We start from the raw sequence: 115,343 nt of genomic DNA on the forward strand, positions 1-115,343 counted from the left end.
GCTAAGCAAATAGTTAGCATGCTAACTATCAACATAGAGAAAACCTAGAACAAGTTTCTCTCCATACGCTTCATTAGATTTCTTAAGATTAAGAGTTCTTCTGGTGAGATTGAATGGAGTAATTTTGCTTGCTGCTGTTTCCATTTAAGATCAACTGGTTTCTCTAATTTTTTGCCTTTGTCTGTTAGATAAATTCGCATTACCCTTCCATCATGTTCATCACGTTTTCGATATATGAATCCATTTAACTCCAGCGATTTAACCATATTTGTTACAGTAGGCGGTTCGCATTTTAAATGTTCACATAGTTGCATTTGTGTTATTCCATCACCTAACCACAAACGAGCGAGTAATCTGTCCTGACCTACATGAAGATTAAGTTCTCTTAGATTTTCGTTATAGTCTCTGCGCATTTTGGATGATACTTTATCTAATGACTCACGAATTTCGCATCCAACCTTATCGTTCATAGATATGCCTCCACTACTGAAATTTACTTAGCAAGCTAACTATACTACAGTTAAAAATTAGTTGTCCATCTATCTAACTTAAGAGACCTACTCTCATTTTATTAGGCTGAATTTATCTAGAACGGACGACAAAAGGATGGAACCATGCATCCACATCATTTGTTTAACACTGAAATGTCCGGATTCTATATATTATACCGTTTTGCCTATCAACTTGTTGTATGGAGTAATTTGGTTACAAACACTAGAATAAAACCAATTCTCAATTTTTAAAAGAGGGCAATAAAAATTGCCCTAGTACATTTTTTTGTACCTAAATAGCTTGGTTATTACAAAAAAAGCTACCGCAATGACAGCCCCGTCATTAAACCATTTTGAGTTGAATTATGGGTAACTTGTATATGATGAATGTGAGAGCTTTGGTTAGTCTGCCTGCTCCCCAAACTTCTTCCCGAACTCTTCCATCAAATCAATAATAGGGATTAATTCTTCCCCTTTTGAGGTTAGTGAATACTCTACACGAGGAGGAACCTCTGGAAAAACTTTGCGATTAATTAAACCATCTGTTTCCAGTTCTCGAAGTTGCTTTGTAAGAGACCCTTGTGAAATATCCCATAAAAAGGCTTTAATTTCACTATAGCGACGCTCTTTGGTCTTTAAATACCATAGAATTACATATTTCCAACGTCCGGAGAGGATATTTTGGGTATAAGCAATGCCATAAAATTCTCTTTGCTCCTTTATACACTCTTTATCAAATCCATCCTTACATATTCTAGACACCTTCTTCACCTGCTTTCTACTGTTAAGTACAAAAAAATGTACTACGTCAATTTTTATTGCCTACTTTAAAAAGATGAGAAATGATTTTATTCTAGTATATGTAACAGAAATACTCAATAAGTTTTTTTATCTAATATATGTTTACCATTTGCTAAACATATGATTGTGTAACATTAAGCTGAATAATTCTTTTATATACAAATACTTTAGGAGGAACAATCATGAGATTTGGAATTATAGGTGCTGGACCAATTGGGTCAATTATTTCGAAAAAATTAGTTAAGAATGGACATGATGTCAAAATTGCAGATGCACGAGGAATTAAACGTTTAGAAGGAAAAGAGCTTGCTGGAACAGCTGTACTTGCAGAGAATGCAATTAAAGATATTGCAGTTCTTATAATATCTCTCCCTATAAAGGCACTGCCAAGCATTCGGAACATTATCGATCAAGTCGGGGAGGAAGTAATTATTGTAGATACTTCCAATTATTATCCTTTTCGAGACGGTAAAATTGAAGAAATAGAGAACGGGATGGTTGAAAGTGTTTGGGTTTCAAATCAATTAGGTAGACCTCTCATAAAAGCTTTCAACAACTTATTAGCCTACACTTTAGAACATGAAGGAAAATCTGGCGATTCTAGTGAACGATTGGCGATGGCAGTTGCTGGTGATAACCAATCACAAAAACAAGTAGTCATGGACATAGTATCCGATCTAGGTTTTGACGCAGTAGATAGTGGTTCTTTAAGTGACTCTTGGAGACACCAGCCAGGAACTCCTGCTTACTGCACAGAGCTAACTAAAAATGATCTTACGGAAGCGTTGAAAAAGGCAAATAAAGATAACGCACCATTACTACGGGACAAGGTGATGGAACGTTTTGCAGAGCTCTTTGCACAAAAAAGGGAGTTCTCACATAAGGATATTGTGAATATAAACAGAGAAATATACAATTCGTAAAAACAAAGGTGCGCTTATTAAAGCGTACCTTTTTGTATAACACCTCGATTTGCTAAAAATTTTCTTACATAAAGCCTCTGAAATAGGAGTTTTTTATTGCACAGTATACGTCTACTACGTAATAAAAGTGATCCTGCACAATATGGCCCTAGAATGAGTAATAGGTGCTAATCCTTATTCCAGGGTAGCGCTCTCTTAGGGTTACCACTAGCCAAAAGTGGTTTACAACGATAAGGAATCAAGTTAAAAATAGTTGCGATTGGCCCCGAAAATAAATATATAAAAATAGGACACTAAACAAACAGAAGAAACAGCTTGTCCAGTGCTCTCTAGTTAACTGGTAGAACTATAAAGCTCTTCAATTTTAAAATTAACTAAAGCCATATAATCCAATAGTTTTCCATCAGAAATATGACTTTCTTGATCAAAGACTGTAGGAGAGATTAAGAAATTTTTTGTATAACTTTTACCATCTAAATCTTCAAAGTTTACATCGAGTTTTATTTCTGGAATAATGTTCCTATTTAATGTATTTTCTAAGGGTAAGAAATATTTTCATGATAGTACTTCTAAATACGAAAATGGTATTCTTAACTTAAAATGTTCGTCTTTCAAAATTATTGGTGTAAAATTACTTAAATCCTCATCTAACGGGCCTGGACCACTTTCTCGTACTAAAAATTGTTTCCCTGGCTCATATAATGAAATTTTATCCTTTCCAAATTCATAATTCCTAATAAACTCAACATCTTCATCCAATGAATAAAATATCCAGTTAAAGTTTATTTTTTTTGCATGTCCTTGCCCAATATTAGTTACTAATAAAGTTGGTGTACCTATCTTGTAAATAAAATCACCAAACCCTCGAGCTGAATTAAATTTTATTTGGTAATCTTCACTTGCTATATAAATAGCTGGCTATATTTGGCTCTTCCTGGCTTTTTGCATCTCTTTTAATTGTTCCGACGTTATTCTAGCAGAAGAATTAGCTGCACTTGCTGATTTCCAAGCAGCTAGGGCAGCTACCGTTGTACCTAATGCTGCAATAACTTCTATAAGATTAATAAATGAGAAAGGAAACCTAACTTCAGACTTTAAATGTATTGCTGTTAATAACAGTATAATCATTACTAATGTACCTACAATTATTTCACTTACATTGAGCTTCATAGATGACTCCTCAGATCATTTGTAATGACACAATTAGACATATTCAAAAATCTTCCCCCTCGCCAAATTTAACCCGTTTTATCCTTACCTTGATGTGTAATGATTTTGGTTTCACCATGAACAGATAAATTAGTTATCTTTGCCTTATCTACTCAACCCATTATAGCGTTACTTCCTTTTAATCCCATCATATCTATTTCAAGTATCTTTGCACTAATATTAATTTCGTTTTCCATTCTTGTTATATCCTGTAATAAAACTAATGAGTACCAAACAAAAGCTAATGCACTTATAATCCAGGAGGGTTTCCTCTAATTTTTATAAGCACAACATGGACTAGTATATTTCTAATCACAACTCATAATAACATTTTTCTTCTTCCACAATCTGGCCCAATTGTGGAAGAAGCATGACTAGTCAATTTGATTATTAAACCAGCGTCCTCAAATAGAATTTAAGACTAACTACTCGCTTTAGGTTCATGAGAAACGTTCTATCTTGAAATCAAATCAAATCTCTATTTACCTTTGATAGTTCCACTATGGTCACCTCAAACCTTTATACACAGTACACCATGTTTATATCCCTTTAGCAACAACAGCCTCCTTTCTTCCTGGTTTTCAAATAGAGTTTGTATTCAAATAAAAAAAGCCGATTATCTGTACCCTGGAGGTAGTCGGCTTTTTAAAGTAAGAAGTATAGGAATTTTTTTGTAACCTAATCGGACACCCATCGTTATTTAAGAGCAGTCTATTTACTCTATCTTTTATCCAAAATAAGCAAGCGTTAACCTCTTTTATATTGCTTTTCTTTATGAAAGAATTGTTCCCACTTCATGACGACGACTTTTTGTCTCATTACCAGCATGAGGATTAGTAAACCAGCAAGCACAGCAACCATGGCAGTGGGAGAGAATTCCGTGATAAATTGGCCGAAGACGGTATAAATAATGGCCAGAGGAATATTGCTCAGGAGAGAAGCTTTTGCATACTTAGAAAAGCTTTTTGTCGTTTCTATCAAGCATAGAGAGAGTAAGTGGAAGTGGATGAAAGGGATAAGGCGCATGACCGTGATTTGTCCGACCGAGAAGTTCGCCCGGTTGCCAAAGAGTCTTTCTTTCATTCGTAATATCTTTCCAAAAATACCGGGAAACTGTTGATATAAGAAGTAGAAAAATAAACTGGATAAGGTTAAGCCCACAACAGAGTAGATACTGCCGATTACTCCACCAAACAGGGCACCACCGGCAATACAGATGATGACTACTGGTATAAATAAAACTTGTCTTAATATATGGAAAAGAATAAAACCAAGAGAAGCCAGCCACCAGTGACTTTCAATCATGACAAAGAGTACGTTCATTTTTTCGTCCATTTTGGCTTGCCTCCTAGTTTTAATAATAAAGCTTATTCAACTATCCATAAATTATGTTAACTTATCAGGCTATGAGAAAATACCCGCAAAGCCCGATATGTAAAAACGTTATGAACGGAAGACCTATCCGGAATAACAGACGCTTCGTTTTATGACGGAAGGTTTGCATCCCCATCCATGCACCAAGTGCCCCGCCCAGTAGCGCGATTCCCCAAAGGTGTAATTCAGGCACTCTCCAGCGATGCTGAATGGCTCTTTGTTTATCTACTTTCATAATAATGAAGCCTACAATGTTTATAAAGATATAATAACCGACGAGTACTTCCATCATATCCTCCAGGATTCGAATGTGTGCACACATTTTGTATGTAGACTGATTTATCTATCAGTCTCGATAATATTTTATCAAAACACAAAAGAGGCTACCAAATTGTTAGCCTCTTTTGTTTAGAAAATTATTTATTTAAGCTGTTTTTCGCAGCAGTTGCCAATTCAGCAAATGCTTTTTCGTCGCTAACTGCTAGCTCAGCTAACATTTTGCGGTTTACTTCGATTCCAGCTACTTTCAAACCGTGCATTAGACGGCTGTAAGAAAGACCGTTCATGCGAGCCGCTGCGTTGATACGAGCGATCCAAAGCTTACGGAAGTCGCGCTTCTTCTGGCGACGATCGCGGTAAGCGTACATTAGGGATTTCATTACTTGTTGGTTAGCTACTTTATATAAAGTGTGTTTAGAACCGTAATAACCTTTGGCTAATTTAATGACTTTTTTACGACGTTGGCGTGTTACTGTACCGCCTTTAACTCTTGGCATTATGAATACCTCCTATAAAAAATATTATCTTAAGTTGTCTAACATGTGACGGATGCGTTTGAAATCACCTTTGCTGACCATAGCTGATTTACGAAGTTTACGCTTTTGCTTTTGAGACTTGTTAGCGAATAAGTGACTTGTGTATGCGTGAGAACGCTTCAAGCTACCAGATCCAGTTTTCTTGAATCTTTTTGCTGATCCGCGATGAGTTTTCATTTTAGGCATTGGAGTTCCTCCTCATATGAATTACTTTTCGTTTTTAGGTGCCAGTATTAAAAACATGCTGCGTCCATCCATTTTTGGATGAGACTCAATTGTTGAAACTTCTGCACATGCTGCAGAGAAACGATCAAGCACACGCTGACCAATTTCTTTATGCGTAATCGCACGTCCTTTGAATCGGATCGATGCTTTTACTTTGTCTCCTTTTTCAAGGAACTTTATTGCATTGCGAAGTTTCGTATTGAAGTCATGCTCATCAATAGTAGGACTTAAACGAACTTCCTTTAAGCTGATTACTTTTTGGTTTTTACGCGCTTCTTTGTCTTTCTTCTGTTGCTCGAAACGGAACTTTCCGTAGTCCATAATTCGGCATACAGGAGGTTTCGCATTAGGCGCAACCATTACTAAGTCAAGGTTAGCACGTGCTGCAATTTCCAGCGCTTCTACTTTTGACTTAATTCCTAGCTGATCTCCATTTTGACCGATAAGACGTACTTCACGGGCACGAATGCCATCGTTTACCATCATGTCCTTGCTAATAATTAGCCACCTCCAAGGTTTTTTCCGAACACCGTTTGACGAACAATTTACTCTTTTGTACAAACAAAAAAGTGTGGGTATACACATACACCCACACTTTACGATTACATAAGTAAAAGATAGAATCTTTCTCGTAAAACCTGCCAACTGCATGAACTGCGTCAATCAGGTGAGAAGCGGGTGCTTCTTCTTGTCCTCAAACAAGTATTCAATTTGACCTTGTATAATATATCATTAATGATGATTGATTGTCAAGAATTCGTATCAAATGAAACAACGTTTTAAATGATATCAGATAAATTACGTTTGTGCAATAGTTTTTTTCTTTATGGTTAAACTCCCTGTCTCGTTTCGTTCCGGGTGGTCGCTTTCTGCGGGACGGTGCTTGAGCCTCCTCACAACGCTTCAGGCGTCTCAAACTACCGTTATCCCCCGCAGGAGCCGACCACCCTGCATTTCAGTCGACAGGGGGAGTTGTCAAATCACTCTGTGCTAAGCCTACTGTCGAAAACTACGCATTTACTGTCCGTTCGATGTGAAATACTGTCCGAAATTTAAAAATACGAGCGAAAGTACGGCATTTACTGTCCAAACTACCTGGAATACAAGCTAAACGACAAATTCTGCTAATTTTCGACAAACGATCAAACAAAGGAAATGCCCCGGCATCTTCAGCCAAGGCATTCCCCCTTCATAAAAAGCTTATCTCTTCGCTTCTTTCACTAAGTCATCCACAAATTTCTCTAGTGAGATTGTTTCGGATTTTTGTTCGCCGTATTTACGGACGTTTACTGCGCGTTCTTGGATTTCATTGTCGCCTAGCACTAGCATATATGGGATCTTTTGCATTTGCGCTTCACGGATTTTGTAGCCGATTTTTTCGTTTCTTTCGTCCATTTCCACGCGGATTCCTTTAGATTTCAGAAGGTCTTGCACTTCTTTTGCATAATCGAAATGCGCATCAGGTGATACAGGGATTACCTGCACCTGTACTGGCGCCAACCAAGTCGGGAATGCACCTTTGTACTCTTCGATCAAGAATGCCACAAAGCGCTCCATTGTCGATACGACACCGCGGTGGATAACAACCGGGCGGTGTTGCTTGCCGTCTTCCCCTACATAAGTGAGGTCGAATTTCTCTGGCAATAAGAAGTCAAGCTGTACAGTGGATAGAGTCTCTTCTTTTCCAAGAGCTGTGCGTACTTGAACGTCTAGCTTAGGGCCGTAGAATGCCGCTTCGTCAATTGCTTCAAAATAATCAAGACCAAGCTCATCCATTGCTTCCTTCAGCATGCCTTGTGCTTTTTCCCACATTGCATCGTCATCAAAATACTTCTCTTTATTTTCAGGATCGCGGTAGGATAGACGGAAGGAATAGTCATCCAGGCCGAAATCTTTATATACTTCAAGAACAAGGTTCACTACACGCTTTAGTTCATCCTTAATTTGGTCAGGACGAACGAAGATGTGTGCATCGTTCAGAGTCATCCCACGTACACGTTGCAGTCCTGCAAGCGCACCAGACATTTCATAGCGGTGCATCGTTCCAAGTTCCGCGATACGAACCGGAAGCTGACGGTAACTGTGGATGCTGTTTTTGTACACCATCATGTGGTGCGGACAGTTCATCGGACGAAGAACCAGTTGCTCGTTATCCATTTCCATTGGAGGGAACATGCCGTCCTGATAGTGATCCCAGTGACCGGAAGTTTTATAAAGCTCCACGCTACCCATTACTGGAGTGTATACGTGGTCGTAGCCAAGCTCCACTTCTTTGTCAACGATATAACGCTCGATTACGCGGCGGATTGTTGCACCTTTTGGTAACCATAACGGCAAGCCTTGCCCAACTTTTTGTGAGTTGAAGAAAAGGTCCAGCTCTTTTCCAATTTTACGGTGATCACGCTCTTTTGCCTCTTCCAATAGACGAAGATGCTCATCAAGCTCTGCTTTTTTGAAGAAGGCAGTTCCGTAAATACGTTGAAGCATTTTGTTCTTGCTGTCGCCTCTCCAGTATGCTCCGGCGATGCTCAACAGCTTGAACTCTTTGATTTTCCCAGTGGATGGTACATGGATTCCACGGCAAAGGTCGAAAAATTCACCCTGTTCGTAGATGGAGATTGTTTCTCCTTCCGGCAGCTCGCGAATCAATTCAAGCTTCAGCTCATCATTTAGTTCTTCGTAGCGGCGCAGTGCCTCTTCTCTGCTCACTTCCACACGAACAACATCCAGGTTTTCGCTGACGATTTTCTTCATTTCTTTTTCGATTTTTTGAAGGTCTTCTGGAGTTAATGATTCCTCCATGTCGATATCGTAGTAGAATCCGTTCTCGATTACGGGACCGATTCCAAGTTTCACGTTGCCGTATAGACGTTTGATCGCTTGTGCCATCAAGTGGGCAGTACTGTGTCGCATGATTCCAAGCGCTTCGTCGGAGTCTTGCATGATGATGCTGATTTCTCCGTCTATTTTAATCGGGGAACGCAGGTCAATGTGCTCTCCGTTTAGCTTTCCAGCGATTGCTTTCTTTTTCAGACCCGGACTGATGGATGCAGCGATATCTTCTGTTGTTGTACCACGTTCAAACTCCTTTACCGCTCCGTCTGGAAATGTGATCTTCATTAAATCCGACATCTCTGTCACCTCTTCTTTAGAATTTTTGTTGGTTCATATAACGCCGCAATTACTTTCCCAAACGGTTTTTAGAACCAAAATAAAAAAACCCGCCCCTTATTTAAAATAAGGGACGAGTTTAATATCCGTGTTTCCACCCAAGTTCCCATCTTCCTAATGTGTGGAGTACTTTGCACTCCTTAAAAAGACGGCTTCATTATTGGATAACGAGGGATTTCCCCGTCAACAGCTACTATAATGTTCACTGTTGAAGTTCAGAGGTGGTTAGGGTTTTAATCGTGATAGGAAGCTTGCAGCCGACGACTTCCCTCTCTAAAATCCGTTTTAAAACACTCATGTCCTCATCAATACTTTTTGAGCTATGAAGTTAAAATTGATTATGTAGGTTATTATATTCCCCTGTTAAAGGAAAATCAAGTAGTCACTTTAATCAATTTTACTTTTATTTTGCCCAAAATAGTGAAAAGGTAAAACAACTGCCCGCTCTTCAAAGATATTCCGGATTGTCTCCACAAGCTGATGCTCTGTATGATCTGTGTAGAGAAACAGTTTTTTCGGCGCAATAGAAACCAATGGAGCAAGCACAACCGAGTCTATATAATAGGAATAATTGTTAAAATGAGTGCGATTCATGAATTTGATGAGCTGATTTTTAGGGATATGCGAAAAAGACTTATCATAAAAATCAAATTGATATTGATAGACAAGATGTAATTCATCAAGCTTTGAATCTGTTGTCGTCAACAATTCACGAAGTTGATGGACGAACGATTGATACTCCTGTTCCAGCTTGTACTCATCTATAGCTGCTTCCACAAATACTTGCAGGCCTTCAAAATACTCTTTTAACCGGAACATAATAAAGGAATCAAATGAAAACGATACAGGCTCTTGGAAGAAGGACTGCATGACAGTTTCCAACTGGGCATCCCGCTGGTCTATGGCAGGGAGATTTGGTATATCCGTTCGTTCTCCAAGCAGGATGGACTGCAGGATACATAGGATCTGTTCCTGTTCTTCTTCCTCTTTATAATAAAACGAGTTTTCCAATACAGACAATATCCATTCTTTTTCCTTGGTACGGTGAATGTAATATTTCAGCACTGGGGCAATGGTATTTCTGTAAAAATGAACATCCTTAGATTCCACGACGATTTTTTCTTTATGTAAAGAAAGGATAGAATCACTCTCAGGATTTTTTTCTAATAAATTCAAATATATAGCATTCGCGTCCGATTCATTTCGAAAGGAAATCTCAAACAAGTTTGTCCCCCCTTTGGTACACCTAATTCCATGTATATGGGCACGGGGATGGAAAAATGAATAAATATAAAAAAATATGCACCAATCCTTTGTATAAGGGATTAGTGCATTTTATATCTGTTTATGAAAATGGAAAATCGCCGATGATTACTTCTAGATGACCTGGAAGAATGGAGACAGTAGAAGGTGTGTGGGAGGTCTTTTCCCCGTCTGTATCGATTTCCTGTTTTGGAGCAGCTTGCACCTTCACTTCTTTTGCACGGAAATAAATAAGGTCGTCGTTTCCTTCTGCCGGGAATTCTTTTTGGAGTCTTGTTTGCATCCATGTCCAAAGTTGAGCTATGGACGTCTGCTTGATAATCAACACATCGAGTTCACCGTCCTGCACGCTTGAGGATGGAAAAAATGATTGAATGCCGCCTAAGAACGAACCATTTCCAATCAGCAGCATGACAGCATCCCCTTCGAAAGAGGTTGTTTCACTTTCTATTGTAAGCTGAAACGGTTCTTCCTCCAGGACAGTTTGACCGGCACTGATATAATAAGAAAGCTTACCAAGAAGTTGTTTCGTCCCGCTCTCGATGTTATCTGAGACCTTTGAGACCAACCCGATTCCCCAGAAATTCAAGAAGTACTGATCATCACTTTTACCGACATCGACCTTTTCTGTACGCTTCTCTATAATCTGTTCCACTGCTTTTAGCGGATGTTGATGGATTCCAAGCGTTCGTGAAAAATCATTGCAGGTTCCGCCGGGTATGATGGCAAAAACAGGTCTCTTCTTTAAAGGAGCCAAGGCATTGATTAATTCAAAGATGGTTCCGTCCCCGCCAGCGCCGATGAGCAAATCGACATGATCCGCCAGCTTTTCCACGAGTCTGGCACCATCGCCTTCTTTTTCTGTAGGATGGATGGTCACTTCTTCAAATGCGGTCAATAGCATATCTTCCATTTGATTGATAGAATTTAGCAGCTTTTTGTTTCCAGCATTGGGATTTACGATTACCGCAACTCTTTTCAAAGGTTATTCCCCTTTTCTTTAGTCATATAGTAGACGATACCCTTTTTCTGTAGTATTAACATGTGATTGGAATTATTTTACGTGTTATTGATCCAACTTTATCTTTTTCTCTTTCATTTTTGCCAAGCGTTCCATCAACTTCTGCTTTTCGTCTTCTTCTACTTCTTTGAACTTATCAGACTGACTATCTGGGGAATCTGACTCAGTTGCCGCTCCGTCCGAGCTGACAAAACGGTTGCGTACCACTTTGCCTGTCTTGGCCTTAGAGGCACTACCTCCACCAGTACCTTTAGCGGCTGGCTTTGTATCCGCCCAATTCTGGTATTGGCGATGTTCCTCTTTTGCAAGTTCCATGGCTTCACTGACGGTTTTCACCTGTTTGCGCGCCCAGTGACTTGCGATTTTCTCCACATATTTGCGGTTGAGCTTCATATCTGTTTTCAATAACACATAATAAAGCAACACATTTACTACCCCTGGCGTCAATTGTTGTTTGAACATGACGTCTTCCACTATTCGAAGATCAGAGGCAGAAGGTTCCGATCCACCTGAGAGGTCTGTAAGCATTTGCTTGGGCGATACATTCTCCAATTGTTGAATGAGCTGTTCATCCTTCGTTGCAGGTTTTTTGTCCGAAAATTGTCTAAGATTCAACGGTTGCGTTTTTTCCACAATACCAGGCAGTGTATCCTGGTATTCCAGCTGATACCAGTCTCTTGCCGCTTTGCGGAGTTTTTCTAGACCCACTTTTTCATCAACATCTATCACATTCATCATCAGATCGCGCATCGAAATTGGATCAATGGTATAGATGAAGGATAGTTTCACAATCGCTTCCTTCACTTTAGCGGTGATGGATTTTTTCGGGATGACAACCTCAGATAACCCTGCAAAAAAGAGGTCAAAGTCAAACACCTCTTCTCCTACCTTTGGCTCGCTTCCCTTTTTACGGTCCATCCACTCTTCGCCTTCAGACAATGGGAGTTCCTCCATCATTTCCTCATTTGCTGCATATGCCAGATTCTCCGATTGAACAGACTGAAAAACGTCACTGAAGCTACGAGTCACTTCTTGAAATTCTTCTAGAGGGATGACTTTATCGGAAAAATATTTTTTTACACTTGCGTATTTATTTTTTCCTAATCGATTATATAAGTAAATGGTCAGCATTGGTTCTGAAAAGAAGGCTTCCGGGGAGAGGGGAGGTTGAAGTTCATAAATGAAGGTGCGAAGTTGATCATCTTCCTTGACCCAAGTTTTCAAAAGACCGATACCTTCAAGCTTCATTCTTTCCTGATGGATATCTTTTAAATTGCATTGCATCGTGGTCATAATTCCATGATGCGTCGTTTCTCCGCCCCATAAGCGATCTTGGTCCAGTTCACTCCAGAGGGTCATGTATAAACTAAGTCCCCTGAATCCAAGCAATGGTTGATAAAGCATGGTAAGAAGTTTACGGTCAAACTGTTGAAGCACTCCATTTGAGCGTACGATATACCGGTCTACAGGGACCAGCTCTTTCCAATGGCGATCAGACATGACACATCCAAACCTTTCTCTTATTGAAATAATGGAAAGAGAGAGGCAGATAAATTCCTCTCTCACTTAGGGTTCCTAATCGCGGCAACCTTATTTTCTTTCTTTATCAATAATTTCTTTTAACTCATCCAAAAAAACATTGATATCCTTGAATTGACGGTAAACGGATGCAAAGCGGACATATGCCACTTCATCGATCTTGGATAATCTCTCCATTACCATTTCTCCGACCATATCGCTTTTCACTTCGGAAATACCGATATTTCTCAATTCTTTTTCTACTTCCACCACAATGTCTTCCAGTTGCTTAAGTGCAACCGGTCTTTTCTCGCATGCTCGTATTAAACCTCTCAGCACTTTTTCCCTGCTGAATTCTTCTCGGATTCCTTCTTTTTTCACGACGATAAGCGGCATTTCTTCCACCTTTTCAAACGTCGTAAAACGATAGGAGCATGATTCGCACTCTCTTCTCCTTCTGATGGATCGGCCCTCTTCTACAGGGCGAGAATCTAATACTTTCGTCCCATTATGGTGACAGGCAGGACATTTCATGATAGTTTCCACTCCGTTTCCAATCTACTTTTTCCCCGAATTCAGCCCGGATCCAATATAGATCATCGATTTATCAACCCGTTCATACATCTGTTTGATCAATTGACGACTGTATCCAAAATCGAAAGGTAGCTTGGTTTCTGTTGTAACGGAAAAATCAATTGCCGTTTCAAAAGGACGGACAGATATAACCGTGACAATGACGAACGCTTTTCTGCCTTTGTTCACTTGCAATGCCATTTCCCCGTGCTCTGCTGAAACAGATTTAACCGTTACCCCTTCCATATTGTTAAACATTTCTTGAAGTGCTTTCATTGCATTCTTATTGGTAGTTTTATAATAACGACTACGAAGGGATTCTTCCGTATGATTTTCCCGCGTTTCCGAATGATTGGTCAAAATACCTTTCAGCTTTTGTATCGCTCCCACTTTAGTCAGACAACCCCTTATACTTGTTGTTTTTTTATGTATAATATATTTTGAGTATAATAAAAAGAGGTGCATGCTATACACCTCTTTTTATTTTAATGCATTTAGTTATAATTTTAAAGAGCTTTCGCTTTGTTTACTTGAACAGGACCCATTCCACGTGGAAGCTCGATTGTTTCACGCGTCTGAGCATTTAAAGCAGTCGCAATATAGTCAGCTGAAATATTAGGATCTAATTCTCCGCATGTATAAACATCGATACTAGCATAACCGTGCTCTGGGAAGCTATGGATTGTTAAGTGGGATTCGGAAATAATGACAACTCCACTTACCCCTTGAGGTGCAAATTTATGAAAAGCTACCTCTCTTACTTCTGCACCAGATTTTAATGCAGCATCGACAAAAGTTTTTTCGATGTAATCCATATCATTCAATTTGTCAAAATCGCAACCCCATAATTCTGAAATAACGTGACGACCTACTGTTTCCATCTCACGTTCCCCCTTTTCATTTTTTAAAATACATGAATTCCTCAAAGGTGAAGATTGATTAATGTATTACTACCACGGGGGAAAGTTAGTCCAGAGAGGTCCTAACCCTTTAAGTAGCCACATAACCGTTTCAAGAAGTTCACGAAAAATAGTATAATGCTTTTATTTTAGATTTGCAACAGGCTTTTATGACTTTTTTTCTTACAAGCTATTTATTTAGGAAAATAGTTAAATTATGCCCCCAGATCTTACAATCTTTCCTTCCAATGCAAAAAAGCGGCTAACATGGAATGTTAACCGCTTACATTTATTTTAGTATACTATTATTTCAGGCTTTGTTAACCAGCCATAACTTCTTTAGATTCTACCATTTTTTCTGCCACGAATTGAACAAGATCTACCACTCGGCAGGAATATCCCCACTCGTTATCATACCAAGCTAATACTTTTACCTTTGTGTCGCCCATTACCATTGTAGATAATCCATCTATGATCGCTGAATGCGGGTTAGTGTTGAAGTCCACTGAAACTAGCGGTTCCATTGTCACTCCTAATATACCATCCAAGGAACCGATGGAAGCACTTTGGAACGCATCGTTCACGTCTTCTACCGTAACCGGCTTTTTCAAGTCCACCACTAGGTCTACAAGCGATACGTTAGGTGTTGGTACACGAAGCGCCATTCCATGCAGCTTACCCTTTAAGTGAGGCAGAACGAGGGATAATGCCTTTGCTGCCCCTGTAGAAGTTGGAATGATGGACTGGCCGCACGCTCTTGCTCTGCGCAGATCCTTATGCGGGTTATCAATATTTTTTTGATCGTTTGTGTAGGCATGGACTGTTGTCATTAACCCATTTTCAATTCCAAACTGCTGATCTAACACTTTTACAACCGGAGCTAGGCAGTTGGTCGTACAAGATGCGTTAGAGATGACAAAGTGCTCATTCATATCCAGTACTTCTTCATTTACTCCCATTACAATGGTCACATCTTCGTTTTTGCCTGGTGCTGTCAAAACTACCCGTTTTGCACCAGCTTGAAGATGAAGGGCCGCTTTATCTCGGGAATTGAATTTCCCTGTCGCTTCAATCACGATATCTATGTTCATTTCTTTCCAAGGCAGTTCTTCTGGATTACGATTGTTCACTAAATGAATGCGCTTACCATTTACGATTAAGGCATTGTCTTCTGCGTAAACGTCCGCATCGAAGCGTCCATGGTTTGTGTCATATTTAATAAGGTGAGCTAGCGTTTCCGCTGGATAGCTCGCATTGATTGCAACAATATTTAAGCCTTCTTCTTGGATGGCGCGTCTGAACACCATTCTCCCGATTCGTCCAAACCCGTTAATTGCAACCTTTGCCATCATGTAAATTCCCCATTTCTGTATATATGTTATACTTATTGATCTTTTATCCTGCAATTAGTATAACATAATTGATTTCTATATGTCATGTAAAAAATGCAAAAAGGGCATATCCCTATTTTTGGATATGCCAGTTGGTTAAGATTTCGTTTAGTTGTTGTTCTGTTTTGGTCAGGGTGCCGTTGTTGTCGATGACGGCATGGGAGAGTTTTACTTTTTCGGCAAGGGGCATCTGGGACTTTATTCTGTCTGTTGCTTCCTTTTCGGAAAGGTCGTTACGCTCCATTAAGCGTTTCAGTTGGGTTTTCTCCGTTACATAAACGAGGAGGGTTTTATCCACAAGGTAGGTCAGCTTGCTTTCAAAAAGTAAAGGGATATCCATTACAACTACCTCATGACCCTCTTCTATGTAGTTTTTTGTTTTCTCTTTCATGCTTGTCCTGATGCTTGGATGCATGATGCTGTTCAATTTTTGCCGCTTAGTTTCATCTTGAAAAATGATGCTGCCGAGTTTTGGCCTGTTCAGGGTTTTATCATCATTAAGTATTTCGGTCCCAAACTCACTCACCAATTTATTATAGGTATCTGTTCCAATTTCCACGACTTCACGCGCCACCACATCCGCATCCACGATTGGTATGTTTTTATCGCGGAACATATTGGCCACTGTACTTTTACCACTTGCAATTCCGCCGGTTAGTCCAATTATCAATGGCATGTACACTCCTCCTTTTAAAAAAAAGAGGCTGTGCTCGACAACCTCCTTTGTTTCTTCTTACATTTTAATAATTCCGATCACAATAAGTAATACGCCTGGTAAAAAGGAAAACTTATTAATCCACGAAACGGTGGAAAACAGCCTTCCCAATTTTATCCCGGTAATCACAAATAATGAACTCATTACAGCTACTGAAATCGCCATCACCCAAGGGGAGTAGCCGAGCAGGGCTGCACCGATTCCCGCACCAAACGCATCCAGGGACAGGGCAATGCCAAGAAAAAAAGCCTCTAGCCCCGTAATGGATCCGGAACGGTCAAAGTCAGCTTCTGTTGGCTTTCTCAGGATGTTTATTACAACACCAAGGGATTTGATTTCTAGATTAAACAAAATGCGTTCATCTGCGAACGAGGTGCTGTTTTCGGCTGTACTGGCACGGAAAAATTGATAGAGAACCCACATTCCTAGTAGGATAAGAATGCTTCCGCCAATTGTCTCTGCAAAAGCAGGGGAGAGAAATTTCATAAGTATGGTGCCTACTAACATGGCAAGCAAAAGCGAGACGGCCGAACAACAAGCGATGATACTGATCGATTTAAGCGGCATATGCATTTTTCTTAGGCCATATGTCAAGCCAACACTAAAGCTATCCAGACTAACAGCAAAGGCTAGTAGGATAAGTGAGATGTATGGAATCATTAAGAGCTCCTCCCTAACTATCACTACGATAGTATATGGCAGGAGCCCATTCGATGTGTTCTAATTATTTATTTACTCTAACTCCCTTTTGCCTTTCGCTCCGGGTGTTCGCTTTCCAGAGGGCGTGTGCTTGAGCCTCCTCGCTGAGCTGTGGGGTCTCAACCTACCGCTACCTCCCGCTGGAGTCTCGCACCCTGCTCTTCAGGCAAAAGGGTAGATTACAATCAACTTTTATTTAAGACTTGGGCTGACAGGTGGGGCAGGTGTGGGTGCCTCTGCCCGCTACGACGGTTTTTTCAATTTCATGGCCGCATTTTCTGCATGGCTCTCCTTTTCGGCCGTAGACGAAAAGCTCGAGCTGGAACATACCGATTTGACCTTGTGAGTTTACGTAGGAACGGATGGTGCTTCCGCCTTTGTCGACAGCTTCTTGAAGAGTCAGGACTATTTCACGTTGCAGCTCGATAAGCTCCTGCTCTTTCAAACTGCTTGCCGTTCTCTCGGGATGGATTCCCGCTCTGAATAATGCCTCATCCACATATATATTCCCAAGACCCACAACAACCGTTTGATCTAATAGGACTGCTTTGATATTCCGGTTTGTTTTGGCAAGTCTTTCTTTAAGAAGATCAAGGTTGAACTCATCCTCAAATGGTTCTGGTCCCAGACTTGCAAGCGACTTGGCTGCAAGTTCTTCGCCTTTTTTATAAAGATGAAGCGTTCCGAATTTGCGCACATCTTGGTAGCGAAGTTCCGTGCCGTCTTCAAAATAGAAGAAAACGTGGGTATGTTTATTTGCTGGCTCTTCACTCTGATAAAGGCCGTATTTGCCTTCCATTCTCAAATGAGAAACCATGCAATAGTCGTTAAGGTAGAAGAGGAGAAACTTTCCCCTTCTTCGTATTTCCACAATCTCTTGACCAATGAGCATCTCTTCGAAAAGGGCGGCATCATCCGGTTCCTTTATCATTTTCGGCCATAAAACTTTTACTTGTTTAATTTTTTTCCCTTGTACAAGCTGAACCAGCGTTTTTCTGACCGTTTCGACCTCAGGAAGTTCTGGCATGGTAGCACATCCTCACAAAACAATTATTTCGCGTCGTACCATGTAGAGCCGTAGGAATAATCCACTTTAAGCGGGACTTTTAATTCTACTGCCTGCTCCATCACCTCTGGTACAATCTTCTTTAATTTTTCAATTTCATCTTTAGGAGCCTCAAAAACAAGTTCATCATGTACTTGCAATAGGACTTTAGATTTCATATTTTCTTCTTCGAGTCTTTTTGCCATATCAATCATGGCTTTTTTAATGATATCAGCAGCACTACCTTGGATAGGCGTGTTCATGGCTGTTCGTTCCGCAAAGCTTCTCAGGTTAAAGTTGCTGCTTGTTATCTCTGGCAGGTAACGGCGGCGATGCAAGAGGGTTGTAACAAAGCCCTTATCCTTTGCATCCAGCACGCTATCTTCCATATATTCTTTTACTCCAGGGAAGCTTTCCAAGTATCTATCAATAAATGTTTTAGCATCTTTTCTTGTAATGCCCAAGCTCTGTGAAAGGCCATAATCACTGATACCATAGACTATCCCGAAGTTTACGGCTTTAGCCTGACGACGCATATTGGAGGTGACTTCCTCTTCTCCTACATGAAACACATCCATCGCCGTTTTTGTATGAATATCTGCATCTTCTTTAAATGCTTCAATCAGCTTTTCATCATTTGCAATATGTGCCAGTACCCTTAGCTCGATTTGGGAATAGTCTGCTGCAAATATAACCCAATCTTCATGGGAAGGAATAAATGCCTCTCTTATCTTTCTTCCTTCTTCTAGACGTACCGGTATGTTTTGCAGGTTTGGATCAATGGAACTCAAACGTCCGGTCTGCGTCAATGCTTGGTTGAAGCGTGTGTGTATTTTATGAGAGTCCTCATGGATTACCTTTAATAAGCCTTCAATATACGTGGATTTCAATTTCCCTAATTGACGATAGTGTAAAATTTGCTGGATAACTTCATGCTTGTCAGCAAGCTTTTCTAATACGTCTGCGGAAGTAGAGTATCCAGTTTTTGTTTTCTTAACCGGCGGTAAACCAAGCTTTTCAAAAAGAATCACACCAAGCTGCTTTGGAGAGTTGATATTGAATTTTTCACCCGCTAATTCAAAAATCTTCTCTTCAATTTTTTCTAACTTCTCACCAAGATCTGTTCCCATTTCCTCTAATCGTGCTTTATCCACTTTGATTCCGAGGGCTTCCATTTCCGCTAACACCAATGTTAACGGCATCTCTAATTCTTCAAATAGTTCCAATTGTTCATTATCCTTTAATTCGTGGATAAATGACTCTTTCATCTCCTGCATGGCAAACGTTTTTCTCACCAAGTGGTCTGCAACCGTCTGCTGATTCGGCACAGCACGCTTGGCACCTTTTCCGTATACCGCTTCATCCGTTTCTATCTGATAATAGCCTTTTTTACGGGCAATCTCTGCAAGATCTGTAGAGGTCTCAGAAGGGTTAACAATATAGGATGCAATGATAAAGTCAAAGTCGATCCCATTCAGTTCTATACCCTTCCACTTCAATGCAACAATCGCTCGTTTTGCATCAAATACTGTCTTTTTTCTCTTATGATCTGAAGCAAATGCAGCAAATTCCTCTGACTGCAACGCCACTTCTGTTGGGATAAAATAGTTGCCGTTCTCATTCACTAGTGCAATTCCTTGGATATCCGCTCGGTGATAATTTTCATCTAACACTTCCACCATGAAAAAGTTTTCGTTTGCAAAATATTCTTCTTTCACTTCTGTCAGAATTTCAAATGAAATATCCTCCAGGTCCTCTGTTATCGTTTCTCCATCTTCCCCAAGCTTGTCCAAAAGGGAATTGAAACTGAGCTCTTTGAAGATGGCTATCACTTTCTTATTATCGAACCCTTCATAGATAAGGTCTTCTACAGTAACCTCTACAGGTGCTTCAGTCATGATAGTTGCAAGCTTCTTGCTCATGATCGCCTGTTCTTTATTGTCCTCTAGCTTTTCTTTCAGTTTCTTCCCGCTGACCTGATCAATCGATTCAAGAATTGTTTCAATGGTGCCAAATTCTTTTAGCAGTTTGATGGCAGTTTTTTCTCCTACGCCAGGAACACCAGGGATGTTATCCGAAGAATCTCCCATAAGACCTTTCATGTCAATGATCTGGTCCACATTCAATCCGTATTTTTCCTCAATGAAAGCTGGAGTGTAGGAATCCACCTCTGTAATACCTTTTTTGGTGATATCAACGGTGATTTTATCTGTTGCAAGCTGTGTTAAATCTTTGTCACCTGAAATGATTTTCACTTCATAATCATCTTTGGCAGCTTGTTGAGCAAGTGTCCCGATAATATCATCCGCCTCGTATTCGGGCAGTTCGTATCTTTTTATGTTGTATGCGTCCAGAAGTTCTCTAAGGAAGGAAAATTGCTCGGACAGTTCAGGTGGAGTTTTTTGACGCCCCCCTTTGTATTCTCCGAACGTTTTATGGCGGAATGTTGTTTTGCCTGCATCAAATGCCACAAGCATATGGGTGGGCTTTTCTTCTTCTAAAATGCGCATCAGCATCATGGTAAATCCGTAGATGGCATTGGTATGTATTCCTTTTTCGTTACTCAATAGCGGAAGCGCAAAGAATGCACGATAGGCAATCGAGTTTCCATCAACTAATACTAGTTTATTTTTTGCCATGTTTACGACTCCTCCTTTGTATCTTTTTCATTTTTTTATATGTAAAATTCCAACTATAAAAAGCCACAATTCTTCTTCTATTCTATCATGGATAAGAACAGAAACAAAAATTGTGGCTTTGTTGTTAAGACTGGAGCTTTACTTTAAAGTTTGGCCGTTCCTTTTCGCTGGAGTCGAGTGCCTTCCGCTCCAATTCACTCATCTTATAACATTAAACTCTTTATTCCATTCCGCCCATTAGGAGTTTAGCGTATGGGGAGTCGGATGGAAGGACGATGACGGTTTCTCCATCGATGGTTTTCTTATAAGATTCTAGTGTGCGGTAGAGCTCATAGAATTCCGCATCTTTAGAGAATGCCTCATTGTAAACTTTAGCAGCTTCTCCTTCTCCTTGACCGCGGATTGTGTCAGCATCGGCTTCGGCTTTTGCCAGTATTTCTTTTACTTCACGATCAGTATTTGCCATGATTCTGTTCTTGTCGGCATCTCCACGAGAAAGATATTCTTGTGCAGTTGATTGACGCTCTGAAATCATTCGAGTAAAGACGGCAGCTTCATTTTCAGGCGGCAGGTCTGTTCTTCTCATCCGGACATCCGTCACGACGATTCCGTATTCGTCTCTTGCCAACAGTTCATTTACTCTCTCTGTTACTCTGTCATTCAAGCTTCCTCGTGAGGACTTTTCATCATTGATAATATCATCATAGTTCAATTGTCCAAGTTCTGTTCTGACAACTGAGAATACAAACTCAGACATTTTGGTTTCTGCATTTACAAGACTTGCAAGGTTACTGATCATTAATTCAGGATTCTCCACTCGCCACACTACATAATTATCAATTAGCATCCGTTTTTTGTCGCGGGTGTTTATTTCAGCACTTGCTTCATCATATAACATTTGATACTTTGGCACAGTCGTTACTGATTGGATGAATGGTGTCTTAAAATTCAAGCCAGGTTCTTCCACAATTTTCACTACTTCTCCAAACTGTCTGACTACCTTATATTCGCCTTCTTTTACAACAAATACATTGGCCAGGATTACGCCAAGAACGATAAGGATCACTGCTCCAAACAACCCTCCGCGAATGATTGTTTTCCATTGCATGTCAGGCTTTTTCTTTTCTAGATTGATAATGTTTTGATCACTCATTGTTCCCACTTCCTTCCGGGGTCGCTGGTGGTTTTGGCGCTGGGTTTTCGGTTCGGAGCGGGAAGTATTTCATCGTATTGCCATCATCATTCATAATATAGATCTCCGCATACGGAAGTACTTCTTCCATCGTTTCTAAAATTAGACGCTTTTTCGTTAATTCCGGTGCATTCACATATTCGTTATACAAGGAATTGAATTTCGCCACATCTCCTCGTGCACGTTCAATTCTTTCTGCTTTTTCTCCTTCTGCTTTGGAAATGATTGCGTCCTTTTCCCCTTCCGCTTCATTCATGCGCTGGTTTTGATATCTTTTCGCTTCATTATTTTTCGTGTTCTCCATCTCACGTGCATCTGTTACATCTGTAAAGGCTTTACGAACTTCCGCATTTGGTAGTTCTACATCTTGAAGATTGACAGATGTGACAGAAATTCCAATATCATAGGTTTCCATTAGGGATGTAAGTAAATCGAAGACTTCCACTTCTATTTGGGCTTTCCCTGAAGTTAATGCTTCATCAATCTGAGTGCTTCCGATGATACTTCTTAAAGAAGCAGACGTTGCATTGTAGAGGACTGCTTGAGGATCATCACTATTAAACAGGTATTTTCCAGGGTCACTTATTTTCCACATGACGACCATATCTGCTAAAACAATATTCTCGTCACCAGTGATCATTTTTGTATCATTGGTATATTCAACTATCTCTCCATCTTTTTCTTTATAGCCGAATTGTAAACTGAATGTCTCTTTGGACATTGTTTCTACTGTTTGGATAGGCCAAGGCATTTTAAAATGCAGCCCCGGTTCGCTGATTCCTTCTTCCACTTTTCCAAATGTCATAATCACAGCCTGTTCTGATTGATCTACTGTGTACCATGACGTTAAAGCAACTGACCCAATGACAGCAGCAAGTATTACAAGAAAAACGGTCGTGTAAATTCGCTTTAAACTCATCAAAGTTGTATTCTCCCCTTTTTATATTCTCCATAACTTATACGTATGTAAAAAGGGAAGGTTTCATTATTTATATGTATTTTAAGAAAGACGGGTCAAAGATTGCCCGGTCATTTTTAGTTGCTTGATTATGCTCCGCTGTTGATTTCCGCAAATGGCTTCGCTTTCCTAAGGGCGCTGCTGGAGCCTCCTCGGCAAGCCTGCGGGGTCTCCACCTAGCGCTATCTACCTCAGGAGTCTTCGCCTTTTGCTCCAATCAACAGCTATAAATTACGAAAACGAAATGTTAATCCTTATTCAGTTAACTTAGTTAGATGCCTTTTCAAAAACTCTTAAGTAAATGAAGACATCATGTTGATTGGAGTGGAAGGCGCGCAGACGCCCGCGGGAGGAAGGGACAGGTGAGACCCCTGAAGCGTTGTGAGGAGGCACACGGACCGCCCGCAGGCAAGCGAAGCGCCTGGAACGGAAATCAACGGATTATATACTCTCTAAGTCTTTAAACAAAAAGAAGGAGAGAGCAGGGTGGGCTCTCTCCTCTTCCAAAATTGGCTCCTTGGATGAAGGGGTTTTCATAGATTATATTAACAAAGGTTTGTAAAGGACCTATGAAAGACGTGTAAAGCTATTGTAAATCTTCATTCTCTTTAGACAATTTTACCGTAAAAGCAGTCCCCTTATTCAATTCACTCGTCACAGAAATATTACCATGGTGGGCTTCCACTATATGCTTGACAATAGCAAGGCCTAACCCTGTACCACCTGAATTCCGACTGCGCGCCTTATCCACCCGGTAAAAACGCTCAAAAATCCTCGGTATCTCATCCTGATCCATGCCAATACCAGTATCCGACACAACAATGACGACTTCTTTTCCTACCTCTTCCACTTTCACCTTTACTTCTCCACCGGCTGGTGTGTATGCGACAGCATTGTTAATAAGATTTATGAAAACCTGCTTGATCCTGGAGGCATCAGCAAATAAATACAGATCTTTCTTTGGCTTGGACAAAACAAGGTCTATTTCTTTTTCCCTTGCCTTTCCTTCCAAAATAACAAATATCTCCTCTAACAGTTCATTTATTTCTAAGTACTGAGGATTTAATCTAAATCCTTGTTTCTCGATTTTTGAAAGGTCTAACAAGTCTTCAATAAGTGACTGAAGCCTATCACTTTCCTTTAAAATAATGGACAGAAAATATTCCGAGGTTTCTTTATCATTCATCGCACCATCCAATAAGGTTTCAGAGAATCCCTTAATCGAAGTGATTGGTGTTTTTAATTCATGCGACACATTGGCCACAAAATCTTTTCTCATTTGTTCGAGTCTCTTCAATTCTGTAATGTCATGGAAAACAAGGACAATCCCTTTCCATTCATCATTGATACCTATAATAGGGGCTCCATACACTTCAAAGTGTCTGCGTTCAATGTTCACCGGAAGCAAGATTTGCTTTCGTACACTTACCTCCGTCATAAATATCTCTTCAATCAATGAGACAATATCTTTATGTTCAATAGCTTCGTAATATAGCCTGTACAGGTATTCCCCAGGATCAGCATCGAAGGTTTCCTTAAAAGCGCGGTTAATGAGATTCACATAGCCTCGACCATCAATTAAAATCATTCCGCTCCCCATACTCTCAATAAGGGTTCGAAGGCGATCTTGCTGCATTTCCTGCGCTTTGGTCATGTCTTGAAGATTCCGCGCCAATATGTTGATAGATTGACTTAACATTCCCGTTTCATCTACATGTTCCTCAAAGGTCCTGGCTTTATAGTTGCCCTTGGCAAGCTCCGTTGCCACCTTGGTTGCCGCTTCGATCGGCCTGGTGTATTGAGATGTAATTCTTACGCCAAGAAGCAAAATAACCACAAAGGCAGCTCCCAAGCTTGCAATCAACAGGCCCCAAATTTGCTGATTGACTCTTTGCAGAGAATCGATAGGGGTACTAAGGATGACAAAGCCATCACGAATATCATTCCTTGAAATCGCATTACCGTAATAATACATTTCTTTATTCTGTTCATAAAATATCCTGTCACGGTCTTTGTTCTTTTGAACCGCATCTTTTATGATCTCTTGATGCGCGTCTGCCTCGGAGCTTCTTGATCCTCTGGTCTCGTATAACACGATTCCATCCTTATCTGTAATGCTGACCCTCGCCGCTAAGGTGTCACTGATATCATCTAGATGCTTTTGGAGGGCAGGTGTCACACTAGTCTCCTCTTCCACCAGCATGGTTACAAGCTCAGTCTCTTTAATAAGCCTCTGATTAAAGGTATTTAAATAAAAAGTCTTAAAGAGCTGACCAAGCAAAAGTCCTAAGCACACAAGCACCACAACAATTAAGGTGATGAGTGCAAATAAGAGCCTAGAGCGGAACCTATTCATGTACTTTCGGTTCCTCCATCTTGTAGCCTAGCCCCCTGATTGTTTTTATATATGTAGGTTTCTTCGTATCGGTCTCTATTTTCTCTCTTAAGTGACTGATGTGAACATCCACAATTCGTGTATCCCCCGCAAAGTCGTAATTCCAAACTGCGCTGAGAAGTTGATCACGAGTCAACACTCTGCCTTTATTCTTAGATAAATAGACCAAAAGCTCGAATTCCTTTGGCGTAAGTTCTAAGCGGCCTTCACGAAAATAGGCTTCATAGTGCTCGGGAAGTATTTTTACATCCCCAATCAAAATTGTTTCAGTAGTGTCTTCTTCTACTTTCGGTGTTTCAGTGTTACTTGTGATTTGTTGCATTCTGCGAAGTATTGCTTTCACCCTTGCAACCACTTCTCGCGGGCTAAAAGGTTTTGTCATATAATCATCGGCACCCAGCTCTAAACCCAACACCTTATCAAACTCATCATCTTTTGCCGTAAGCATCAAGATTGGTGTATGGACTTTGTGCTGCCTTAACTCTTTACAAACTTCAATTCCATCTTTTTTCGGTAGCATAAGGTCCAAAACAATCATATCAAATTGATCACCCATCGCCTTATTCAATCCTTCTTCTCCATCCATTGCAACGGAAACGTCGTAGCCTGCTTGCTGCAAATTATACTGTAATAATGTCACGATTGATTGTTCATCATCCACGATAAGTATCTTTTTATTCATTCTTTTCCTCCACCAATTGTTTTGGAAAACCCATTTTATTCATCCATTTGCCATTTTTATATTATATCTATCATTACTTTACCATTTTACACGTTATCATTATTCACGACAATAAAGAAAACCTTCCCTTCAAACAAGTTGGGAGTAGTGTTAATTATATCCAAAAGAAAAAAAGAGCCTAAGCTCTTTTTAGAAGTTTTCCATTGCACTGCTTTCCATCGGCTCAAGACGATGAGGTGGACATACAGTGATAGAACCTTTTGCAACTGTATCATTTTCTTCGTTTGTACCATGAACACTCATGACTATACAATGGTCTTTATCATTGATCTCTACCACTTCAAAGAGAAATTGCACACTTCCATAGTGGTAGACCGGTTTTGGAAAAGAAATATCTTGGCTAACAACATGACTTCCCGGTCCCGGCAAATATTTAGATACGGCTGAAGTTATGATGCCTGTTAACATGATGCTTGGTACGATCGGTTTTTTAAATGGTGTTTGGGAAGCATAGTCGTGCTGGATATAGAGAGGGTTTGCGTCATTGGTTAACCCAAGGTACAGTAGCAGGTCTTTGTCTTCTATTTTTTCGGTCAGCTCGAGTTTTTCTCCCACTTGTATTTCTGCAAGTTTTCTTCCAAGTTTTCTCTTTTTACCTAGTAACATACATACACCCCCTGATGATGTTGGAAAATACCCCTTGTGTTGTTGTAACCGTTTACAATAGTGTTGTTAAAAATCGGGGATCTAATCCCCGATTTTTACTTATTAGGATAGGACATTCATGACGTTTTTGACGGATTCGACGGATTTGGAAAGTGCGGCTTTTTCCTCTTCTGTCAATTCTAGTTCGATAATTTTCTCGATGCCGCCAGCGCCAAGGATTGTCGGTACACCTAGGTAGATTCCATCGTGGCCGTATTCTCCTTCAAGGTAAGCAATGGAAGGAAGGATTCGGCGTTGATCTTTCAGTATCGCTTCCACCATCTCCACCATAGATGCTGCAGGAGCATAGTATGCACTGCCGTTGCCAAGTAGGTTGACGATTTCCCCGCCACCTTTTCTTGTTCTCTCCACGATTGCATCTAGTCGATCTTTTGGAAGCAATGTTTCCAGCGGGATTCCGCCTGCATAGGAGTAGCGAACAAGTGGCACCATGTCATCCCCGTGACCACCTAGAACGAATCCTGTTACATCTTTAACAGAAAGATTGAGTTCCTGAGACACAAATGTACGGAAACGGGCTGTATCCAAAACTCCTGATTGGCCGATTACTCGGTTTTTCGGGAAACCGGACTCTTTGAATACCGTGTATGTCATGGCATCTACTGGGTTGGTCAACACGATGATATAACAATCAGGAGAGTGTTTCACAATCTCCCGCGTTACGCTTTTCATGATGTTTTGGTTGGTAGTGACAAGATCATCACGGCTCATACCTGGTTTGCGGGCGATTCCGGCTGTAATGACAACGATATCGGAATTGGCTGTATCTTCATAGTTGGATGTTCCGGTAATGTTTGCATCAAATCCTTGAACAGGACCTGCTTCTAACATGTCTAAAGCTTTCCCTTTAGTAGGGTTTTCCATTTGCGGGATGTCTACAAGTACTACGTCTGCAAGTTCTTTTTGCGCAAGTAAGAATGCAGTAGTTGCGCCTGTGAAGCCTCCACCGATTACCGATACTTTTTTACGTCTCATTGTCATATTCATTCCTCCCTAACCCTTTAATGTATTCCTTTCACCGCTGTTGCTCTCCGTTCCAGGCCCTTCGCTTTCCGCGGGCGGTCCGGGAGCCTCCTCACTTCGTTGCGGGGTCTCCCCTGTCCCTTCCTCCCGCAGGAGTCTGCGCGCCTTCCACTCCGAGCAACAGTGATCCTACATTTCCTAAGAGAAAATTACTTATATCAAACTAAAGCAAAAACCCTTAATAGGGCTTTTGCTTCTTTTCAATTACATGTTTTTGATTAGTTCGTCACCAAACTCGGAGCATTTTACCTCTGTTGCGCCGTCCATTAGACGTGCAAAGTCGTAAGTTACTACTTTAGAAGCGATGGATTTTTCCATAGAATCTACTACAAGTTTAGCTGCTTCTGTCCAGCCAAGGTGCTCAAGCATTAATACACCGGAAAGGATGACAGAAGATGGGTTTACTTTATCTAGACCAGCATATTTCGGAGCAGTACCATGTGTAGCTTCGAAAATAGCGTGACCAGTTTCGTAGTTGATGTTTGCTCCAGGAGCAATACCGATTCCACCTACTTGTGCAGCAAGTGCATCAGAGATGTAGTCACCGTTCAGGTTCATTGTTGCAACCACATCAAACTCTTTTGGACGAGTAAGAATTTGTTGTAAGAAGATATCGGCAATAGAATCCTTGACTAGGATTTTGCCTTCTGCTTCTGCAGCTTCTTGAGCTTTATTCGCAGCATCTTTACCTTCCGCTTCCGCGATACGGTCATATTGTGCCCATGTGAATACTTTATCGCCAAATTCTTTTTCAGCTAGCTCGTAACCCCAGTTTTTGAAAGCACCCTCAGTGAACTTCATGATGTTTCCTTTGTGAACTAGTGTTACAGATTTGCGGCCATGCTCGATTGCATAGTTGATTGCAGCACGAACTAGACGGGAAGTACCTTCTTGGGAAACAGGCTTGATTCCGATACCAGATGTTTCAGGGAAGCGGATTTTATTTACGCCCATTTCTGTTTGAAGGAAGTTGATTAGCTTTTCAACTTCTTCAGAGCCTTTTGCGTACTCGATTCCAGCATAGATATCTTCTGTATTTTCACGGAAAATAACCATGTCAGTGTCTTCTGGGCGTTTAATAGGAGAAGGAACTCCTTGGAAATAACGAACAGGACGTAAGCATGTGAAAAGGTCCAACTCTTGACGTAAAGCAACGTTAAGTGAACGGATTCCGCCACCGACTGGAGTAGTCAGAGGTCCTTTGATTGCAATTATGTACTCGCGGATATCATCAAGTGTTTGACTTGGCAACCATTCACCAGTTTGGTTGAATGCTTTTTCTCCAGCCAATACTTCTTTCCAGACAATTTCCTTTTCACCATTATATGCTTTTTCAACAGCTGCTTCTAAAACACGGGATGCAGATGCCCAAATATCAGGACCAATTCCATCTCCCTCGATGAATGGAATGATCGGGTTGTTAGGTACGTTTAATACACCATCTGTAACTGTAATTTTTGTTCCTTGTGTCAAAGTAAAAACCTCCTAAGAAATATGATGACATTAGATGTTTGGAGAAGGGATTTCCCCTCCCCTTGTATTATAGCAAAATTCAATCATTGTATCTTGTTGTAGCATAAAGCTAGATTAGCTGCGCTTTTCAATTGGTACATAATCCTGTTTGCCAGGACCAGTATAATCTGCACGCGGACGGATCAGGCGGTTGTTGGAATACTGCTCAAGGATATGCGCCAACCAACCGGATACACGGCTCACAGCAAAGATTGGTGTGAATAAATCATGGTCAATTCCTAAAGAGTGGTACACAGACGCACTGTAGAAATCAACGTTTGGCGGAAGCGGCTTCTCGGAAGTCACAACTTCTTCCACCTTCACGGACATTTCATACCATTTCGGCTGACCTGTCAGATGTGTAAGCTTCTCAGACATTTCACGCAAATGCTTCGCACGAGGATCTCCCTGGCGATATACACGGTGACCGAAGCCCATGATTTTTTCTTTATTTGCAAGCTTTTCACGGATATAACTTTCCGCATTTTCCACTTCCCCGATTTCAGAAAGCATCTTCATTACCGCTTCGTTTGCTCCACCATGCAATGGACCTTTTAACGCTCCGATTGCAGCAGTAACACCAGAGTAAACATCAGATAATGTCGCTACACATACACGTGCAGTGAAAGTAGATGCATTCAACTCATGGTCTGCGTGAAGCACTAACGCTTTGTTGAATGCTTCGATTGCAATCTCGGATGGCTCTTCACCAGTTAACATGTATAAGAAATTAGCTGCCATGCCCAGGTCGGTTCTTGGAGCAATCGGATCTAACCCTTTACGGATTCTTGAGAACGCTGTCACAATTGTCGGCATTTTAGCTTGCAGACGAACTGCCTTATGGTAGTTTACTTCTGCATCCATGTTGTCAGCTTCTGCATCATATAGACCTAATAACGATACTGCCGTACGTAAAGCAGCCATAGGGTGAACTTTATCAATTGGATAAGTTTTAAAGTGATTGATGACTTCTTCTGGAAGCGCAGCATTTTCTGCTAATTCTTTCTTCAGTGAAGCCAACTCATCTTTGTTTGGCAATTTTTGATGCCATAAAAGATAGATTACCTCTTCGAAGCTAGCATAGTCTGCTAAGTCATCAATGTTGTAGCCAACATACGTTAGTGTGTCGTCAATAATGGAACTGATAGCGGAAGTTGTTGCTACAATTCCTTCTAGACCTTTAGTTGTTGTCATTTCAAACCTCTCCTTTATGTGAAAATTTCTTCAAATCCTTATCTACCATTGTTCATCCGAACGCTTGCTCACCATAATGATAAAAATCATATCCCTGTATAAATATTTAGAAGATTTTAGTCATTCAGAATCTAGCAAACTAAGAAAATGCTTACATTTCCATTCAAAAAAATATGCGCCATATCCATTATATTCATGGGCGTGCGCGCAATTTCGGCGAACAATGTTTCAATTGCTTTGTAGGAAGGAAGTGTCCTTGTCCCTATTATAAACAATTATCTGAACTTTGTGAATGAAAAGAACGCAAGTCCTGTAAAAAATATTATCACGAAAAAATAATTTGTGAAATTTCCCCTATGTGAAATACTCCACTACCTTCATTGCAAGATAAGCTATTCCTGCACCGATCAGCGGGCCAACCGCCACTCCATTAAACAAGGAAACAGCTAGGATGGTTCCGAATACAAGTGCCGTTGTTATATGTGGGTCATTAGCAAGCAATGTTAATCCGCTTTTTGCAATCAGCGCCACGGCTATCCCTGCTCCTAAAGCCACCCAAGCATAGGAAGACTTTAACGCTTCCTGTAATTGCTTGAATCCTATATCTCCTGTTGCAATCGGAACTAAAACGGCAATGGTAATAATCGTTACTCCCCAATTAATTCCTTTAGACTGCAGATATGGGAATACTTTATTATCCAAACCGATAACTTTAATAACAAGCAAGACTGCCACAGCAAACATCAATGATGGATTCTTTGCAAGAAAACCGATTAATAAGAGTATGAGTAAAAACAAGGTAGCTTGACTTATCATTCTGTTTCATCCTTCCAAAACCAGACCCTTTTTCCATACTACCATAATAAAAACCGAAATAAAAAGAATTGGATTACGTACAGAATTTTCCTAATTTTTAAATATAAAACTATGAAAACAATAAAGCAGGTTGTAAAATATGGAGTAAGGGAATTCCGGTACTTATAAGGGGTGTTATGTTTGAATTGGAATTATGTACATATCTTTTTTCGACTCCTTCTAGTTCTTCTCATCATCACGATTGGTCTTGTTTCATTTTACTATCTATTCTCCATTGCCTACCCTTTCATCATTGCTTTAGTCTTATCCTTTTTAATAAACCCGCTCGTTAATTTACTTGAAAAAAATGGACGCCTTCCAAGGAGTTTGGCCGTTTTCCTATCAATCATGGCTTTGTTCGCTTCGGTAGTCGGCGTGGTCACCCTGCTGATCGTCGAAATTGTTTCAGGTACCGAGTACTTGGCAAAAGTAGTGCCGGGACATTTTGAAACGTTAGTCGTCTATGTAGAACAGTTTGTTGTAAACAACATCCTTCCTTTGTTTAATCAGGTCAGCACCATGTTTCATAGTTTAGAAGAAGGACAACAACAATCCCTCTTGACGAACATTGAAAATATCGGAGGTACGGTTGCCAGCACTGTCGGAGAGTTCATCCAGTCCTTTTTAACCAACCTGCCCAAGCTCCTTACATGGATTCCAAGTGTTGCAACAGTCTTGATATTTTCCTTATTGGCCACTTTCTTTATAAGCAAAGACTGGTACAAACTTAAGGGAAGATTAAAGAAAATTACACCTATCAAGGCACAAGGAAGCCTCACAAAAGTATTTTTAAGTTTAAAGAAAGCATTCTTTGGTTTCTTGCGCGCACAGGCAACCCTTATTTCCATCACTACCATCATCGTATTGATTGGCTTATTAATTTTACGCGTCGAATATGCGATTACCGTTGCCTTGATCATCGGATTGGTAGACTTGATACCTTATTTAGGAACAGGGCTGGTATTTGTTCCATGGATTATATTTTTGGCGATCAGCGGGAATTTACCCTTAGCTATTGGACTTGGAGTTCTTTATTTAATTGTAATTGTGCAGCGGCAGCTGATGGAACCAAAGATTTTATCATCGAGTATCGGGCTAGATCCTTTGGCTACACTTGTAAGTTTATTTGTCGGCTTCCAATTAATCGGCTTCCTCGGCTTAATTGTTGGGCCTGTTACAGTGGTCATTTTCAATACACTGTGGAATGCTGGTGTGATAAAAGATATTTACCTATTCATCGTTGGGAAAAATAGAGTGGTTTGATTTTGGTTGTATGGTTAATGACCGCTGTTCCTTTCCGCAAATGGCGTCACTTTCCGCGGGACGGTGCTTGAGCCTCCTCGCTACGCTGCGGGGTCTCAATCTACCGTTACTGCCCCGCTGGAGTCTTTGCCATTTGCTCCAATCCACAGCTAGGAAATACGTTAAGAGATGTTAGTTATTTTTCAGATAATTCGATTAGATCAATGGGTTCTGATACTTGTCACAAAAAAAGAAGTTGCATATAAAATGACTAACAGGTTTACAGGGCAAATCCCAATGAAAATCACTTCATGTTCCACACCAAAAAGGCTTAGAGAGTTCACCTTCTAAGCCTTTTTACTTTATTTCATATTCAACAATCGCACCTAGATTGTGGAATAGAGAATTCGTTATTTTAGATTTTTTAGTTCTTGTTAAAAGCTCCAAGACACTAATGTGGAATGACCAAACTTCTATTTATTATTTGAATTCCATAATATTCTAGAAGACAGGCAACAAAAGAAGCTCATCCTTATTCAGGATAAGAGCCCCGTTAGTATAAGTGTAATTATTCTCAATCCTTTTAAATCATATTTCGTTTGTTAATCTGAAACATAGATTGGACATTCTTCAATATGTTTTCTTTTGCTAAGATAAAGAATACCCCAAGAATAAAAATAATTATCAAAAAGACACAAGTTAACCAATACATCGAAGAATAATTATATGTTACCGTTGTAACTCCTGTATTATGATTTGTTATTTTTTCCTCAAGAGGATAATAAAGACTATCTATAAGTAGGTATGTTAGTATAGCTGAAATACTAAGAAATATTCCTATTGCACGTATCATAATTTCCACCTCTTAAAAACTAATTTAATAATATGCACTTAAATATAATAGATAGAGCTGAAGACCAGTCGCCCGATCCTTATCAATCGCTCCTAGATTGCTGAATATCATTTTAAAGTCAATTTGAAGAAAGCACCGGTTAATGTATTAAGGAAAACTTTTAATGAATTACTCAATCTAAAAAAAGGACCATTAAATCTTGAAAAGCAATAATAAATAAAACAATACCAACAATATTGAAAATAAACTTTTGAGCCACAATTCCATTTTTCCTATACAACTGATATCCACTTATAAAAAAACAGAGACTAAGTGTCATAAAAAAGAACGGAGTAACAACCATATTATCTGAAATGACGAGGTACATAAATAAAATCAGAGCAATCATTGTTGTAACTATTTGAATTAGCATAATTGATTTATAGTCTAGAACTTTCATCATCTTTCTCTCATTCATCGAAATATCTCCTTCTCCCTTTAAAAAGTAACATCCAAACATCTTCCATTAAACTGCCCTTTAATGGAATAACATCTTTACCCTTATATTAACATAAAATACCATCGGCCTTTGCTATAATAATTAAAAACTACTATATGTCATTAACCTAAATTAAATGAAGCAACCATGTTGATTGTAGTGGAAGGCGCGCAGACGCCCGCGGGAGGAAGGGACAGGGGAGACCCCGCAGGCGAAGCCGAGGAGGCTCCCGGACCGCCCGCAGGCAAGCGAAGCGCCTGGAACGGAGATCAACAAGTATACCCTAAAACCCAAAAAAGGCTACCCATCAGGGCAGCCTTTTTCATATAATTCTATTTAAACAAATCAGCAATGGACTGGAACAGGTTACGGAAAAAGTCTTGAACGCCTTGCCAGAAACCTTCATTCCCCACCACTTCATCAATTTTATTCTTAATGTCTGTAGAAATTTGCTCTAGCTGATTCTTAACATTATCAAAATTGATGTTCAACTCACGCATTTTTTCAAAAAGATCAATCAACAGTTGTCTATCTTCTTCACTTAACTCGATATTCAACTTCGCCATTTGCTCTTCCACAATCTTCTCAACATCTTCTCTTGTAGCAGGATTTTGCTCTGCAATCTGCTTTTTGATTTCCGTCAGCAACTCACTGACTTTTTCACTGTCCATGCCTTCTTCTTCTGCAAGTTTGGTTGCAATGGACAACTCTTCGTTAGCCACTTCCATGCGGTCTTTATTAAGCGACTCTCCACTTACTTCATAAGCTTTATATATTCCTACAAGTGCGGAATGACCACTAACCTTTACTGGAGATGCGACAATAACTTCTGCATCTTCAATTCCTGCAGTCAGTAGGGCATTTGCATACATATCATCTGTTACTTGCGTGATATTTTCAGGAGTGGCTCTTTCTATAACAAGCCCTTCCCCTTTTTCTTTTCTGGTAATTTTAGCAGAGGAGAACATACGGGCATTCCGGTCTTCTCCCTCGATATAGGTAACAAGATCTTCTCCCGTCACCGTTATCTCCTCAACCATTTCAGGGTTTTTCACATTCAGGAAATTACGAACTTCCTGTTTTTGGTCATCATTCAAGGTACCGCCATACACGACAATCGGCAACCCAAACTTCTCATTGATGCTTTCTTCCTCATCTTTCCCGCCAGCGGCATGTACAACATTTGTTAACGTAAGGCCAGATAAAACCAAGGTCAACACCAGTAATAATTTCAACCAATGCTTCATTTCAATTCCCCCAAACTAATATTATCTATTTTCTATTTATCTTCTATTAATGACAATAAATTGTCCGCGATCCATTCTGTTTCTGATGGCCCGCATAATGGAAGGTTTAATCAAATTCCTTGTTGGCGGTAAAAGCAGGGCAAAGCCTACAGCGTCCGTAATAAATCCTGGTGTCAATAGTAAGACGGCACCTACAAGTATGCAAAGTCCATCAATAATCACATCACCAGGCATTTGTCCGCTGTTCATTTTTTGCTGAGCACTTCTGAGAGCGGTAACTCCCTGGTATTTCGCCAGCCATGCTCCCAAGACACCAGTAAGGATGATCAATAGAATGGTTGGGATCGCTCCGATCAGCTTTCCGGCTGTAATGAGAAGCCATATCTCAAGTGCGGGTATAACTATAATCAATGCTAATAAAATTCTGAACATAAGAGGACTACCCCATTTCTTATATAACAAACAAGCTACCAATCAATTATACCAAAACAGTAGAAATTACTCTAATATAAATAAAACCCCTCTTCCAGCATATGCCAGACAGAGGGGTTCATGTCCAATTTTATAGTACGTTTGCGTGTCCAGTGTAGATCGTGCCACGAGAAGAATCAACCGTGATTTCCTGACCGTCTTTTAGCATGGAAGTAGCTTCTTCTACACCCACAATTACAGGGATTCCAAGACTAAGTCCAACTACTGCAGCATGACTAGTAAGGCCGCCTTCTTCTGTGATAAGTGCAGATGCTTTCTCTAGTGAAGGCATCATATCTTTGTCCGTGCCTGTTGTTACGAAGATAGCTCCTTGCGTCATCTTTTCAGCAGCTTCTTCTGCAGTTTTTGCCACCACTACTTTTCCGTAAGCTGATTTTCTCCCAATGCCTTGTCCGCTTGCAAGAACGTCACCAACCACGTGAATTTTCATTAAGTTCGTCGTACCTTTCTCTCCAACCGGTACACCTGCTGTAATAACAATTAGGTCTCCGTGGGAAACGATACCTGTGTTCAATGACTCCTCTACTGCCACTTCTAACATTTCATCAGTAGAAGTTGCTTCACGACCGATGCGTGGATACACACCCCAAACTAGCGCAAGTTTACGGGATACCGCTTCACAAGATGTAACGGCAACAATCGGTGCTTTTGGACGGTATTTGGAAATCATGCGTGCAGTGTGTCCACTTTCAGTTGGTGTCACGATAGCAGAAACATCTAAGCTGATTGCAGTGTATGCTACAGATTGTCCAATGGAATCTGTTACAGTCAGTGCAGCTTGCTTGCTGTGCTTTGTAAGGATCTCTCCATAAGCCAATGCCTGTTCTGCACGGGAAGCGATGTTATGCATGGTTTGAACAGCTTCAATTGGGTAAGAACCAGCAGCTGTTTCACCAGAAAGCATGATTGCGTCTGTTCCATCAAAGATTGCATTCGCTACGTCACTCGCTTCTGCACGAGTTGGACGAGGGTTGCGTTGCATGGAATCAAGCATTTGAGTTGCTGTGATGACAGGCTTGCCAGCAAGATTACATTTTTTGATTAAATCTTTTTGTACAAGAGGTACTTCTTCAGCAGGGATCTCTACCCCAAGGTCTCCACGCGCCACCATCAGGCCGTCAGAAACTTCAAGAATTTCGTTGATGTTGTCAACACCCTCTTGGTTTTCAATTTTAGGAATGATTTGAATATCTGTAGCATTATGTGCTTCCAGTAATTCACGAATTTCAAGGACGTCAGACGCACGGCGCACAAAAGATGCCGCAATGAAATCTACTCCTTGTTCAATACCAAAACGAATGTCGTTTGCATCTTTTTCAGTAATTCCAGGAAGATTCACTTTTACACCAGGAACGTTAACGCCTTTTTTGTTTTTCAACGTACCGGAGTTTAAGATTTTCGTTCTGATTTCATTGTTTCCGACCTCAAGAACTTCCAATCCGATCAGACCGTCATCTAAAAGAATGCGGGAACCAGGATGTACATCTTCCATAAGTCCAGGATAAGAAATGGAGAACTTTTCAGTTGTTCCGATAACTTCTTCCATGGAAATGATGATTTCATTTCCTTGTACCAGTTCAATTGCACCATCCTGCATGGTATGCGTTCTGATTTCAGGACCTTTTGTATCCAATAGGATTGCTACATTTTTCCCTGTGCGTTCAACCGCTTCACGGATGTTGCGGATACGCGCTCCATGCTCTTCATAGTCACCGTGTGAAAAGTTCAGACGGGTAACATTCATTCCTGCTTCCATTAGCTGGACTAGTGTCTCAACACTTTCACTGGCTGGTCCAATTGTACAAACAATCTTCGTTTTTTTCATGTAAAATTTCCTCCTAGTTATATACCGTTCTTTTCATTTCGTCCTTTTATATTATAAAGCAACAGAGTGACATTACACCAACAATTGCTTTAGGTAACCTGGTAATGAAAACGATTCCAATGCGCTTACAATGCTAGATGGAAAGCTCTTTTGAAAGGTTATACATCTTCTTATCTATTGTATGTGTATTAGACAGAGCTTCAATGATGTCATGGTCCACCAACTCATTGCTTTGAATTCCTACACATCTGCCGCCTTTACCATCCATAAGTAGTTCCACAGCACGAGCGCCTAAACGACTTGCCAAGACTCTATCAAATGCCGTTGGCGATCCACCGCGTTGGATATGACCAAGAACACTCACACGCGTTTCGAAATTTGTTTCGTCTTCAATCTTCTTACCAAATTCCACTCCGCTGCCAACACCTTCGGCAACAACGATGATACTATGCTTTTTTCCTCGCTCCGTTCCACGTTTCAGCCTAGCAATGACTTCTTGCATGTCATCTTTCGCTTCCGGAATAAGAATAGTTTCTGCCCCGCCTGCAAGACCCGCCCATAGCGCAATATCTCCTGCATGGCGTCCCATTACCTCAATCACATATGTGCGCTCATGGGATGTTGCAGTATCGCGGATTTTATCTATAGAATCGATAACTGTATTTAGTGCCGTATCAAATCCAATAGTAAAATCTGTGCCTGGGATGTCGTTATCAATTGTACCTGGAACACCAATACATGGATAGCCGTGCTCCGTCAATTTTTTCGCCCCTTGATAGGAACCGTCTCCACCAATTACAACCAAAGCTTCAATGCCATGCTTTTTCAGGTTTTCAATACCTTTAAGCTGGCCTTCTATTGTTTTAAATTCTTCACATCTCGCAGAATACAACATGGTACCACCACGATGGATTATATCACCAACTGATCCTATTTCCAGCTTCTTGATATCTCCATCAATCAAACCAGCATATCCGCGATATATTCCGAATACCTCGATGTCATGAAAAATGGCCTTTCTTACTACTGCACGGACCGCAGCATTCATACCTGGTGCATCTCCACCACTTGTCAGAACGCCTATTCGTTTCATTCTATTTTCACCTCTTGAGCTAATTTACCTATATACGTATACCCAAACATATATTTTATTAGAAAAATGAGTACTATGTAAAGCCTCTTTATTCAAAATTAACACGAAGGTATGTCGAAAACAACAGAAAACTGTCGAGGATTTTTTTTGGATGCGCTATCATTTTCCATTGTTGACATTTTGGTCAATTTTTATATGTATACTTCGGCATTCAAACTTGTAGCTCTTCCATTAAGATACCCACCTTATTCCTTACTATCCAAAAGAAAACAGGAGGAAAATGACTGATTCCTCCTGTTGAAAGTCTTATGCTAGCTATATATGAACTACCAAGATAGTCTACTGGTTGATTTTCTCCGCCTTAAGCTGTTCCTTAAACGAGAATGCACCGATTCGTTTATATTTAGCATAGCGGTGTTCAATTAATTCTTCCGCAGTGAGCGGCATCAGATCCTGTAGGGACTCTTTCAGGATTTCCCTGATTCCTTTTGCTTGAACATCCACATTTTTATGGGCACCGCCCTTTGCTTCTGGAATGATTTTATCTATAATTCCTAAGTCATGCAGATCAGGTGCAGTGATTCTCATGGATTCTGCTGCTTTCTTGGCAAGGCTGGCATCTTTCCATAGAATCGCAGCCGCACCTTCAGGAGAGATAACGGAGTAAGTGGAGTTCTCTAGCATGTGCACGTGGTTCCCGACACCAAGAGCAAGGGCTCCCCCACTTCCACCTTCACCAATGACGATACAAATAACAGGAACTTTCAACCCTGCCATTTCAAAAAGGTTCCTGGCAATCGCTTCACTTTGGCCGCGCTCTTCCGCAGCCTTACCTGGATATGCGCCTTTTGTATCAATGAAACATATGATAGGGCGATGGAATTTTTCTGCCTGATACATCAATCTTAACGCTTTGCGGTATCCCTCTGGGTGCGGCATTCCGAAGTTTCTGCGGATATTTTCTTTCGTATCCTTCCCTCTCTGATGACCGATAATGGTAACAGGTACACCGTCAAATTTTCCGATCCCACCAACAATTGCTTCATCGTCCCCATAATAACGGTCTCCGTGCAATTCTAAGAAGTTTGTAAAAACACGTTCAATATAATCCAATGTGGTGGGGCGTTCGGGATGTCTGGCAATCTGGACACGATCCCAGGGGCTTAAGTTTCCATAAATATCTGTTTCTAGTTTTTCGAGTCTTACTTCTAGTTTCTCAATTTCGTTAGTAAGATCCATGTCACTGTTTTTAGTGAACTCTTTTAATTCACCTATTTTCTTACGAAGCTCTACCACCGGTTTTTCGAATTCCATTTCTCCTACCATCTCGTCTCCCCTCCTCCCTGATGTATATCTAGTACATTTGTTAAGGTTTCTTTTAATTCAAGACGAGGAATGACCGCATCTAATTGACCACATTTCAAAAGAAATTCCGCAGTTTGGAAATCTTCCGGAAGGTCCTCACGAATGGTTTGTTCTATGATTCTTCTGCCGGCAAACCCTATCAAGGCTTTCGGTTCTGCAAAATTGTAATCTCCTAAGGATGCAAAACTTGCAGAAACACCGCCTGTAGTTGGATGTGTCATCACAGAAATGATCAATCCGCCACTTTCACTATGAAGCTTAAGAGCACTACTAGTTTTAGCCATTTGCATCAAACTTAAAACGCCTTCTTGCATTCTTGCGCCACCTGATGCAGTGAAGATAAGGAATGGTACCCTCTTCTCTTTTGCCTTTTCAATGGCGCGGGTGATTTTTTCTCCCACTACCGAGCCCATGCTTCCCATACGGAAAGTAGAATCCATTACTGCCACGACAAGTGGATTACTATTAATAGTTCCCTCACCCGTGACAACCGCCTCATTGATGCCTGTTTTCTTTTGATCGCCTTCTAGTTTCTCCAAATAGTTTGGGAAATTCAGGGGATTTTCAGAAACCATGTCCACATCATAGGCAGTAAAGCTACCTTTATCCAGTAAGCTTTGAATTCTTTCTTTTGCATTCATCGGATGATGATGGCCACAGTGCAGACAGACCTTTAGGTTTTTCATCAATTCTTTCGTGTACATAATCTTTTTACAGCTTGGACATTTAGTCATAATTCCTTCAGGTACATCTTGATTTGCTTGTTCCGATGGAATAGACGCGTATTTTTTCTTTTTAGTGAACAAATCCTTCAACAAAACAACAGAACCTCCCTTTATTCCAGAAACTTGTTACTTAGTTTTGGTATTTGGTACTAATAACAGGTCAAAATATAGGTAAGCAAGGCTGTTAACATTATTTCAATAAACAAATTCCTTTACTTACCCTTATACTCATACTGTTAATGTAACGGAAACCCTACGAAGAATGTTGTAGTTTCTTGTCTACTTTTTCTCGACAATTTCCGTAAAATGTTTTTCATATAACTTTATCACTAGCCCCGCTTGCTTTTCTCTCATCGCCTCTAGTAACTCTTCCAACACACCACTCTCTATCATATTATCCTTAGCGATAATACGTGCATAACTATTTACAAGCGTCCATATTCTAAGCATCAAACTGTTATCTACTATCGTCACTATTGTTTTAAAAAAGTCCGTTCTAGAGGTTGGAGTGGAGATCATTTTTCTCACTTTCACATAATCTTCTACGGACGCTTTTTGCATAAATAGCTGGATGCACGATTTTTCAATTTCGAGTTTGGTTTCTATCAGATCACTTTTCGTTTTGTCCTGCTCCAAAATGAACGTTCCTAATAGTTCTACAAGGTTGTGTTCCTTAAAATCCTTAATGAATGTTCCTTCTCCACGCCTTGTCTCGATAAGTCCCAAAAGCTCCAGTGCCCGAAGTGCTTCGCGGACGGAAGACCGCCCGACATTCAATCTGTCGGACAGTTCACGCTCGGAAGGAATCTTGTCTCCTGTTTTCAAGCCATCTGCAACGATGATGGCCCGAATTTTTTTGACGATTTCCAAATACATTTTTGTAGGTGCGGTCATAGACTATTCACTTTTTCCAATAATAGCGGTCCGTCTCGTTTTTTCGGCTACTTCTTCTGGATCGACCTTTATACGGGCTACTCCCGTTTCCATAGCGGCCTTCGCTACTGCTGCTGCTACGGCTGGAGCTACACGTGGATCAAAAGGAGCTGGGATGACATAATCAGCACTTAGCTCATCCTCAGAAACCAGGCTTGCAATCGCTTCAACAGCGGCTATTTTCATTTGTTCATTTATATGAGTTGCCCTTACATCAAGTGCACCACGGAATATTCCAGGGAATGCCAAGACATTATTTACTTGGTTAGGGAAATCGGAACGTCCTGTCCCTACCACACTAGCACCCGCTAGCATTGCTTCTGCTGGCATGATTTCAGGATTAGGATTGGCCATTGCAAAAATAATCGAGTCCCTGTTCATGCTTTCTACCATCGCTTGTGTCAACGCACCTTCTACAGATACCCCGATGAACACATCAGCGTCTTTTATCACATCCGCTAATGTACCCTGGACTTTTTTACGATTGGTGTAACTGGCAACTTCCGCCTTTACACTGTTCATTCCAAATGGACGTCCTTCATAGATGGCACCCTTTGAGTCGCACATCGTAATATCTCTAACACCATATCGATATAATAATTTGATGATGGCGATTCCTGCTGCACCTGCACCATTGGCTACAACTTTAATTTCCCCGATATTCTTTTTAACCAGTTTCAAGGCATTAACAAGACCTGCAACCGTTACAATTGCTGTGCCGTGTTGATCATCATGGAAAATAGGAATATTCGTTTCCTTCTTTAGTCGTTCTTCAATCACAAAACAGTTTGGTGCAGCGATATCCTCTAGATTCACCCCACCAAAAGTCGGCTCAAGCAACTTCACCGTTTCCACGATTTTATCCACATCTGTCGTGTTCAAGCAGATAGGGAATGCGTCTACTCCAGCAAAGCTTTTGAACAATACAGCTTTCCCTTCCATAACCGGCAATGCTGCTTCAGGACCAATGTTTCCAAGACCCAGTACTGCTGTCCCGTCTGAAACAACGGCTACCATATTGCCCTTCATCGTATAATCATAAACCTTATTTTTATCATCATATATCGCCTTGCACGGCTCAGCCACTCCAGGAGAATAAGCCAAACTTAAATCTTTGGCATTTCTTACGGGAACCTTTGATTTTGACTCCAGCTTCCCTTGATGGATCTTATGCATATGTAATGCTTCTTCTTTTAAAGACATGATACATGTCCCCCCTGCTATTTTTGTCATCCATAGTGCCTTTATTACGTTAGGATCATGCGATGACTTCCACTTAATATATTTACCATTTCATTATACTAAAAAAAACAAGGAAAAGGTGGTCTGACCACCTCCTTGTTAACTATATCATAATATTAATCATTGTAAAGATTTTTTGAATACGACGTTCTCTTCTCCAAGGATGGTTTTTAGCTTGAGCAAGCACTCTTCAGATGGTGTCACATACAAGGCCGGTTGTAGCTTTATAGTCTTTTTTGCCTGCGTATAATGGACATAAACTGTGGATGGACCATGATGCGCTTTTAGCACTTTTTGAAGGTGTTGAAACACTTCTTGCTCGTGTTTTCCTTCATCAATTTGCAGAAAAAGATTGCCGATTAAATGGGCATATTGTTCTATCAATGTATCAATTTCCACGACATTTTTGATAATCAGCTGATTTTTCCCTTCCCGTTCTTCCAGGTTTCCTTCCACCATTATAGTTTCCCCGGTTTTCAACAGATGAGAAAAACGTTTATAAAGTTCTGGAAACGCTACAGCTTCCAAGTCACCTGACTGATCGGAAAGGGTAAGGAATGCCATAAGATCTCCTTTTTTCGTTCGGATTACCCGTTCATTAGAAATGAAACTTCCTACTCTCGCCTTTTTCAGTCCAGTAGAGGGAAGGTCCAGAATCAAGGACGCACCACCAAGTTGAAAATATGCGGAAAAAGGTTCTGTCGGATGCTTGGATAGATAAAACCCTATGGCCTCTTTCTCCATTTGCAATTGTTCCGTCAGCTGTAACGGTTCCACCTTCACGTACTTCGGCTTAATATTGAATTCTTCGTCCATGAAAAAGTCAATTTGATTGTCGTCTGATGGCATGACAAGCTCTGCATGTTGCAAGGCTACATCTAAAGTAGCAAGAAGCGTCGCCCTGTCCTCCCCAAATTCGTCCAAACTCCCACCAAAAATGAGCATTTCGATCGTCTTTCGGTTGATTTTAGAAGAAGCTCTGTTACAAAAGTCAAACAGGTCACTAAACGGCTTCTTTCTCCGCTCCTCCATTAAAGCTTTAATAGCTTGCACTCCCACTCCTTTGATCGTTAACAAGCTAAAGCGGATCCCACTCTCTTCCACTTGAAATGCCACTCCACTTTTATTGATGGAAGGCGGAAGGACTTGTATGCCTTTTCGTTTTGTCTCTGTAATATATTGCGAGAGTTTCTGCTCACTTCCCATCACACTTGAAAGAAGCGTCGCCATGAAAATTTTTGGATAGTTTGCCTTAAGATAGGCCAACTCATAAGAAATCATACTGTAGGCAACCGCGTGACTTCGGTTAAACCCGTAATCAGCAAATCGTACAATTAAATCATACACCGAGTTGGCAGTCTTTTCGTCATACCCTTTCTTTTGGCATCCATCCACAAAGTGCGCTCGTTCCTTTGCGAGTACTTCTTTCTTTTTCTTTCCAACCGCTCTTCTCAATAAATCTGCTTCTCCTAATGAGAACCCTGCCATTACGGCTGCAATCTGCATGATTTGCTCTTGATACACAATAACCCCGAACGTCTTTTCCAAAATAGGAATCAAGTCAGGATGTGGATATTCCACTTTTTTCAGCCCATGCTTTCGTTCGATAAATAAAGGTATTTGTTCCATTGGCCCCGGACGGTACAACGCATTAACGGCCACGATATCTTCGAGGTTGGAAGGTTTAAGTTTTGTCAGCACCTTTTTCATCCCCGGTGACTCCAACTGAAAGATCCCGGAAGTGTCCCCCTCGCTTAAAAGGCGGAAGGTTGCTGCATCCTCGAGCGGAATTTCTTCTATGTGCTGTTTCGTTTCTTTTTTAACTTGATGGCGGATGCTTTGGATCATCGTTAAATTTCTCAACCCAAGAAAGTCCATTTTAAGCAACCCAAGTTCTTCAAGCGTTTCCATCGTGTATTGTGTCAGGTAAATGTCTTGCTGTCCGGCTTGAATTGGTATCAGTTCCGTCAGAGGCTTATGGGTAATGACCACTCCTGCAGCATGTGTAGAGGAGTGTCGGGGCAGTCCTTCAATTTTTTGCGCTGTTTGAAAGGCACGCTTCCTTTCATTTGTCTCGTTAATCGCACTTTGCAATTTTCCATTCTCTTGATATGCCTCTTCAAGTGTTATGCCCGGCCTTGAAGGTATCATCTTAGAAATCATCTCAAGTTCTTTTCCTGAAAGATTTAGAGCCTTTGCAACATCCCGCCACGCCGCCTTTGCAGCCAAGGTTCCGAATGTGATGATTTGGGCAACGTGGAGTTGCCCGTACTTTTCCGCCACATAACGGATGACCTCATCCCGTTTATTATCTTGAAAATCGATATCAATATCGGGCATCGTAATCCGTTCGGGATTAAGGAATCTTTCAAACAGAAGATCATGTACGATCGGATCCACATCGGTGATAAAAAGGGAATAAGCGACCAAAGAACCTGCAGCAGAACCACGTCCGGGACCAGTCAAGATCCCCGCATTCCTGGCATAATACATAAAGTCCCAGACAATTAGGAAGTAGTCACTAAACTTCATCCCTTTAATTACTCTAAGCTCATATTGGAGGCGGTTTTTATATTCTTCAGACGGTTCCCCGACCCTATTACTAAGTCCTTCCCAGCAGATCTTCTCTAAATAATTGTCTGCATGTTCATTTGCAGGAACAGGATAACTCGGGAGAGCAGCTTGTCCAAATTCCAGTTCCACATGGCACTGATTACTAATCTTCCACGTGTTCTCCAACGCATCCGGGATATCTTCAAACAACTGTGTCATTTCACTCGCTTCCCTCAGATAATCTGGTGCCTCTTTAGGCAGGGATTCTAGCTTGGTGCCTTGTTTGATGCTGCGTAAACACTCATACACAAACACATCTTCCTTATGCAGGTAATGCACCTTGCTCAAGGCCACGATCGGCAACTCACTATGCCTTTTCCGGGTAACTTCTGAACATTCTTGTGCCCTAATGGAATTCCGGTCAATCCCAAGATACACGCTATCTTGCTCGAACATTTCCAAGTAAGCTTCCGCTGTTTGGTCTTCTTTGTGTGCAAGTTCGGACTCAGAGCCAGACAAGATCGCAATCAGCCCTTTTGTATAATGCTTCAGCCACCTCTTTGGAACACCTTGAAGCGATTTAGTTTGAACCACGCTAGATAACTTCATCAAGTTCGTGAATCCCAGTTTATTTTTTGCCAAAAGAATGACAGGATAACTAGATTCCTCTTCCTCTTCCTCTGACAGGACCGATAGCGTCAAACCGATAATCGGCTTGATATCTTCCGCCATACAAGCTTTGTAAAAGTCCACGGCCCCGTACATCACATCTTCATCTGTAAGCGCTAGGGAGCTTAAACCGAGCTCCTTGGCACGTGCAACCAGCTTAGAAAAACGGACAGAACTGTTTAGCAGGCTGTAACTGCTTTTTATATGTAAATGAACTACACTCATTAATCATCACACCTTATTTAACGCTTCCATTTATACTTTCATTATAGGGTCTATTCTGTTCCAAACACAATGAAGAAACTTCTCCATTAACATCACATACTTACCACATCCTGTCCATATATATGAATAAGGACAGAAAGGATGATGAAAATGGACGTAAAAGATCCATTTGTCGCTACCCTTATATTCAGTTTTTTCATTGCAGTAGGGGTAATACTTGGAGGAGCTATCATCGGAGGTATCGCCGCTTTTCTGGTAGGGGACCCGCCTTTGACTAGAATGTGGAGCTTGGCAAAAAGTTTGAAGATATGGGCTATCGTCGCCGCCATCGGAGGTACCTTTGACACCTTCTATAATTTAGAAAAAGGGCTGTTCAACGGTGAAACGAAATTCTTAGTAAAGCAGCTGCTGTTAATAATCTCTGCAACCGGCGGCGCACAAACCGGGGCACTCATCATCAGCTGGCTTACTCAGGAGACCTTATAACATGAGGGTTCCTCCTTATAACCGCGATCCCGGGTGGCAACGTTTTTTCTCCGGAGTGGTGTTGGGTGCAATAGTAGGCTGGCTGATATTCATGCTTATGTATGGCGTCACATTGGAAAAAAACATTGGCGATCTCATAAAATATAAAGAAGAAGTGAAAAGCTATAAAGATAGGATCCATATTCTTACAGAGGATAATGATAAGTTAAAAGAGGAAAAAGACCAGTTGAAAATAGAAGACTTTAAAATATCGATCATCAATCACGAAACATACATGCTTAACTCGTTCAGCCGTTCCTCCATCGTTGCCAGAATTACAGAGGACCTCAACGACCAGGTTTCAAAGGATGTAGCGAGCATCAAAGACAATCGTCAATTACTTATAAAAGTCATCGAAAACAAAAGCTACACACTTGACGACAAGCGATACTACTTCGAGGTCGACTTTCTTTATATAGACACAACGATTGAAATGGACTTATTGATTGTGAAAATGGAATAGGAAGAGGAAGCGTCTGCCATATAGTGCCGTCACTTCCTCTTTTTCGTTCCTATTCTCCTTGCAATTGTGCCCGGGAAGCTTCAATCAGATCTGCGAGCACATGGTCCGCCTCTTCCCATTTATAAATAGATGCCCCTGATGCCAACGGATGACCTCCACCGTTATACTTCTTGGCAATTTCATTGACGATGGTCCCTTTCGAACGAAGCCTCACCCTGATTTGATCTGCCTCTTCTATAAAGAATACCCACGCCCTTACGCCTTCAATATTACCAAGCATCCCCACCAATTGTGATGCCTCAGAAGGTAGTGCATTATATCGCTGCAAGATTGCAGGTGTAATTTTCATCGAAGCAATCCCGTTTTCATGCATCGAAAAGTTCTCCAACACATATCCGCTAAGTTTGGCTATATGAAGCTTCGTCCGGTACAACTCATCATAAAGCTCCGTCATGGAGAAACCGTAGCTCAGTAGCTCACTCGCATATTGGAAAGTCTTTGTATTGGTGCTCTGGAAAAGGAACCTGCCAGTATCTCCAATGATACCTGCGAAAATAAGCCTTGCAGCTTCCTTTGTCATGACCCACCCCTGGTTTTTCCCGGCAAGATACAATTCGTATATCATTTCACTCGTCGAACTCGCATCCGTGTCCACCCACATCATATCTCCATATCTATCCTCATTCGGATGATGGTCGATTTTTATCCACTTAGCGGCCAGCTTGTAGCGCTTATCACAAATTCGGTCGGTGTTCGCCGTATCACAAACAATCACAAGAGCATCTTCGTAACTGGAGTCCGGTATCTCATCTAGCTTGCTCAAGAAATTTAAGGACTGCTCCGCTTCTCCTACGCGATATACCTTTTTCTCCGGATAGCTTTCCTTTATCAGCTCCGCCAACCCACATTGCGACCCGTATGCATCCGGGTCCGGCCTTACATGACGGTGAATAATGACCGTATCATGCGCCTTAATTTCATCTATAATCTGTTGCCTCATCGTATGTAACCCTCTTTCACCTAATTCTTTTCTTTTATTTAATCACAGTTTGCCTTGTTCTCAAAGGAATAACAATTTTGTGCAAAAGTAGAATTTTGTTCACGAACACGTTACAATATAGCTTGTATCTGTATGGTAGAATGATAAATATTATGTTTGAACTATACAAAGGAGTGTGTCCTTTTGGCTATTTTTGTTTTCCTCATCATCTTTTCATTAATGTTCTACTTGATGTATAAAGTGAAATACTTCCGTACCCGATTGCCAGCCGAAAAAAAATGGCTTAGCGCAAAATCCAGCATCGCGCTTGGCAGCTTCGTATTCTTTTTTGGGGTCAATTCTCTCATCAATCCCCTTTCCACTGTTGCCATAGTGGTCGGCATTATTTTGTTAGTTGTAGGATTGGGCAGCATCTGGGCAGGCTACAAAGCCTATCGCTTCTATCTGCCATTTGCAATCGAAGAAGCCGAAGCGGTAAAAGAAGCGGAAATGAAAGAGAAGACGGTTACGGATTGAAGATGAATAGAGAGAGTCGTTCCTTTTTTTTGGGAGCGGCTTTTTTTTTTATATTTTGAACTGAGTCAGGAGATATTTGCGGCCTTTGTTGGTCCCCTGTGTTGGTAGGTTCAAGGAATTTAAAAGATAGTTTGCTACACTTGGTGAAGGAAGGAAAAGGAATTCTCTTATAATTTTGTTTGTAATGATATTGCCAACTAATAACTTGTAGTCCATTAGATTCTCTAAGTGAGCCGTTTTAGAATACATTCCGCAATTCCTACAAATCCAATTCCCTTGTTTCTGTAGCATTGGCAGGTATGAGCATCCCGGACAAACAACTCCTTTCCTAAGTTCATGATAGTGAATTCCATAGAATCGTAACAAAGAAAATTCATCAGGTGTATGCTTTTTAATAAGCAACTTTGCAAGTTTTCGAAAGTTGGAATTATCTAGTAATTGAGGACGTTTAATAACATCTATAGATTGAAGCTTATTCGGAAGGTTAGTATGGAAGGTGACTTTTCTCATTAGCGATGCTGTAGCTTTGGTTAAGGTGGCGCTCGAGTGAGTGAGAACTATCTGGCTAGCAACCGGTAACGGTGGGAAATTATGTTTATCTAACCACAACGAGAGTTGATATTTTTGCCGCTCAATCTGAGAAAGCGGATCTCCAAACTTTTCTTTCTCATCTCCTCTATGCCTAATCAATTGTTTTGTCGTCTCATCGAACTCTAATGTACCAGAAATATACTTCGAGTCTAAAATAAGGCAGTATTCTGGAGTTATTAAAAGTGTGTCCATTTGAAAAAATCGATTTAGGGGATCTTCTATCCGAAGTCCATGTAACAATTGGGAGTTTTTGTTGGGAAGGAAAGTGAGGAAATAATCAAGAGACTTCTCTCCGATGTATCCGTAATGCAACCTGGCGTGTTCCTTTTCTATAAATCTAAATTGTGGGTGCTCCGGAGGTACTCTTCTCATTGCAGCTTCCAATGTTAATAATCTTACTGATTTTTCTCGTGGTTTCTTTATCATTTATTCTCTCCTTTACGTGACATGTTGGATATAATTCGACAAGCAGACATAAAATCCTTCAAAAGTATTGGATTCTGCAGAGGGATATTTGGGATATCAAGAAAAATCGGATTATATCGAGAATTCCGGGGATATATCAAGAATTTTTGGGATATATCAATAAATTTCAGCTTTTATCAAGAAAAAATCACATATATCAAGAAATCGAGAGGTTACGACAAAATCCGCGAACTTAACCACCATCCCACCACCAAAAGCCCTTCCACACTTTAGTCTTTGCCTTTGACCTTGACCTTCCGTTATCCCACCCAACAACCTAAAAACGCCCCCACCCCAAAAGGTGAGCGCGTTACCCTCGAACTCCTTAACTCCACTACTGTATCAACTGCACCATCATCATCGCCTTGCCGACGACATACCCTTCATGGTACACTTCCACGTCCACCTTACCGAACTTGCGACCAACCTCCAGCACCTTCGGACGGATCTCAATCGTACTGTCAATCTGAACTGGCCTAATAAAATAAATCGTAATGTTCTCCACGACCATGTCACTCTTCTTCACATTGCGGATCACACGCTTTGCCGCTTCGGTCACGATGGTGGTAAAAACTCCATAGGAAATCGTTCCGACCGAGTTGGTCATTTGCGGCGTCACTTCACTCTGGTAAGTCTCTTCGCCTTTGGATTCTGTGACATCCATAAATTGATTGGTCACAATGTCATCCAGGGTTTCGCCGACCTGCGGCTGCCTTTGGATCATCTGCAGCGCCTTCAATACGTCCTGACGGCTAATGATTCCAAGAAGACGGTGGTTCGGGTCGACTACCGGCAGCATCTCAATACCTTCCCACACCATGATATGGGCAGCAGAGGCAACCGACGTTTTGCCATTAACAGTGATCGGGTTTTTGGTCATCACTTTTTCAATCAAAGTCCCGGAGTCCTTCCCAAGTACATCCTTGGAAGTGACCACACCCTGAACCTTCAAGTTTTTATCGATGATCGGAAAACGGCTGTGTTTGATTTCCTCGTTCACCTTGTACCATTCTGCTATGGTGTCCTCCGTCGTCAAGTAGGTTGTCGCTTCGATTGGTGTTAAGATATCCTCCACCAATACAATTTCCTTTTTAATTAACTGGTCATAGATTGCGCGGTTGATCAATGTTGCGACAGTGAATGTGTCGTAACTACTTGAGATAATCGGAAGCTTCATTTCATCAGCTAAACGCTTGACCTCTTCGTCCGTATCAAAACCACCTGTGATCAATACAGCGGCACCAGCTTCGATTGCAAGCTTATGAGCGTTGTAGCGGTTACCAACGATCAACAGGTTTCCAGCTTCTGTATAACGCATCATTGCCTCAAGCTTCATTGCGCCAATGACAAACTTGTTCAACGTTTTATGCAGGCCTTCTCTGCCTCCAAGCACTTGTCCATCCACAATGTTGACCACTTCGGCAAATGTCAGCTTTTCAATATTCTCTTTCTTTTTCCGCTCAATACGAATAGTACCAACGCGTTCGATGGTACTAACATATCCTTTATTTTCGGCATCCTTGATTGCTCGGTATGCCGTACCTTCACTGACCGTCAATGCCTTGGCTATTTGTCGTACTGAAATTTTTTCTCCAATAGGAAGTTCTTCAATATATTGGAGAATCTGTTCATGCTTAGTCACACTCTTCACCCGTCCACATAATTATTTGTACCCTTATTATACGGGTGTTAGAGCTTGTATTCAATGTGTTTACTGATATTGACGCAAACGGACTTGCTTGACTTCTGCCAATTTAGCTTTCCGCACCATACGCTTTCGCTTTGGCAGATACATGATTGCTGCGATATTCCCACCAACTGCCATTAAGGCAAGCACCAGCCATGCAATCGCAAACCACCCTGCAAGTCCATCTTCTGTCATCGGCAAGCGCGGTACGGCAACATACATCATTGCACCGATACATAATAGCGATAATAAAAGTCTATTCTTCAACACATGACACTCCTTCCAAACTCTATAGCTTGTATCATGTATATTCCGCCCAACAAAAAAAAGAAGCAAATCCGCTTCTTTTCTTCGCAACAGCCTATAATTCTATGACCTCTCCCACTTCCAGCACTTTCCCGACACCTTCAGGCAGCTTGGAAACAAAATCATTAGGATTCTGTTCAATCACTGGGAAGGTATTGAAATGGATTGGCACCACCGTGGAGGCGTCCAGCCACTTGGCAGCAAGTACCGCATCGTCAGGACCCATGGTGAAATTATCTCCAATCGGAAGAAAGGCAACATCAATATCATTTAACTCCCCGATCATTTTCATATCAGAAAATAATGCTGTATCTCCGGCATGGAAAATGGTTTTCCCATCAATGGTCAGCAAAATACCACTGGGCATTCCTGTATAGACAATTGTTTTTGTTTCGTAATCTGTATAACTGGAACCATGGAAAGCCTGAGTCAATTTCACTTTTCCAAAATCAAACTCATGCGCACCGCCAATATGCATTTCATGCACCTTCAGTCCTTGCCAGCCCAGATATTCGGCAAGTTCAAAAGGCGCTACAACTAAAGCGTCATTCTTTAAAGCAAGGTCCACCGTATCCCCGACATGGTCATTGTGACCGTGCGTTAAAAGAATAACATCCACTTTCAAATCGTCTACGTTTAAATCCGTCAGACCATTCCCCGTGATAAACGGGTCAAAAAGAATGGTTTTACCATTAGCCTCAACTTTTATTACGGAATGTCCATGATAGGAAACCTTCATACTAACAACCTCTCCTTATCCATCATAAATTCTTCATACCAGTTAATCTTCTCTTTTTTAACCCAAAATCCTTCTAAATAAAATTTACAGAACTATAATTCCCTGCTACTCTAAATGTAAACGTATTAATCTTCTAAACTAGAATAACTTACCCGAAAAGGAGTGGCTGAGTTGAAAGAACATCGTCTACAGCAACTGGTGGAATGGTTGAAACAGGAGGATTTGTCCGGTTGTTTCTTAACTTCAACACCGAACGTGTTTTACATTAGCGGATTTTTCACAGATCCACATGAAAGATTGTTGGGACTTCTTGCTTTTCCAAACAGTGAGCCTGCGATTGTCTGCCCTAATATGGAAGTCGAGCAAGTGAAGAAAACTGGCTGGGCCTATGGGATTGTCGGTTACAATGACACGGATGATCCTTGGCAAAAGGTTCAGGAGTATGTGAAACAACAAGATGTAAGTATTGAGAAACTGGCAGTGGAACAAGAACATATGACTGTCGCTCGACTACATAAATTAGAGAAAATCTTCCCTGGTGTAAAACTTGCCGCGGCAGAAGATAAAATGTATCAACTTCGTCTAGTAAAGGACGCAGAAGAGATTTCCATTCTGAGAGAAGCAGCTAAACTAGCCGATTTCGGTGTGGAAGTTGGGGTCCATCATCTTAAAAAAGGTGTAACAGAGCAGGAGCTTGTTGCAACAATCGAGTTTGAGCTGAAGAAAAAAGGCATCAGCCAAATGTCCTTTTCGACCATGGCCCTGACAGGATTAAAGACTGCCGCTCCTCATGGGAAGCCTGGCTTGGATCAAGTGAAGGAAGGCGACCTTGTACTGTTTGACCTTGGGGTTGTTTTAAACGGGTATTGCTCCGATATCACGAGAACCGTTGCCTTTGGAAATGTGAATGAGCAGCAACAGGAAATCTATGAAACGGTATGGAAAGCGCAGCTTGCTGCCGTGGATATTTGTAAGCCTGGTGTGGAAATTGGGCAGATTGACCGAACAGCCCGCTCCATCATAACCGAAAGTGGCTTTGGCGAATTTTTTACACATCGTATCGGACATGGCCTTGGTATTGAAGTGCACGAGTATCCGTCCATGAATGAAACCAACACAATGAAACTTCAAAAAGGGATGGCGTTTACGATTGAGCCGGGAATCTATAAGCCTGGAGTTGGCGGCGTAAGAATTGAAGATGACATTTTAGTAACGGATGGCGGAATCGAATTATTAACAAGCTATCCGAAAGATTTGCAGATCATAAAACCATAATAAAAACAGGTATCCACGAGAGACATGGATACCTGTTTTTTTATAAAAGTTGATTAAATTTTAACCAACAAGTTGCTTGCACTCTCGTACGCTAAGCCATGAGACTCTGCCACTGCTGCATATGTCACATAACCTTCGAGCGTGTTGATTCCTTTTAGAAGAGCTTCATTGTCAAGGCATGCCTGCTTGTAGCCTTTATTGGCAATTTGCACTGCATAAGGTACTGTTACGTTCGTCAATGCAATTGTCGATGTACGCGGTACCGCACCCGGCATGTTTGCAACTGCATAGTGAACGACTTCATGCTTCACATAAGTAGGGTCGTCATGTGTCGTGATGCGATCTGTCGTTTCAAAGATCCCACCTTGGTCAATGGCGATATCCACTACTACAGAGCCCGCTCCCATCGATTGAATCATTTCCTCTGTTACTAGCTTAGGCGCTTTAGCACCTGGAATAAGAACGGCACCAATAACAAGATCAGATTCTTTTACGGCGATTTCAAGGTTTAAAGGGTTACTCATCAGGGTCTGGATGTCTTTTCCGAAAATATCATCAAGTTGACGAAGACGATCAGGATTTAAGTCAAGGATTGTTACATCTGCGCCAAGTCCAATTGCCATTTTAGCAGCATTTGTACCAGCGACACCTCCACCAATGATCGTTACTTTCCCGCGGCGAACTCCAGGAACTCCACCTAGCAGAATTCCTTTTCCACCTTTGATTTTCTCAAGGAACTGTGCACCAATTTGCGTAGCCATACGTCCAGCTACTTCACTCATTGGAGTCAATAGAGGTAGGGAATTGTTTGGAAGTTGCACGGTTTCGTAGGCAATACCAACTACTTTGTTGTCGATCAAAGCCTTGGTCAACTCCGGTTCTGGAGCAAGGTGTAGATATGTGAAAAGGATTAAACCTTCACGGAAATAATTATACTCAGAAGGAAGTGGCTCTTTTACCTTCATGACCATATCCATGGACCATGCTTCTTCTGCTGTATCCACCATCTTTGCACCAGCTTGTACATACTGCTCATCTGTAAAGCCAGATCCGATGCCAGCTTCTTTTTCTATGTATACTTCATGTCCGAAACCAACAAGGTTTACAACCCCAGCAGGTGTCATCGCAACACGGTTTTCATTGTTTTTTATCTCTTTAGGTACTCCAATTCTCATGGATCATATACCTCCCTCATCATAATCACAAAGCGTTAAGACGTAACTAATATAACATTAAACTAGAAAATGTAAAATAGTTTTTTAATCATTTTGTAAGCGCTTCAAAACATGCAGAATTATCTAAATTCAGTGCGGATGGACATGGTTATCGGAACCGGTTGATCACTTCCACTCCACCTGTTACTTCTAGCACCGCTCCTGTGATCATATCAGAGTTTTCTTCACACAAGAATTCAATGGCTCTTGCAATATCTTCCCCTGTCCCCGAGCGGCCGACCGGGGTATCCTTGGAGTCTTCCAACCCTTTCGCCTGTTCAATTGTAGCTTCTTTCATCTCCCCCACAATATTGCCTGGGCAGACCATATTGGCCGTGATGCCATGTTCGGCTTCTTCGATAGCAATGGATTTTGTCAGCGATACAAGTCCTACCTTGGCGGCTGCAAAGGCAGACCGGAAGATCCAGCCCGGTGATGATTCAGCTCCTTGAAAACCATAGGTGATGATGCGGCCGAACCGTTGCTCCCTCATGAAAGGAATGGTTTTACGGAAAAGATGGAAAACCGCACTCAAGTTACCTTCTATCATTTCCGCCCACTCTTCATCAGAATAATCGGCCAGCTTTTTCCGTTCAAAAATATAGGGTCCCGCGTTATTGATTAAATAATCAATTCTTCCGAAGCGCTCCATCACTTCGTCGATGAATTGATGCATATGTTCTTTTTTTGTAACGTCACCTTGGAAAAAGTGCAGTCTGTTTTCTCCAAAGTGACTCCATTCCTTTTTAAGTTTCTCCATTGTTTCGGTGTCATTTCTATAGTTAATGGAAACGGAACATCCTTTATTCAGCAGTTGTTCTGTTACTTTTTTTCCAAGTCCTTTGGAACCAGCTGTAATTACGGCGTGTCTCAAACTGGATTCCCCCTTAATAGAATTGCTTGCCTCTATATTTTCTTGTAAATCGATAAAATTTACAACATATAACCCGTTAAGATACGATAAAATGATTGTTAGGTACACGAAAGAAAGGAGTCTGACTTTCACATGGCTAAAGCTCAAGCGGTGGCATTACCGCCTCGAAGCCGGATTGAGCGGTTCGGTTTAGATGCTGTTCCACAAGAATTAAGAAAAACAAGATGGTATGAATATATGATTATTCAAGTGGCATTTTCGGTAAATGCGGGAAATTTCCTTGTCCCTGCACTTGCCGTGATTCAAGGTGGGCTTAGCTTTTATGCAGCCTTGCTTTCCACCATTTTCGGCGCAACTCTGGCATTTTTCTTTGTTTCTTATTTATCATTGCCAGGTGCGGTGCGGGGAATTCCCTCCCAATTTGCCATTCGATCCATTATCGGCATAAAAGGGTCCAGGTACATCTCCTCCCCTATTCGGACCATCACATCCCTTTACTGGTTTTCTGTTCAAACAATAGGCGGTACGCTGGTGATTCAGTTTATTCTGGAGCGGACCTTTCAACTTTCTTTGCCATTTTACATAATCGCCATGCTGCTGGCCTTGATCATGAGTGGTCTTGCTCTTGTTGGATTTGATGCTGTAAAAAAGGCAACCAAATACTTTATGCCATGGCTGATCCTCGGGCAGCTAGTTATGCTATACCTATTACTTATAAAAGGAACGGGGATGGGAATGGCAGACAATATCGACGGCGGTTGGAATTTTCCCGTCATGGGGTTTTTTGCAAGTCTTGCTTTTGTACAATATGTATCTGGCGTGTCCTCATCCTCAGATGTGACAAGGTATGCCATTACATCCAGGCAGGGGTTTTGGGGATTATTTTCCGGAAATGTCCTAGGCTTTATTCTGACAGCCTTTTTTGGGGCTTACACAGCTAGTTTGACTGGAGTGCTTAATCCGTTTATTGCAACAAGTGAAATGACCAACTCTGGCATTCTGACCGCGATTATTTTAGGATCAGCTATCTTATCGATGGTTTCCATTAACTTAAGCAATGCCTATACGGGCGGATTTAGCCTGCTAAATTCTTTGCCCCAACTTGGGAGGGTTAAAAGCTCTTTGCTTTTTGGTGCTGCTGGGATCCTTTTGTCATTGTCCCCGGCATTGGTGGAGGAAGCCAAAAGCTATATTTCATTCATTGGAGCATTTGTCATTCCTTTATCTGCTGTTATTATCACTGACTTTCTTTTTATAAAAAGAAAGCATATTGAAGTCAGTGAGGGATTATCTTCTTACAACAAAATCGCATTCATTTGTATTGGAGCCGGTATAGTCGTTTATCTACTTTTACCAGAAAACTTGTCTCCCGGTTTCTTGGCATTTCTTTTTACCGGTACTCTTTATTTCCTGTTGATAAAAAAGAGACAAAAATAGGTGCCTGCTTATGGCACCTATTTTTACTTATTCGTTAGAAGTATGTTCACTTTCCTCTTCAACCGGTTGATAAGCATTGGAGCTGTATTGCTCGCCGACCACTCCACTGGAATAAGCATCCGTAATTTGATTGTGAACCTCATTCACTGCATTATCATCGTAAGAGAAAATTTCTTTCGGATCTTTTTTCTTCATCTCGGTTTCCACCTTTCAACTAAGTATCCATCCTAGTTTGTGTCTAGCCGCTCTCATTTAAAGGTGGAAAAAATTACAGGGAGAATGGATAGAATGTTCTTCTAAGTTATTATACAATGAGTTAAAACGGGGAGAAAAGGAAGGAAGTAGCGATGTTTTCTTTTGTAAAAGATCCAAGGCTCGGAATACCTTTGCCGCAGTTAGACTTAGAATGGGCTCAATATAATAAAGAAACTCAGCAGGACATATTATTGCGATGGGAAAAGATTCGTGGGAGCATTCCTGATCGTATTAAAGAGTTAGAAGAAGAAATCAATGATAAGCAGGCTTTATTGAATAATGAAGCAGATTTTGAGCGGTCTTGCGAGTTAAATTCGGAAATTGCGGACCATGCCAGTGTTATTAATGATTTATGGCTTTGGTATCGAATGAATCAGCATGTATCATCATCAAAAATCCACTCATAAAAGGCGAATATCCGCTATGGATATTCGCCTTTTCATTAGACGCCGCAGTTGCTTTCCGCAAAAGATTTCGCTTTCCGCGGGGCGACCTTGAGCCTCCTCACAACGCTTGCGGGTCTCAACAATGTCGCTACTCCCCCGCTGGAGTCTACGTCTTTTGCTCCAAGCAACTGCTATTATTTTCCATCTTACATTAAAACATTTCACATTCTGATTCGTCTAGTTCTCCGCTTTCTACTAGGTGTCTCATCATATAGTAGTAATGGGAGAACTCCGAGACTTCTTTGGTCCAGTAGTAGTTCGTTCCCGCAGCTGTTATCATTCCAAGGAGCGGAACATTGCTTACTTTTTTGCGACCTATAAGGGCGACAAACAGTAGCTTGACGAGATGCGTTAATGGCTGCTGCAACCATACTGTTGGGTGATCTTTATTTGTTAATACATCAAAGTAATGATCAATATCCTGTCCAAGCTCGCTTTTCAATGTTTCCCAGCGATCATGCTGATATTTCTTCGGTATTGTCGCACTATAAAATATTTGCAACGATTTGACCATCTCTACAGGGGTACTTGCCCTGTAACCGTATGACATGGCAACAAGCTGTGTTGTACGGATATTCAGCGCTGCAAAGGCGGGAATATCAATCGCGAGAGTGGATAGTTTGGCCGTTCCTGTCATCCCACCTTGTATGACCGAATACAATTTTTGCTTGGCGATCTGCTGCTCAGCGATGAAAGCTTTCTGTGCTAATGGCAGGTCACGGATATCTTCAATCATTTCAATATCTTCCCTGTAACTTCGGGCCATATTTACAATTCGTTCTTCTGCTTGCTGTTGGAAGGAGGATTGCTGGATGATGCCGTGCAAATGAAACAACCATGTGTCAATCTGTGCGAAAAATAATTCTTTCTTGTCTTCTGGAAGTAAATCGAACGCCTTATCCACCCAATGGTCTAATGTATCTGAAAATTGGGATGGTTCGTATGTATATAATTTTTCTTCCCACTGTGAAAGTTTACGTTTCCATTGTTCTTCTCTACTTATATTGGACACAGTTCTTCCCCTCACTTTTCCATCTGCTAGTTTTCTCCATTATACCATAGCAAATCCGCACAAAAAAACAGTCCCCGTCCTGTTAAATCAAACAGGCTGGGGACTGAAGCTTATAATGCTATCTTCATTACGTCTCTCGCAATCATTACTTCTTCATTTGTAGGAATGATGATGACCTTAACCGGAGAGTGTGGGTAGTTAATAAATGCTTCTTTACCGCGAACCTTGTTCAATGCAGGATCCCAGTATACGCCCATAAACTCAAGTCCTTGAAGAACTCTTGCACGAATTACATCACTGTTCTCGCCAATACCTGCAGTAAAGATGATTGCGTCCACTCCGTACATTCTTGCAGCATAAGAACCAATATATTTATGGATACGACCTGCGAATACTTCCAACGCAAGTTCCGCACGCTCATTTCCTTCTGTAGCAGCAGATTCAATATCACGAAGGTCACTGGAGAAACCTGAAACCCCAAGGATACCACTGCGTTTGTTCAATACTTCTAATACTTCGTCCGCTGTTTTACCTGTTTTCTCCATGATGAATGGAATTAAAGCAGGATCGATATTACCAGAGCGAGTTCCCATTGCTACACCTGCAAGAGGTGTGAAGCCCATGGATGTATCGATGGATTTACCGCCTTCAATAGCTGCGATACTTGCGCCATTTCCTAAGTGACAAGAAATCAGGCGAAGCTGCTCAACCGGTCTGCCAAGTAATTCTGCAGCACGCTCAGAAACATACTTATGAGAAGTACCGTGGAAACCGTACTTACGGATGCCGTAATCTTCATAGTACTCGTAAGGCAAGCTGTAAAGGAACGATTTTTCCGGCATAGATTGGTGGAAAGCTGTATCAAAAACAGCGACTGCCGGTATATTCGGAAGAATTTCCTTGAATGCTTTGATCCCAACGATGTTTGCCGGGTTATGAAGTGGTGCAAGTTCTGAAAGTCCTTCTAATTCGCCTAGGATTTCATCTGTAATCAGGACAGAATCATTGAACTTTTCCCCACCATGAACGACACGGTGGCCGATTCCCGTGATTTCATCGAAGCTTTGGATGATGTCAAGATCGATTAGTTTTTTCAATAATATTTTAACTGCTACTCCGTGCTCTGGAATATCCGTGATTTCTGTTACTTTTTCACCGTTCACAGAGATGGTGAAAACAGCATCGTTTAATCCGATACGTTCCACTAATCCTTTTGTAACAACATTTTCACTAGGCATTTCAAACAGTTGGAATTTAAGAGAAGAGCTTCCTGCATTGATTGCAATAACTTTTGACATGACGATACGTACAACTCCTTTTATATGGTCACACTTGGATGGATGATTAAATGTTTTTACACTCTACCTATCTTGTGCAAAGTTCCGATATTATATATACCTTTTTCATTTAAACACCGTCATACTGCATTTGCAAGAGGCTTCCCTTTTTGGTAACGCTTACCTTATATATTCGTTATTTTCTGAAGAATAGCATAGTTATCTTTTGTTCTTTTGCTCTGAGAACCAGTGGTTGATTTGGGCCATGATTTTTTCCATTGCCTGCATGTTGGAGAAGCTTGGCAGGTTTACCAACAGAGCTTCTTTAGGCGGTTCTACACCGATTCCTTTTTTCTGCAGGATAAGGATGCTTTTGGCATGATTTTTATTCTTGAACATGGTTTCCGGGAGCTGGAGCATTCCTTGTATATAGGCTTCGTCTTTAATTAAACTGTTCACTCGTTTTGCTTCTTCTTCTTCAAACATGGTGTTTGGAACTAAGAACAAGAGATGGCCTCCCGGTTTTGTATAACGCAAACTTTGTTCAATAAATAGATAATGCGCATAGGAATGGCCTTCTCCTGCTTTTAGCTTAAAGTTCGCTGCATTGTTATCGTCTGGATAATAGCCGACCGGCAAATCACTTACAACCACATCGACTGGTTCGACAAACAGGTTGCTTAAGCCGTCTTGATTAAATAAGCTGATTGCTTGCTCTTGCAGGTTGGCATTATTATAGGCAAGTTTTACTAACAGGTCATCCACATCTACACCAAATGCCGCTAACTTTTTGTTCGGCTGGTGGTTTAGGACAGCTGTCAGGAGGTTTCCTGTACCGATAGCAGGATCCAGCAGGGTCAGCTGTTGCAAATGTGAAGTGTATTTTCCTACGAGGTATCCCATAAACATGGCGATCGCATCAGGAGTCATTTGGTGGTTAGCTTGAACTGCGTCTTTCATTCCTTTTAGGATAGCCAGCTGAAACCCTTTTCTGATTTCTTCTTTTTGAAGGGAAGTGATGTTTAGCTTGCTATATTCTTTTTCAAGTCTTCGTTTGGTGATTTCTGAGACTTCTTCTTGGATGACTGCTCCGTGAAAGAGGTTTTCTGCGGTTTCTGCAAGTGCTTCTAGGTATGTACAGTCTAGTTCTTCTTGTAGGATTTGTGCTGTTGTATCAAATAAGGTAAATGTATTTTCTAGTTTCGTAATGGACATTGTGCCACTCCTTTTCATGGGTAACCTTCGTTTACTTCCAACAAATTTTCAGTATTCCTATTTTACATGGTGTTTAGGCAAAAATAAAGCAGACTGCTATTATCACAGTCTGCTCGTCTTGTTGCAATGGTTTGAATAACGTATTATTCTGCTGCTTTTACCGCTTCGATAGCCGCTTCATAGTTAGGGTGGTCTGTACCTTCCCCAACATATTCAACGTAGGTTACTTTGTCGTTGGAGTCCACAACAAACGTGGAGCGTGCAAGAAGACGAAGCTCTTGCATCAATACGCCGAATGCTTCACCGAAAGAAGCGTCACGGTGGTCAGATACTACCTCAACATTGTCAAGTCCACTAGCTGCACACCAGCGCTTTTGAGCGAAAGGCAAGTCCATGCTGACAGTGATAACTTTTACATTATCAAGCTTTGCAGCTTCTTCGTTGAATTTGCGTGTTTGTTGATCACATACTCCTGTATCGATGGATGGAACTACGCTGATTAATTTCTTGAATCCTTTGTAGTTTTCCAATGTTACCGGTGATAGGTCATTTGCAAGAACGGAGAAGTTTGGAGCCTGGTCGCCAACTTTTACTTCGCTCCCGATTAGTGTCATCGGGTTGCCTTTAAATGTTACGTTTGCCATGATAATTTCCCTCCTCATATTGTATGTACACTTGTAATAATAGCTATGTTTTGAAAGATTTGCAATTAATCAAACTTTGTTGATGTGGAGGGGAATTCGGTGGTTTCCTTCCACGATCTTAGTTTATCGAAGTTTGTCGAAGTGTGTAGATTTATTGATATATCTCGATTTTTCTTGATATCCACCTTAGTTTTCTTGATATATCATCCAATTTCTTGATATTTACCATGTATTTCTTGATATATCGCAATATTTCTTGATATCCCGCTCGCTCCCTCTCCCACCCCACTGCAACCCAAAAACAAAAAAAAAGCCAACTGCTGGGCAGCCGGCTATTTTAGAAGTCCAAATCCTGCTTATGGTCATTGTACGAATGATCTGAGTGATTTTCTCTATTGTTTTTATTGTTGTTCAACATATGTTGCACTTTTTCAACCGCTTGAGGAGCAAGGTCCAATAGTCTTTCATAGATACTGGTGCTTTCATCAAGATGCAGCATTTTCACTCCATGTGAATTGACAATCAAGAAAGCGATTGGTGTGATGGAGACACCACCACCACTACCTCCTCCAAAAGGAAGCTTATGACCTTGGTTTTGATGATTGCCACCTCCATCGTTTTTCTCAGGTCCTGATGGGCTGCCGCCTTGGAACTCACTTCCTCCAGCCGCAAACCCGAAGCCGACTTTGGAAACAGTTAAAATGACACTTCCATCCGGAGTTTCTACCGGGTCACCGATAATTGTATTAACATCAATCATATCTTTTAAATTTTCCATCGCTGTTGTCATCAGACTCTTAATTGGATGTTCAGACATAGTGATCCTCCTTATTGCTTTTACATGGATTTGTGATTTTCCTCTTTGGACAACACAGATAAAGGACGGGTTTTAAACTTAGGTCTACCACCCTTCCAATATTTAACGATTCTTATTCCTGCCAACATAGCATACCCGATTCGAAACCGAATCATACACTTAAACATTGTTTGGGAAACAGTATATTGGAAATACGGAGTGATGGAGAGTTTCGGCTGAGCTTGGAAATCTGTATAATTACTTAAAAAGCCAACGATTCCGCCTTTAATCGACCATCCGGCTCCAACAAACATTCCAGTATGGGCAGCATCCCCTAAACCAATATTGCTATGCCATTCCAAGTGGTTGACTTCCACTCTCGAAAGCAATCTCCTTACTATCTCATGCATGCCGACAACGTGGCGCACCAATTCATATGTATCTTCAAAGCTTTGCCATATCTCTTTTGGAGAAAAATCTTTTTCTTTTTGTTTCCCATTAGACGGATCCCCGCCACCAACCTTGGTTTTTTCCTCGACATGAATGGATGCTGTGTCTTTGTCGACACTGATAAGCGGGACATCAATGGTGTACCGCAACAATCCGTACCAAGCACTTAGCTTCACTGTCATCTGATCATTATCTTGTTGATGATGGTAATAAAAATGGATGGTAATTCTAGTGACGAGAACCATGATTAAAAGAAGAATGATAATGGCAACAATTATTACGGTCCAAATCACACTTTCACAACCTTTCTTCCCCCTTCCATTATCTCCTAGCAACAAAAAAATAAACCTGAAGTCACAATGGACTTCAGGTTTATTACTTATTTTTCATGAACCACGGTTGTGTCGGCAATAAAGTCATGCACACCTTGCTTTTTACTTGTAAAAGCGGCCACAAGAAATACGATATAGGTAAGAGGTGCATAGACTAAAGCAATATAACGTCCGATTCCTTCTCTAAAGAGAATCGTTTTCCATGAAAGGTCATTTGCTTTAAGATCCACCACTCGTAAACCAAACACCATCTTTCCTAATGTTTGTTTGAAATACTTTGTCATAAGAATAAAGTATCCATAAAGCACAATCGTTGTCGCAATGGTTGCAGGCGAGAACATGAAGCTTTGGCTAGTCGATATTCCTAACAGTCTAAAGATTGGAAATATCAAGATAGCTCCAATGCTCCAAATGATTAAAAGGTCCAATAGAAATGCCCATAACCTCATCCAAAACCCCGCATAGCGATATTCCGGAACTGCTATATTTCTCGTAGCCGTAGCCACCATTGTATCATTAGTTCCAGTAAAGCCGGTTCTGTCTTCTACTGGGTTCAAGTCTTCTTGAATGACATTTTCGTTTGTGTATTCGCTATTCTGCTCATCTCTCATTTTTTTCTCCCCCTACTCTGCATACAAATACATTAGTCTTGGAGAATTAGGTTGATTGATAAGCTTCGCTAACATCTGCATTTCAGACTCTGGCTTTAATAGTGATTGAACATTCATGCTGAATAAGGAGCCCCAGCCTAAGTTTTCTGTGTATTGGACAACTTGAACATTCCCCATATCATGGTCTTTCTTCATTGCATCAATAACATCTTCAAAATAGCCCAGCTCATCCACTATATTGATGTCTTTGGCTTGCTGACCATCGTAGATTCTTCCATCAGCTATTCTCCTTACTTCTGACTCACTCATTCCTCTGCCTTCCACAATTACTTCTACAAATTGATCATACATATTGTCCACCATTGATTGAAGAATTTGACGCTCTTCCTCTGACATATCTTTTGTTGGGGACATGATATCTTTGTATGGTCCACTTTTGATGGTGTCAAATTTCACGCCATACTTTTCAGCAAGTTCTTTGTAGTTAATCCCTTGCATGATGACACCGATAGAACCGGTAATCGTCTCAGGTGAAGCGAAAATTTTGGTTGCCGGTGCAGCAATGTAGTATCCACCGGAAGCAGCCATTGTGCCCATAGAAATATAGATTGGCTTTTCTGTTTCCTCTTTGATTTCAACCAGTCTTTTATGTATCTCGGCACTTTCGGAAACTCCGCCGCCTGGTGTATTGACACGAACAATGATCCCTTTAACAGAATTATCCTCTTTTGCTTGATCTAACATTCTCAAGAATTGACGGTGGTTATATCCCGGAGATTGGAATACAGATGTCACATCGCTTCCTGTATCCTGAATAACTCCATTAACTTCTAAAACAAGAATTTTACGATTTGCACTTCCGTCTTCAATAATTTCTTCAATAAACTCATCTTCCCCGCCTAAAATATCCGAAAAAGAACCAGATGTGGAGCTTTCTGCAGGTTGTGTTGCAAGACCTGTGATGATTGACACAAAAAATAGTAATGCCGCAATGCCTAACGCGGCCCAACGCTTTCCACTCATATCCAAACCTCCTAGTTGTTCGTACAGTACCTATACGTTAAATCGTTTTAAAAAGTTTCATCAAAATGGTAAACTTATCACAATATAGAATTGTACTAAAAGTTTTTCCAAAAGGATAATATTTTGGATATTTTTCGTTTAAGTTCCATTTTTTATTATGAAAAAGGAGGAAATACCATGACAGAACGCCGTAAAATATTTTTCTTTTATAAAAGGGAAGAAGAGCTAGTGGCTAAGGTGGAAAAACTGGAACTATTAGCGGTAGAAAATAACTTTGAAATAATAAGCGATTACCATAATGCCAACATTATCGTGGCAGTGGGAGGAGATGGCACATTCCTTCAGGCTGTTCAGAAAACAGGTTTCAAGGATGATTGCCTATATGCAGGAATCAATACTGGAGAAACGTCTAGTTTTTATTGCGATTTTCATATCGATGATACGGAGAAAATGGTCGAAGCCATGACATTTGAACAAATTGAGGTCAGAAAATATCCAACTATTGAAGTAACCATTGATGACACTTCTACTTTCCAATGTTTGAATGAATGCTCCATCCGCTCCGCCATCATCAAAACGTTTGCCATAGATGTTTACATAGATGAATTGCATTTTGAAACTTTCCGAGGGGATGGGATGATTGTATCCACCCCAACAGGTAGTACTGCCTACAATAAGTCAGTCCAAGGTGCTGTTGTAGATCCGATGCTTCCTTGCTTTCAGGTAAGTGAACTTGCTTCTATTAACAATAACAGTTACCGCACGCTTGGATCCCCGTTTATAATGGCAGGTTCTAGGAAGCTTACTTTAAAAGTGATTCAGGATGGCAATGATTATCCGACCATTGGTATTGATAACGAGGCCCTTAGCATCAAGCATGTCCAGCGTTTGGATATTCAGCTTACAGATAAGAAGATCAAGACAGTAAAGTTGAAGGACAATTCGTTTTGGGAGAAGGTCAAACGGACATTTTTATAAAATTCCCCCATGTAACAACCAAAGGACACCGCATGTAGGCGGTGTCCTTTTTTATACTGTATAACTCCGCTGTTGATTTCCGCAAATGGCTTCGCTTTCCGCGGGGCGACCTTGAGCCTCCTCACAACGCTTGCAGGTCTCAACAATGTCGCTTCTTCCCCCGCTGGAGTCTACGCCATTTTCTCCAATCACCAGCTATAAATCATCATTGACTGTGGCTATTCTTGATATCTTTTATACACTACCGTACCGTCGACGATTGTCATGAGTACGTTTGTTTCTAGAATCCCATCATCTGTTGTTTTAAAAAGGTCGGTATCAAGTACTGTGAAATCTGCGTAGTAGCCTGTATCAATAATCCCTTGTTTATGCTCTTCGGAAATAGCTTGTGCACTACCTTTTGTAAACAGCCCGATTGCCTCATACATGGTAAGGCGTTGTTCTGGTTGATACACTGTTTTTTCTGCATCACCCGGAATTTGCCTCGTAACAGCTGCATGAATACCTAAAATCGGGTCAACTGGTTCAATCGGAGCATCAGATCCTCCAGCACAAATGAGTCCTTCATCCAAAAGTGTTTTCCATGCATAAGAATAGTTGAGCCTTTCCTCTCCTAAACGTTCAATGATCCAAGGAAAGTCGGTTGCCACAAAACGCGGTTGAATATCAAGGATGAGCGACAGTTTTTTAGCTCGATCAATAAGGTCCTTAGTAAGGATTTGGGCATGAATGAGCCTGTCTCTTTCCCCTTTTGGAGCGGGGTATTTTTCAAGGGCATCTAACATATATTCGAACGCAAGATCCCCAATGGTATGAACGGCAACCGTCATGCCATATTCCCTTGCTTTTTTTACTAAACCATACAGTTGTTCTTGTGTATGGATAGCCACTCCGGAAGTTTCTGGAGCATCATTATATGGACGACTTAACAGTGCGGTTCTGCCTCCGAGTGCTCCATCAGCAAAAATTTTCATGGCACCAAGTGAAATGAATCCTGTGGTTTCTTTAAATTGATGGCCTGCCTCATGCATATCATCGACCACCTCATGATGAACCAGCAAGTGGGCACGATATTTCAACTTGTCCTTATCAATTACATTTTCAAAGGCTCCGAAGGTTTTAGCAAAACTGCCGTAGTAACTAAGGTCTTCACTGTGACTGCCCACCAATCCAAGTCGCAGACAATCTTCAATGGAAGTTTTCAATGCATTATATAAGTAACTTTCACTCGCTTTTGGTATCTTCTTTTTTACTAATTCCTGTGCTTGGTCAAGTAAATATCCCGTTGGTTCGCCATTTATATCTTTTACAATCACTCCTCCTGGAGGATTTTCTGTTTCTTTTGTAATGCCGGCAAATTCCAATGCTTTACTGTTGACCAAAACCGCATGGCGGCAAACTCTTGATAAAATCATGGGGTGGGAAGAAGTAATTTCATCAAGCTCTGTTCGGTGGAATATTTTCCGATCGACAAAATTATTCTCATTCCACCCCTCCCCAAAAATCCATTCTCCTTTAGGCGTTTCTTGCACTTTTTTCTCTAATGCTTTCTTCACATCTTGGGGGGATGTATAGTTTGACAAGTCCAGTCGAAGTAGCTTCTCGCCGTGTCCAATAAGGTGCATGTGACTGTCCGTAAAGCCTGGGTACATCACCGCTCCATTCAGATCTTGCTTTTTTGCATGTTTGTATGTAGAGAGTAGCTCATCTTGAGTTCCCAAGTCTTTAATCATTCCATCTTCCGTATAGACAGCTTCTACCGTTTCCAGTTCTGATCTCATTGTATAGATTGTGCCGCCGCACCAAATTTCTCCCATGGTGATCTTTCTCCTTCTTTTTGTAAAATTACATTTAGATTATCATTTGTGAAGCTCAGGCACAAAAAAATTACATTATAAAAGGCAGTATAGGTGGGTTCAAAGAATGTGTGATCCCCACCATCCTGCCTTTCTTTTGTAGATTTATCTTTATCAGGATTGTGCCGCTTGAGCCAATTCTTGCTGCCTTAGTTCTATTCTTCTTATTTTTCCAGAAGTAGTTTTCGGAAGTTCGGCAACGTACTCGATTTTCCGAGGATACTTATACGGTGCTGTCAATTCCTTGACATGCTCTTGAAGCAGTTTTGTCAGTTTCTCTTCCTCTTGCTCCACTCCATCTTGAAGTACAACAAACGCCTTGACCACATTCCCTCTAATTTCATCCGGACTTGCTACTACCGCGCATTCACGCACCAACGGATGCTTTACCAATGCATCTTCCACTTCAAAAGGTCCGATTGTGTAGCCTGAGCTGATGATAATGTCATCACTTCTGCCTTCGAACCAGAAGTATCCATCTTCATCTTTCTTTGCTTTATCTCCAGTAATATAATAGTCCCCTCTAAATTGTCTGGATGTACGTTCAGGATCTTTGTAATAGTGCTTGAAAAGGGCCGGTGTCTCTACATGTACTGCGATATCCCCGACTTCCCCTATTGCACATTCTTCGCCATCCTCATTGATGATGGTTACCCGGTTGCCAGGTGTCGGTTTTCCCATGGATCCTGATTTGATTTCCATTCCTTTCAACACACCAAGTAGAAGCGTGTTCTCTGTTTGTCCATATCCGTCTCGGACATCGACTTGGAAATGTTTACGGAAAGTGTCAATGACTTCCCGGTTTAATGGTTCCCCGGCTGATACTGCACTATGAAGATTCGGAAGTTGATAAGCATTCAAGTTATCCACTTTCGCCATAAGACGATACTCTGTCGGTGTGCAGCAAAGGACATTCACTTCATGTTTCTCCAAAAGCTTCAAATATGAGTTAGGATCAAATTTGCCATGATAGACAAATCCTGTTGCCCCAGAACCGAGTGTCGATAGGAAAGGACTCCAAATCCACTTCTGCCAGCCAGGACTTGCTGTTGCCCAAACTACATCATTGTCTTCAATCCCAAGCCAGTTTTTGGAGGTAGTACGGAGGTGGGCATAAGCCCAGCCATGTGTATGAACAACACCTTTTGGGTTGCCCGTGGTCCCTGATGTGTAAGATAAGAATGCCATATCATCTTTGGATGTAGAGGCAAATTCAAGTTGGTCTGATTGTTTTTCCATCGCTTCGTGAAGGTTTGTCCAGCCCTTTTCTGCTAGTCCACCAACACTGAATCTTACCAGGTTGACCACTTCCTCCAATTTATCTGCCTGTTCCACAAATGGGTGATATGTAATGATCCCTTTAACATCTCCGTGTTCGATTCGGTATGCAAGGTCTTTTTCCCTTAACATTTCAGAGCATGGAATAACGATAATACCGGCTTTAAGTGCACCTAAGTACACTTGATACGACTCTATAAGCCTTGGCATCATGACAAGAACTACATCCCCTTTTTGCAGCCCTTCTGAAAGTAAAGCGTTTCCAATTTTATTTGCAGCTTTCATTAATTCTTGATACGTTACTTGTTCCTTCTCCCCTTGCTCGCTTTCCCAGATGAGTGCAAGCCTTTCGCTGTCTTGTGCGTGCTTTTCCACTTCTTCAACAAGATTGTACTTTTCTGGTGCTAAAAGTTCTTCTTTTTTCATATGAAGTCATCCCCTTTGTAATAGTACTACCTCTATCTTACAAAATTTTTTAAATAATTTGAATTATTTTGCGGAATTTTATAAATAAAAAACACCTTCTCTAAAGAAGGTGCCTAAAAATTTCTATTGTTCATTCGATTTAACCGCATGCTTTGGTTCGTTGCGGCGTTTTCTGCCTTGTTTCTTCTGTTGTTTTTCCACTTGATTTTGCTCCTTCATAAAAAAGCACCTCCAAGATTAGAATAGAAGAAAGGTGGGGTTTCCCCCACCTCGTAGCCATTTTATATATTATTTTTGGTAACCGCCACCGAAGCTTTGTTCAGCCATTTGAACTAAGCGTTTAGTGATTTCTCCACCAACGGAACCGTTAGCGCGAGCAGTTGCATCAGGACCAAGTTGAACTCCGAATTCAGAAGCGATTTCGTATTTCATTTGGTCAAGAGCTTGTTGTACACCAGGTACAACTAGTTGGTTTGAACTGTTGTTTGCCATGTGTTTTCACCTCCTTGTGAATATAGAATGTGTAAAAACACATGGCATCATTCATGTTTTAAATATGGTAATTCTTCACAGTACCAAAAGGTTAAAATAAATCGTTGATAACACTGTCTTCTTCTTTCTTTATCCCTGTTATCAATAGCTTTTCCGTACGGTCGACTGCATCATTTACCATCTTATCTATATCAAAAAAGCTTTCATAAAAATTGATTTTTTCCTTTTTTGGCTTCGTTTTCGGTGCAGACGGAGTAAAAATCGTACAACAATCTTCATAAGGCCGGTTGGAAATTTCCAACGTATCGATTTGTTTGGCGATATCCATGATTTCTATTTTGTCCATCGTAATGAGCGGACGAATGATTGGAGTGGTAGTTACTTCATTAATGGTCGACATGCTTTGTAATGTCTGACTGGCAACCTGCCCCAAGCTTTCTCCAGTTATGATTGCAAGCCCTTGCTCTTTTTCACAGATCTTGTCCGCTATTTTTAACATGAATCTTCTGGTGGATGTCATCGTGTAGTTTTCCGGTACTTGCTTTTGTATCGCTACTTGGATATCTGTAAAGGGAACGATATGCAAATGAATGGAGTGACCGAAATCTGTCAGTCTTTCTGTGAGTTCTACCACTTTCTGTTTCGCGCGTTCACTTGTGTAAGGCGGGCTGAAGAAGTGGACAACCTCCAGTCTAATGCCACGTTTCATTGCCAAATAACCGGCAACAGGGCTGTCTATCCCGCCTGATAACATGAGCACACCAATACCACTTGTCCCAACCGGAAGACCTCCTGCGCCTGCAATGTCCTTACAAGTAATGTAGGTCGCGTCCTCTCTGACTTCCACCCTTACATTTATATCTGGTTGCTTTACATTTACCGTCAAGTCTTCTGTATTACGCAATAAATGGGAACCGATTGCATGATTCAACCCATTTGTATCAAGTTCAAAGTTCTTATAAGCCCGCTTGGCCGTCACTTTAAAGGTCTTTCCTTTATACGGTAATGCCTGCAGGGCAAACAGAGCGCCGTTTTTCATATCTTCTAGTTCTGTTTTCGTTTTGACTGCAAGACTAAATGAGTGAATGCCGAAAATACTCTGAAGGCGATCTAAAATCTGTTCATGAGGCTCCCCATTTAGTTTGATGAACATTCTGTCTCTGCTTTTTTCGATTGTGACATTTGGGAAGTCCTTGATTTTTTCTAAAATATTGAAACTAAGACGTTGGACAAACTGTTTTCTGTTTCTTCCTTTGGTAGACAGTTCTCCAAATCGTATCAAGATGTGATCATAGTTCATTTTTTTTCCCTCGTTACTTCTTTTATAGTGGTGATGGCTTGATTCAACTCTAGTAAAAACAAGCGCAATTCATCTTTCGTTGTACTGTAAGTCATGCTTATTCTAATAGCACTTTCTGCTTGTTCCCTTGTTACTCCCATTGCGGTTAAGGTTTTGCTTGGCGCTTTTCGCTTGGACGAACAGGCAGAGGTAGTCGATACATATATTTTCTTCGTCCCTAATGCATGGACAAGGACTTCCGACTTTATTCCTGGAACGGAAAAATTGATAATATGAGGAGCGCTTTGATTTCTGGATGTATGGATGAATACGCCATTCATCTGCTCCAATTTATCTATAAGGTATTGTTTCCATGAAGATAAATTAGATAAATGACTTTCACTGTTCTCTAGGGTCATTCGCAGAGCTTTCGTCATGGCAACAATACCCGCGACATTTTCAGTTCCTGAACGCAACGTCCATTCCTGATCTCCTCCGCTAAGGATCGGATGAAGATTGACTCCATTTCTTGCAATAAGTATACCGTTTCCTTTTAGTCCGTGAAACTTATGTGCGGAAAGTGAGCAAAGGTCTATGACATCCAGTGGTAAAGGAACCTTCCCGATGCCTTGCACATGGTCAACATGGAAGCTCACATTAGGGTAGGAGACAAGCACTTCTCCAATTTCTTCTACTGGTTGGATCACTCCCGTTTCATTATTAACATGAATAACGGAAACAAACACCGTTTCTTCCCTTAACGCTTCCTCTACTTGTTTTTTCGTAATTCTTCCTTCTTTATTAACAGGCAGAACCGTCACTTCAAACCCTTCCTGTTCCAAATCCTTTATCGCATTCGTAACAGAGGGATGTTCAATTGAAGTTGTTATGATATGGTTGCCTATATTTCTTTTACTCAAGGCACAACCTTTAATCGCCAAGTTGTTACTTTCTGTCCCACCTGAAGTGAAAATCACTTCTTTATGATGGACATGCAACAACGAAGCAATTGTCTCCCTTGAGCGGTTCAGCAACATTTCGGCATCTCCTCCGAGCGAATGAAGGGAAGATGGGTTTCCGAAATAGTCTGTGGAGACCTTCAGGAAAGAATCCAACACTTCTTTATATGGTTTAGTAGTGGCACTATTGTCTAAATAAATCATGGGCATCCTCCATAGGTATGATGAGGAATTGGAATCATCAATCAATTAATATAGATAATATTTTCTTATAAGCAAATATTAATGTTAGCACATTTTATATCCATGGAAAAGATTTGCCTTTGTTTATAGGACCGTGATAAAGGTATTTATTAGGAATAGTCTCTTTTCTCTTTCTAAACTTGTATAGACATGTTAAACTATTAGTTGTTTTTCTAATATATTGAATTGTTGAACTTTTATGTTATTCGACAAATTTCATCAAAATTATGATAGGATGAAAACGTATTCATCTCATTTTCTCATCAGGAGGATATTCATGCATAAAAAAGTATATACAAATAAGGACATATTGGTATTGGGACTAATGTTGTTTGCCTTATTTTTAGGTGCCGGGAATATGATTTTCCCTCCATTACTAGGACAAGCAGCCGGTGATAATGTCGGAATAGCCGTAATTGGATTCTTGATTACAGGAGTTGGCCTGCCGCTTCTTGGAGTAATGGCCATTGCCTACACAGGTGGCGACCTTCAAACACTTGCTAATCGTGTACACCCAATTTTCGGAATTGTTTTTACTATCATTATGTATTTAGCGATCGGTCCATTCTTTGGCATACCTCGGACAGGAACTGTAGCCTTTGAAATTGGGGCAACACCTTTCTTGCCTGAATCGGTTAACCCGCAAGGCTGGGCACTGTTTCTTTTTACTTTAGTATTCTTTGCTATTACGTATTATCTTGCATTAAATCCTGCAAAACTTGTTGATCGAATTGGGAAAGTCTTAACACCCATCCTGTTAGTGGTTATTGGTATTCTTGTTGTTAAAAGTATCATCACTCCGATGGGCGCTATAGGTGCCCCAACAGAGCCTTACCAAAGCTCACCTTTCTTTAAAGGCTTTCTTGAAGGCTATCTAACCATGGATACCATTGCAGCTTTAGTTTTCGGAATTGTTGTAATTTCTGCAATAAAAGATAAAGGCGTAACAGATAAAAAAACAATCACTTCGCTTTGTTTGAAAGCAGGATTTATTGCCGCCATAGGTCTTACTATCGTTTATGGGGGGTTATCCTACCTTGGGGCAACTAGTCTTGATGCAGTGGGTGCTGCCGGGAATGGCGGTCAAATATTGTCCAGCTCTGCCAATTATCTGTTTGGTTCTGTCGGCGCAGTGATTTTGGGGCTTGCAATTACATTTGCTTGCTTGACGACATCTGTAGGACTTGTTTCGGCGACAAGCAAATACTTTTCTAAGATTATGCCGTCTGTATCTTACAAAGTATTTGTTGCCATCCTATCCATCTTTAGTTTAGTTGTATCTAATGCCGGCCTAGAGCAATTGATTACGATTTCGTTGCCTGTATTAATTATGATCTATCCATTAGCGATTGTGCTAATTGTTCTTTCGTTCTACCGTTGGAAAAATGAATCGTTTGTATATGGATTTGCATTGCTATTCACAGGAATAATTAGTGTTGTGGATGGATTGGCTATGGCTGAGATTGATATTACATTTTTACAGGAAATTTTCAGCATACTTCCTTTTTATAATGAAGGGGTAGGTTGGTTGGTACCGGCAGTGATTGGGGTTCTAATTGGGCTGGTTGTTGGGGCATTAACCTCGAAGCAATCTAATGAGAGCATTGCATGACTATAAACTCACAAAGGAGCTTTCCTTTGACAGCCACTTTTTTGACAAAAATAAATAAAAACGCACAAAAAAATCGTCTCTGAAAGGACGATTTTTTTGTGCAATCTTACGATTACTATTGAAAATTATTATCTGCAAATGACTCTAACTCTCACCTTCAAACCCTATGTCTTCATTATGAAAGAAGATGAGGTAAGGGGATGTGACTTTTTAAGAAGTCAGCATTCCTAAAATAGGTTTAGGATTTTCTATTTTGAATAGCTTCATGTGTATTGATAATTTGCTCATATACTCCCTGTCCTTTTTTAGAACAGATAGATATAAATAGAGCATCAATGATAGCAAGCTGTGCAATACGAGCAGTCATCGTACCGATACGGAGATTTTGTTCTTCTTCCGACATGGTCAGCACAATATCAGCTAAACGGCGAGCAGGAGATGGTGCATGCTGAGTTAAAAGAATAGTCCGGACTCCTCTTTCCTTTGCAAGAGTTAGTACATCTATTACCTCTTTGGTTTTTCCGGACGTGGAGATAACAAAAACAACGTCCGCTTTCGTCGTATTAGCAAGCATCATCATTTGCAAATGATTATCTTCTGATTGATAAACAGGCATGTTAATTCTGAGAAGCTTTTGTTTAAAGTCCTGTGCAACGATTGCCGAACCTACCACTCCATAAAGATACACACGCTCCGCACCGCTCAAAGCCTCTACAGCCTCATTAAACGAGGAGACAGTCAAAATTTTCTGTGTGTTTTGTAATGCTTGCATGGTGTTCATCATCACTTTTTGAATGACGGTGTTCGTATCATCATGAAATTGAAGAGGCATATCAAGGACAGCATCACTTCGAGCAGAAATTTCTTTTGCGAGTTCAATCTTCAATATTTTAAAGCTTTGAATACCAAGTCTTTTACAAAAGCGGATAACAGAAGCTTCACTTCCACTGCAGGCTGTGGCAAGTTCTTTTGTGCTCATTTGTGTAACTCGTTCTGCATTCTCTAAAACAAAAGTGGCCACAATCTTTTCTGCATCTGTAAAACGGTCTAATTGACGTTCTATTTGCTTTATGACAGAAAATGAGGTCATGATGTCTCCTTTCATTCTTTTATAATTTTACAAGAAAACGAAAATGTCTGGCCTGGTGATATCATTTCTATTAATGGGATGTCTTGTTTTACTACCCTTCCAATAACATTAACTTTTTCACTGGCAGGTAAATTATTGCGTGTAACTTGCAGTTCGCCAGCGTATCTTCCATAGTTATTATTATCGATTGTTATCGTTCCTTTATCTCGAGGCAGCTGATTGTGAGGTATGATGCATACGCTTCTTTTTTGGGCGTAAAAGCGAGACGTTTCTGAACGGACTACATCCCTGGATGGATCCATTCTGCTGCGATGCTGGATTTGCAGTGTTCGCTCTTCCTCTTCGTTTAAAGGTAAGTGTTCACAATGAATTAATATGATGTCTTCCTTATACATCATGAGCTGCTTCCATGTAGCTTCTTTGATTCCACGATCTCCAATACATACTTTATCAACATAGAAATCTTTTGTCATCTCTAAAAAGGCAGCAAACACTGATTGTCCGCGATGCTTTTCGACTGTTGGTAGACCTTCTTCAAGAGGGCCTCTCAGTATGTCACCTGGGATAAAAGCCATAACCGTCAGTCCTTGTTCTTTAAGCCATTTGTTTCGTTCTATAAACCACTTTTCTTCAAGGCCAGTTTCTGGTCGTGGATAATAATTATGCCAGGCTTCCACTTGATCTGTTTCTAATCCTGCATCTTTTAAATCCTGAAGAAAATCTTCATCTATCGTACTGGCATTTAATGCAACCTTCATATTTTTTGCTAACTTTGCAATTTGCTCTGGGGTGAAGCCATAATCTACCCTGATTCCTGCTACTCCCCATTTTTTTAATCCACCAGCTTCCTCCATCGAAATACCAAGGTGCTGCCAAGTGGAGGGGGAAATATCAACCATTAAGTCCATCTTCTCATTCAGCGCCAATTCCCCCAGCTGCTTTAGTTCCGTAACATAAATCGATGGGTCATCTTCAGGAATGTGTAAAGAAGTAAATATTGTCCTTGCACCTGCTTTATACATTTCCTCTATGTATTTTTTCGTTGCTTCCAAGGATTGTTGACCTAGATAAACTGAAATTCCTAACATTTCAAAAACCCCTCCGTTTATAAAGAATTTTTTCGTACACTATGCTGATTTTTCGTATTTTTATTATTTTTTAACAAGCTGAAAGTAGCAATTATGGAGAATAGAGCCTCATAAAAAAGCTGCCCTACCATTGGCGAGCAGCTTTTTCTATGTGATTTGGTTAGTATAAGTTTTCTGCCATTTCTTCTTTAAATCCAAACGCATAGGTGAAGATAAATCCAAAAATATACGTAATTACCAGACCACCGATATAAAACAGAAAGCGATTATCTGCAATTAAAGGGGTCAGTGATAGACCGGAAACGCCAATCCCTGTTGCGGCTGTTTTAACAAGAGCCTGGTAAGCTCCACCTACTGCAGCCCCCATACATGCAGTTATAAAAGGTCGGCCAAGTGGTAAAGTTACCCCGTATAATAAAGGTTCACCGATACCAAGAAAACCTACCGGCAGGGCTCCTTTAATCGTATTACGTAATTTTTGGTTGCGAGTTTTTATAAAGATAGCCATTGCAGCACCAACTTGTCCTGCACCCGCCATGGCTAAGATTGTTAAAATAGGGGTAACACCAGTACTGTTAATAAACTCTAAATGAATCGGTGTTAGACCATGGTGCAGTCCTACCATAACTAGCGGCAGAAAGAATCCTGCCAATACCGCACCGGCTACTACTCCGCCGACATCTAAAATAAATTTGATACCTGAAGTAATACCATCTGCTAACATACCGCCAACAGGCTGTACAAACAGAAGGGTTGCAAAACCAACAATCAATACTGTAATTAACGGTGTCACAATAATATCGACAGCTCCAGGTACACCTTTTCTTACTGTCCGCTCGACCACAGCCATTAACCATGCAGCAAACATTACAGCAAATAATCCTCCACGTCCAGGAACCAGTGCTTCTCCAAACAATGTTATGTCAGCAAGACCGGGGTTGATAATTAATATCCCCGCAATGGCACCTAAAGCCGGGGTTCCGTTAAATTCTTTTGCAGTGTTCCACCCAACAAGAATTCCTAAGTAGGCAAACACCCCTCCTCCTATTAAAAGCAGCATGCTTAACCAAGTTGATGTAGGATCAGCCCCTGCATTTTTTGCAAAGTTAGCCATCCCATTGATAATTCCAGATGCAACCAAGGCGGGAATTAATGGAATGAAAATGTTTCCTATTTTTCTAAGAAGGTTTTTAAAAGGTTTATCGTTTTTCTTCTTAAATGATGCTTTTACATCATCAGCCGTAGATGAACCTTCACTTGAAACTTCACCAATTCTCAATCCTGTTATGCGGCTCATTTCTTCAGATACACGATTAACTGTTCCAGGTCCAACAACAATTTGCAGTGTGTCATCCTCGATTACTCCCATTACCCCATCCACTTGACTGAGCTCCTGTGGTTGCACCAGATTTTCATTTTTAAGGGTTAAACGAACTCGCGTCATGCAGTGATTTAATTGTGCTATATTTTCTTTACCACCCACTTTTTCAATAATGGATTGAGCTAATTTTACTTCTTTCTTCATGTCTCCTCACCCCTGTTCCTTAATCCTTATCTAGATAGCATTTCGAACGAAGCCGCCAGAGTTTTCAAGCTTCTCCAATGCTTCTTCATAACTTATATTTGTTAAAATCATTACTATCGCAGCCTTGACATTACCTTTTGCCATCTCTGAATACTCCGCTGCAACTTCTTCTTCTACACCTGTTGCCTGACAGATAATTGCTCTTGCACGATGATGTAATTTCTCATTTGTTGTTTGAACATCCACCATTAAGTTTTGATAAGCTTTACCAAGACCGATCATTACAGTAGTTGAAATCATATTCAGAACAAGCTTCTGTGCCGTTCCTGCTTTTAAGCGCGTGGATCCTGTTAGTACTTCTGGTCCAGTAACTACTTCAATCGGGAATTGTGCATGCTTACTAATAATAGAACCTTCATTACAAGAAATACTCGCCGTTGTAGCACCTATAGATTGTGCATAGTTTAATGCTCCAATGACATAAGGTGTACGGCCGCTTGCTGCAAGCCCTACAACAACATCGTTTTCTGTTAAGTTCAAGTCCTTTAAGTCCTGTTCTCCACCCTCTACAGAATCTTCTGCACCTTCTACTGCTTTTGTGAAAGCCTTTTGTCCACCGGCAATTAAGCCCACAACAAGTCCAGCATCTACACCAAATGTTGGAGAACATTCCACTGCGTCCAGAACGCCTAGTCTCCCGCTCGTTCCAGCACCAGTATAAATCAGCCGTCCACCTTTTTTTAGAGATGCGATTGTTTGAATCACAAGCTTCTCAATAATTGGAATCGCTTCCATTATGGCAGCAGGTACTGTTCGATCTTCAGTATTCATTGCTTCAAGAATCTCAAGTATACTCATTTCATCTAAGTTCATTGTGTTCTGATTACGCTGCTCTGTTGATAATTTATTTAATTTCATCTAATCCCCTACTTCATATATATTTTTGTTATTTTAGGATATGAAAACCCTTACAGTTTTCATTACACTTATTATACTTCCAAAGAAATTAAAAATCAATTTTTTTTATTATTATTTGAAATTTAATTTCACAATTTCACTCTAATTCCTATTATATAAACATTCTAGATACGGCTAAACTTCCATATTAATCGGATTACTGTTGTTTATAGTATTATATTTAACAATAATACATCTTCTTAATTATGATATATAAAGAAAATAAATCTCTTTTAGACGATGCTATTTTCACTGCCTTAAATCTTAAAAAAATTGCCATTGGCCATGGAGAGGTCTCGTGATGGCCTATGTCGTTAGCTAAGGGGAAGTCTATCTTGAGTGAAAACCTTATGAAATTAAAAAGGGTTTCGGAATATGGCCATTCCGAAACCCTTTTGTCATGGTTTATTTTTTTCTAGTAGAGAAAGCAGTTGGTCAATACCTATGCGTTCATCCTCTATGTTCCACTCTTTGAGCATTTGTTGACTGAGCCCATCTTGATGAATGTGGGGGGGCGTCACTTTCTCTTCCCTAGCTTGATCTGTAGAAGGAGAAGCGCCTGTTTCTTCTTCCTGGGAAGGGGAAGAGATTACAGGTTGTGCAGTCTCTTCTTTCTTTTCCTTAAAGGATGCGTAAAAGTTGTACCATATAAAGGTCCCGCTGATGAGCAGGATGGCTACAAGGAAAGTTTGCGCGTATTTCACTTTTTAACTTTCCTTTTCAAGTACTTTTTCTATTTTCTTCAACACACCTGGTTCTACCTTTTCTAGTGAAGTAGCGGCTTCTTCCAGAGCATTCTTATATTCATAATTTCTAAATAACTGCTCTGCCTCTACCAAGCTTTCATGAATGGAAGGATGTTTGCTTCGATATCTATTTCCATACTGTATGACACTTTCCGCCAAGTAGGCATGATCAAGGATTTCCAGAGCTTCTTCATGACATTTTTCAACACTTGACACAGCTTCATAAAGCACAGTATTCACTTCAAGGATATTTAACGGTTTTTCTTCCAATTTCCCCGTTACCGCCTTCAGCTGATCATTCGCCAAAGATAGCTCCTGATACACGCTTTTTGGCAACCCAGGGATGTTACTTTTTTCTATGGAACGCTTTACTTCAAACAACATCTTTCTTAAAGAATTCAACTGCTCTCTTGCAGCCATTTCATCCTTACGCAATGTCATCAAACTTTCTGTATACTGTTGATGGATCTCTTGAAGTGAGTTGATTTGTTCACAGATGTCCTCCAACTCCTCTTTCAATATGCTGAAGGCAATGGTCTGATCAAGAAGGTGGCCACTTAGTTTCTCATACCTGTCATTGAGCGCGAGCATGGATTCTTCTATTTTCTTTTGCGTTAGAATGTCTTCTTGTTGAAGCTGATAGCTTTCCTGCACCACATAGGTTTCTTGCTTTGTCTTCTCACTCGCAGAGGATAAGGCAATTAAAATAGCTTCAACAGATGGAAGTTCTTTTATGACATAGTGTTTTGCCAATACTTCTTTTTCAATCTGGTCATATAGCTCATCCATTTCCGTTTTGATAAGCTCAATTCCTTCTTTTGCCTCTAACACCTTAGTCTCCATGAGCAACTTCGTAGACTGTTTTAGTTTATCTTGAAGGCTAGCAATGCTTTTTTCCAGGTTGACATGATCAAGGATGTACCCTTCCGCAAGCATTTCCTTATATCCCGTTTCCACTTCGGCAAGTTGACTAGGTATGACAGACTGACATTCAATCAAGAGTCCTGGAATATATTCTAGTTTTATTCCAAAACCTTCTAATTCCTTTTCAATTCTCTCAATCAACTCTCTTGCAACTAGATAATCCCCGTTGGATATAGATTGATTAAATTCTGCGAAAAGCTGTTGAATCTGTTCCAGTTCTTTTTCTAACAAAGGGGTTGTGCTTCCATATTGGTGGCGTTGATTCAGCAGCTGCTTTTTAAAATCAGAATATTTCCCTTCCAATTTTTCATTTTCCTCAGCACTTTTTGCTTGGCTGCCGATCAGTTCATCCAACTCGTCATAAATAGCTTTAATTTTTAATTCAATATCTTGAAGTTTGCTGTCAGCAATCGACAACACCTCTTTTGCTTTTTTGAAACGATATTTATCTACGAAATCTTCTGCATCAAAGAGGTATTCCTCAATATTTACAAGCTCTGTAGATAGGATGTTATCCCATTGATAACGCCAGTTTTCAAAAAGCTCTTCCGTCTGACCGGTCATGTTCAAATCCTTCACTTTTGAAAGCTCTTCTGAAACAGGTTTGTTCATAATGGAAACTTTCCAATTTTCTAAGCGGTCAACTTCTTGATAAATTTTCTTTCTTCTTACAAAACTAATGCTGATAAATATAACTACTAGTGCTAAAATCCCAATGATAAATTCCATACCTAGTCCCCTTCTACCCGGATGGTGGTTCCTGTCTTCTATGTACAATTTTCAACTAAATCAGAGCCTGTTTATGTATAAAAAAAGCTAAATGGGCGGATATGTACTACTGGCCCATTTTATTTATATTTCAATGTTTTTATGATACCATGTAAACGACATTTTTTGACCAATATTTTTAATTTTTTTACATATTTCTTCTAGTATCGGAGGGTTTTTCTTGATTATCGACAAACATATACACACCCCCTATTGTCCGCATGGTAGCACAGACACGATAGAAAAGTATATTAATCAAGCTTTAAAGCTAAAATACAAGGAAATTTCCTTTACAGAACATGCCCCGCTTCCTCAATCTTTTCGCGATCCGGCACCTGATAAGGATAGTGCCATGGACTGGGCAAGCATCCCATCGTATTTGGATGAATTGCAGAAAATGAAAGCCTATTATGCTTCCGCTCTTAAAATCAACATCGGTCTGGAAGTGGACTTCATTGAAGGGTATGAAAAAGATACCTCTGAAATCTTAGATGAGCTTGGACCTCATTTGGATGACAGCATATTATCTGTCCATTTTCTAAAGAAAAATGAAACATATTATTGCCTGGATTTCAGTGAGGATGAATTTGAAAGAATAATAGGGGTGTTTGGTGGACTTTCCACTGTTTATGATTCTTATTTCTCCACTGTTTTAAAATCTATCCACTCTGATTTAGGCACTTATAAACCAAAAAGAATGGGACATATCACGTTGGTGGAAAAGTTCAAAAAACGTTTTCCCCACATCAGACCCACTCAGGAATATACAGAACCCATATTGGACGCCATCGCACTAAAAGGATATGAATTGGACTATAATGGGGCAGGATTTGTTAAACCACTCTGTAAAGATTCCTACCCTCCGACCTGCATTGCGAAAGAAGCATACAAAAGAAAAATCCCTCTCGTGTACGGATCAGACGCACACACAGCAAAGGGACTCGGCCAAGGATATGAATGGATAGATAAAAAGTTGCTAGAACACAAATAGAGAGGGATTTGCTCCCTCTCTTTTACAGTGCTATTTTCTCCAACTGCTCCTTCTCCACAAAAACAGACTGCTCCAACCACTGAACAATCACCTTCTCATACTGATCAACAGCAGACGTTTCATACGGCATAATATGCCATACTTCCGATAAATACTGAGTCTGCAAAAACGGCGTACTAATCATACTCTTTAATTGCATCACAGCCATTAGAACGGATGGAACATAGAATTCCTTCGTTTTATGCCCCTTTTCCAAAATCGCTTTAAAATAATACTTTTCCTTTGTTAAATACGTCGACATAATTTCCCGTACAAGCGTAGTATCAAAAGTAAGTTCCCGATAGACATATCGCGCCAATTGACGGTTCTCCCGGTGAAACTGCATGGTTCTTTCCACACATTCCAACAGGCATTCCCTCGCATTATAGGTAGACATTTTTTTATAAACCTTCTCTAAAATAGATATATATTGATCAAAAAAACTAGTTAGAAGGTGTTCTTGTAAACCTGCTTTATTATTAAAATAATAGGAGATGTGCCCAACGTTTACATTTGCTTTCTTGGCAAGTTCTCGGACGGAGGTTCCATCATAACCCTTTGTATTAAAAAGAATGATTGCCGCATCAATGATTCTTTGCTTTGTCTTTTCCATCTTCATTCACCCTTTCTGGTGATTTCGATTCTTAATTATTGATTTCGTGAAGATGAACGTATATCCTTTTATTAAATGTCGACAACTTCATTCGGTATTCTACGTATGTTGTTATTTTTCCACAATTAGCTATGAAAATGCGAGGGGATTATGATGTTTCAAGTCGAAAACTATAAAGGCACAAGAGAAGAAAAGTACGAGTTAGTGCTAAAACAATTGCAAGCTCTCATTGCCGACGAGCCTAATTTCATTGCCAATCTTTCCAATGCGTCCGCTTTGTTAAATGTTTTTTTAAAAGAAGTGAATTGGGTGGGGTTTTACTTAACAGATGAATCGAAACAAGACATATTGGTTTTAGGTCCGTTCCAGGGCCTTCCTGCATGTGTAAGAATTCCATTTGGGCGTGGAGTATGCGGTACTGCGGCTTCTTCAAAGGAAACGCAGCTTGTAGCAGATGTTCATGCATTCCCAGGGCATATCGCTTGTGATGCTGCATCTCAGTCTGAAATTGTGGTTCCAATGGTAGTAGACGGTAAAGTGATTGGGGTTCTTGATATTGATAGCCCGATTAAAGACCGCTTTGATGAACTGGATAAAGTTTATCTGGAGAAATTTGTTTCTATCTTGCTAACTGAAGCATGAAAAAAAAGCGTCTAACCTTAACTCTTGGGTTAGACGCTTTTTTTGGGACCGTTCCTTTCCGCTGCAGGCACTCGCTTTCCGCGGGCGTGTGCTTGAGCCTCCTCTCTGCGTTGCGGGGTCTCAACCTACCGCTATCCCCCGCAGGAGTCGAGTGCCTTCCGCTCCAATCCACTAAACCCTATAACTTTTAAATCATTTTAGACTATCTAATGCTTGTTTCAGGTCTTGCCATATGTCTTCTTTGCCTTCAAGGCCTACAGAGAGACGTAGCAGGCTGTCTGTTATCCCCATCAATTCTCGGTTTTCTTTTGGAACAACTGCATGGGTCATCGTAGCCGGGTGTTGGATCAATGTTTCCGCATCCCCCAGGCTTACAGCAATTTTAATCAGCTTTAATTCATTCAATAGCCTTTGTGCTTCTTCTTTACCGCCTTTAAGTGTAAAAGAAATAAGCCCCCCACCCTTTTTCATCTGTTTTTGCATGATAGGATATGCTTCATTTTTTTTATCACCCGGATAAAAAACCTTCTCGACCATTGGATGTGACTCTAATTGTTCAAAGGTATATTCAGCATTTTCACAATGGCGGTCTAAGCGGACGTGCAAAGTCTTTAGGCCGCGAATTAACAGCCATGCATCAAACGCAGACATAACGCCACCGATATCTTTTAATGTAGTCATGGATATTTCCGTAATCATCTCTTTAGAACCCACAATCAGACCAGCAATAACATCGCCATGTCCGCCAATATACTTAGTCGCACTATGGATGACAATATCACAACCGAGATCCAGCGGCTTCTGCAAATATGGAGAGCAGAATGTATTGTCCACGACTACTTTAATATTCTTCTCTTTGGCTATGGAAACGACCAGTTCCAAGTCTATCAATGCCATAGTTGGATTGATTGGAGTTTCTACATAGATGCAAGTCGTGTCCGGTTGGATGGCTTCTCTGATTTCCGATTCTGTCTGCATCGTACAAAAGCTGTGTGAAACATTATATTTATCTTTCAATAATTGTAATAAGCCAAACGTGCAGCCATAAATCCCTTGCGAACAAAGGATATGATCATTGCTTTTCGTTAATGCAATCAATACAGCAGACACTGCAGCCATACCTGATCCGAATGCAAGACCCGCTTCTCCGTTTTCTAGGGCTGCTATGCGCTCTTCTAACATTTTCACGGTAGGATTTCCTAGTCTTGAATAAATATAGCCTTCTTCTTCTCCTGCAAACCGGTTTTCCCCTTGTTGTGCCGTTTGAAAGGAAAAGGTAGAAGTTTGAAAGATTGGCGGTGCCAAACTTCCCTGATAAATGGAACTATCATATCCATGATGAATAACTTCCGTCTCAAACTGCTGTTTTTTCTGCTTATCCATAAAAATTTCTCCCTTCCAATTTCCCATCCATTACTAGCATATGGCAAACAACTAAAAAATGAAAGCGTTTTCTTTTGGTGCCGATAAAATTAATATGGAAAACAAAAATCCCCTCATCTACTATTAGATGAAGGGGGTAAATTTTGTATCCATCAACTTTTAACCTTTTTATTTGTTTCAGAGGAAACTTCTATACACCATTGATTTTTCCCTTGGTCCTTTGCTTTATAGAGGGCATAGTCTGCTCGGTGAAAAAGGTCCTTCGGGGTATCACGTGTGGTTTTGGTCCAAAAGGAAATTCCACATGAAACTGTCACACCAGGATGGGTCTCTTCCCTAATTTTCTCGATTATTCGGATGACAATACTCTCTCCTAATTGCAAATCTACTTTCGGAAGATAGATCGCAAGCTCTTCCCCACCCCATCTTGCACCAATATCAGTCTCCCTTATATTGGCCTTAATGATATCAGCGACCTGAATTAAGATCCTATCTCCTACCTGATGGCCAAACGTATCGTTGACCACTTTAAAGTCATCAATATCCAAGAGAATGAATGTGCCGTATGAGTCATTTTTCATCGATTTCTCAATTTTATCATCCAAATATTTTCTAGAATACAATTTCGTCAGATAATCAGTTATCACGTATTTTTCCAATTCTTCCCGTAGCATTGAATTATTAAATGCTAGTGTGGAGTGATGAATTAATGATTGTAATAGCTTGAACTGTTCAAAACTAAAAAAATAAGGCAGAGAGTGTGTTACCACACAAGCCCCTTTCCCCCCATTTGGTATGAGCATGGGAATAACCATACAAGAACAGAATGGTAGGTCTGATAGACGTTTATGTACACGAAGATCTCCAATAAAAAGCGGCTCCCCGTCAGAATATAAAAATTCTTTCATGTGCAACAAGTATTCTTTTATGTCGCTTTGTTTGAAGAATCCTGTTGACCCTGGCAAAATCTCCATGTCCTTCTCTTGATAAAAAACAAACGCAACTTCTTTTGCCTGAAAGGATTGAATGATTTTTTTCACCATAAAAGAGGTCACTTCTGTAAGCCTCAAGTTCGTATTCAATTGATGGGAAGTTTCATTAATCAGTTGCAAATCAGATATAACCTGCTTGGATTGCTCATAAAGCTGAGTATTTTCAAGCGCCGCTCCGGTTGCATCTGCAAGCAGTTTAATAAATTTAATTTCTGAATCTGGCAGTCTCGTAGCATCCAATGAAATGATTTGCATCACACCGTATACCCCTTGTCCACCTTTAATAGGGATATAGATATTAGCTCTTCTATCTTTCATGCAATTTTCAAATTGCACCTCGCCTGTCACATAGGCATTCATGGCACAGATGTTTGTATCGTCAAAATCTAATTTTTTGATTGGCAAGTGCTTAAGGTCATCATTATCTGAAGTTAACAAGAGTAGATATGAAAAGTCCTCATACATCCTTTGTAACAGTTTAATTACTTCAGATAATATAGCCTCTACCTTCATAGCGGAATGAAATTTGGATGTGATGGTATACAATTCTTCATACTGTTTTTCTTCATATCTTTTGTGTATGTAATGGTTATAATGTTGAAAAATAATTGAGAGTTCTTTTGACATTTGATTGAAGCTATCTAATGGAAGAGGTACCGGAGAAAGAAACTGTAGATCAATTTTGCCGATTGCATGTCCCCCATCAAAAAGAGGAATGATCACATTTTCCAGATTACTACCTTTACTGGTTTGCATAGTATAGGAAACTGCCTGTTCACAAATGATGGATTGATTTTGTGTAAGATAGTTCCCTTCCAACGTTACAATTGCCTGCTCTGCTTGAAGTTCTTCTTTCAATAACAGCTGTAACTGTGTGAGAAAGGTAGTTTGTGTAAGATTGGAAGACGAAAGGAAAAAATCAAATATTCTGCTTTTAATTTCTAGCATTTTGTTATTGGATTCCATTTTTTTCACCTTTTATATTACTTATTACCTATATTATAACGGTAACAGGTAACATTTTCCTAGCATTATTTTACGGAACTAATAAAATCGTGTCTTTTTCAAATAGAACAAACCATAGATCCTTCTGTTCTGAAAGCCTTTCAACAGACATAGGTTCTTTATCAAGTTGCTTTTTCAAAATAGAATCATCTTCATTATGAATCTGTAACTCATAAAGTCCAGAATCACCTTCTGTTACATCCACCGAAAACGTTGGATCTTCCTCTTTGATATATTCTTCTTGCCTTTTTGCTTGCTGTAAGTCCGAATCATAATAGACCCAGGTCTTGTCCAACTTCAGCCAAACTCCATCAGAGACTTCATCCCGTTTTATATCGGTTGGTGCCTCTTCTAAATTTATGGCCTTCTGCGTTTCAAAGCGATAGTTGTTTTCTATGTCTACTTTATAAATAACTAGCATAGGTTGATTTTCATGTTCTTTTACCATGGCTAGCATTGGAAAATCATGGTGTTGATTCATTTCTTGAAGAACGACAGCCAATTGTTTTACCTGTATTTGTTCGGGTTGAACAACGGCCTGTTCATTGGTTGGGGTATATTGATTTACAAATAAATAAAGTGTTACTGCAGCAATTGCTGCAATAATGCTGAATCGGATGATTTTTTCCTTGCCAGTTTCCTTATACATCTTCATTCCACCTTGATATAATTCTGAGAAAATTATATCATATACATCTGCTACTTTATCCTATTTAATAGACCACATTTTTTTAAGTCCCCAACCTTTTCTAAACTATCCTTGACTTCTTATCCTTTTTTCCGATATAATAGCCTTTGTGTAAAATATTGCAGCCTATGTGGTATGCTATGTTGATTCATTTTGTTCCCCGTAACTGTTTACGGAGGTGTATCGTGTAACTCTTTGCTGCAGAGCGAGGATACATGAAAACAAAATGGTCATGTAGATGAGTCACATCTGTTATTATTTTACAACAAATAATAACACGAAGGAGGAGTCATTCATGGCTCGTTATACAGGTCCAAGTTGGAAACTCTCTCGCCGTCTAGGCATTTCATTAAGCGGTACAGGTAAAGAATTAGAAAAGCGTCCTTACGCACCAGGACAACACGGTCCTAACCAACGTAAAAAGCTTTCTGAGTACGGCTTACAATTACAAGAAAAACAAAAATTACGTCACATGTACGGCGTAAATGAGCGTCAATTCCGTAGCATTTTCGATGCTGCTGGTAAAATGCAAGGTAAACACGGTGAAAACTTCATGATTCTTTTAGAATCTCGTTTAGACAACCTAGTTTACCGTTTAGGTCTTGCTCGCACTCGTCGTGGAGCTCGTCAATTAGTTAACCACGGTCACATCACGGTTGATGGATCTCGCGTAGATATCCCATCTTACCGCGTGAAACCTGGCCAAGTAATCGGAGTTCGCGAAAAGTCTCGCAACCTAAGCTCTGTTAAGGAAGCTGTAGAAGTAAACAACTTCGTACCAGAATTCTTAACTTTCACTGCTGACGCTTTAGAAGGTACGTTCACTCGTTTACCTGAGCGCTCTGAATTAGCTGCTGAAATCAATGAAGCACTAATCGTTGAGTTCTACTCTCGTTAATTTTAACGGCTTGCAGACTCAAGTAATAAAAAGCCCTAAAATCGTTGGTATGACTGCGATTTCAGGGCTTTTTTTATGATCTAATACTCCGCAAAACATGGTAAAATAACTACTTCTTCCGTACACTGCACGTTTCCAGTTATTTAAAAAGAAATGAAGTGGTCTTTGAAATTACCCAGAAATGCAGTAATTCCAACATTCTTATAGACAAACTTAATGAAATTTCCGATGTGATAAAAAAAGAAGAATATGCTCCTTTGTACACCGCCTTTACCATCCTCTTAACTCATGGCGGTGACTTTCAGGTGAAGGATAAATTTTTTAATAAAACAGCAGTCGTTCTTACTCTTCCTGCCTATATAAAAAAACGCAGCAGTATAAATCAGCAGGTTATATCCCATTAAAAATAGCTCTTTCCCCTGTGCAGCGGGGAAAGAGCTATTTTCATTTACAAACCTAATTCTTTTAAAATAACTTCAAGTGTTTTTCCATCAACTGATTCAGTTGGAGCAGGTGCATTTTCAACATGCTTATTTTGTAAAAGATAATTTTTCTCTACAAATTTAATGTCTTTTTCGTCAACCACTCCATCAAAGTTGATATCTGCAGCCCTGTTATCTGTTTTCCAAGCTTGTTGAATGGCAATGGCATCATGAATATCAATCACATTATCTTGATTAACATCTCCAGCAATCAATTGTGTACGCACAGTTGTTGATTTTCCATAAAGTGTACCTTTGTATTCAAATCCGATAAGTTCTTCAGATAATGTAAGGAAATGTCCCGGAACGTTAACTTCTAATGTATATGGATCTTTGCTTAGCGGGAGTTTTTCCATCGTGAAACGTGTATTACCATCAAACATATTAGACGCATCAAAGCCTTCACCATTTGAGTTAGTAAACTTTACAGATGCCCCGACTTTTTTCCAATCTCTATATCCAGCATAATTGCCACCTTCTACAAGAAACCCTTCTGGTGTGACGTATCCCTGAACCCGGTTAAATGTAGGCTTTAAGTTAAAACGGTTTCCTCCATTTAACACCTCTACTCTTTCATTATTGGAATTAATGATGGATGCTGTTGGTTTAATGTAACCGATAGGATAGAAAAATTCGTCCTGGACTTTCACTTTAACTTCTACTACTTCTTTTTTATCAAACAAGTGACTTTCTTGGAACGTTACCTTAATTTGATCGCCATTAACAGCAAGTTCCGCCTTACCTGTAAGCTCGTCAGCCAATTTTGCTTCCAAAAGGTGTACATGTTTATCTCCTGAAATCGGAGCAAAAATCCAAGTCGCTTCCTTTATCCCCTCTAAGTTGTCCAATACAAGCTGAGCTGTAACAACATCTCCAGATCTTGCAGTATCTACATTATGTTTTGCATAGGCTGTAGGTGTTCCTTCTTTTACAAAGAAATATTCTCTCCATCTTGCTTGGTTACCTGCTTTATCATATCCAATGATATTAAATGATAATGATTTTACCGTTTCCTTCATCTCTACTTCTTCTTTCAGCCTTCCGTTTTTATCCATGTACAGAGGGCCATTTGGAAGCGGTACGCCATACGTGTACACCATGAAGTTAGAGGACTGATCAATATTGATTCCAGCTTTTTGCATGTTTTCAATATTTTCATCGGTAATCTCTAATTCAAAAGGATATGTCTTTTGTCCCGGCTTGTATTCAAGGAACGGAGACTCACCATCAAGTGAACTCTTTACTGTTGGTGCTTCAATATCAATGAACAAATCGTGGACAATTGTCTTCTGCTTGCCAGTAGGTAATGTGTAAATAAATTTTAGCTTATAGTGTCCTGGCTGCGCAATACTTGTTTTTTCTGATACCGGCTGCTTTCTATCACCTGTAAATTTATAATAGTATCCGCTAAAAGCTTGTAAAAAGTAATTCGTATTTTCAAGTGCACCTGTCATATCAAGTGTTCCAATTAGTCCTAAATCTTGTCCAGAGCTGCCGTCCTGTAACACTACGTCCATCGTATCCAACGGGGAACTTAAGTTGAACTGAACCATTGCAATAGCTGTTCTATAACTATCAAATATGTGATTAAATGGTGAAGGTGTAATTGATGGTGTCAATAAATCAAGTGTATTAAATCCTTCTTCCGACTTTTTCACACTAAATGGAATCCGATGAGTATCGCTTGAGTCCTCGATATTTGTCATAAGAAGATAGCCTTCATAAATCCCTTTTTCAGCATTTTTCGGCAGTGTTATAAATACATTTGATTTTTTGGTCTGTCCACGGTTAACCTTAATCTGTTTGTCTATTTGAACTTCTACACCATTTTCTTTCATGCTGTTCGTCCCTGATTGTACATTTTCTTCTACTTTCACATTGTAGGTTTTATTTTTGCTGCTGTTGTTCGTTGTTTCCAAACTTTTCTTTACGCGGATATGTGTCCCTTCCGAAACAACTTGGTTATCAAAACTTAGTCCGCCTGTCAGATTATTTATGGTGATCAGATCTTCTCCAGCTGCCAGCAGGGTATCATCTTTCACTTGAAATTTAGTTTGCATATGAAGTGCTTGATACGGATCAACTCTTCCGGCACCAACCTCAAACACGCTATACTCTTCGCTTAAAGGATCTGCTGAATTCATCATGATTGTTTTAATGTCTGCTGGTTCAAGATCAGGATTTTCTCCCAGTAGAAGTGCTGCAACTCCTGCTGCAAAAGGCGACGCCATAGATGTACCTGAAATACGAGCATATGCATACTTATAATCTTCAGGGTTCTCCTTATTTACTGCAAAAGAAGGATATGTGGACAGAATGCTCACTCCTGGAGCGACAATTTCCGGCTTCATCTCAAAATTCTTATTAACCGGGCCTCTTGAACTAAAACCTGCCAGCTTATCTCCACCTGTCAAACTTTCTTCCATATTATTAAATGTAAATTGTGCCTCCCCAATAGCAACAGCTGCTTTTAGTTCTTCTCCTGCTTTCTTTGTCATAGAAAATGCAGGTACATAATCTGTAGACTCACCAAGATTGTGACCGACATGTCCGTCAGCATTGTTATACATTACCACAGCTGCAGCTCCATTTTCTTTCGCAAATTTAACCTTGTCATGAAGAGTTATTCCACCGCGTTCTACAAATGCAATTTTCCCTTGCACATTCTTATTTTGATAATCAGCTGCACTCCCGAATCCTACATTTACTAATTCAAGGGTCTTTCCTTCTAAACTAGCAAAACGGTGCGCGAACCCTCTTGCCATACTTACTAAATCAGAAGACCAGCCATTTGGCAGCACTCCAGTAAAGGTCGTTTGAGCGACTGGTACATCACTGGCTCCTACTGTCAGTGCCAAGGCTGCTGTACCCGGAGAACCCAGCGTACCTTTATTTGGACCGGTATTACCTGCAGACACCACTGCTGTAACCCCGCTCAGAACTGCATAGTTAAGGGCTGTACTTGTTGGAAAGTACGGATCATTTATGCCTGCACCTAATGACAGATTAATAACATCCATTCCGTCCTCAACCGCTTTTTCAATTCCCGCGATAACCGCTTCTGATGTCCCGCTTCCATAAGGTCCAAGAACACGGTATCCATACAGCTCCGCATCCGGCGCCACACCTGTAACGGATACTTCACTATCATTCTCGTTTTGTCCTACAATTGTTCCGGAAACATGCGTACCATGTGAAGTATAATAAGAGCTTCCGCCGTTATACTCAGGTCTGTTGGAGCCTTTCCAATCTTCATAGGTAGCTTCCATCGGATCTGCATCATTATCAACAAAGTCATAGCCGCCTTTATAAGCATCCTTTAAATCAGGATGATTATAGTCGACCCCTGTATCAAGTACTCCGACTTTGATTCCTTCTCCTGTAATTCCTTTTTCATGTAATTCATCTACTTTTAAATATGAAATACTTTCAACAGATGTAGTGACTTCTCTATTAACATCTTCCGGCAGCACTTCTTTAATAGGATTAATTGTAAATGTTTCATTCTTGAATACGGCTTTTACTGCCTCTGAATGTAAAAGCTGTTCTACCTGGCTTGCCGGCAGTTTCATCGCCACACCATTATAGGCCGTTTTATATGTTTGGGTGATTTTGGGTGATACTTCCTTACCTTTACTATTCTTAACAGCACCTAAATGCTTCTGAACATCTTCTTTAAACGTTTGATGCTCTTTATCTACTTTTGCTCGAGCTTCTTCCTTTTTCAGTTTTTTCCCTTTCATTTCTGCTTCAAGTACAGCTACAGTACTAGGTTTGGAATGAAACTGAACAATAACAGAAATCTCTTCATCAGAAGTTAAGTCATCCTGTTGAAACCCTTGGAGACCTGTTAATTTATTTAGTTCAAGTTGTTTCAAAGCCAATCTTTGTTCTGCAGATAAAGTAGATAGTATATCTTCAGCTTTCCAAACAGCAGCTTCAGAAGGCGGAGAAGAGAGTGTATTGATTGGAGAAAGCAGCAGTCCGGTGGAAAGTGCAACAACAGTTAGTTTCTTACCAAGCGAGTTAGCTATCATGATCTGTTTACCTCTTTCTATTAATGATTGAGTAGAATACCTCTATTTAAAATAATATTCTAAATATTATTATAATTATTATTGTAGTATGATATTAACGTTCTAGCTATGGGGGTTTTGCATGGGTTTTATTGCCTACAAAAACGCATAAAAAATAGTGTAAAAGACTCACTTATCATGATATTTTTATTAATAGCAGGGAAATTATCATTTTCTAATTGGGGTTATGATATTATTAGAAAAATTGAATAGTTAATGGGGGAAGTATCATGCTGGAAGGAAAAATCATTAAATTTTATCGTGAGTATAAACAAGTAAAGCAGAAAGACCTAGGAGAAGGCATTTGTTCCACCACTCATATAAGTAAGATCGAACGAGGGCTTACTGAGGTTTCTAAGGAAACCATACAGCTGCTTTGTAAGAGGCTTGAAATTACTATGGAGAATGAAATAAAAAACTATTATAAAATTGATAGCCTCCTTCAGGAATGGCATGATGCAATTATTAAAAAAATACCTTCAAAGGCAGATACAATAAAAAAACAGTTAGACGGTATCCACCTTTTACAAATTCAGGATTTCCAACGTACGTACACCCTCATTCTTACAAGGTACTTTTTATCAAATTTAGAAACCTACCATGTGGAAAGATTATTGGCAGAAATGGCGACTTGGTCCCATTTATCACCTTACGAATCTAATATGCTGCTTCATATTAAAGGGATTTATTACCTGAAGGTGAAAAGTGATTTTTTCCACGCGATTTCTTTTTTAAAAGAAATCAACCTATCTGAATATTCTAATCGTGAATACTTTTATGATCTAGCAGTAGCCTATCATTCCATCCACTCTAATGTATTAGCCTATTTTTATGCGAATAAGGCTCTGCATTTTTTTATGGAGATACGAAGCTTTTCAAGAATGATAGAGGCAGAAATGCTGATGCTCCTTCAGCTGGAACAATCTTCTGATACTTCTATGGAAAGCAGCGAGTATCAACGCTTGATAGAAATGGCAGAAGATTACGGCCTTGGAAGTCAGTGTGCCCTCCTTCACCACAACTTTGCCTATAGCCTGCTTAGAAATGGCGACTTCGAATCATCCAGTGAATACTATAAAAAAGCAGTAGATTTCCGTGAATCACATGATCCGTATTACTTAGGGTCATTGGAAGGTTATATAAATGCATTATCGAAACATGGACACACCTCCAAGGAAAAGTTACTTGAACTGGTGCACACAGGACTTGAAACAGCAAAAAAAGCAAACAATATGACGTTTTTACACTTTTTCACATTACACCAATTAAAAATCAACGGACGTCAAAAGCAGTATTTTGAATATCTAGAAACAGAAGCCTACCCTTATTTCAAACAGATGGGATATGTACTTCCAATGGAACACTATGGGTTAATGCTCTTCGATTATCATATGGATAAAGGCAACATGGAGCAGGCAAACGCTTATGCAAAAGGTTTAATGGAGAAGTTTCGGAAGAATAATCAATTTGTATAACTTATGCAGTAATCATTTTCACTATAGATATAAAAAACACACGAATTTTTTTATTCGTGTGTTTCATTTTTTTAAAGATCCATCACAGTATTTGGATCAATCAAAACATAAACCAATATAGCTGCTACAAAACAATAAATAGCAAAGTAAACCAACTTTCTTCGCTTAAGGAAATCAATTAACCAGACAATCCCAAGCCAGGAAAAAATAAAAGTAACAATGAATGCTGTAACCAATGCAGGTATTCCGATATCTGTTATAAAGCTCCTTGAAATATCATCAATAGCCAAAACAGATGATCCTAAGATAACAGGGATGGATGAAAGAAACGAGTATCTTACTGCTGTTTCTCTGTTTAATCCTGCAAGCAGTGCAGTGATTAATGTTGATCCAGACCTTGAGATGCCAGGGAACACCGCCAGGGTTTGTCCTAATCCGACAATGATAGAATCTTTGAATGTCATTTCACTTTCACTGCGGTTCCCGTAACGGTGAAAACGTTCAATATAGATCAGTGCCACACCAGTTACGGAGAGAGCCAATGCCATTGATGCAGGAGTTTTCATGGATGCTTCAAACACATCACTCCATATAAAATCCTCCAATAGGTATGTAAAATAATTACAATAATATTATAGCATAATTTTAACCGGAAAATAGAGAAAACCTTACAAAAATGCAAGGTAATAATTAAGCTAGCTATTATTAACGATAGTTTAATAACTCTTGATTCTACAACTTAAACTTAGTTTTAATCATTTAAGACCTTCTTCATTTTTACTTGTTCAAATAGTATGGTCTAAAATAGACTACTATAGTCTAAAACAAACTAGTCTAAAGTCGTTGTAAACATCTAGAATATATTAAAATAAAGAACTCTATTTATTTTACGTTACTTGAGTTTATACCTTTCATTAGTTAACATTTTCAATTCTTTGTTTATAATTGCACTATGATATGAGAGTTGATATACTTAATTTATAAGATATTTTAAATTTCATAATGGCTTCTTCCTTTGTGGAAGGGGAAATATTAATATCCAAAGCGACCTCTGGTTGATTGAAAAAAGTGTAACGCTACACTTTCAATTTTCCGGTAGGTCGCTTTTTTATATATAAATTTCTTTAGCATGTTAGTTTTTGGCGAGAAGATAGTCAAGATCGGAGTCTATGACACTGGTAAGACAGTATAAACTCTTTCCGACGATAAATAAAAGAATCGCCAAAAAGGTTCCTTTCCAATTGTGTGAAAGTCTATCACTTCGTAAAAGGGTGGTTGGCTTGGAGAACTTAAATTCATTTCCTACTGTGTGAAATCTGGCGGGGGCAGTGGACCTTGTAGGGTTGGTGAAAATCGTATGCAGGCAACGAAACAGCCGAACGCCATTCGGGGCTTCGAAAAATACCGTTTTTTTTAGTGAAACGTCACTTTGGATTCCAGATGCATTCTGGCGACAGATTGGGAGTGGTGAGAATCTGTTGAATAACTTCACCTTGGTCATTTGCTCTTGCGAGAGCTACGGTGTCTACTCTCGTTAATAGTGATGACCTAAAAAACAGGACGGAATTTCCCGTCCTGTTTTTTTATTGCTTAAATGGTTTTTTCCATTCCATCAAGGTGGCATGGTTGCGTGAGTCTTTGTCTTCAAGGTAATTTTCGACCACTTTTACAGGGGTTCGCCCACAGTGTAAGAGGAAAGTAATGACGGGATCTTTGATGTCGCCTTCAATCACTTGTTCAAGGTAGTCTTCTGCTGACATTTCATCCTGATACTTATGATAATGTGGCATTCTTCCTCCACCCAATAAGCGATCCATACCGTGCTGAATGACAACTTCATACATGGATTGCATCAGCAACTTCCCAAGACCAAGTTTACGGTAAGTTGGACTTACGCTGATATCCACCACATACAACGTGTTGCCTTCAGGCTGGTGGTTACGGATATAGCCGTTATCCGTAATTTGTTCCCAGTTATGGTCAGGCTCACCTGGAGTATAATTTACACGCAAGCCAGTCATGGAACCAGCAATCTTCTCATCAATTTCTACACACAGTGCCCCATCTGGAAACAAATCCACATGATTCTTTAGCTGTTCCACGTTCCACCACAGCTCTGACGGAAAAGGTGGCGGAAAGCATTCCTGCTGTACGCGGATTAATTGCTCAAAGTCCGTCTCCTGATAGTTTCGGATAACAGCTTTTACCGGCTTGTTTTGATCAAAAACATAAACCTCTTTTAGATACAATTCCCATCCCTCCTAATAAGCTCATTATAACCAAGTTTACCACCTAACAATTTGTGAGTGTAAAAATAGACTGCCCAAACGGACAGCCCTCACAAAATTAGTATTTAATAAGGAAGTATTTCTTCTTCCCTCTTCTTACAACAGTAAATTGCCCCTCAATACGGTCACTCTCACCTAGCTCATAAGCAAGATCCTGAACCTTCTCTCCATTAATGGAGATGGCACCATTCGTAACATCTTCACGTGCTTGACGCTTTGAAGGTGCAATCTTACTTGCAACCAACAATTCAACTAATGCAAGTTGCTCATCATTTTCCACTGTAAAAGAAGGAACATCTGCAAACCCTTGTTTAATTTCATCTGCAGTAAGCTCGGAAATGGAGCCGCTGAACAATGCTTTAGAAATGCGGATTGCCTGTTCTAAAGCACCCTCACCATGCACCAACTTTGTCACTTCTTCTGCTAGGCGTTTATGTGCAGAACGTTTTTCCGGTGCATCTTGAAGTTCTTTTTCAAGTACCAAGATCTCTTCATGAGATAAGAAAGTAAAGAATTTCAAGTATTTCACAACATCCCGGTCATCTGTATTGATCCAGAATTGGTAGAACTCGTATGGAGACGTCTTCTCGCGGTCTAACCAGATTGCGCCGCCTTCTGTTTTACCAAACTTCGTGCCATCTGCTTTTGTTACAAGAGGAATCGTCAGACCAAATGCTTTGGCATTTTCTTCGGATTTACGAATCAACTCCATTCCAGCAGTGATATTCCCCCACTGATCGCTTCCTCCAATTTGAAGCTTACAATTTTGACCTCTGTATAAATGCAAGAAGTCTAGGGATTGAAGAATCATGTAACTGAATTCCGTGTAAGAGATACCAGACTCAATTCGAGATTGAACGGAATCTTTTGCAAGCATGTAATTAAGACCAAAGTTCTTCCCAACATCACGAAGGAAAGAGATCACATTCATTTCCCCGATCCAGTCATGATTGTTGGCAATCACTGCTGGGTTTTCTGTTGCTGTGAAATCCAAGAATTGCGATAATTGGCCTTTAATTCTGTTGGACCACTCTACAACAATGTCGGATGTATTCAATGTACGTTCCGCTTTCTTTCCACTAGGATCCCCGATTAATCCAGTTGCTCCTCCAACCAATGCTATTGGATGATGCCCTGCCTGCTGGAATCTTCTCAATGTAAGAATCGGCAGCAAGTGTCCGATATGCAAACTGTCACCTGTTGGATCAAAACCAGAGTACAACTTCACCTTTTCCTCCGATAAAAGCTTAGTCAATCCCTCTTCATCCGTCACCTGATTCACTAACCCTCTAAACTGCAAATCCTCTAATAAGCTCATAATAAAATCTCCTTTTATGGTTTTTTAATTAATAAAATTGAGTGAATTTCGTAGCTGATGCACGGAGCAAAAGGCGTAGACTCCAGCGGGAGAGTAGCGACAATGTTGAGACCCCCAAGCGTTGTGAGGAGGCTCAAGGTCGCCCCGCGGAAAGCGAAGCCATTTGCGGAGAGCATCAGCAGTGTTAAGCAGCACCTAAACACAAAAAAACCCATCCCTCCTGTAAAAGAAGGGACGAGTTTATACGCGGTACCACCCTAATTGAAAAACGGACATAGCCGCTTTCCCACTCAAAAATGTAACGGTTCTCACCGTCTCCTGCTACTAAGCCCAAAGCCTGGCTGTTCCCAAAAGATGCTCGAGGAGGTAATTCATCCAAACAGGTGTACTGATTCTCACCAACCATCAGCTCTCTTTAAGCATGCCTATTTGTACTACTTATTCCTGTCTTTGCACATTCTATAACTAATCAAAAATTTATATAAAGTCTTTTTACCATAAAAAAGTGTATCGTGTCAACCGAAAGATTAAGAAAAATTTGGAAGAAAACAAAAAGTTTGTCGCTATAAAACCTCAATATGCTATAATTAGTATGATTTGCCGGGGGGTAGATAAAATATGTCAAACTACGACAAGTTCAAAGAAAAATCACAGACCTTTTTTCGATTTTTCGTAAATAATAAGACGAAAAAAGGCGCCAACATTACATATTTAGTAGTGTGGAATCTCATTCTTGTTTTTCTCGTCATCGGAGTGATCGGGGTATCATTTGCTGGCGGTGCAGGTGCAGGTTATTTTGCAGCTCTCGTCAAAGAAGAACCTATTCGTTCATATGAGGATTTGAGAAAAAACATTTACAACTACGAAGAATCTACAGAAATGTATTTTGCAAACGACGTTTATTTGGGAAAATATCGAGCAGATCTACTTCGTGAAGAAGTGTCCCTGGATAACGTCTCAGAGCATTTAATCAACGCACTTATCTCTACTGAAGATGAATACTTCTATGAGCATGAAGGGGTCGTTCCAAAAGCGATCGTCCGTGCCGTCGTTCAGGAGGTAACAAACTCTGCCAACCAAACTGGTGGTAGTACGCTTACACAGCAGTTAATAAAAAACCAGCTACTAACAAATGACGTCTCTTTTGATCGTAAAGCGAAAGAAATTTTACTCGCCCTTCGCCTGGAAAACTATTTCTCTAAAGAAGAAATACTTGAAGCTTACTTGAATGTTTCTCCTTTTGGAAGAGACTCAAACGGCAGAAACATTGCCGGTGCCCAGACTGCCGCAGAAGGAATTTTCGGTGTGGATATCAGTGAATTGAGTATCCCTCAAGCTGCCTTTATTGCAGGTCTTCCACAAAGTCCATTTGCCTATACACCTTTCACTCGGGCAGCAGAAGTAAAAACCTCAGAAGGCCTTGAACCTGGCCTGGATAGAATGCGGTACGTACTTCACCGTATGCATGCAATGGGGCATATTGATGACAAGCAGTATGAAGAAGCGCTAGCTTACGACATCACAAAAGATTTAGCAGGACCTACCAGCAGTGCAATTGAAGACTATCCATATGTCGCTTTTGAAATTGAGGAGCGAGCGCAAGAAATCATCGCCGAGCAACTTGCATTAAATGACGGTTATGAACAAGAAGAATTGGACAACAATGAAGAGTTACTTAAAGAGTATTTACAGTTAGCCGATACAACGCTAAGACAAAAAGGGTATGTTATCAAAACAACGATAGATAAAGACATCTATTCAAAAATGCGTCAGATCACACAGGAGTTTCCTTATTTCAATGAAACTAAAGTTTATTCCTATGAGGAAGAAACTAACCCTGATACTGGACAATTGGTTGCCAGAAACGCCGAGCAAGTTGGCGCTTTATTAATGGATAATAAAACAGGCGCAATCATCAGTTTCGTCGGGGGACGAGACTTCAAACTAAAAGACCTCAACTTCGCCACCAACACATGGCGGCACAACGGGTCTACCATGAAGCCGTTACTTGGTTATGCACCTGCATATGAAATGGGAACATTGCAACCTGGTAGTATACTTGCAGATACACCTTTGACGGTAAAACTTCCAGGTCAAGACGCATGGTCCCCTAATAACTGGAATAACAGATTCAATGGATTGCAGACAGTTCGTCAATCCGTTGCCCTGTCCCATAACTTAGCCGCTATCCGTGGATATATGGAAATCCTTCCTCAACGTCCAATGGATTATTTGTTTAAACAGAACTTCTCCAAACTTACTCAAGGAGATGCAGGGAACATTTCAGCTGTGCTTGGCTCTCCATCAGTAGGGGTTAGTGTAGAAGAAAATACTGCGGGCTATGTAACCTTCGCAAACGGGGGTAATTACGTAGAACCATATTTAATCGAGAGTATTAAGACAAAAGATGGCGATGTCATTTATGAGCATAAAGTGGAACCTAAAGAAATTTACTCTCCACAAACTGCTTATTTAATGATAGATACCATGCGTGATACGTTTAAGAAAGGTACTGCGATACCTGCACGAGACTATTTGCAATTTAATGCAGATTGGGCAGGAAAAACAGGTACAACTCAAGATACACATGATATATGGATGATGGGGTCTAACCCTAACATTACATTCGGTCTATGGATGGGGTATGATGAAAGACATGTACTAAAAAACATCGGGGATCGGACTCCAACTAAGAGAAGTCAATTACTTTGGGCACAACTTTTAAACGGTGCATACGATATCAACCCTGAATTAATTGGTCCATCTGCACAATTCCAAATGCCTGGCGGAATTGTTAGACGCAGCTATTGTAAGCTGTCAGGATTACTGCCTTCAGCTCTTTGTAGCAAGGCCGGACTTGTCGGAGAAGATTTGTTTAATGCAAAATATGCTCCTACCAAAACGGACGACAGCCTTACAACAGGGAAATATGTTCAAATTGGTGATGTGGCTTATGCGCCGTTAAGCTCGACTCCACGAGAGTTTGTAAAAGAAGGACCAATGCTGAAACCTGATTTCTTAAAGAAATTGCAAATCAGCAGTATAGAAGAACTGGCCGAATATATGCCGAACAGCTCGATATTTGATGGATTGACTGTTCTTTCAAATGATCCGCTTCCAAGCAATAATTCAGCACCAGGTGCAGTTGGCGGGGTAAGCATATCAGGTTCGACTCTAAGTTGGTCTGCAAGTCCTCAAAAAGACGTTATCGGTTATTACGTCTACTACAAAGCCAATAGCTCAAGTTCTGCCAGTAAAATTGCCTCTGTACAAGCTGGGAAGAGTTTGAGTGCTAAGGTATCACAGAAATCCGGTTTCTTCTATGTCACTGCAGTAAATGCCAGTGGTAAAGAATCCTCTCCATCAAGCTCAGCAAAACTTGGAGATCCGGATAAAAAAGAAGAACCAAAACCTAAGCCAAAGCCGCCAGAACCTAAACCACCTTCCAATGGTGGCGGTAATGGGAACGGCGGTGGAAACGATGGTGGTGGAAACAACGGCGGCGGTGACGGCGATGACAACTCCACAGATCCTCCACCGGATGATAGTGGAGAAGAAGGAGGAGATTAATTCTTCTCATCCTTCAACCTAAAAAGGCACTTACCCCATGGGTAAGTGCCTTTTCCATTACATCCATCCCCCTCCTAATCCCAAAATTAAAATAAAAAACAACAACCCACCGCAAAAACGGCAGGTTGTTAATATTATTACCTTATTAATCTTCCATCGTAGACAAGTCACCAGTCGGTAGATCTAGCTCCCACGCTTTCAACACGCGACGCATGATCTTCCCGCTACGAGTTTTCGGAAGTTTATCACGGAATTCGATTTCACGTGGTGCTGCATGTACAGCAAGCCCTCGTTTAACGAATTGACGAATTTCCTCTTTTAGCTCGTCACTTGCTGTATACCCATCACGAAGCGCCACGAAGGCTTTAATGATTTCACCACGCACCGGGTCCGGTTTTCCAATAACTCCGGCTTCTGCAACAGCAGGATGCTCGACAAGCTTGCTTTCCACTTCAAACGGGCCGACACGTTCACCGGATGTCATGATAACGTCATCGATACGGCCTTGGAACCAGAAGTAACCTTCTTCATCCATATAAGCCGAGTCACCAGAAACGTACCAGTCTCCAGGCATGAAATAAGACTCATACTTTTCTTTGTTGTTCCAGATGGTGTGCATCATGGATGGCCAGCCTTTTTTAATGGCAAGGTTACCCATGCGGTATGGCGGAAGTTCGTTTCCTTGATCGTCCACAATCGCCGCCTCTACTCCAGGAATCGGCTTGCCCATGGAGCCTGGCTTGATTTCCATTGATGGATAGTTACAGATTAATTGGGCTCCTGTCTCCGTCATCCACCATGTATCATGGACACGCAGATTGAACACTTTCACACCCCAACGGATTACTTCAGGGTTTAACGGCTCCCCGACACTCAGAATATGACGAAGAGAAGATAGATCATACTTCTTCACCACTTCATCTCCCGCTCCCATCAGCATACGAAATGCTGTCGGTGCACTATACCATACAGATACGCCATAATCTTCAATGGTTTCATACCATGCTTCCGGTCTGAAACGGCCTCCTACGATAACATTGGACGCTCCTACAAGCCAAGGTCCGAAGATGCCATATGCCGTCCCTGTTACCCAGCCTGGGTCAGCTGTGCACCAGTACACATCTTCTTCTTTAAGATCCAATACCCATTTAGCCGTCTGATAGTGCTGAACCATGGCATTATGAACATGCAGCACTCCTTTAGGCTTACCAGTGGATCCGCTTGTATAATGAAGCACCAAGCCGTCTGTCTTTTCCACCCACTCCACTTGCAGCTTTCTGCTTGCATCTTTCATGCGGGAGTTGAAATCAATGAAAGGTCCTTCTTCTTTCACATTTTCCCCTACTAGTACCACATGCTTCAGTGCCGGCAGGTCATCAAGAGGGATACGGTTTAACAGTTCTGGTGTGGTAATGATGACTTTAGCTTCACTGTCCTCTAGGCGGTCTTTTACAGCGCCTTCCATGAACGCCTCAAACAATGGTCCGACAATTGCGCCAAGCTTGATAGCTCCAAGTGCAGCAAAGTATAACTCAGGTGAACGTGGCATGAAAATAAATACACGATCTCCCTTTTCCACATCGCAAGTCTGTTTTAGAATGTTACCTGCTTTATTGGACATATCTTTCATTTCCTTGAACGTATACTTTTCATTACGTTCCGGATCTCGGTAATATAGGGCTACTTTATTTTTTCGTGCAGAATCTGCATGACGGTCAATGGCTTCATGGGCAACATTCACTCTTCCCGTTTCGGAAAAGCTGAAGTTCTTTTCTACCTCAGACCAGTCAAAATTGCGATAGGTTTGTTCATAGTCTTCTAGATTGTAGTTCCCCTTCGTTACTGGTAACGCTTCCACTTTCATCCACAAACACCCCTTATGTATATTTCTACAGTTCTATTATAGTACAGATAGAATTTTTTCTCAATTTTTTAAATATTAATATTATTACATGAATAATTTTGTTTTTTCTAGTAGACTAGAGGTGTAAGGGTAATGAGAGCGTTTTAATTCGCTTGTGTTTTTCTAATAAAATGAGAAAATATAGCTAGTAGATTACTAATATTCTTGTAGGTAAAAGTAGGTGGAGAGTTAGATGGAACACAGAAAAACATATAATGCAAAGGAAATTAGAACGAAAAATAGCCGCTTGATTATTGAAGGACCCGTAACAGCTGAGAAACTGGCAAGCTATGAATTCCACAAAGACCTTGTTGCATTTAGACCTCCGGAACAACAGCGTAAGGCCCTGCTAGAAATTGCAGGCCTTCCAGAGGGCAGAATCATCATTGCAAGAACTCACGATACAATAGTTGGCTATGTCACCTATCTCTATCCAGATCCAATGGAAAGATGGTCAGAAGGTAAAATGGAAAACCTCATTGAGCTTGGTGCCATTGAAGTAGTACCGGAAGTTCGCGGTAGTTCGGTTGGTAAATCCCTGCTTCAAGTTTCTATGATGGATGATATGATGGAAAACTATATTGTCATAACAACAGAATATTATTGGCATTGGGATTTAAAAGGAACAGGACTGAATGTCTGGGAGTATAGAAAAATAATGGAGAAAATGATGAATGCAGGCGGGTTGGAATATTACGCAACAGATGATCCTGAAATCAGTTCCCACCCGGCCAACTGTCTGATGGCCAGAATAGGTAAAAACATTGACCAGGAATCTATCCAGAGATTTGATCAACTTCGCTTTCACAACCGCTTTATGTACTAGCATATGATGTCTTAGACGGAACTTGTTTTACAAGGAGGAAAGACCATGATTGTAGAAAGAATTATGAAGAAGGATGTCTATACGTTAAAACCGACAGATACTGTGGAACAAGCGCTTCTTCTTATGGAGGAAAAGGATATTAGACATATCCCAATTGTAAACAGTATGATGCAGTTGGTCGGAATTATATCTGACAGAGATGTACGCAACGGCTTGCAGGCGGCTTTATATGAAAACAGTGCGCAAGAAGACTTACAGCAGCCTCTTTCTAAGGTGATGAAAACAAATCTTTTAACAGGACACCCCTTAGATTTCGTGGAGGAGGTTGCCGCAACTTTTTATGAATATAAGATTGGTTGCCTTCCCATCATTCAGGACTCCAAACTCGTAGGAATTGTTACAGAAACAGACCTTCTCTACACGTTTGTCCAATTGACAGGTGCCAACCAGCCTGCATCGCAATTTGAAGTGAAAGTGGAGAATATTTCCGGGAAGCTTGCGGAAGTAACCTCCATATTAAAAAAACGAAAATTAAATATACTCAGTGTGCTTGTCTACCCTCATCAGGATGAGCAGTTTAAAATTCTTGTTTTCCGGGTTCAAACGATGAATCCTACAGGTGTCATTTACGACCTGCAGGAGGAAGGCTATGAAGTGCTATGGCCGAACTTGCCAGGTGTGACATCATGAAAAAAGCAGTTTTTGTCTATTCGGATGAGTTTCAAACGTATAAGTTCAGTGAAAACCATCCCTTCAATCAACTAAGAGTCAAGTTGACGTACGATTTACTGCAAAAGAGCAATCTGCTCTCTCTTCAAGATATTGTTCCACCAAGAATGGCTACTGATGAGGAATTAGCGCTCATTCATGATCCGCGTTATATCGAGGCTGTTAAGTTGGCTGGAAAAGGACTCTTGCCAAAAGAGAAAGCAAACAACTATGGGCTTGGGACAGAAGATACGCCTATTTTCCCTAATATGCATGAGGCGAGTGCATTGCTTGTTGGTGGCACATTGACAGCTGTCGATCACGTGATGACGGGTAAATCTGAACATGCCTTAAATCTTGGCGGCGGCCTTCATCATGGTTTCCGTGGGAAGGCTTCTGGATTTTGTATCTACAATGACACGGCTGTGGCCATTAAGTATCTGCAAGAACAGTATGGTGCACGCGTTCTATATGTAGATACAGATGCCCATCACGGCGACGGTGTCCAGTGGGCTTTTTATGAAGATCCTAATGTTTGTACGCTCTCCATCCATGAAACAGGCCGATATTTATTCCCTGGGACAGGCAATGTGAATGAACGTGGTCAAGGAGACGGATATGGCTATTCATTCAATATACCTGTTGACGCGTTTACAGAGGATGATTCTTTCTTGGAGGTCTATGAACAGTCTCTTACGGAAGTGGCCAATTTCTTTAAACCAGATGTGATATTGACGCAAAATGGTGCGGATGCCCATTATTATGATCCACTTACCCATCTTTCCACTTCCATTAAAATCTACCGGGAGATACCAAAGCTCGCTCACAAGATTGCCCATCAATATTGTAAAGGTCGTTGGATTGGTGTTGGAGGCGGAGGCTATGATATATGGAGAGTAGTTCCACGAGCATGGTCTCATGTCTGGCTGGAGATGATCGAAAAGAACAACGTGCAGGGGTCATTATCAGAAAATTGGATAAACGAGTGGAAAGATAAGGCACCTGTTGAATTGCCTGCTGAATGGGAAGACCGTCCGGACCTTTATAAGCCGATTCCTCGAAAACAGGAAATTACGGAGAAAAATAAACAGCTTCTCTCAAAAGCTCTATACCCTATAAGCCATCTGCGAACTGATAATAATAATTCACAGATTGGATAAAGAAAAACCAGCACTACGCCAATTAGCGTGAAGAGCTGGTTTTTCGCATTTTAATTTACTACGTCTTCTTTTTGAGGGTCAGAGATGACTATTTCAACTCTTCTATTCTTTTGATAGTTAGCATTTGACGTATTGTCTACAATTGGCCTTGTATCGCCATAACCTACTGCGCTGAAGCGCTCAGGATCCAAGTCGTGGGATTCCACCAGGTATCGGATCACACTGCTTGCCCTCGCAGCAGATAATTCCCAGTTGGAAGGAAATTTATCGGTTGAGATTGGTCTGTTGTCCGTATGACCTTCTACTTTGACAAGGTTCGGAATTTTTGTCAATAGCGTGCCGACTTTATCCAGAAAAGGGTGAGCAATCGGAAGGATTCTTGCTTCTGCTGTCTCATATAACACCTTTTCCTCTAAGACGAGCACTATTCCACGTTCGGTCCTATTGGCAACCACTACATCCTCCAGGTCATTTTCAGCAAGAAACGTCTGTACTTCTACAAGCAGTTCTTGCAAGCTGTCCTCATTCTCTTGCGTTTCTTCCTGATTTTCTGCTACATCGTCTTGGTTATTGGTCGACTCCGTATTTACAGAGAAATCTGTCGGGTTCTCAAAAGGGACAGCCGAGGGATTATAATCCAAAATATTAACTTGTTTAAACGACTCTGCGACCGCCTTAAACTTTACTAAGTCTATTTGTGACATAGAGAAAAGCAAGATGAAGAAAACCAAAACCAGCATAAACAAATCCGAAAATGTTACCATCCAAATGGGTGCTCCTGGAGGTGTATCCCTCTTTTTCTTTCTTAGCATCATCGAACGCTTTCCTCCAATGCCTCCAATTCCATTACTTCTTCTTGTATGCGGTCACGTGAAGTAAGAAATGCGGATAATTTCTCTTCCAGGATTTTAGGATTCTGGCCAGATTGCACACCAATTACACCCTCTATAATAATTTGTTTCAGGAAAACTTCTTTTTCCGTCTTATTCCCCAATTTATTGGCCATAGGAATGCAGATTAGATTTGCAATCAAAGACCCATATAATGTGGTCAAGATTGCAATGGCCATATTTGGTCCCAAGGTAGTTGGATCATTCAAGTTGTTCAGCATTAAAACTAGTCCAATAAGGGTTCCGATCATTCCCCAAGCAGGTGCATATTCCCCTGCCTTATCCAAAATAGTTTTCCCTTTTAAATGCCTCTCTTCCATTGCGCTTATTTCTGCATTCATGATGTCATTAATGACTTCTGGCTCAACTCCGTCAACGGCGAGTAATATCCCTTTTTTAATAAATTCATCATCCACATCTTCCAATTCTGCCTCTAAAGCAAGAAGGCCTTCTCTCCTTGCTCGATCAGCAAGGCGAACAAATGTGTTAATCAGAATCGGCAGTTCCATTTCCTTACGAGAAAATGCGGCTTTTATGACTACGGGTAGAATCTTCAATTCTTTCATATTAAAACTAATGAATAATGCCCCTGCCGTTCCCCCTAATACAATGAACAAGGACGCAGGATCCAGGAAACTTGCTAATCCTGCAAGACCATTTCCGCTTAATATTCCAAACATTATCATCGCCAAACCGAGAACGAGACCTATTGGTGTTAACATATCAAACTTTTTCATACTTTCTCCCCTGACCTTAAACGCTCTTGTTTGTTTTTAATGACTTACTTCCTTAACTCCCAGTTTCCTTTCGTTTCAGGTGTTCGCTTTCCTAGGGGCGGTGCTTGAGCCTCCTCGTCTTCGCCTGCGGGGTCTCAACCTACCGCTATCTCCCTCAGGAGTCTCACACCTTACACGACAGTCAACTGGGGAAAGTTTAGTAATCATTTGAATCAACATTTTAGGATAAAGAAAGAGGACAAACTTTTGGGTGGTTGTCCTCTTCGTTTACTATCTATATCGACAGCTTTTTTATTTTGTTGAGCGTCTAAATTCAATTCTATGTGGAAGTACGACAGTTTGGTCTTCTACTTTTTCTTTATTCATGAATTTTGTTAAAAGTCTCATGGCTACTGCACCGATATCATACATCGGTTGTACTACTGTGGAAAGTTGTGGACGAACCATCGTAGCAAGTCTTGTGTTATCAAAACCGATTACTTCAATGTCTTCTGGAATATTTAATCCATTGTCCTGAGCCCCATGAATGACTCCCAAAGCCATTTCGTCTGTTCCAACAAAAATAGCGGTTGGACGTTCGTTCATTCCAATAAGTTTTTCCACTGCTTCTATACCGGAATCGTAGGAATAATCCCCTTCTAGAACAATCTCTTCATCATAAGAAAGACCTGATTCTTCTAATGCACGTTTATAACCTGTCAGCTTCTTCTCTCCGTTAATTGGTTCATCAAAAAGACCTGATACATATCCTACTCGTTTATGTCCTTTTTCAATTAAAGCCGTTACAGCGTCAAATGAAGCTTGTACATAATCAATGGTTACAGATGGCACTTTATTGTCTTTTTCAATGGATGCGGCCAATACTATGGGAACTGGTGATCTTTCAAATTCTGCTGCAAGTTCTTCTGTGATGTTACCACTCATGAAAACAATTCCATCTACTTGTTTGCCAAGCATCGTGTTTAACAGGTGTAACTCCTTGTCCACATTTTGGTCAGAGTTGCTTAGGATGATATTGTACTTGTACATGGTTGCAATATCTTCAATACCGCGTGCAAGCTCTGCATAGAAAATATTGGAGATATCTGGGATGATAACTCCCACTGTTGTCGTTTTCTTGCTCGCCAATCCTCTTGCTACTGCATTGGGACGATATCCAAGGCGTTCAATGGCTTCTAAAACTTTTTTTCTTGTTGTCGGTTTTACATTCGGATTTCCGTTTACTACTCGGGAAACCGTTGCCATAGAAACATTCGCTTCTCTGGCAACATCATAAATCGTTACGTTCATTCACACACACTCTCCTTCTATATACATGCATCTATGTAAGGCAATATTTAATAAGATAAATTTGGCAAAATAACGCATTTATCTAATAATCATACGTTATTCTAAGCAGACAAGCAATGAATTTACTATACTCCTGCTTATATCTTTTACTAAATGTAAATTTTTTATGAAAACTTATGAAAACAAGAAAAGACGAGCGTTTCAATCCGCTCGTCTTGGAGAAAATGGTTATTATGACTTGTACGAATAATGACTGCGTAATTCCGTGATGAACTCATTGAACTGATCGATGTCCATCTGCTGTGCCGCGTCAGAAAGTGCTACTGCCGGATCAGGATGTACTTCAGCCATCACTCCGTCTGCACCGATTGCAAGTGCAGCCTTTGCAGTAGGCAATAGAAGATCTTTTCTACCAGTGGAGTGCGTTACATCCACAAATACAGGTAAGTGAGTTTCTTTCTTTAGAATTGGTACAGCTGAAATATCTAATGTATTTCTAGTAGCTTTTTCGTACGTTCTGATTCCACGCTCACATAGGATGATTTGGTCATTCCCCTGGGAGATGATGTACTCTGCCGCGTTGATGAATTCATCAATGGTTGCAGCCAATCCTCTTTTGAGGAGTACTGGTTTTTTCACCGCTCCTGCGGCCTTCAGTAATTCGAAGTTTTGCATGTTACGGGCACCGATTTGGATGACATCCACGTAGTCGCAAGCAACTTCAATATCAGCAGGGTTGATGATTTCACTGATGATTGCCATATCAAATTCATCACCAACACGCTTTAATATTTTTAATCCTTCAAGACCAAGGCCTTGGAAGTCGTAAGGAGATGTTCTTGGCTTGAAAGCACCACCGCGAAGCAGCTTCACTCCTTGTGCCTTTGCAGCTTGAGCAACTTGGGCAACTTGTTCGTAGCTTTCAACCGCGCAAGGGCCGATGATGAAGTTTTGAGACCCATCGCCAATTTTTACTCCTTTTACTTCAACAACCGTATCTTCCGGTTTTTTCTTACGGGAAACTAGTAGTGCTTTTCTATGATCATCTTTTTGCAGTTCCAAGCCTGCTTTGAAAATTTCTTTGAATAAATGTTGCAAAGTGGATGTTTCGAAAGGTCCATCGTTATGCTCCGTAATCAAGTCCAACATTTTTCTTTCACGGACTGGGTCATATCGATTTACACCTTGCGCCTCTTTAAGCTTTCCAATTTCTTGGACAAGCTCACCGCGCTTGTTGATAACCTCTAATAGTTGTAAGTTAAGTTCTTCGACTTGTTTTCGCAAGGCGTCTAGTTCGTTATGACTCATATAATTTCATCCTTTCTGTATTTATAACAGTACCGAGTTGTGGTACATTTCTATTAATTAGTTATTATAAACGATGACTTTCTGATTGTCACGGATTTTTTCTTTATTAATTAAACGCTTTTAAGCGGTAAAGTATTATATGGTGCTATTTAGGGATGGTGAATCTTTTTTGATTTTCGCATTAGATATTGGAACAAGATCAGTGGTGGGACTACTATTAGAACAGGATCAGAGCAAATTTCGCATCAAAGATATAGTAATAAAAGAACATGCGGAACGGGCTATGTTAGATGGTCAAATTCATGATATTTTGGCCGTGTCAAAAGTTATTACATATGTGAAAGAAAAATTAGAAGAGAAACATGGACCATTAAAAAAAGTATGCGTCGCGGCGGCAGGTCGTGCATTAAAAACTCAAACTGCCTACGCGATACAAGATATTAAAGGAAAAGGAATGTTTACAGAAGAGGATATTTTTTTATTAGAGCTATCCGCTGTTCAAGAGGCGCAAAGGAAGCTGCTCCAAGAAAGGGAAACCGATAAGGCAAATCAGTATTTCTGTGTTGGATATTCGGTCCTCCGGTATTATTTGGATGAAGAAGAAATAGGCAGCTTGCTTGATCAAAGAGGAGAAAAAGCATCTGTTGAAATCATTTCGACCTTCTTGCCTAAGATTGTAGTAGAATCGTTGATTTCAGCCCTCCAACGGTCCGATCTTCAACTGGAAGCCCTGACACTTGAACCAATCGCTGCCATTAATGCGCTCATTCCTCCTTCTATGAGAAGATTGAATATCGCCTTGGTAGATATCGGAGCGGGAACTTCTGATGTGGCAATCTCCATGGATGGAACCGTGACGGCATATGGAATGGTTCCTGTTGCCGGAGATGAAATTACGGAAGGTATGAGTGATGCATTCCTACTGGACTTCCCACAAGCTGAGCAGGCCAAAAGGGACTTGCTCCATAATGAGAATATAACTTTTACCGATATTCTTGGGTTTGAACAAACTCTACCCAAACAAGAAATGATAGATCAACTATTCCCTTCCATCGACAAGCTGGCAACGTCCATTACTAAAGAAATAAAAAGGCAAAATAACCAAAAAGCTCCAAAAGCTGTCATGCTTGTAGGTGGAGGCAGCCTTACACCTTCTTTGCCCTCCCTCCTTGCAGAAAAGCTTGGATTACCTGAAAATCGAGTGGCGATCCGGGGTGTGGAAGCTATTGTTCAACTGGACCAAACAGATCTCCCTGTAAAAGGACCTGAATTTATCACTCCAATTGGTATAGCTATAGCTGCCAAGGAAAAACCAATCGAATACGTTTCTGTCATGGTCAATGACCTTCCTGTTCGTTTATTTGACGTGAAAAAATTGACCATTGGAGATAGCCTACTAGCTGCGGGTATCAGTATCAGCAAATTGGTTGGAAAGCCAGGTTTGGCTTTGATAATTGAAGTGAACGGGAAAAGTATCACCTATCCAGGGAATTTTGGAGAGACAGCGAAGATTATAAAAAATGGGCAGCATGCACAAAGCTTTGATCCGATTACCAATGGCGATGTCATTATCGTGGAAAAAGGCACAGATGGACAATCAGCCTCTGTCACTATAAGGGAAGTTGTAGGGACAGAATTGCCCGTAATCTCCGTAAATGTGAACGGCAAAGCTAAAGATATCAATCCTGGCCTGCTCGTGAACGGGCAACCTGCAATATTGGACGAACACCTTGCAGACCGTGACAAGATTACTTTTTCTTATCCGGAAACAATAGGCGAGCTGCTCGTTCAAACCGGTGAAATAATGGAGGATGATCTTGCGCTGTTTCCCCTCATCATTAATAATGAGAAAACCTTTGTGCCTTCTTTTTCAGTCCATGTAAAAAAGAACGGTAAACAAGTCTCATTAAATGATCAATTTACCAATGAAGACAATATTGTCTGGGAAAGAGGCTCCACCCCGACAGTTAAAATGCTCTCCATCGTTCAGCAGTATGAAACAAAACAAGAAATAGCAGTAACGTATAAAGGACAAAAAGTAGTATTAATAAAAGTTTTGCTTGAGTTTTATCGAAATGGAAAACTGCTTGCTGAAGAGGATCTCCTAAATAAAGGCGACCATCTACAAGTTATGGTCAGACGCAAGGAGCCTTTCATTTTTCAGGACATGTTTCGCTTTGTAGACATCGAGAGACCTCAAGGTGCGGGGACCTTTCAATTAAAGAAAAATGGAGCAGAAGCATCCTTCTATGACTTTATCGACCACGGGGATGAATTGGATATAGAATGGAAGAGTAAAATCTTAGAAGCTAACTTGCAAGATAGAATGTGAGGTGTGCTCCATAATAAAACGAACGTGCATAGTCGCACGTTCGTTTTATTTTACATTCTCTTGAAGGGAAGAATAGGTAATCTTCCAGTGAGAAGCATTCCAAGCAACTTTTCCATCCTTAAACAATAATGCTTGTGGAGATTCATGTTTTATATCAAATGTCTCCGCGATATGATTGGAAAGCGGTCTGGCTTCTTGTACATTCAAATAAAAACAAGGAACTTGATTTTGGTCGGCTACAAAGTTTTCGAATTCTTCAAATGCAGCATGGCTGATTGGACAAGTTGTGCTGTTTTTAAAGAATAAGAATTTCTCATTTTCTTGGACAATCTGATCGAATTCTTCTACAGATTGCACGACTGTTTTACTCATATTTCTACACCCTTTACTATTTATATTATAAAATTTCAGACACCGCTGTTGTTTTCCGCAAATGGCTTCGCTTTCCTAGGGGCGCAGCTTGAGCCTCCTCGGCAAGCCTGTGGGGTCTCCACCTAGCACTATCTCCCTCAGGACAAGGAAGGCTTCGACAGCGAAACATCGCACGAAGAAAGTGCGTAGCATTTTCGAGAAGTCTTCGCCTTTTGCTCCAATCAACAGCTATAAATCTCTAAGTAAATTAAAAACGGCGAAGTTATCATACCACTTCGCCGTTTTATTCTCAAGTTATGAGATTGCTTATTGGGATTCTTCGCTTTCGGATAACTTTTTCTCTACGTCTTCCAACGCAGCTTTTGTATCCTCAAGGCGTTTCTTTACTTCATCTGTCATTTCATCAGATTGAGTTTCAATAGCAGTAGCTGCTTCGGAAATAATATCTTGAACCTGCTCTTGCAGCTCCATGGATATGTCTCCATTCTTTTCTCTCAATTGCTTAACTTTGTCCATCACTTGTTGTGTTTGATCCGTAATGGCCTTTGTCAATTGGTTCTTCTTATCTTTGGCAGTTTCAGCTAATTCAGTTGTATATTCAGTAGCTTGAACCTTCCAGTTATCTGTTCTTTCTTTTAATTGAGTCGCCTGGTCCGTGATATCCTCACGAAGCTCTCTACCGGATTTTGGAGCCAGGAACAATGCAGTTGTAGCTCCCACAATTCCACCAATTAATGTACCGATTAAAAAGTCTTTCGTGTTCATACTGTCAGTGTTCGTGTTCATTTCTTTCTTGTTCTCTTCGCTCATTTCCGATTCCTCCTCAAATTTTGTTGATTTTGTTTTTCTGTTTTCTTTCATTCCATTTGTCGACAAGTTCCATGGCCACATTGGACCATTGTACAACTTGCGACACTTTATCCTGGTTTTGATCTAGCTGTTGTGCAACATTATTAGATAAACGTGATACGGAATGATTAAATCCTTGAATGGAAGTTCCAACATCCTTTACAGCAGTTACAACCGTATTAAGTTGTTGCGACTTATCTTGAATGTCGTCCATTAATACATTGGTTTTATGTAATATCTGCTCTGTCTCGGATGTGATCCCTTGCATTTGTTTTTCAATACCACCTAATGTACCGGCAACTTGATTTAAAGTGCCTTGCACGGAAAGAAGTGTTTTGGAAACAAAAATAACCAATATTAAAAATGCAATAGCTACAATAATTGCGCTAATGTAAAGCAACTCACTCAACGCGACACCTCCTGGCTGCTGACGTACATACCTACTGTTTACCCCATCTATTACAGTTTAAACATTCTATACTCTGTTTTATTCTAGGAGAAAAAGAAAATCCCTTCAAAAATTTAAAGAAATTTTAAAAATATTACTTTTATTTTTAGACAAAAAATTCAACAAAACACCCGTAATCGGTTACAATAATGATGTTACATAACCATTTTCTTAGGGGGCAATACAATGAAGGATCCTCGGATTCAAACACTGGCAAAAAATTTAATCAATTATTCTGTTCGTCTTCAAAAAGGCGAAAAGGTATTAATTGAAAACTTTGGGCTGCAAAGAGAACTAGTAGTAGCACTTGTCGATGAAGCTTATAAAGCTGGCGGTTATCCTTTTGTATCATTAAAGGATGTACAGGTAGACCGGTCTTTGTTAATGGGAGCCCAGGAAGAACAATATAGCATGAAAGCTGATTTTGAAGCAAAT

Annotated in this window: 103 protein-coding genes and 2 other annotated features (1 of these 105 only partly in view); of the genes, 20 read left to right on the top strand and 83 right to left on the bottom strand. The window is 40.5% G+C overall.

Annotated elements, in window-relative coordinates; all coding sequences use genetic code 11:
* Positions 1 to 44 precede the first annotated feature (44 nt).
* Positions 45 to 470: a MarR family winged helix-turn-helix transcriptional regulator gene (locus LG307_RS16760; RefSeq protein ID WP_404444329.1), complete on the bottom strand. Its 426-nt coding sequence runs from the start codon at positions 468 to 470 to the stop codon at positions 45 to 47.
* A gap of 423 nt (positions 471 to 893) precedes the next feature.
* Positions 894 to 1,253: a helix-turn-helix domain-containing protein gene (locus tag LG307_RS16765; RefSeq protein WP_170938387.1), complete on the bottom strand. Its 360-nt coding sequence runs from the start codon at positions 1,251 to 1,253 to the stop codon at positions 894 to 896.
* 221 nt (positions 1,254 to 1,474) lie between these two features.
* Here LG307_RS16765 and LG307_RS16770 point away from each other — a divergent pair, with 221 nt between their 5' ends.
* Complete coding sequence (locus LG307_RS16770) at positions 1,475 to 2,215, top strand: NADPH-dependent F420 reductase (protein WP_404444331.1); 741 nt, start codon at positions 1,475 to 1,477, stop codon at positions 2,213 to 2,215.
* 555 nt (positions 2,216 to 2,770) lie between these two features.
* Here LG307_RS16770 and LG307_RS16775 read toward each other — a convergent pair.
* The 28 genes from LG307_RS16775 to LG307_RS16910 all read right to left on the bottom strand — a co-directional run bounded on the left by LG307_RS16775 (position 2,771) and on the right by LG307_RS16910 (position 31,270).
* Complete coding sequence (locus tag LG307_RS16775) at positions 2,771 to 2,974, bottom strand: hypothetical protein (RefSeq protein ID WP_404444334.1); 204 nt, start codon at positions 2,972 to 2,974, stop codon at positions 2,771 to 2,773.
* Between the two features lie 159 nt (positions 2,975 to 3,133).
* Positions 3,134 to 3,385: a hypothetical protein gene (locus LG307_RS16780; RefSeq protein ID WP_404444336.1), complete on the bottom strand. Its 252-nt coding sequence runs from the start codon at positions 3,383 to 3,385 to the stop codon at positions 3,134 to 3,136.
* Positions 3,386 to 4,171: 786 nt separating this feature from the next.
* Positions 4,172 to 4,759, bottom strand: coding sequence for a TVP38/TMEM64 family protein (locus LG307_RS16785; protein ID WP_404444338.1), 588 nt, complete (start codon positions 4,757 to 4,759; stop codon positions 4,172 to 4,174).
* 64 nt (positions 4,760 to 4,823) lie between these two features.
* Positions 4,824 to 5,087 (bottom strand): DUF1294 domain-containing protein, encoded by a 264-nt coding sequence (locus tag LG307_RS16790; protein WP_404450485.1) that lies wholly within the window; start codon positions 5,085 to 5,087, stop codon positions 4,824 to 4,826.
* Positions 5,088 to 5,214: 127 nt separating this feature from the next.
* Positions 5,215 to 5,574, bottom strand: coding sequence for a 50S ribosomal protein L20 (rplT, locus tag LG307_RS16795; protein ID WP_010195693.1), 360 nt, complete (start codon positions 5,572 to 5,574; stop codon positions 5,215 to 5,217).
* A gap of 24 nt (positions 5,575 to 5,598) precedes the next feature.
* On the bottom strand, positions 5,599 to 5,799 hold the full coding sequence (gene rpmI, locus LG307_RS16800; RefSeq protein WP_010195692.1) for a 50S ribosomal protein L35: 201 nt from the start codon (positions 5,797 to 5,799) through the stop codon (positions 5,599 to 5,601).
* A gap of 21 nt (positions 5,800 to 5,820) precedes the next feature.
* On the bottom strand, positions 5,821 to 6,339 hold the full coding sequence (infC, locus tag LG307_RS16805; RefSeq protein ID WP_083800939.1) for a translation initiation factor IF-3: 519 nt from the start codon (positions 6,337 to 6,339) through the stop codon (positions 5,821 to 5,823).
* A 56-nt stretch (positions 6,340 to 6,395) separates the two neighbouring features.
* Positions 6,396 to 6,534, bottom strand: a sequence feature (ribosomal protein L20 leader region).
* A gap of 504 nt (positions 6,535 to 7,038) precedes the next feature.
* Positions 7,039 to 8,970, bottom strand: coding sequence for a threonine--tRNA ligase (thrS, locus tag LG307_RS16810; protein WP_404444341.1), 1,932 nt, complete (start codon positions 8,968 to 8,970; stop codon positions 7,039 to 7,041).
* 426 nt (positions 8,971 to 9,396) lie between these two features.
* A complete protein-coding gene (gene ytxC / locus LG307_RS16815) occupies positions 9,397 to 10,233 on the bottom strand; it encodes a sporulation protein YtxC (RefSeq protein WP_404444344.1) in 837 nt (278 codons plus the stop codon).
* 121 nt (positions 10,234 to 10,354) lie between these two features.
* A complete protein-coding gene (locus LG307_RS16820; RefSeq protein ID WP_404444347.1) occupies positions 10,355 to 11,254 on the bottom strand; it encodes a diacylglycerol/lipid kinase family protein in 900 nt (299 codons plus the stop codon).
* Positions 11,255 to 11,338: 84 nt separating this feature from the next.
* A complete protein-coding gene (locus tag LG307_RS16825; protein WP_404444350.1) occupies positions 11,339 to 12,793 on the bottom strand; it encodes a replication initiation and membrane attachment family protein in 1,455 nt (484 codons plus the stop codon).
* Positions 12,794 to 12,883: 90 nt separating this feature from the next.
* Positions 12,884 to 13,345 carry a transcriptional regulator NrdR gene (gene nrdR, locus LG307_RS16830; protein ID WP_404444353.1) on the bottom strand — a complete coding sequence of 154 codons (462 nt, stop codon included), beginning with the start codon at positions 13,343 to 13,345 and terminating at the stop codon, positions 12,884 to 12,886.
* Between the two features lie 24 nt (positions 13,346 to 13,369).
* Positions 13,370 to 13,774: a cytosolic protein gene (locus LG307_RS16835; protein WP_404444355.1), complete on the bottom strand. Its 405-nt coding sequence runs from the start codon at positions 13,772 to 13,774 to the stop codon at positions 13,370 to 13,372.
* 116 nt (positions 13,775 to 13,890) lie between these two features.
* Positions 13,891 to 14,265, bottom strand: coding sequence for an adenosylmethionine decarboxylase (gene speD / locus LG307_RS16840; RefSeq protein ID WP_010195679.1), 375 nt, complete (start codon positions 14,263 to 14,265; stop codon positions 13,891 to 13,893).
* Positions 14,266 to 14,603: 338 nt separating this feature from the next.
* The gene (locus LG307_RS16845) at positions 14,604 to 15,635 is read right to left on the bottom strand and encodes a glyceraldehyde-3-phosphate dehydrogenase (RefSeq protein WP_404444358.1); all 1,032 of its coding nucleotides are present in this window, start codon (positions 15,633 to 15,635) and stop codon (positions 14,604 to 14,606) included.
* 112 nt (positions 15,636 to 15,747) lie between these two features.
* The gene (gene coaE, locus LG307_RS16850) at positions 15,748 to 16,350 is read right to left on the bottom strand and encodes a dephospho-CoA kinase (protein ID WP_404444361.1); all 603 of its coding nucleotides are present in this window, start codon (positions 16,348 to 16,350) and stop codon (positions 15,748 to 15,750) included.
* Between the two features lie 57 nt (positions 16,351 to 16,407).
* Complete coding sequence (gene ytaF / locus LG307_RS16855) at positions 16,408 to 17,049, bottom strand: sporulation membrane protein YtaF (protein ID WP_404444363.1); 642 nt, start codon at positions 17,047 to 17,049, stop codon at positions 16,408 to 16,410.
* Between the two features lie 235 nt (positions 17,050 to 17,284).
* Positions 17,285 to 18,115: a DNA-formamidopyrimidine glycosylase gene (gene mutM, locus LG307_RS16860; RefSeq protein WP_404444365.1), complete on the bottom strand. Its 831-nt coding sequence runs from the start codon at positions 18,113 to 18,115 to the stop codon at positions 17,285 to 17,287.
* A 23-nt stretch (positions 18,116 to 18,138) separates the two neighbouring features.
* The gene (gene polA / locus LG307_RS16865; protein ID WP_404444368.1) at positions 18,139 to 20,772 is read right to left on the bottom strand and encodes a DNA polymerase I; all 2,634 of its coding nucleotides are present in this window, start codon (positions 20,770 to 20,772) and stop codon (positions 18,139 to 18,141) included.
* 220 nt (positions 20,773 to 20,992) lie between these two features.
* Positions 20,993 to 21,925, bottom strand: a complete 933-nt coding sequence (gene hflC / locus LG307_RS16870; protein WP_404444371.1) for a protease modulator HflC — start codon at positions 21,923 to 21,925, stop codon at positions 20,993 to 20,995.
* Entirely contained in the window at positions 21,918 to 22,886 is a 969-nt protein-coding gene (gene hflK, locus LG307_RS16875) for an FtsH protease activity modulator HflK (RefSeq protein WP_404444374.1), read from the bottom strand. The genes hflC and hflK overlap by 8 nt, the downstream gene beginning before the upstream one ends.
* Positions 22,887 to 23,508: 622 nt before the next feature.
* On the bottom strand, positions 23,509 to 25,278 hold the full coding sequence (pnpS, locus tag LG307_RS16880) for a two-component system histidine kinase PnpS (RefSeq protein WP_404444377.1): 1,770 nt from the start codon (positions 25,276 to 25,278) through the stop codon (positions 23,509 to 23,511).
* Positions 25,271 to 25,999, bottom strand: coding sequence for a response regulator (locus LG307_RS16885; protein WP_404444379.1), 729 nt, complete (start codon positions 25,997 to 25,999; stop codon positions 25,271 to 25,273). The genes pnpS and LG307_RS16885 overlap by 8 nt, the downstream gene beginning before the upstream one ends.
* Positions 26,000 to 26,188: 189 nt before the next feature.
* On the bottom strand, positions 26,189 to 26,665 hold the full coding sequence (locus LG307_RS16890) for a MaoC/PaaZ C-terminal domain-containing protein (protein ID WP_404444381.1): 477 nt from the start codon (positions 26,663 to 26,665) through the stop codon (positions 26,189 to 26,191).
* A gap of 102 nt (positions 26,666 to 26,767) precedes the next feature.
* Positions 26,768 to 27,706, bottom strand: a complete 939-nt coding sequence (gene mdh / locus LG307_RS16895; protein WP_226680327.1) for a malate dehydrogenase — start codon at positions 27,704 to 27,706, stop codon at positions 26,768 to 26,770.
* Positions 27,707 to 27,952: 246 nt separating this feature from the next.
* A complete protein-coding gene (gene icd, locus LG307_RS16900; RefSeq protein WP_404444384.1) occupies positions 27,953 to 29,221 on the bottom strand; it encodes an NADP-dependent isocitrate dehydrogenase in 1,269 nt (422 codons plus the stop codon).
* 114 nt (positions 29,222 to 29,335) lie between these two features.
* Entirely contained in the window at positions 29,336 to 30,454 is a 1,119-nt protein-coding gene (citZ, locus tag LG307_RS16905; RefSeq protein ID WP_404444386.1) for a citrate synthase, read from the bottom strand.
* Positions 30,455 to 30,808: 354 nt separating this feature from the next.
* Positions 30,809 to 31,270: a DUF441 domain-containing protein gene (locus LG307_RS16910; protein ID WP_404444388.1), complete on the bottom strand. Its 462-nt coding sequence runs from the start codon at positions 31,268 to 31,270 to the stop codon at positions 30,809 to 30,811.
* A gap of 180 nt (positions 31,271 to 31,450) precedes the next feature.
* Between LG307_RS16910 and ytvI the strand changes: the two genes are divergently transcribed.
* Positions 31,451 to 32,572, top strand: coding sequence for a sporulation integral membrane protein YtvI (gene ytvI / locus LG307_RS16915; protein WP_404444391.1), 1,122 nt, complete (start codon positions 31,451 to 31,453; stop codon positions 32,570 to 32,572).
* Positions 32,573 to 33,576: 1,004 nt separating this feature from the next.
* On the opposite strand, the gene LG307_RS16920 is transcribed toward ytvI, so the two are convergent.
* The 10 genes from LG307_RS16920 to dnaE form a co-directional block, all read right to left on the bottom strand.
* On the bottom strand, positions 33,577 to 33,861 hold the full coding sequence (locus LG307_RS16920) for a hypothetical protein (protein ID WP_404444394.1): 285 nt from the start codon (positions 33,859 to 33,861) through the stop codon (positions 33,577 to 33,579).
* 353 nt (positions 33,862 to 34,214) lie between these two features.
* Complete coding sequence (locus LG307_RS16925) at positions 34,215 to 35,129, bottom strand: DUF1002 domain-containing protein (protein ID WP_404444397.1); 915 nt, start codon at positions 35,127 to 35,129, stop codon at positions 34,215 to 34,217.
* 36 nt (positions 35,130 to 35,165) lie between these two features.
* On the bottom strand, positions 35,166 to 35,561 hold the full coding sequence (locus LG307_RS16930) for an FxsA family protein (RefSeq protein ID WP_404444400.1): 396 nt from the start codon (positions 35,559 to 35,561) through the stop codon (positions 35,166 to 35,168).
* 130 nt (positions 35,562 to 35,691) lie between these two features.
* A complete protein-coding gene (gene pyk, locus LG307_RS16935; RefSeq protein ID WP_404444403.1) occupies positions 35,692 to 37,446 on the bottom strand; it encodes a pyruvate kinase in 1,755 nt (584 codons plus the stop codon).
* Between the two features lie 133 nt (positions 37,447 to 37,579).
* The gene (gene pfkA / locus LG307_RS16940) at positions 37,580 to 38,539 is read right to left on the bottom strand and encodes a 6-phosphofructokinase (protein ID WP_404444406.1); all 960 of its coding nucleotides are present in this window, start codon (positions 38,537 to 38,539) and stop codon (positions 37,580 to 37,582) included.
* A gap of 339 nt (positions 38,540 to 38,878) precedes the next feature.
* Positions 38,879 to 39,865, bottom strand: a complete 987-nt coding sequence (gene accA / locus LG307_RS16945; RefSeq protein ID WP_404444409.1) for an acetyl-CoA carboxylase carboxyl transferase subunit alpha — start codon at positions 39,863 to 39,865, stop codon at positions 38,879 to 38,881.
* Positions 39,859 to 40,722, bottom strand: coding sequence for an acetyl-CoA carboxylase, carboxyltransferase subunit beta (gene accD / locus LG307_RS16950; RefSeq protein WP_404444412.1), 864 nt, complete (start codon positions 40,720 to 40,722; stop codon positions 39,859 to 39,861). Before accD ends, accA begins: the two co-directional genes overlap by 7 nt.
* A gap of 186 nt (positions 40,723 to 40,908) precedes the next feature.
* Complete coding sequence (locus LG307_RS16955) at positions 40,909 to 41,523, bottom strand: FadR/GntR family transcriptional regulator (RefSeq protein ID WP_404444415.1); 615 nt, start codon at positions 41,521 to 41,523, stop codon at positions 40,909 to 40,911.
* A gap of 3 nt (positions 41,524 to 41,526) precedes the next feature.
* Positions 41,527 to 42,765 (bottom strand): NADP-dependent malic enzyme, encoded by a 1,239-nt coding sequence (locus LG307_RS16960; RefSeq protein ID WP_404444418.1) that lies wholly within the window; start codon positions 42,763 to 42,765, stop codon positions 41,527 to 41,529.
* A 159-nt stretch (positions 42,766 to 42,924) separates the two neighbouring features.
* Entirely contained in the window at positions 42,925 to 46,251 is a 3,327-nt protein-coding gene (dnaE, locus tag LG307_RS16965) for a DNA polymerase III subunit alpha (protein WP_404444421.1), read from the bottom strand.
* A gap of 150 nt (positions 46,252 to 46,401) precedes the next feature.
* On the opposite strand from dnaE, the gene LG307_RS16970 reads away from it, so the two are divergent.
* Positions 46,402 to 46,737, top strand: a complete 336-nt coding sequence (locus tag LG307_RS16970) for a YtrH family sporulation protein (RefSeq protein WP_010195627.1) — start codon at positions 46,402 to 46,404, stop codon at positions 46,735 to 46,737.
* A 1-nt stretch (position 46,738) separates the two neighbouring features.
* Positions 46,739 to 47,239, top strand: a complete 501-nt coding sequence (ytrI, locus tag LG307_RS16975; RefSeq protein ID WP_404444424.1) for a sporulation membrane protein YtrI — start codon at positions 46,739 to 46,741, stop codon at positions 47,237 to 47,239.
* A gap of 49 nt (positions 47,240 to 47,288) precedes the next feature.
* On the opposite strand, the gene LG307_RS16980 is transcribed toward ytrI, so the two are convergent.
* Entirely contained in the window at positions 47,289 to 48,239 is a 951-nt protein-coding gene (locus tag LG307_RS16980; RefSeq protein ID WP_404444426.1) for a bifunctional oligoribonuclease/PAP phosphatase NrnA, read from the bottom strand.
* A gap of 183 nt (positions 48,240 to 48,422) precedes the next feature.
* Between LG307_RS16980 and LG307_RS16985 the strand changes: the two genes are divergently transcribed.
* Positions 48,423 to 48,755, top strand: coding sequence for a YtpI family protein (locus LG307_RS16985; RefSeq protein ID WP_404444429.1), 333 nt, complete (start codon positions 48,423 to 48,425; stop codon positions 48,753 to 48,755).
* A gap of 48 nt (positions 48,756 to 48,803) precedes the next feature.
* Here the strand turns inward: LG307_RS16985 and LG307_RS16990 are convergent, their stop codons facing one another.
* The 4 genes from LG307_RS16990 to LG307_RS17005 all read right to left on the bottom strand — a co-directional run bounded on the left by LG307_RS16990 (position 48,804) and on the right by LG307_RS17005 (position 52,543).
* Positions 48,804 to 49,772 (bottom strand): nuclease-related domain-containing protein, encoded by a 969-nt coding sequence (locus tag LG307_RS16990; RefSeq protein ID WP_404444432.1) that lies wholly within the window; start codon positions 49,770 to 49,772, stop codon positions 48,804 to 48,806.
* A gap of 373 nt (positions 49,773 to 50,145) precedes the next feature.
* Positions 50,146 to 51,453, bottom strand: coding sequence for a DRTGG domain-containing protein (locus LG307_RS16995; RefSeq protein WP_404444435.1), 1,308 nt, complete (start codon positions 51,451 to 51,453; stop codon positions 50,146 to 50,148).
* A 69-nt stretch (positions 51,454 to 51,522) separates the two neighbouring features.
* A complete protein-coding gene (locus tag LG307_RS17000) occupies positions 51,523 to 51,765 on the bottom strand; it encodes a hypothetical protein (RefSeq protein WP_404444438.1) in 243 nt (80 codons plus the stop codon).
* 94 nt (positions 51,766 to 51,859) lie between these two features.
* Positions 51,860 to 52,543: a metal-dependent hydrolase gene (locus LG307_RS17005; RefSeq protein ID WP_404444441.1), complete on the bottom strand. Its 684-nt coding sequence runs from the start codon at positions 52,541 to 52,543 to the stop codon at positions 51,860 to 51,862.
* Positions 52,544 to 52,714: 171 nt separating this feature from the next.
* Between LG307_RS17005 and LG307_RS17010 the strand changes: the two genes are divergently transcribed.
* On the top strand, positions 52,715 to 53,818 hold the full coding sequence (locus LG307_RS17010) for a M24 family metallopeptidase (RefSeq protein ID WP_404444444.1): 1,104 nt from the start codon (positions 52,715 to 52,717) through the stop codon (positions 53,816 to 53,818).
* A gap of 53 nt (positions 53,819 to 53,871) precedes the next feature.
* On the opposite strand, the gene ald is transcribed toward LG307_RS17010, so the two are convergent.
* Together ald and LG307_RS17020 are read right to left on the bottom strand one after the other, a co-directional pair.
* Entirely contained in the window at positions 53,872 to 54,993 is a 1,122-nt protein-coding gene (gene ald, locus LG307_RS17015; protein ID WP_404444448.1) for an alanine dehydrogenase, read from the bottom strand.
* 148 nt (positions 54,994 to 55,141) lie between these two features.
* Complete coding sequence (locus tag LG307_RS17020) at positions 55,142 to 55,942, bottom strand: SDR family oxidoreductase (protein WP_404450486.1); 801 nt, start codon at positions 55,940 to 55,942, stop codon at positions 55,142 to 55,144.
* 96 nt (positions 55,943 to 56,038) lie between these two features.
* Between LG307_RS17020 and LG307_RS17025 the strand changes: the two genes are divergently transcribed.
* Positions 56,039 to 57,343, top strand: coding sequence for a cytosine permease (locus tag LG307_RS17025; RefSeq protein ID WP_404444451.1), 1,305 nt, complete (start codon positions 56,039 to 56,041; stop codon positions 57,341 to 57,343).
* Between the two features lie 27 nt (positions 57,344 to 57,370).
* Here LG307_RS17025 and LG307_RS17030 read toward each other — a convergent pair whose 3' ends face one another.
* Complete coding sequence (locus LG307_RS17030) at positions 57,371 to 57,538, bottom strand: hypothetical protein (protein WP_404444454.1); 168 nt, start codon at positions 57,536 to 57,538, stop codon at positions 57,371 to 57,373.
* Between the two features lie 152 nt (positions 57,539 to 57,690).
* Here LG307_RS17030 and LG307_RS17035 point away from each other — a divergent pair, with 152 nt between their 5' ends.
* Positions 57,691 to 58,005 carry a hypothetical protein gene (locus LG307_RS17035; protein ID WP_404444457.1) on the top strand — a complete coding sequence of 105 codons (315 nt, stop codon included), beginning with the start codon at positions 57,691 to 57,693 and terminating at the stop codon, positions 58,003 to 58,005.
* A 190-nt stretch (positions 58,006 to 58,195) separates the two neighbouring features.
* On the opposite strand, the gene LG307_RS17040 is transcribed toward LG307_RS17035, so the two are convergent.
* The 8 genes from LG307_RS17040 to sppA form a co-directional block, all read right to left on the bottom strand.
* Positions 58,196 to 59,056 carry an EcsC family protein gene (locus LG307_RS17040; protein WP_404444460.1) on the bottom strand — a complete coding sequence of 287 codons (861 nt, stop codon included), beginning with the start codon at positions 59,054 to 59,056 and terminating at the stop codon, positions 58,196 to 58,198.
* A gap of 110 nt (positions 59,057 to 59,166) precedes the next feature.
* A complete protein-coding gene (locus LG307_RS17045) occupies positions 59,167 to 60,354 on the bottom strand; it encodes an acetate kinase (protein WP_404444462.1) in 1,188 nt (395 codons plus the stop codon).
* A 198-nt stretch (positions 60,355 to 60,552) separates the two neighbouring features.
* Positions 60,553 to 61,548, bottom strand: coding sequence for a class I SAM-dependent methyltransferase (locus tag LG307_RS17050; protein WP_404444465.1), 996 nt, complete (start codon positions 61,546 to 61,548; stop codon positions 60,553 to 60,555).
* A 143-nt stretch (positions 61,549 to 61,691) separates the two neighbouring features.
* On the bottom strand, positions 61,692 to 62,192 hold the full coding sequence (gene tpx / locus LG307_RS17055) for a thiol peroxidase (protein ID WP_404444468.1): 501 nt from the start codon (positions 62,190 to 62,192) through the stop codon (positions 61,692 to 61,694).
* 337 nt (positions 62,193 to 62,529) lie between these two features.
* Entirely contained in the window at positions 62,530 to 63,009 is a 480-nt protein-coding gene (gene ytfJ / locus LG307_RS17060; protein WP_404444471.1) for a GerW family sporulation protein, read from the bottom strand.
* A gap of 20 nt (positions 63,010 to 63,029) precedes the next feature.
* The gene (locus LG307_RS17065; protein WP_404444474.1) at positions 63,030 to 63,731 is read right to left on the bottom strand and encodes a DUF2953 domain-containing protein; all 702 of its coding nucleotides are present in this window, start codon (positions 63,729 to 63,731) and stop codon (positions 63,030 to 63,032) included.
* Positions 63,732 to 63,817: 86 nt separating this feature from the next.
* Positions 63,818 to 64,381 (bottom strand): RDD family protein, encoded by a 564-nt coding sequence (locus LG307_RS17070; protein ID WP_404444476.1) that lies wholly within the window; start codon positions 64,379 to 64,381, stop codon positions 63,818 to 63,820.
* Positions 64,382 to 64,393: 12 nt separating this feature from the next.
* Positions 64,394 to 65,404, bottom strand: coding sequence for a signal peptide peptidase SppA (gene sppA, locus LG307_RS17075; RefSeq protein WP_404444479.1), 1,011 nt, complete (start codon positions 65,402 to 65,404; stop codon positions 64,394 to 64,396).
* Positions 65,405 to 65,581: 177 nt separating this feature from the next.
* Here sppA and LG307_RS17080 point away from each other — a divergent pair, with 177 nt between their 5' ends.
* Complete coding sequence (locus LG307_RS17080) at positions 65,582 to 66,382, top strand: NAD kinase (protein ID WP_404444482.1); 801 nt, start codon at positions 65,582 to 65,584, stop codon at positions 66,380 to 66,382.
* 218 nt (positions 66,383 to 66,600) lie between these two features.
* Here the strand turns inward: LG307_RS17080 and LG307_RS17085 are convergent, their stop codons facing one another.
* The 5 genes from LG307_RS17085 to LG307_RS17105 all read right to left on the bottom strand — a co-directional run bounded on the left by LG307_RS17085 (position 66,601) and on the right by LG307_RS17105 (position 72,876).
* Positions 66,601 to 68,199, bottom strand: coding sequence for an amidohydrolase (locus LG307_RS17085; protein WP_404444485.1), 1,599 nt, complete (start codon positions 68,197 to 68,199; stop codon positions 66,601 to 66,603).
* Between the two features lie 153 nt (positions 68,200 to 68,352).
* The gene (gene mbcS / locus LG307_RS17090; RefSeq protein ID WP_404444488.1) at positions 68,353 to 69,942 is read right to left on the bottom strand and encodes an acyl-CoA synthetase MbcS; all 1,590 of its coding nucleotides are present in this window, start codon (positions 69,940 to 69,942) and stop codon (positions 68,353 to 68,355) included.
* A 288-nt stretch (positions 69,943 to 70,230) separates the two neighbouring features.
* Positions 70,231 to 70,434 carry an alpha/beta-type small acid-soluble spore protein gene (locus LG307_RS17095; RefSeq protein ID WP_047972144.1) on the bottom strand — a complete coding sequence of 68 codons (204 nt, stop codon included), beginning with the start codon at positions 70,432 to 70,434 and terminating at the stop codon, positions 70,231 to 70,233.
* A gap of 91 nt (positions 70,435 to 70,525) precedes the next feature.
* Complete coding sequence (gene thiI, locus LG307_RS17100) at positions 70,526 to 71,734, bottom strand: tRNA uracil 4-sulfurtransferase ThiI (RefSeq protein WP_404444492.1); 1,209 nt, start codon at positions 71,732 to 71,734, stop codon at positions 70,526 to 70,528.
* Positions 71,731 to 72,876, bottom strand: coding sequence for a cysteine desulfurase family protein (locus tag LG307_RS17105; RefSeq protein WP_404444496.1), 1,146 nt, complete (start codon positions 72,874 to 72,876; stop codon positions 71,731 to 71,733). The genes thiI and LG307_RS17105 overlap by 4 nt, the downstream gene beginning before the upstream one ends.
* A 316-nt stretch (positions 72,877 to 73,192) precedes the next feature.
* Between LG307_RS17105 and brnQ the strand changes: the two genes are divergently transcribed.
* Positions 73,193 to 74,527: a branched-chain amino acid transport system II carrier protein gene (gene brnQ, locus LG307_RS17110; protein ID WP_404444499.1), complete on the top strand. Its 1,335-nt coding sequence runs from the start codon at positions 73,193 to 73,195 to the stop codon at positions 74,525 to 74,527.
* A 238-nt stretch (positions 74,528 to 74,765) separates the two neighbouring features.
* Here brnQ and LG307_RS17115 read toward each other — a convergent pair whose 3' ends face one another.
* From LG307_RS17115 to ezrA, 6 genes are all read right to left on the bottom strand, one after another.
* Positions 74,766 to 75,617, bottom strand: coding sequence for a MurR/RpiR family transcriptional regulator (locus tag LG307_RS17115; RefSeq protein ID WP_404444502.1), 852 nt, complete (start codon positions 75,615 to 75,617; stop codon positions 74,766 to 74,768).
* Positions 75,618 to 75,628: 11 nt separating this feature from the next.
* A complete protein-coding gene (locus tag LG307_RS17120; RefSeq protein ID WP_404444505.1) occupies positions 75,629 to 76,705 on the bottom strand; it encodes a DUF871 domain-containing protein in 1,077 nt (358 codons plus the stop codon).
* Positions 76,706 to 76,865: 160 nt separating this feature from the next.
* A complete protein-coding gene (locus LG307_RS17125; RefSeq protein ID WP_404444507.1) occupies positions 76,866 to 78,230 on the bottom strand; it encodes a PTS transporter subunit EIIC in 1,365 nt (454 codons plus the stop codon).
* Between the two features lie 30 nt (positions 78,231 to 78,260).
* The gene (gene murQ / locus LG307_RS17130; protein ID WP_404444510.1) at positions 78,261 to 79,148 is read right to left on the bottom strand and encodes an N-acetylmuramic acid 6-phosphate etherase; all 888 of its coding nucleotides are present in this window, start codon (positions 79,146 to 79,148) and stop codon (positions 78,261 to 78,263) included.
* 437 nt (positions 79,149 to 79,585) lie between these two features.
* Positions 79,586 to 79,891, bottom strand: a complete 306-nt coding sequence (locus tag LG307_RS17135; RefSeq protein ID WP_404444513.1) for a hypothetical protein — start codon at positions 79,889 to 79,891, stop codon at positions 79,586 to 79,588.
* Between the two features lie 3 nt (positions 79,892 to 79,894).
* Positions 79,895 to 81,586, bottom strand: coding sequence for a septation ring formation regulator EzrA (ezrA, locus tag LG307_RS17140; RefSeq protein ID WP_404444516.1), 1,692 nt, complete (start codon positions 81,584 to 81,586; stop codon positions 79,895 to 79,897).
* A 220-nt stretch (positions 81,587 to 81,806) separates the two neighbouring features.
* On the opposite strand from ezrA, the gene hisJ reads away from it, so the two are divergent.
* Entirely contained in the window at positions 81,807 to 82,616 is an 810-nt protein-coding gene (gene hisJ / locus LG307_RS17145) for a histidinol-phosphatase HisJ (protein ID WP_404444519.1), read from the top strand.
* 22 nt (positions 82,617 to 82,638) lie between these two features.
* Here the strand turns inward: hisJ and refZ are convergent, their stop codons facing one another.
* Positions 82,639 to 83,268, bottom strand: a complete 630-nt coding sequence (gene refZ / locus LG307_RS17150) for a forespore capture DNA-binding protein RefZ (RefSeq protein ID WP_404444521.1) — start codon at positions 83,266 to 83,268, stop codon at positions 82,639 to 82,641.
* A gap of 153 nt (positions 83,269 to 83,421) precedes the next feature.
* Here refZ and LG307_RS17155 point away from each other — a divergent pair, with 153 nt between their 5' ends.
* Positions 83,422 to 83,910 (top strand): GAF domain-containing protein, encoded by a 489-nt coding sequence (locus tag LG307_RS17155; RefSeq protein ID WP_404450487.1) that lies wholly within the window; start codon positions 83,422 to 83,424, stop codon positions 83,908 to 83,910.
* Positions 83,911 to 84,102: 192 nt separating this feature from the next.
* On the opposite strand, the gene megL is transcribed toward LG307_RS17155, so the two are convergent.
* The 3 genes from megL to LG307_RS17170 all read right to left on the bottom strand — a co-directional run bounded on the left by megL (position 84,103) and on the right by LG307_RS17170 (position 87,939).
* Positions 84,103 to 85,293 (bottom strand): methionine gamma-lyase, encoded by a 1,191-nt coding sequence (gene megL / locus LG307_RS17160; RefSeq protein WP_404444523.1) that lies wholly within the window; start codon positions 85,291 to 85,293, stop codon positions 84,103 to 84,105.
* A 152-nt stretch (positions 85,294 to 85,445) separates the two neighbouring features.
* Positions 85,446 to 87,251, bottom strand: coding sequence for a diguanylate cyclase domain-containing protein (locus LG307_RS17165; RefSeq protein ID WP_404444526.1), 1,806 nt, complete (start codon positions 87,249 to 87,251; stop codon positions 85,446 to 85,448).
* Between the two features lie 70 nt (positions 87,252 to 87,321).
* On the bottom strand, positions 87,322 to 87,939 hold the full coding sequence (locus tag LG307_RS17170) for a hypothetical protein (RefSeq protein ID WP_404444529.1): 618 nt from the start codon (positions 87,937 to 87,939) through the stop codon (positions 87,322 to 87,324).
* Between the two features lie 334 nt (positions 87,940 to 88,273).
* On the opposite strand from LG307_RS17170, the gene rpsD reads away from it, so the two are divergent.
* Positions 88,274 to 88,876, top strand: a complete 603-nt coding sequence (gene rpsD / locus LG307_RS17175) for a 30S ribosomal protein S4 (protein WP_404444532.1) — start codon at positions 88,274 to 88,276, stop codon at positions 88,874 to 88,876.
* 448 nt (positions 88,877 to 89,324) lie between these two features.
* Here rpsD and LG307_RS17180 read toward each other — a convergent pair whose 3' ends face one another.
* Complete coding sequence (locus tag LG307_RS17180; RefSeq protein WP_404444535.1) at positions 89,325 to 93,395, bottom strand: S8 family serine peptidase; 4,071 nt, start codon at positions 93,393 to 93,395, stop codon at positions 89,325 to 89,327.
* Between the two features lie 269 nt (positions 93,396 to 93,664).
* Here LG307_RS17180 and LG307_RS17185 point away from each other — a divergent pair, with 269 nt between their 5' ends.
* Positions 93,665 to 94,909, top strand: a complete 1,245-nt coding sequence (locus tag LG307_RS17185; RefSeq protein ID WP_404444538.1) for a helix-turn-helix domain-containing protein — start codon at positions 93,665 to 93,667, stop codon at positions 94,907 to 94,909.
* Between the two features lie 71 nt (positions 94,910 to 94,980).
* Here the strand turns inward: LG307_RS17185 and LG307_RS17190 are convergent, their stop codons facing one another.
* The 3 genes from LG307_RS17190 to tyrS all read right to left on the bottom strand — a co-directional run bounded on the left by LG307_RS17190 (position 94,981) and on the right by tyrS (position 98,518).
* Entirely contained in the window at positions 94,981 to 95,514 is a 534-nt protein-coding gene (locus tag LG307_RS17190) for an undecaprenyl-diphosphate phosphatase (protein WP_404444540.1), read from the bottom strand.
* 978 nt (positions 95,515 to 96,492) lie between these two features.
* Positions 96,493 to 97,158, bottom strand: coding sequence for a GNAT family N-acetyltransferase (locus LG307_RS17195; protein WP_404444543.1), 666 nt, complete (start codon positions 97,156 to 97,158; stop codon positions 96,493 to 96,495).
* A 97-nt stretch (positions 97,159 to 97,255) separates the two neighbouring features.
* Entirely contained in the window at positions 97,256 to 98,518 is a 1,263-nt protein-coding gene (tyrS, locus tag LG307_RS17200) for a tyrosine--tRNA ligase (RefSeq protein WP_404450488.1), read from the bottom strand.
* 224 nt (positions 98,519 to 98,742) lie between these two features.
* Positions 98,743 to 98,975, bottom strand: a binding site (T-box leader).
* A 158-nt stretch (positions 98,976 to 99,133) separates the two neighbouring features.
* Here tyrS and LG307_RS17205 point away from each other — a divergent pair.
* Positions 99,134 to 102,085, top strand: coding sequence for a transglycosylase domain-containing protein (locus tag LG307_RS17205; protein WP_404444545.1), 2,952 nt, complete (start codon positions 99,134 to 99,136; stop codon positions 102,083 to 102,085).
* Between the two features lie 145 nt (positions 102,086 to 102,230).
* Here the strand turns inward: LG307_RS17205 and acsA are convergent, their stop codons facing one another.
* Positions 102,231 to 103,949: an acetate--CoA ligase gene (gene acsA, locus LG307_RS17210; RefSeq protein WP_404444547.1), complete on the bottom strand. Its 1,719-nt coding sequence runs from the start codon at positions 103,947 to 103,949 to the stop codon at positions 102,231 to 102,233.
* Positions 103,950 to 104,181: 232 nt separating this feature from the next.
* Here acsA and LG307_RS17215 point away from each other — a divergent pair, with 232 nt between their 5' ends.
* The 3 genes from LG307_RS17215 to LG307_RS17225 are packed head-to-tail and all read left to right on the top strand — an operon-like array spanning position 104,182 to position 106,682.
* The gene (locus LG307_RS17215) at positions 104,182 to 104,814 is read left to right on the top strand and encodes a GNAT family N-acetyltransferase (protein ID WP_404444550.1); all 633 of its coding nucleotides are present in this window, start codon (positions 104,182 to 104,184) and stop codon (positions 104,812 to 104,814) included.
* A 45-nt stretch (positions 104,815 to 104,859) separates the two neighbouring features.
* On the top strand, positions 104,860 to 105,504 hold the full coding sequence (locus LG307_RS17220) for an acetoin utilization AcuB family protein (protein WP_404444553.1): 645 nt from the start codon (positions 104,860 to 104,862) through the stop codon (positions 105,502 to 105,504).
* Complete coding sequence (locus LG307_RS17225; RefSeq protein WP_404450489.1) at positions 105,498 to 106,682, top strand: acetoin utilization protein AcuC; 1,185 nt, start codon at positions 105,498 to 105,500, stop codon at positions 106,680 to 106,682. Before LG307_RS17220 ends, LG307_RS17225 begins: the two co-directional genes overlap by 7 nt.
* Positions 106,683 to 106,732: 50 nt before the next feature.
* On the opposite strand, the gene motS is transcribed toward LG307_RS17225, so the two are convergent.
* The 4 genes from motS to LG307_RS17245 form a co-directional block, all read right to left on the bottom strand.
* Entirely contained in the window at positions 106,733 to 107,497 is a 765-nt protein-coding gene (gene motS, locus LG307_RS17230) for a flagellar motor protein MotS (RefSeq protein ID WP_404444556.1), read from the bottom strand.
* Entirely contained in the window at positions 107,494 to 108,309 is an 816-nt protein-coding gene (gene motP, locus LG307_RS17235) for a flagellar motor protein MotP (RefSeq protein ID WP_404444559.1), read from the bottom strand. Before motP ends, motS begins: the two co-directional genes overlap by 4 nt.
* 291 nt (positions 108,310 to 108,600) lie before the next feature.
* Entirely contained in the window at positions 108,601 to 109,599 is a 999-nt protein-coding gene (gene ccpA, locus LG307_RS17240) for a catabolite control protein A (protein WP_404444562.1), read from the bottom strand.
* A gap of 231 nt (positions 109,600 to 109,830) precedes the next feature.
* Positions 109,831 to 110,907, bottom strand: a complete 1,077-nt coding sequence (locus LG307_RS17245; protein WP_404444565.1) for a bifunctional 3-deoxy-7-phosphoheptulonate synthase/chorismate mutase — start codon at positions 110,905 to 110,907, stop codon at positions 109,831 to 109,833.
* Between the two features lie 139 nt (positions 110,908 to 111,046).
* Between LG307_RS17245 and LG307_RS17250 the strand changes: the two genes are divergently transcribed.
* Positions 111,047 to 113,239: a cell division protein FtsA gene (locus LG307_RS17250; protein ID WP_404444568.1), complete on the top strand. Its 2,193-nt coding sequence runs from the start codon at positions 111,047 to 111,049 to the stop codon at positions 113,237 to 113,239.
* 45 nt (positions 113,240 to 113,284) lie between these two features.
* Here the strand turns inward: LG307_RS17250 and ytxJ are convergent, their stop codons facing one another.
* The 3 genes from ytxJ to LG307_RS17265 all read right to left on the bottom strand — a co-directional run bounded on the left by ytxJ (position 113,285) and on the right by LG307_RS17265 (position 114,869).
* The gene (ytxJ, locus tag LG307_RS17255) at positions 113,285 to 113,611 is read right to left on the bottom strand and encodes a bacillithiol system redox-active protein YtxJ (protein WP_404444571.1); all 327 of its coding nucleotides are present in this window, start codon (positions 113,609 to 113,611) and stop codon (positions 113,285 to 113,287) included.
* A gap of 306 nt (positions 113,612 to 113,917) precedes the next feature.
* Positions 113,918 to 114,421: a YtxH domain-containing protein gene (locus tag LG307_RS17260; RefSeq protein WP_404444574.1), complete on the bottom strand. Its 504-nt coding sequence runs from the start codon at positions 114,419 to 114,421 to the stop codon at positions 113,918 to 113,920.
* Between the two features lie 13 nt (positions 114,422 to 114,434).
* Positions 114,435 to 114,869: a DUF948 domain-containing protein gene (locus tag LG307_RS17265; RefSeq protein ID WP_060664737.1), complete on the bottom strand. Its 435-nt coding sequence runs from the start codon at positions 114,867 to 114,869 to the stop codon at positions 114,435 to 114,437.
* 225 nt (positions 114,870 to 115,094) lie between these two features.
* Here LG307_RS17265 and LG307_RS17270 point away from each other — a divergent pair, with 225 nt between their 5' ends.
* A protein-coding gene (locus tag LG307_RS17270) for an aminopeptidase (RefSeq protein WP_404444577.1) crosses the window boundary here: on the top strand, positions 115,095 to 115,343 show its 5' end (the start). Its footprint extends 867 nt past the window's final position; the window shows 249 of its 1,116 coding nt (coding positions 1–249); it begins with the start codon at positions 115,095 to 115,097; the stop codon falls past the right edge of the window.

Source organism: Sutcliffiella horikoshii (genome assembly GCF_044809035.1).
Classification (GTDB): Bacteria; Bacillota; Bacilli; order Bacillales; family Bacillaceae_I; genus Sutcliffiella_A; species Sutcliffiella_A horikoshii_G.

Excerpts from the sequence above, each read along its gene's own strand:
- LG307_RS16885 (WP_404444379.1), bottom strand. The coding sequence starts at position 25,999 with ATGAATAAAAAGATACTTATCGTGGATGATGAACAATCAATCGTGACA.
- tpx (WP_404444468.1), bottom strand. The coding sequence starts at position 62,192 with ATGGCAAACGTAACATTTAAAGGCAACCCGATGACACTAATCGGGAGC.
- ytfJ (WP_404444471.1), bottom strand. The coding sequence starts at position 63,009 with ATGTCTGAACATCCAATTAAGAGTCTGATGACAACAGCGATGGAAAAT.
- ald (WP_404444448.1), bottom strand. The coding sequence starts at position 54,993 with ATGAGAATTGGAGTACCTAAAGAGATAAAAAACAATGAAAACCGTGTT.
- LG307_RS16780 (WP_404444336.1), bottom strand. The coding sequence starts at position 3,385 with ATGAAGCTCAATGTAAGTGAAATAATTGTAGGTACATTAGTAATGATT.
- murQ (WP_404444510.1), bottom strand. The coding sequence starts at position 79,148 with ATGAAATTAAATAAATTATCAACAGAGCAGCGTAATCAGAACACAATG.
- ezrA (WP_404444516.1), bottom strand. The coding sequence starts at position 81,586 with ATGGAATTTATCATTGGGATTTTAGCACTAGTAGTTATATTTATCAGC.
- hflC (WP_404444371.1), bottom strand. The coding sequence starts at position 21,925 with ATGAGTGATCAAAACATTATCAATCTAGAAAAGAAAAAGCCTGACATG.
- LG307_RS16890 (WP_404444381.1), bottom strand. The coding sequence starts at position 26,665 with ATGTTACTAGGTAAAAAGAGAAAACTTGGAAGAAAACTTGCAGAAATA.
- LG307_RS16990 (WP_404444432.1), bottom strand. The coding sequence starts at position 49,772 with ATGATAAAGAAACCACGAGAAAAATCAGTAAGATTATTAACATTGGAA.
- sppA (WP_404444479.1), bottom strand. The coding sequence starts at position 65,404 with ATGAGTGGAAAGCGTTGGGCCGCGTTAGGCATTGCGGCATTACTATTT.
- accA (WP_404444409.1), bottom strand. The coding sequence starts at position 39,865 with ATGGTAGGAGAAATGGAATTCGAAAAACCGGTGGTAGAGCTTCGTAAG.
- speD (WP_010195679.1), bottom strand. The coding sequence starts at position 14,265 with ATGGAAACAGTAGGTCGTCACGTTATTTCAGAATTATGGGGTTGCGAT.
- LG307_RS17120 (WP_404444505.1), bottom strand. The coding sequence starts at position 76,705 with ATGTTAGGAATTTCAGTTTATCTAGGTCAACAATCCTTGGAAGCAACG.
- ccpA (WP_404444562.1), bottom strand. The coding sequence starts at position 109,599 with ATGAACGTAACGATTTATGATGTTGCCAGAGAAGCGAATGTTTCTATG.
- LG307_RS17085 (WP_404444485.1), bottom strand. The coding sequence starts at position 68,199 with ATGGGAGAAATTTGGTGCGGCGGCACAATCTATACAATGAGATCAGAA.
- ytxJ (WP_404444571.1), bottom strand. The coding sequence starts at position 113,611 with ATGAGTAAAACAGTCGTGCAATCTGTAGAAGAATTCGATCAGATTGTC.
- LG307_RS17115 (WP_404444502.1), bottom strand. The coding sequence starts at position 75,617 with ATGACCTCATTTTCTGTCATAAAGCAAATAGAACGTCAATTAGACCGT.
- nrdR (WP_404444353.1), bottom strand. The coding sequence starts at position 13,345 with ATGAAATGTCCTGCCTGTCACCATAATGGGACGAAAGTATTAGATTCT.
- LG307_RS17185 (WP_404444538.1), top strand. The coding sequence starts at position 93,665 with ATGCTGGAAGGAAAAATCATTAAATTTTATCGTGAGTATAAACAAGTA.
- LG307_RS16910 (WP_404444388.1), bottom strand. The coding sequence starts at position 31,270 with ATGATAAGTCAAGCTACCTTGTTTTTACTCATACTCTTATTAATCGGT.
- coaE (WP_404444361.1), bottom strand. The coding sequence starts at position 16,350 with ATGCCATTGATAATTGGACTAACCGGCGGAATTGCAAGTGGTAAAAGT.
- motP (WP_404444559.1), bottom strand. The coding sequence starts at position 108,309 with ATGAAAAAGTTTGATATGTTAACACCAATAGGTCTCGTTCTCGGTTTG.
- pfkA (WP_404444406.1), bottom strand. The coding sequence starts at position 38,539 with ATGAAACGAATAGGCGTTCTGACAAGTGGTGGAGATGCACCAGGTATG.
- refZ (WP_404444521.1), bottom strand. The coding sequence starts at position 83,268 with ATGGAAAAGACAAAGCAAAGAATCATTGATGCGGCAATCATTCTTTTT.
- LG307_RS17105 (WP_404444496.1), bottom strand. The coding sequence starts at position 72,876 with ATGATTTATTTAGACAATAGTGCCACTACTAAACCATATAAAGAAGTG.
- LG307_RS17125 (WP_404444507.1), bottom strand. The coding sequence starts at position 78,230 with ATGAAGAAAGAAGTAAAATTAGCTCAATCCATTATTGAAAAAGTGGGT.
- brnQ (WP_404444499.1), top strand. The coding sequence starts at position 73,193 with ATGCATAAAAAAGTATATACAAATAAGGACATATTGGTATTGGGACTA.
- megL (WP_404444523.1), bottom strand. The coding sequence starts at position 85,293 with ATGGATAAGCAGAAAAAACAGCAGTTTGAGACGGAAGTTATTCATCAT.
- rpsD (WP_404444532.1), top strand. The coding sequence starts at position 88,274 with ATGGCTCGTTATACAGGTCCAAGTTGGAAACTCTCTCGCCGTCTAGGC.
- LG307_RS17215 (WP_404444550.1), top strand. The coding sequence starts at position 104,182 with ATGGAACACAGAAAAACATATAATGCAAAGGAAATTAGAACGAAAAAT.
- LG307_RS16925 (WP_404444397.1), bottom strand. The coding sequence starts at position 35,129 with ATGAAGCATTGGTTGAAATTATTACTGGTGTTGACCTTGGTTTTATCT.
- LG307_RS16785 (WP_404444338.1), bottom strand. The coding sequence starts at position 4,759 with ATGGACGAAAAAATGAACGTACTCTTTGTCATGATTGAAAGTCACTGG.
- LG307_RS17205 (WP_404444545.1), top strand. The coding sequence starts at position 99,134 with ATGTCAAACTACGACAAGTTCAAAGAAAAATCACAGACCTTTTTTCGA.
- thiI (WP_404444492.1), bottom strand. The coding sequence starts at position 71,734 with ATGAACTATGATCACATCTTGATACGATTTGGAGAACTGTCTACCAAA.
- LG307_RS16920 (WP_404444394.1), bottom strand. The coding sequence starts at position 33,861 with ATGAATGAGAGAAAGATGATGAAAGTTCTAGACTATAAATCAATTATG.
- LG307_RS17095 (WP_047972144.1), bottom strand. The coding sequence starts at position 70,434 with ATGGCAAACAACAGTTCAAACCAACTAGTTGTACCTGGTGTACAACAA.
- LG307_RS16770 (WP_404444331.1), top strand. The coding sequence starts at position 1,475 with ATGAGATTTGGAATTATAGGTGCTGGACCAATTGGGTCAATTATTTCG.
- mbcS (WP_404444488.1), bottom strand. The coding sequence starts at position 69,942 with ATGAAAAAAGAAGAACTTTTAGCACCAGAAAAGTACAATCTTGTTGAA.
- citZ (WP_404444386.1), bottom strand. The coding sequence starts at position 30,454 with ATGACAACAACTAAAGGTCTAGAAGGAATTGTAGCAACAACTTCCGCT.
- mutM (WP_404444365.1), bottom strand. The coding sequence starts at position 18,115 with ATGCCAGAACTTCCTGAGGTCGAAACGGTCAGAAAAACGCTGGTTCAG.
- LG307_RS17050 (WP_404444465.1), bottom strand. The coding sequence starts at position 61,548 with ATGTCCATTACGAAACTAGAAAATACATTTACCTTATTTGATACAACA.
- LG307_RS17025 (WP_404444451.1), top strand. The coding sequence starts at position 56,039 with ATGGCTAAAGCTCAAGCGGTGGCATTACCGCCTCGAAGCCGGATTGAG.
- rpmI (WP_010195692.1), bottom strand. The coding sequence starts at position 5,799 with ATGCCTAAAATGAAAACTCATCGCGGATCAGCAAAAAGATTCAAGAAA.
- pnpS (WP_404444377.1), bottom strand. The coding sequence starts at position 25,278 with ATGAATAGGTTCCGCTCTAGGCTCTTATTTGCACTCATCACCTTAATT.
- dnaE (WP_404444421.1), bottom strand. The coding sequence starts at position 46,251 with ATGAGTGTAGTTCATTTACATATAAAAAGCAGTTACAGCCTGCTAAAC.
- pyk (WP_404444403.1), bottom strand. The coding sequence starts at position 37,446 with ATGAAAAAAACGAAGATTGTTTGTACAATTGGACCAGCCAGTGAAAGT.
- LG307_RS17245 (WP_404444565.1), bottom strand. The coding sequence starts at position 110,907 with ATGAGTCATAACGAACTAGACGCCTTGCGAAAACAAGTCGAAGAACTT.
- LG307_RS17070 (WP_404444476.1), bottom strand. The coding sequence starts at position 64,381 with ATGAGAGATGAGCAGAATAGCGAATACACAAACGAAAATGTCATTCAA.
- LG307_RS17220 (WP_404444553.1), top strand. The coding sequence starts at position 104,860 with ATGATTGTAGAAAGAATTATGAAGAAGGATGTCTATACGTTAAAACCG.
- LG307_RS16980 (WP_404444426.1), bottom strand. The coding sequence starts at position 48,239 with ATGAGGCAACAGATTATAGATGAAATTAAGGCGCATGATACGGTCATT.
- motS (WP_404444556.1), bottom strand. The coding sequence starts at position 107,497 with ATGATGCTAAGAAAGAAAAAGAGGGATACACCTCCAGGAGCACCCATT.
- acsA (WP_404444547.1), bottom strand. The coding sequence starts at position 103,949 with ATGAAAGTGGAAGCGTTACCAGTAACGAAGGGGAACTACAATCTAGAA.
- ytrI (WP_404444424.1), top strand. The coding sequence starts at position 46,739 with ATGAGGGTTCCTCCTTATAACCGCGATCCCGGGTGGCAACGTTTTTTC.
- LG307_RS16955 (WP_404444415.1), bottom strand. The coding sequence starts at position 41,523 with ATGACCGCACCTACAAAAATGTATTTGGAAATCGTCAAAAAAATTCGG.
- ytaF (WP_404444363.1), bottom strand. The coding sequence starts at position 17,049 with ATGATTCCATACATCTCACTTATCCTACTAGCCTTTGCTGTTAGTCTG.
- mdh (WP_226680327.1), bottom strand. The coding sequence starts at position 27,706 with ATGACAATGAGACGTAAAAAAGTATCGGTAATCGGTGGAGGCTTCACA.
- LG307_RS17250 (WP_404444568.1), top strand. The coding sequence starts at position 111,047 with ATGGTGCTATTTAGGGATGGTGAATCTTTTTTGATTTTCGCATTAGAT.
- LG307_RS16845 (WP_404444358.1), bottom strand. The coding sequence starts at position 15,635 with ATGATGGCAAAGGTTGCAATTAACGGGTTTGGACGAATCGGGAGAATG.
- LG307_RS16930 (WP_404444400.1), bottom strand. The coding sequence starts at position 35,561 with ATGTTCAGAATTTTATTAGCATTGATTATAGTTATACCCGCACTTGAG.
- LG307_RS16825 (WP_404444350.1), bottom strand. The coding sequence starts at position 12,793 with ATGTCTGATCGCCATTGGAAAGAGCTGGTCCCTGTAGACCGGTATATC.
- polA (WP_404444368.1), bottom strand. The coding sequence starts at position 20,772 with ATGGCAAAAAATAAACTAGTATTAGTTGATGGAAACTCGATTGCCTAT.
- LG307_RS16760 (WP_404444329.1), bottom strand. The coding sequence starts at position 470 with ATGAACGATAAGGTTGGATGCGAAATTCGTGAGTCATTAGATAAAGTA.
- LG307_RS17165 (WP_404444526.1), bottom strand. The coding sequence starts at position 87,251 with ATGGAATCCAATAACAAAATGCTAGAAATTAAAAGCAGAATATTTGAT.
- LG307_RS17045 (WP_404444462.1), bottom strand. The coding sequence starts at position 60,354 with ATGTCAAAAGTTATTGCAATCAATGCAGGAAGCTCTTCTCTTAAATTC.
- LG307_RS16970 (WP_010195627.1), top strand. The coding sequence starts at position 46,402 with ATGGACGTAAAAGATCCATTTGTCGCTACCCTTATATTCAGTTTTTTC.
- thrS (WP_404444341.1), bottom strand. The coding sequence starts at position 8,970 with ATGTCGGATTTAATGAAGATCACATTTCCAGACGGAGCGGTAAAGGAG.
- LG307_RS16960 (WP_404444418.1), bottom strand. The coding sequence starts at position 42,765 with ATGTCTTTAAAAGAAGAAGCATTACATATGCATAAGATCCATCAAGGG.
- LG307_RS17035 (WP_404444457.1), top strand. The coding sequence starts at position 57,691 with ATGTTTTCTTTTGTAAAAGATCCAAGGCTCGGAATACCTTTGCCGCAG.
- LG307_RS17260 (WP_404444574.1), bottom strand. The coding sequence starts at position 114,421 with ATGAGCGAAGAGAACAAGAAAGAAATGAACACGAACACTGACAGTATG.
- LG307_RS17155 (WP_404450487.1), top strand. The coding sequence starts at position 83,422 with ATGTTTCAAGTCGAAAACTATAAAGGCACAAGAGAAGAAAAGTACGAG.
- LG307_RS17170 (WP_404444529.1), bottom strand. The coding sequence starts at position 87,939 with ATGTATAAGGAAACTGGCAAGGAAAAAATCATCCGATTCAGCATTATT.
- LG307_RS17030 (WP_404444454.1), bottom strand. The coding sequence starts at position 57,538 with ATGAAGAAAAAAGATCCGAAAGAAATTTTCTCTTACGATGATAATGCA.
- LG307_RS16790 (WP_404450485.1), bottom strand. The coding sequence starts at position 5,087 with ATGGAAGTACTCGTCGGTTATTATATCTTTATAAACATTGTAGGCTTC.
- LG307_RS17080 (WP_404444482.1), top strand. The coding sequence starts at position 65,582 with ATGACAGAACGCCGTAAAATATTTTTCTTTTATAAAAGGGAAGAAGAG.
- LG307_RS17005 (WP_404444441.1), bottom strand. The coding sequence starts at position 52,543 with ATGAAGGTTTCCTATCATGGACATTCCGTAATAAAAGTTGAGGCTAAT.
- rplT (WP_010195693.1), bottom strand. The coding sequence starts at position 5,574 with ATGCCAAGAGTTAAAGGCGGTACAGTAACACGCCAACGTCGTAAAAAA.
- LG307_RS17180 (WP_404444535.1), bottom strand. The coding sequence starts at position 93,395 with ATGATAGCTAACTCGCTTGGTAAGAAACTAACTGTTGTTGCACTTTCC.